105 protein-coding genes, 1 tRNA gene and 1 other RNA gene (2 of these 107 only partly in view) are annotated in these 111,843 nt (G+C 70.7%); 60 read left to right on the forward strand and 47 right to left on the reverse strand.

What is annotated here, in order from left to right; translation table 11 throughout:
- Together DJ021_RS12265 and DJ021_RS12270 are read right to left on the reverse strand one after the other, a co-directional pair.
- Positions 1–13, reverse strand: partial view of a DUF6644 family protein gene (locus tag DJ021_RS12265; RefSeq protein ID WP_111457815.1) — the beginning only. Its footprint begins 620 nt before the window's first position; the window shows 13 of its 633 coding nt (coding positions 1–13); its start codon is at positions 11–13; its stop codon lies off the left edge, out of view.
- A gap of 118 nt (positions 14–131) precedes the next feature.
- Positions 132–353 (reverse strand): flagellar basal body rod C-terminal domain-containing protein, encoded by a 222-nt coding sequence (locus tag DJ021_RS12270; RefSeq protein ID WP_111457816.1) that lies wholly within the window; start codon positions 351–353, stop codon positions 132–134.
- A 136-nt stretch (positions 354–489) separates the two neighbouring features.
- Between DJ021_RS12270 and DJ021_RS12275 the strand changes: the two genes are divergently transcribed.
- A complete protein-coding gene (locus DJ021_RS12275; protein WP_111457817.1) occupies positions 490–852 on the forward strand; it encodes a hypothetical protein in 363 nt (120 codons plus the stop codon).
- Here the strand turns inward: DJ021_RS12275 and DJ021_RS12280 are convergent.
- A complete protein-coding gene (locus DJ021_RS12280; RefSeq protein ID WP_111457818.1) occupies positions 849–2,102 on the reverse strand; it encodes a serine hydrolase domain-containing protein in 1,254 nt (417 codons plus the stop codon). The genes DJ021_RS12275 and DJ021_RS12280 overlap by 4 nt on opposite strands.
- Positions 2,103–2,194: 92 nt before the next feature.
- Positions 2,195–2,752, reverse strand: a complete 558-nt coding sequence (locus DJ021_RS12285; RefSeq protein ID WP_111457819.1) for a YbhB/YbcL family Raf kinase inhibitor-like protein — start codon at positions 2,750–2,752, stop codon at positions 2,195–2,197.
- Between the two features lie 323 nt (positions 2,753–3,075).
- Here DJ021_RS12285 and panD point away from each other — a divergent pair, with 323 nt between their 5' ends.
- Both panD and DJ021_RS12295 read left to right on the forward strand, forming a co-directional pair.
- Entirely contained in the window at positions 3,076–3,432 is a 357-nt protein-coding gene (gene panD, locus DJ021_RS12290; protein ID WP_111457820.1) for an aspartate 1-decarboxylase, read from the forward strand.
- Positions 3,432–3,899, forward strand: coding sequence for a hypothetical protein (locus tag DJ021_RS12295; protein WP_111457821.1), 468 nt, complete (start codon positions 3,432–3,434; stop codon positions 3,897–3,899). Before panD ends, DJ021_RS12295 begins: the two co-directional genes overlap by 1 nt.
- On the opposite strand, the gene DJ021_RS12300 is transcribed toward DJ021_RS12295, so the two are convergent.
- Positions 3,896–4,627, reverse strand: coding sequence for an SIMPL domain-containing protein (locus DJ021_RS12300; RefSeq protein ID WP_111457822.1), 732 nt, complete (start codon positions 4,625–4,627; stop codon positions 3,896–3,898). The genes DJ021_RS12295 and DJ021_RS12300 overlap by 4 nt on opposite strands.
- A 120-nt stretch (positions 4,628–4,747) precedes the next feature.
- Between DJ021_RS12300 and DJ021_RS12305 the strand changes: the two genes are divergently transcribed.
- Positions 4,748–4,823, forward strand: a tRNA-Ile gene (locus tag DJ021_RS12305).
- Positions 4,824–4,859: 36 nt separating this feature from the next.
- Here the strand turns inward: DJ021_RS12305 and DJ021_RS12310 are convergent.
- The 6 genes from DJ021_RS12310 to DJ021_RS12335 form a co-directional block, all read right to left on the reverse strand.
- Positions 4,860–5,588, reverse strand: coding sequence for a pseudouridine synthase (locus DJ021_RS12310; RefSeq protein ID WP_424443817.1), 729 nt, complete (start codon positions 5,586–5,588; stop codon positions 4,860–4,862).
- Positions 5,589–5,596: 8 nt separating this feature from the next.
- Entirely contained in the window at positions 5,597–6,409 is an 813-nt protein-coding gene (locus tag DJ021_RS12315) for a class I SAM-dependent methyltransferase (RefSeq protein WP_243625986.1), read from the reverse strand.
- 308 nt (positions 6,410–6,717) lie between these two features.
- A complete protein-coding gene (locus DJ021_RS12320; protein ID WP_133255000.1) occupies positions 6,718–8,994 on the reverse strand; it encodes an Ig-like domain-containing protein in 2,277 nt (758 codons plus the stop codon).
- 512 nt (positions 8,995–9,506) lie between these two features.
- Positions 9,507–10,289, reverse strand: a complete 783-nt coding sequence (locus tag DJ021_RS12325; RefSeq protein ID WP_111457826.1) for a 3-hydroxybutyrate dehydrogenase — start codon at positions 10,287–10,289, stop codon at positions 9,507–9,509.
- Positions 10,286–11,461 carry a patatin-like phospholipase family protein gene (locus tag DJ021_RS12330; RefSeq protein ID WP_243625988.1) on the reverse strand — a complete coding sequence of 392 codons (1,176 nt, stop codon included), beginning with the start codon at positions 11,459–11,461 and terminating at the stop codon, positions 10,286–10,288. Before DJ021_RS12330 ends, DJ021_RS12325 begins: the two co-directional genes overlap by 4 nt.
- Positions 11,462–11,477: 16 nt before the next feature.
- Entirely contained in the window at positions 11,478–12,044 is a 567-nt protein-coding gene (locus DJ021_RS12335; RefSeq protein WP_111457828.1) for a carboxymuconolactone decarboxylase family protein, read from the reverse strand.
- Positions 12,045–12,259: 215 nt separating this feature from the next.
- Between DJ021_RS12335 and DJ021_RS12340 the strand changes: the two genes are divergently transcribed.
- The 6 genes from DJ021_RS12340 to DJ021_RS12365 all read left to right on the forward strand — a co-directional run bounded on the left by DJ021_RS12340 (position 12,260) and on the right by DJ021_RS12365 (position 18,156).
- Entirely contained in the window at positions 12,260–14,056 is a 1,797-nt protein-coding gene (locus DJ021_RS12340; protein WP_243625991.1) for an ATP-binding protein, read from the forward strand.
- 114 nt (positions 14,057–14,170) lie between these two features.
- Positions 14,171–15,094 carry a response regulator gene (locus DJ021_RS12345; protein WP_111457829.1) on the forward strand — a complete coding sequence of 308 codons (924 nt, stop codon included), beginning with the start codon at positions 14,171–14,173 and terminating at the stop codon, positions 15,092–15,094.
- Between the two features lie 31 nt (positions 15,095–15,125).
- Positions 15,126–15,626 carry a GAF domain-containing protein gene (locus DJ021_RS12350; RefSeq protein WP_111457830.1) on the forward strand — a complete coding sequence of 167 codons (501 nt, stop codon included), beginning with the start codon at positions 15,126–15,128 and terminating at the stop codon, positions 15,624–15,626.
- 95 nt (positions 15,627–15,721) lie between these two features.
- Entirely contained in the window at positions 15,722–16,894 is a 1,173-nt protein-coding gene (locus tag DJ021_RS12355) for an acetyl-CoA C-acetyltransferase (protein WP_111457831.1), read from the forward strand.
- A gap of 129 nt (positions 16,895–17,023) precedes the next feature.
- Positions 17,024–17,713: an SDR family NAD(P)-dependent oxidoreductase gene (locus DJ021_RS12360; RefSeq protein ID WP_481374180.1), complete on the forward strand. Its 690-nt coding sequence runs from the start codon at positions 17,024–17,026 to the stop codon at positions 17,711–17,713.
- A 74-nt stretch (positions 17,714–17,787) separates the two neighbouring features.
- Positions 17,788–18,156 (forward strand): VOC family protein, encoded by a 369-nt coding sequence (locus DJ021_RS12365; RefSeq protein ID WP_111457832.1) that lies wholly within the window; start codon positions 17,788–17,790, stop codon positions 18,154–18,156.
- Here DJ021_RS12365 and DJ021_RS12370 read toward each other — a convergent pair.
- Positions 18,153–19,475 carry a PQQ-dependent sugar dehydrogenase gene (locus DJ021_RS12370; RefSeq protein WP_111457833.1) on the reverse strand — a complete coding sequence of 441 codons (1,323 nt, stop codon included), beginning with the start codon at positions 19,473–19,475 and terminating at the stop codon, positions 18,153–18,155. The genes DJ021_RS12365 and DJ021_RS12370 overlap by 4 nt on opposite strands.
- 121 nt (positions 19,476–19,596) lie before the next feature.
- Here DJ021_RS12370 and DJ021_RS12375 point away from each other — a divergent pair, with 121 nt between their 5' ends.
- Both DJ021_RS12375 and DJ021_RS12380 read left to right on the forward strand, forming a co-directional pair.
- A complete protein-coding gene (locus DJ021_RS12375; protein WP_111457834.1) occupies positions 19,597–20,763 on the forward strand; it encodes an acyl-CoA dehydrogenase family protein in 1,167 nt (388 codons plus the stop codon).
- Positions 20,764–20,767: 4 nt separating this feature from the next.
- Positions 20,768–21,844, forward strand: coding sequence for an acyl-CoA dehydrogenase family protein (locus tag DJ021_RS12380; protein ID WP_111457835.1), 1,077 nt, complete (start codon positions 20,768–20,770; stop codon positions 21,842–21,844).
- Positions 21,845–21,914: 70 nt separating this feature from the next.
- Here DJ021_RS12380 and DJ021_RS12385 read toward each other — a convergent pair whose 3' ends face one another.
- Together DJ021_RS12385 and DJ021_RS12390 are read right to left on the reverse strand one after the other, a co-directional pair.
- The gene (locus DJ021_RS12385) at positions 21,915–23,399 is read right to left on the reverse strand and encodes an amidase (RefSeq protein WP_111457836.1); all 1,485 of its coding nucleotides are present in this window, start codon (positions 23,397–23,399) and stop codon (positions 21,915–21,917) included.
- Positions 23,400–23,498: 99 nt separating this feature from the next.
- Positions 23,499–23,687, reverse strand: coding sequence for a DUF3008 family protein (locus DJ021_RS12390; protein ID WP_111457837.1), 189 nt, complete (start codon positions 23,685–23,687; stop codon positions 23,499–23,501).
- Between the two features lie 162 nt (positions 23,688–23,849).
- Between DJ021_RS12390 and DJ021_RS12395 the strand changes: the two genes are divergently transcribed.
- A complete protein-coding gene (locus tag DJ021_RS12395; protein ID WP_111457838.1) occupies positions 23,850–25,232 on the forward strand; it encodes an FAD/NAD(P)-binding protein in 1,383 nt (460 codons plus the stop codon).
- On the opposite strand, the gene DJ021_RS12400 is transcribed toward DJ021_RS12395, so the two are convergent.
- A complete protein-coding gene (locus tag DJ021_RS12400; protein WP_111457839.1) occupies positions 25,229–25,957 on the reverse strand; it encodes a glutathione binding-like protein in 729 nt (242 codons plus the stop codon). The genes DJ021_RS12395 and DJ021_RS12400 overlap by 4 nt on opposite strands.
- Before the next feature lie 232 nt (positions 25,958–26,189).
- Positions 26,190–27,788 (reverse strand): L-lactate permease, encoded by a 1,599-nt coding sequence (locus DJ021_RS12405; RefSeq protein WP_111457840.1) that lies wholly within the window; start codon positions 27,786–27,788, stop codon positions 26,190–26,192.
- A 195-nt stretch (positions 27,789–27,983) separates the two neighbouring features.
- On the opposite strand from DJ021_RS12405, the gene DJ021_RS12410 reads away from it, so the two are divergent.
- The 6 genes from DJ021_RS12410 to DJ021_RS12435 all read left to right on the forward strand — a co-directional run bounded on the left by DJ021_RS12410 (position 27,984) and on the right by DJ021_RS12435 (position 36,585).
- A complete protein-coding gene (locus DJ021_RS12410; protein WP_111457841.1) occupies positions 27,984–28,664 on the forward strand; it encodes a response regulator transcription factor in 681 nt (226 codons plus the stop codon).
- Positions 28,651–30,009 (forward strand): sensor histidine kinase, encoded by a 1,359-nt coding sequence (locus DJ021_RS12415; protein WP_133255001.1) that lies wholly within the window; start codon positions 28,651–28,653, stop codon positions 30,007–30,009. The genes DJ021_RS12410 and DJ021_RS12415 overlap by 14 nt, the downstream gene beginning before the upstream one ends.
- 1 nt (position 30,010) lies before the next feature.
- The gene (locus DJ021_RS12420) at positions 30,011–30,682 is read left to right on the forward strand and encodes a response regulator transcription factor (RefSeq protein WP_111457843.1); all 672 of its coding nucleotides are present in this window, start codon (positions 30,011–30,013) and stop codon (positions 30,680–30,682) included.
- 123 nt (positions 30,683–30,805) lie between these two features.
- Complete coding sequence (locus DJ021_RS12425; protein WP_111457844.1) at positions 30,806–34,021, forward strand: efflux RND transporter permease subunit; 3,216 nt, start codon at positions 30,806–30,808, stop codon at positions 34,019–34,021.
- On the forward strand, positions 34,014–35,198 hold the full coding sequence (locus DJ021_RS12430) for an efflux RND transporter periplasmic adaptor subunit (protein ID WP_111457845.1): 1,185 nt from the start codon (positions 34,014–34,016) through the stop codon (positions 35,196–35,198). Before DJ021_RS12425 ends, DJ021_RS12430 begins: the two co-directional genes overlap by 8 nt.
- Positions 35,185–36,585 carry an efflux transporter outer membrane subunit gene (locus DJ021_RS12435; protein ID WP_111457846.1) on the forward strand — a complete coding sequence of 467 codons (1,401 nt, stop codon included), beginning with the start codon at positions 35,185–35,187 and terminating at the stop codon, positions 36,583–36,585. The genes DJ021_RS12430 and DJ021_RS12435 overlap by 14 nt, the downstream gene beginning before the upstream one ends.
- 20 nt (positions 36,586–36,605) lie before the next feature.
- On the opposite strand, the gene DJ021_RS12440 is transcribed toward DJ021_RS12435, so the two are convergent.
- The 3 genes from DJ021_RS12440 to DJ021_RS12450 form a co-directional block, all read right to left on the reverse strand.
- Positions 36,606–36,860, reverse strand: coding sequence for a hypothetical protein (locus DJ021_RS12440; protein ID WP_111457847.1), 255 nt, complete (start codon positions 36,858–36,860; stop codon positions 36,606–36,608).
- Positions 36,861–37,222: 362 nt separating this feature from the next.
- Complete coding sequence (locus tag DJ021_RS12445) at positions 37,223–37,987, reverse strand: EF-hand domain-containing protein (protein WP_165837205.1); 765 nt, start codon at positions 37,985–37,987, stop codon at positions 37,223–37,225.
- 99 nt (positions 37,988–38,086) lie between these two features.
- Positions 38,087–38,548 (reverse strand): MarR family winged helix-turn-helix transcriptional regulator, encoded by a 462-nt coding sequence (locus tag DJ021_RS12450; protein WP_111457849.1) that lies wholly within the window; start codon positions 38,546–38,548, stop codon positions 38,087–38,089.
- A 143-nt stretch (positions 38,549–38,691) separates the two neighbouring features.
- On the opposite strand from DJ021_RS12450, the gene hppD reads away from it, so the two are divergent.
- Genes hppD through DJ021_RS12465 form a run of 3 tightly spaced genes read left to right on the forward strand, consistent with a single transcriptional unit; the run spans position 38,692 to position 41,481 of the window.
- Complete coding sequence (hppD, locus tag DJ021_RS12455) at positions 38,692–39,747, forward strand: 4-hydroxyphenylpyruvate dioxygenase (protein WP_111457850.1); 1,056 nt, start codon at positions 38,692–38,694, stop codon at positions 39,745–39,747.
- A gap of 2 nt (positions 39,748–39,749) precedes the next feature.
- Complete coding sequence (gene hmgA / locus DJ021_RS12460) at positions 39,750–41,102, forward strand: homogentisate 1,2-dioxygenase (protein ID WP_111457851.1); 1,353 nt, start codon at positions 39,750–39,752, stop codon at positions 41,100–41,102.
- Positions 41,103–41,109: 7 nt separating this feature from the next.
- Positions 41,110–41,481, forward strand: a complete 372-nt coding sequence (locus tag DJ021_RS12465; RefSeq protein WP_111457852.1) for a Rieske (2Fe-2S) protein — start codon at positions 41,110–41,112, stop codon at positions 41,479–41,481.
- A gap of 25 nt (positions 41,482–41,506) precedes the next feature.
- Here DJ021_RS12465 and DJ021_RS12470 read toward each other — a convergent pair whose 3' ends face one another.
- The 14 genes from DJ021_RS12470 to DJ021_RS12535 form a co-directional block, all read right to left on the reverse strand.
- Positions 41,507–41,851 carry a hypothetical protein gene (locus DJ021_RS12470; protein WP_111457853.1) on the reverse strand — a complete coding sequence of 115 codons (345 nt, stop codon included), beginning with the start codon at positions 41,849–41,851 and terminating at the stop codon, positions 41,507–41,509.
- An 86-nt stretch (positions 41,852–41,937) separates the two neighbouring features.
- Positions 41,938–42,348, reverse strand: coding sequence for a hypothetical protein (locus DJ021_RS18720; protein ID WP_133255002.1), 411 nt, complete (start codon positions 42,346–42,348; stop codon positions 41,938–41,940).
- A gap of 307 nt (positions 42,349–42,655) precedes the next feature.
- Positions 42,656–43,918, reverse strand: a complete 1,263-nt coding sequence (locus DJ021_RS12480) for an NAD(P)/FAD-dependent oxidoreductase (protein WP_111457855.1) — start codon at positions 43,916–43,918, stop codon at positions 42,656–42,658.
- A 114-nt stretch (positions 43,919–44,032) separates the two neighbouring features.
- A complete protein-coding gene (locus tag DJ021_RS12485; protein ID WP_133255003.1) occupies positions 44,033–45,340 on the reverse strand; it encodes an FAD-dependent oxidoreductase in 1,308 nt (435 codons plus the stop codon).
- Positions 45,341–45,357: 17 nt separating this feature from the next.
- Positions 45,358–46,686, reverse strand: a complete 1,329-nt coding sequence (locus DJ021_RS12490; protein ID WP_165837206.1) for a sensor histidine kinase — start codon at positions 46,684–46,686, stop codon at positions 45,358–45,360.
- A 228-nt stretch (positions 46,687–46,914) separates the two neighbouring features.
- Positions 46,915–47,985, reverse strand: a complete 1,071-nt coding sequence (locus DJ021_RS12495) for a hypothetical protein (protein WP_111457858.1) — start codon at positions 47,983–47,985, stop codon at positions 46,915–46,917.
- Positions 47,982–48,266, reverse strand: coding sequence for a cytochrome c (locus DJ021_RS12500; protein ID WP_111457859.1), 285 nt, complete (start codon positions 48,264–48,266; stop codon positions 47,982–47,984). Before DJ021_RS12500 ends, DJ021_RS12495 begins: the two co-directional genes overlap by 4 nt.
- A gap of 67 nt (positions 48,267–48,333) precedes the next feature.
- Complete coding sequence (locus tag DJ021_RS12505) at positions 48,334–50,334, reverse strand: outer membrane protein assembly factor BamB family protein (protein WP_111457860.1); 2,001 nt, start codon at positions 50,332–50,334, stop codon at positions 48,334–48,336.
- Between the two features lie 35 nt (positions 50,335–50,369).
- Positions 50,370–51,716: an MFS transporter gene (locus DJ021_RS12510; RefSeq protein WP_207801833.1), complete on the reverse strand. Its 1,347-nt coding sequence runs from the start codon at positions 51,714–51,716 to the stop codon at positions 50,370–50,372.
- Positions 51,717–51,846: 130 nt separating this feature from the next.
- Complete coding sequence (locus DJ021_RS12515; RefSeq protein ID WP_133255004.1) at positions 51,847–52,260, reverse strand: hypothetical protein; 414 nt, start codon at positions 52,258–52,260, stop codon at positions 51,847–51,849.
- A 33-nt stretch (positions 52,261–52,293) separates the two neighbouring features.
- Positions 52,294–53,301, reverse strand: coding sequence for an SMP-30/gluconolactonase/LRE family protein (locus tag DJ021_RS12520; RefSeq protein WP_207801834.1), 1,008 nt, complete (start codon positions 53,299–53,301; stop codon positions 52,294–52,296).
- 252 nt (positions 53,302–53,553) lie between these two features.
- Positions 53,554–54,582 carry a LacI family DNA-binding transcriptional regulator gene (locus DJ021_RS12525; RefSeq protein WP_111457863.1) on the reverse strand — a complete coding sequence of 343 codons (1,029 nt, stop codon included), beginning with the start codon at positions 54,580–54,582 and terminating at the stop codon, positions 53,554–53,556.
- A gap of 135 nt (positions 54,583–54,717) precedes the next feature.
- The gene (locus tag DJ021_RS12530; RefSeq protein WP_111457864.1) at positions 54,718–55,722 is read right to left on the reverse strand and encodes a cupin domain-containing protein; all 1,005 of its coding nucleotides are present in this window, start codon (positions 55,720–55,722) and stop codon (positions 54,718–54,720) included.
- A gap of 192 nt (positions 55,723–55,914) precedes the next feature.
- Positions 55,915–58,797, reverse strand: coding sequence for a TonB-dependent receptor plug domain-containing protein (locus DJ021_RS12535; RefSeq protein ID WP_111457865.1), 2,883 nt, complete (start codon positions 58,795–58,797; stop codon positions 55,915–55,917).
- A gap of 560 nt (positions 58,798–59,357) precedes the next feature.
- Here DJ021_RS12535 and dusA point away from each other — a divergent pair.
- Positions 59,358–60,407 (forward strand): tRNA dihydrouridine(20/20a) synthase DusA, encoded by a 1,050-nt coding sequence (gene dusA / locus DJ021_RS12540; RefSeq protein WP_111457866.1) that lies wholly within the window; start codon positions 59,358–59,360, stop codon positions 60,405–60,407.
- On the opposite strand, the gene DJ021_RS12545 is transcribed toward dusA, so the two are convergent.
- The 3 genes from DJ021_RS12545 to DJ021_RS12555 all read right to left on the reverse strand — a co-directional run bounded on the left by DJ021_RS12545 (position 60,351) and on the right by DJ021_RS12555 (position 61,610).
- Entirely contained in the window at positions 60,351–60,872 is a 522-nt protein-coding gene (locus tag DJ021_RS12545; RefSeq protein ID WP_165837207.1) for a TIGR02281 family clan AA aspartic protease, read from the reverse strand. The genes dusA and DJ021_RS12545 overlap by 57 nt on opposite strands.
- Before the next feature lie 97 nt (positions 60,873–60,969).
- Positions 60,970–61,182 carry a DUF1289 domain-containing protein gene (locus DJ021_RS12550; protein WP_111457868.1) on the reverse strand — a complete coding sequence of 71 codons (213 nt, stop codon included), beginning with the start codon at positions 61,180–61,182 and terminating at the stop codon, positions 60,970–60,972.
- Positions 61,179–61,610: a PaaI family thioesterase gene (locus tag DJ021_RS12555; protein WP_111457869.1), complete on the reverse strand. Its 432-nt coding sequence runs from the start codon at positions 61,608–61,610 to the stop codon at positions 61,179–61,181. The genes DJ021_RS12550 and DJ021_RS12555 overlap by 4 nt, the downstream gene beginning before the upstream one ends.
- Positions 61,611–61,956: 346 nt before the next feature.
- On the opposite strand from DJ021_RS12555, the gene DJ021_RS12560 reads away from it, so the two are divergent.
- Positions 61,957–62,304, forward strand: coding sequence for a hypothetical protein (locus tag DJ021_RS12560; RefSeq protein WP_111457870.1), 348 nt, complete (start codon positions 61,957–61,959; stop codon positions 62,302–62,304).
- A 156-nt stretch (positions 62,305–62,460) separates the two neighbouring features.
- The gene (locus DJ021_RS12565; protein ID WP_111457871.1) at positions 62,461–63,969 is read left to right on the forward strand and encodes a phospholipase D-like domain-containing protein; all 1,509 of its coding nucleotides are present in this window, start codon (positions 62,461–62,463) and stop codon (positions 63,967–63,969) included.
- On the opposite strand, the gene DJ021_RS12570 is transcribed toward DJ021_RS12565, so the two are convergent.
- Positions 63,947–64,678 carry an endonuclease/exonuclease/phosphatase family protein gene (locus DJ021_RS12570; protein WP_111457872.1) on the reverse strand — a complete coding sequence of 244 codons (732 nt, stop codon included), beginning with the start codon at positions 64,676–64,678 and terminating at the stop codon, positions 63,947–63,949. The two genes, DJ021_RS12565 and DJ021_RS12570, sit on opposite strands and share 23 nt — an antisense overlap.
- A 191-nt stretch (positions 64,679–64,869) precedes the next feature.
- Between DJ021_RS12570 and DJ021_RS12575 the strand changes: the two genes are divergently transcribed.
- The 4 genes from DJ021_RS12575 (at position 64,870) to DJ021_RS12590 (ending at position 69,082) form a co-directional block, all read left to right on the forward strand.
- Positions 64,870–66,072, forward strand: coding sequence for an acyl-CoA dehydrogenase family protein (locus DJ021_RS12575; protein WP_111457873.1), 1,203 nt, complete (start codon positions 64,870–64,872; stop codon positions 66,070–66,072).
- A gap of 113 nt (positions 66,073–66,185) precedes the next feature.
- Positions 66,186–67,331, forward strand: a complete 1,146-nt coding sequence (locus tag DJ021_RS12580) for an acyl-CoA dehydrogenase family protein (RefSeq protein WP_111457874.1) — start codon at positions 66,186–66,188, stop codon at positions 67,329–67,331.
- Positions 67,332–67,430: 99 nt separating this feature from the next.
- Complete coding sequence (locus DJ021_RS12585; protein WP_111457875.1) at positions 67,431–68,324, forward strand: alpha/beta fold hydrolase; 894 nt, start codon at positions 67,431–67,433, stop codon at positions 68,322–68,324.
- A 38-nt stretch (positions 68,325–68,362) separates the two neighbouring features.
- On the forward strand, positions 68,363–69,082 hold the full coding sequence (locus DJ021_RS12590) for an N-acetylmuramoyl-L-alanine amidase (RefSeq protein WP_111459093.1): 720 nt from the start codon (positions 68,363–68,365) through the stop codon (positions 69,080–69,082).
- A 19-nt stretch (positions 69,083–69,101) separates the two neighbouring features.
- Here DJ021_RS12590 and DJ021_RS12595 read toward each other — a convergent pair whose 3' ends face one another.
- Complete coding sequence (locus tag DJ021_RS12595; protein WP_111457876.1) at positions 69,102–70,502, reverse strand: sialate O-acetylesterase; 1,401 nt, start codon at positions 70,500–70,502, stop codon at positions 69,102–69,104.
- A gap of 95 nt (positions 70,503–70,597) precedes the next feature.
- Positions 70,598–72,655 (reverse strand): type I secretion C-terminal target domain-containing protein, encoded by a 2,058-nt coding sequence (locus tag DJ021_RS19280; protein WP_111457877.1) that lies wholly within the window; start codon positions 72,653–72,655, stop codon positions 70,598–70,600.
- 149 nt (positions 72,656–72,804) lie between these two features.
- Here DJ021_RS19280 and rnpB point away from each other — a divergent pair.
- The 14 genes from rnpB (at position 72,805) to murB (ending at position 87,631) form a co-directional block, all read left to right on the forward strand.
- An RNA gene (gene rnpB, locus DJ021_RS12605) (RNase P RNA component class A) lies at positions 72,805–73,196 on the forward strand.
- 276 nt (positions 73,197–73,472) lie between these two features.
- A complete protein-coding gene (locus tag DJ021_RS12610; protein WP_111457878.1) occupies positions 73,473–73,940 on the forward strand; it encodes a division/cell wall cluster transcriptional repressor MraZ in 468 nt (155 codons plus the stop codon).
- Positions 73,937–74,872: a 16S rRNA (cytosine(1402)-N(4))-methyltransferase RsmH gene (rsmH, locus tag DJ021_RS12615; protein WP_111457879.1), complete on the forward strand. Its 936-nt coding sequence runs from the start codon at positions 73,937–73,939 to the stop codon at positions 74,870–74,872. The genes DJ021_RS12610 and rsmH overlap by 4 nt, the downstream gene beginning before the upstream one ends.
- Entirely contained in the window at positions 74,869–75,291 is a 423-nt protein-coding gene (gene ftsL, locus DJ021_RS12620) for a cell division protein FtsL (RefSeq protein ID WP_111457880.1), read from the forward strand. The genes rsmH and ftsL overlap by 4 nt, the downstream gene beginning before the upstream one ends.
- Positions 75,288–77,042, forward strand: coding sequence for a peptidoglycan D,D-transpeptidase FtsI family protein (locus DJ021_RS12625; RefSeq protein ID WP_111457881.1), 1,755 nt, complete (start codon positions 75,288–75,290; stop codon positions 77,040–77,042). The genes ftsL and DJ021_RS12625 overlap by 4 nt, the downstream gene beginning before the upstream one ends.
- Positions 77,039–78,493: a UDP-N-acetylmuramoyl-L-alanyl-D-glutamate--2,6-diaminopimelate ligase gene (locus tag DJ021_RS12630; protein WP_111457882.1), complete on the forward strand. Its 1,455-nt coding sequence runs from the start codon at positions 77,039–77,041 to the stop codon at positions 78,491–78,493. Before DJ021_RS12625 ends, DJ021_RS12630 begins: the two co-directional genes overlap by 4 nt.
- On the forward strand, positions 78,486–79,883 hold the full coding sequence (locus DJ021_RS12635; protein ID WP_111457883.1) for a UDP-N-acetylmuramoyl-tripeptide--D-alanyl-D-alanine ligase: 1,398 nt from the start codon (positions 78,486–78,488) through the stop codon (positions 79,881–79,883). Before DJ021_RS12630 ends, DJ021_RS12635 begins: the two co-directional genes overlap by 8 nt.
- Complete coding sequence (gene mraY / locus DJ021_RS12640; RefSeq protein WP_111457884.1) at positions 79,883–80,992, forward strand: phospho-N-acetylmuramoyl-pentapeptide-transferase; 1,110 nt, start codon at positions 79,883–79,885, stop codon at positions 80,990–80,992. The genes DJ021_RS12635 and mraY overlap by 1 nt, the downstream gene beginning before the upstream one ends.
- A gap of 19 nt (positions 80,993–81,011) precedes the next feature.
- Positions 81,012–82,424 carry a UDP-N-acetylmuramoyl-L-alanine--D-glutamate ligase gene (murD, locus tag DJ021_RS12645; protein WP_111457885.1) on the forward strand — a complete coding sequence of 471 codons (1,413 nt, stop codon included), beginning with the start codon at positions 81,012–81,014 and terminating at the stop codon, positions 82,422–82,424.
- On the forward strand, positions 82,421–83,596 hold the full coding sequence (gene ftsW, locus DJ021_RS12650) for a putative lipid II flippase FtsW (protein ID WP_111457886.1): 1,176 nt from the start codon (positions 82,421–82,423) through the stop codon (positions 83,594–83,596). Before murD ends, ftsW begins: the two co-directional genes overlap by 4 nt.
- Positions 83,597–83,607: 11 nt before the next feature.
- A complete protein-coding gene (murG, locus tag DJ021_RS12655; protein ID WP_111457887.1) occupies positions 83,608–84,702 on the forward strand; it encodes an undecaprenyldiphospho-muramoylpentapeptide beta-N-acetylglucosaminyltransferase in 1,095 nt (364 codons plus the stop codon).
- A 106-nt stretch (positions 84,703–84,808) separates the two neighbouring features.
- Positions 84,809–85,246 carry a response regulator gene (locus DJ021_RS12660; RefSeq protein ID WP_111457888.1) on the forward strand — a complete coding sequence of 146 codons (438 nt, stop codon included), beginning with the start codon at positions 84,809–84,811 and terminating at the stop codon, positions 85,244–85,246.
- Between the two features lie 61 nt (positions 85,247–85,307).
- Positions 85,308–86,729 (forward strand): UDP-N-acetylmuramate--L-alanine ligase, encoded by a 1,422-nt coding sequence (gene murC / locus DJ021_RS12665; RefSeq protein ID WP_111457889.1) that lies wholly within the window; start codon positions 85,308–85,310, stop codon positions 86,727–86,729.
- Entirely contained in the window at positions 86,726–87,631 is a 906-nt protein-coding gene (gene murB, locus DJ021_RS12670) for a UDP-N-acetylmuramate dehydrogenase (RefSeq protein WP_111457890.1), read from the forward strand. The genes murC and murB overlap by 4 nt, the downstream gene beginning before the upstream one ends.
- On the opposite strand, the gene DJ021_RS12675 is transcribed toward murB, so the two are convergent.
- Positions 87,628–88,056: a PaaI family thioesterase gene (locus DJ021_RS12675; protein ID WP_111457891.1), complete on the reverse strand. Its 429-nt coding sequence runs from the start codon at positions 88,054–88,056 to the stop codon at positions 87,628–87,630. The genes murB and DJ021_RS12675 overlap by 4 nt on opposite strands.
- 98 nt (positions 88,057–88,154) lie before the next feature.
- On the opposite strand from DJ021_RS12675, the gene DJ021_RS12680 reads away from it, so the two are divergent.
- From DJ021_RS12680 to DJ021_RS12730, 11 genes are all read left to right on the forward strand, one after another.
- Positions 88,155–89,531, forward strand: a complete 1,377-nt coding sequence (locus tag DJ021_RS12680; protein ID WP_111457892.1) for a M20/M25/M40 family metallo-hydrolase — start codon at positions 88,155–88,157, stop codon at positions 89,529–89,531.
- Positions 89,528–90,505 carry a D-alanine--D-alanine ligase gene (locus tag DJ021_RS12685; RefSeq protein ID WP_111457893.1) on the forward strand — a complete coding sequence of 326 codons (978 nt, stop codon included), beginning with the start codon at positions 89,528–89,530 and terminating at the stop codon, positions 90,503–90,505. Before DJ021_RS12680 ends, DJ021_RS12685 begins: the two co-directional genes overlap by 4 nt.
- A 115-nt stretch (positions 90,506–90,620) precedes the next feature.
- Positions 90,621–91,355, forward strand: a complete 735-nt coding sequence (locus DJ021_RS12690; protein ID WP_341538138.1) for a cell division protein FtsQ/DivIB — start codon at positions 90,621–90,623, stop codon at positions 91,353–91,355.
- 13 nt (positions 91,356–91,368) lie between these two features.
- A complete protein-coding gene (gene ftsA, locus DJ021_RS12695; RefSeq protein WP_111457895.1) occupies positions 91,369–92,706 on the forward strand; it encodes a cell division protein FtsA in 1,338 nt (445 codons plus the stop codon).
- Positions 92,707–93,098: 392 nt separating this feature from the next.
- On the forward strand, positions 93,099–94,586 hold the full coding sequence (ftsZ, locus tag DJ021_RS12700; RefSeq protein ID WP_111457896.1) for a cell division protein FtsZ: 1,488 nt from the start codon (positions 93,099–93,101) through the stop codon (positions 94,584–94,586).
- A gap of 81 nt (positions 94,587–94,667) precedes the next feature.
- Complete coding sequence (locus tag DJ021_RS12705) at positions 94,668–94,913, forward strand: hypothetical protein (protein WP_111457897.1); 246 nt, start codon at positions 94,668–94,670, stop codon at positions 94,911–94,913.
- 173 nt (positions 94,914–95,086) lie between these two features.
- On the forward strand, positions 95,087–95,995 hold the full coding sequence (lpxC, locus tag DJ021_RS12710; RefSeq protein WP_111457898.1) for a UDP-3-O-acyl-N-acetylglucosamine deacetylase: 909 nt from the start codon (positions 95,087–95,089) through the stop codon (positions 95,993–95,995).
- Positions 95,996–96,132: 137 nt separating this feature from the next.
- Positions 96,133–97,059 carry an outer membrane protein assembly factor BamD gene (locus DJ021_RS12715; RefSeq protein WP_424443841.1) on the forward strand — a complete coding sequence of 309 codons (927 nt, stop codon included), beginning with the start codon at positions 96,133–96,135 and terminating at the stop codon, positions 97,057–97,059.
- A 40-nt stretch (positions 97,060–97,099) separates the two neighbouring features.
- Positions 97,100–98,797 carry a DNA repair protein RecN gene (gene recN, locus DJ021_RS12720; RefSeq protein ID WP_111457900.1) on the forward strand — a complete coding sequence of 566 codons (1,698 nt, stop codon included), beginning with the start codon at positions 97,100–97,102 and terminating at the stop codon, positions 98,795–98,797.
- 34 nt (positions 98,798–98,831) lie between these two features.
- Positions 98,832–101,168, forward strand: coding sequence for an NAD-dependent DNA ligase LigA (gene ligA, locus DJ021_RS12725; protein ID WP_111457901.1), 2,337 nt, complete (start codon positions 98,832–98,834; stop codon positions 101,166–101,168).
- A gap of 12 nt (positions 101,169–101,180) precedes the next feature.
- Positions 101,181–102,380, forward strand: a complete 1,200-nt coding sequence (locus DJ021_RS12730; protein WP_111457902.1) for a class I SAM-dependent methyltransferase — start codon at positions 101,181–101,183, stop codon at positions 102,378–102,380.
- 6 nt (positions 102,381–102,386) lie between these two features.
- Here DJ021_RS12730 and DJ021_RS12735 read toward each other — a convergent pair whose 3' ends face one another.
- On the reverse strand, positions 102,387–104,201 hold the full coding sequence (locus DJ021_RS12735; RefSeq protein ID WP_111457903.1) for an aminopeptidase P family protein: 1,815 nt from the start codon (positions 104,199–104,201) through the stop codon (positions 102,387–102,389).
- Positions 104,202–104,307: 106 nt separating this feature from the next.
- On the opposite strand from DJ021_RS12735, the gene DJ021_RS12740 reads away from it, so the two are divergent.
- Positions 104,308–104,652, forward strand: coding sequence for a GIY-YIG nuclease family protein (locus DJ021_RS12740; RefSeq protein ID WP_111457904.1), 345 nt, complete (start codon positions 104,308–104,310; stop codon positions 104,650–104,652).
- Positions 104,653–104,713: 61 nt separating this feature from the next.
- On the opposite strand, the gene DJ021_RS12745 is transcribed toward DJ021_RS12740, so the two are convergent.
- From DJ021_RS12745 to DJ021_RS12755, 3 genes are all read right to left on the reverse strand, one after another.
- A complete protein-coding gene (locus DJ021_RS12745) occupies positions 104,714–105,148 on the reverse strand; it encodes a hypothetical protein (RefSeq protein ID WP_111457905.1) in 435 nt (144 codons plus the stop codon).
- A 76-nt stretch (positions 105,149–105,224) separates the two neighbouring features.
- Positions 105,225–106,091, reverse strand: a complete 867-nt coding sequence (locus DJ021_RS12750; RefSeq protein WP_111457906.1) for a 50S ribosomal protein L11 methyltransferase — start codon at positions 106,089–106,091, stop codon at positions 105,225–105,227.
- Between the two features lie 41 nt (positions 106,092–106,132).
- Positions 106,133–106,630 (reverse strand): hypothetical protein, encoded by a 498-nt coding sequence (locus tag DJ021_RS12755; RefSeq protein WP_111457907.1) that lies wholly within the window; start codon positions 106,628–106,630, stop codon positions 106,133–106,135.
- 115 nt (positions 106,631–106,745) lie between these two features.
- Between DJ021_RS12755 and DJ021_RS12760 the strand changes: the two genes are divergently transcribed.
- On the forward strand, positions 106,746–107,258 hold the full coding sequence (locus DJ021_RS12760) for a DUF7662 domain-containing protein (RefSeq protein WP_111457908.1): 513 nt from the start codon (positions 106,746–106,748) through the stop codon (positions 107,256–107,258).
- A 7-nt stretch (positions 107,259–107,265) separates the two neighbouring features.
- Here DJ021_RS12760 and DJ021_RS12765 read toward each other — a convergent pair whose 3' ends face one another.
- Positions 107,266–109,620: an ATP-dependent helicase gene (locus tag DJ021_RS12765; RefSeq protein WP_111457909.1), complete on the reverse strand. Its 2,355-nt coding sequence runs from the start codon at positions 109,618–109,620 to the stop codon at positions 107,266–107,268.
- Positions 109,621–109,735: 115 nt separating this feature from the next.
- On the opposite strand from DJ021_RS12765, the gene DJ021_RS12770 reads away from it, so the two are divergent.
- Genes DJ021_RS12770 through DJ021_RS12775 form a run of 3 tightly spaced genes read left to right on the forward strand, consistent with a single transcriptional unit; the run spans position 109,736 to position 110,434 of the window.
- Entirely contained in the window at positions 109,736–109,960 is a 225-nt protein-coding gene (locus tag DJ021_RS12770; RefSeq protein ID WP_111457910.1) for a hypothetical protein, read from the forward strand.
- 15 nt (positions 109,961–109,975) lie between these two features.
- Positions 109,976–110,098 carry a hypothetical protein gene (locus DJ021_RS19285; protein WP_279386489.1) on the forward strand — a complete coding sequence of 41 codons (123 nt, stop codon included), beginning with the start codon at positions 109,976–109,978 and terminating at the stop codon, positions 110,096–110,098.
- An 18-nt stretch (positions 110,099–110,116) separates the two neighbouring features.
- Positions 110,117–110,434 (forward strand): hypothetical protein, encoded by a 318-nt coding sequence (locus DJ021_RS12775; RefSeq protein ID WP_111457911.1) that lies wholly within the window; start codon positions 110,117–110,119, stop codon positions 110,432–110,434.
- 231 nt (positions 110,435–110,665) lie between these two features.
- Here DJ021_RS12775 and DJ021_RS12780 read toward each other — a convergent pair whose 3' ends face one another.
- Positions 110,666–110,878: a ribbon-helix-helix domain-containing protein gene (locus DJ021_RS12780; protein ID WP_111457912.1), complete on the reverse strand. Its 213-nt coding sequence runs from the start codon at positions 110,876–110,878 to the stop codon at positions 110,666–110,668.
- Positions 110,879–110,973: 95 nt separating this feature from the next.
- Here DJ021_RS12780 and DJ021_RS12785 point away from each other — a divergent pair, with 95 nt between their 5' ends.
- On the forward strand, positions 110,974–111,738 hold the full coding sequence (locus tag DJ021_RS12785) for a Coq4 family protein (protein WP_111457913.1): 765 nt from the start codon (positions 110,974–110,976) through the stop codon (positions 111,736–111,738).
- Positions 111,739–111,750: 12 nt separating this feature from the next.
- Here DJ021_RS12785 and DJ021_RS12790 read toward each other — a convergent pair whose 3' ends face one another.
- Positions 111,751–111,843, reverse strand: the 3' portion of a protein-coding gene (locus tag DJ021_RS12790; protein ID WP_111457914.1) for a DUF4169 family protein. Its footprint extends 84 nt past the window's final position; only the last 93 of its 177 coding nucleotides appear in the window; its start codon lies off the right edge, out of view — the gene reads right to left on this strand; its stop codon occupies positions 111,751–111,753.

The following is a 111,843-nucleotide window of genomic DNA, read 5'->3' on the forward strand; positions in this document are numbered from 1 at the left end:
ATGCACGTAGCAAGCGGACGCTCCCCCCGAACTCGCCTGACGCCGGGGCGCGGCGTCAGGTGGGCGCGTAGGCCGCGCACTCGGCAGGAGTGTGGGACAAGCTGGGCCTGAGGTCCAGCCCGCAGGCGGCTCTAGCGTACCTGAACTTCGAGAAGTGACCGCCACATCTCGTCGGCGATCTTGATCACCTGGGCGTTGGCGGCGAACTGCTGTTTCGCCTCCACCTGATTGACGGTTTCCTGGACGGGGTCGACCGTTGGGTCGGAGCCCATGTTCGCCACGCGCGACGCCGAGGTCTGCAACTGGCTCTGGGCGGCCATCAGGCCGTAACGGGCGGTGCTCAGCGGGTCCATGGTCGGGTCTCCGCGGAGCAGAATGACCGATCGCGGTTAAGCCATCGCGTGGAAGCGTGGTGAACGGAGCGCAAAAGCCGGCCGGGTCGCCAGCCTGCCGGGCGAGGTGTAATCTCCCCGCCAAAGGAGACGCGCCATGAAAGCTCTGCTCGCCGGTGCGGCCCTGGCGTTCCTGGGCGTCGCGGCGAACGCCCAGTCGCTGGCCGACAACCCCCCCACCGTCACCACGCTCTGCATCGACGTCAGCGGCATGTCGCTGCCGGCGATCTGCCAGGTTCCCGGCGGCCGCCTCGACGCCCGGGAGGATATCTGCATCTGTCCGCGCGGCGAGCGGATCAAGGCCTCGGTCTGTCCGCCCGGCGTGAGGCCGCCGGCGGAGGGCGCAGCCCTCGAACGCGCCCGCCGCGCCCTGTTGCGCAACGGCGAGGGCACGATCGTCGGCGCGACCTACCAGGGCCAGCCGATGTGCGTGGCGCCGCGGAACTCCGCGACGCGCTAGCGGCCGAGCGCCCCGTAGACCAGCCGCTGGAACACCGGCAGGGCCAGGCGCGCGCGCAGACCTTCGCCGGTGGCCAGTTCGCGGGCCGCCTCGGGGCCCAGCGGCATGGAGTTCTGGATCAGGTAGATCATCGCCATGTCCTCGCTGGGATCGGCCTGCCACCAGGTGCCGAAGGCGCCCGGCCAGCCGAAGGAGTCCTTCGACGCCGCCCCGCCGACGGCCGCGACGATGTCGGGATTGGTGACCATCGACACCCCCAGGCCGAAGCCCTGGTAGGACCAGAACGGGAAGCCCATGAACGGGATCTGCCGCTGGGCGTCGGTCAGGCGGTTGGCGGTCATCAGGGCGAGGGTCTCGGGGCTGACCAGCCGCACGCCGTCCACCTCGCCGCCGCCCAGCATCATGCGGGCGAACTTCAGGTAGTCGTCGGCCGTGGAGATCAGGCCGCCGCCACCGGCCTCGAAGGCCGGCTGACTGTCCACATGCGGCAGGGAGACGTCCTTCAGGGGCTCGCCCGGCGCGTCGGTCCGGTAGAGCTTGGCCATCCGGTCGCGCTTCTCCGGCGGGCACCAGAAGTCGGTGTCGACCATGCCCAGCGGGCCGAAGATGCGCGCCTTCAGCACCTCGCCCAGCGGCTTGCCCTCGATCCGCGCCACCAGGAAGCCGAGCACCTCGGTGGCGTGGCTGTAGTGGAAGCGCTCGCCGGGCGCGAAGCTCAGCGGCAGCGAGCCGAGCGCCTTCAGCCAGGCGTCGGGGGTCAGGTGGGTGCCGAGCGCCGGGCCAAGGCGCTCCTCATGGGCGTGGGCGATCGGCCCGATCGAGGTGAAGCCGTAGGCGAGGCCCGCCCGGTGGGTCATCAGGTCCTCGACCGTGATGTCGCGCGGAGCGGGGTAGGTGTCCTCGAGCGGCCCGGTCGGGTCCTTCAGCACCTGCATGTCCGCGAACTCGGGCAGCCAGCGGGCGATCGGGTCCTCGAGCCGCAGCTTGCCTTCCTCGCGCAGCATCATGGCGGCGATGGAGGTCACCGGCTTGGTCATCGAGGCGATGCGGAACAGGGTGTCGCGGGTCATCGGGGCGCGGGCCTCGACGTCGCGGAATCCGACCGCGTTCACCTGGGCGATCTCGCCCTTGCGCCAGATCAGCGTCACGAAGCCGGACAGGTCGCCCGCGTCGACGACGGCCTGGAGCGCCGGCGGGATCTGCGCCAGCCCTTCGGACGTGAACCCGCCCAACGTCTCGCCGCCGTCCATGCCCGCTTCTCCCTGAACGCTGTTTATGTATCGCCATAGCGCAGGGGCGGGGCGGGCGCGTCAAGGGCGCCGACACCCGGGCCGGTGAAGCGTCACTGCGGGTTGGGCGCCTCGTAGGTGGCCATCATCTCGCCCTTGGCGATGGTGGCGCCCTTCAGCGCGTTGAGCAGGTCCTTGAGCGGCGTTTCGGGCCCCATGGGAATGAAGTCGTCGAGCGCGAAGATCTGGAAATAGTAGCGGTGCACGCCATGGCCGGCCGGCGGGCGCGGACCGAACCAGCCGTAGCCGCCCATGTCGTTCCTACCCTGGATGCCGCCCTGCGGCGTGGCCAGGAAGTCGGTGTTGGGCAGGCCTTCCGGCAGGGCGTGGATCTCGCCGCGGATGTTCCAGATCATCCAGTGCACGAAGGGCGCCTCGCGCGGCGCGTCGGGGTCCTCGACGACGATCGCCCAGGCCTTCACGTCGGGCGCGTTCGTCCAGTTCAGCGGCGGCGAGATGTTGTCGTGATAGGCCGAGTGGCGATCGGCGAGGCTGCCGTCCGGTTGCTGGGCGCGCGAGGTGATGACGATCCCGGTGTCGAGGATCGGGTCGACCTTCATGATGGTGATGGCTTGGCCGGAGTGCTCTGGGTGGTGCCGGTGCTCGCTCATGTGGCGTCTCCGTTCGGCTGCATCGGGAGAACCGGCGCGCCGCCCGATAGTTGCGGGCCAGGGGCGGCGTTCCACCTCCCCGTCATGCTGCGGCGCGGTGCAGGCCGTCGGCGGTGGGCTTCGTCGCGCGGACGCCGCGGCCGCCAGCCCAAGGGCGGCAAGGGGATAGGCGGGGTTTCGCAGGGGCCGGCGACGCAGCGTCGCCGCTGCTGCGCCGCCGCATTGAACCGTGGCCCTTTCGTGCGTATATGCCCCTCCGCCGGGCTCCCGGCGCACGCGTGCGCCGCCTGCGCCCGAGCGCTTATCCGAGGACGTCGTCGCCCATGCTCCTGACGCTGATGAAGGCCAAGCTGCACCGCGCCACGGTGACCCAGGCCGACCTCGAATACGAAGGCTCGATCGCGATCGACCGCGAGCTGTTGGACGCCGCCAACATCCTGCCGCACGAGCAGGTGGACGTGCTGAACATCACCACCGGCGCGCGCTTCACCACCTACGCCATCGAGGCCCCGCGCGGCTCGAAGGTGATCGGCGTCAACGGCGCCGCCGCGCGCCTGGTGCAGAAGGGCGACAAGGTCATCGTGGTGACCTACGGAATGCTGCCCGCCGAGGAAGCCCGCAACTACGCCCCCACCGTCGTGCTGCTGGGCGACGGCAACGAGATCAAGAAGGCCGCCTGATGCGCCCGACGGCCGCGCTGGCGTTGGCCGTCCCGCTGGTTGGCGCGCTGGCGCTGGCGGCCTGCTCGCCCGGCCTGCCCAAGGGCGTCGAGAAGGACAAGCTCGACGAGGCGATCTCCAGCCGCATCGGCGATCCCAACACCTGCGTGCTGATCGGCCGGCAGGCCGACGGCCGCACCGTCTATCGCTACAACACCCACACCGCGTGCGACCGCAAGCTGCCGGCCTGCGACAGCCGTGGCATGAGGACCGTCGACGACCTGCTGAAGGCCACGGCCAAGGACGGCCAGGCGCGGGCCCTCAGCTGCAACACCACCACCGACGCCTCGCGGGGCGTCGGCTGGGCGTCCGGGGTCCTGGCCGGCCACGGCCTGGTCTACGCCGCGATGATGGAAGGCGACCGCGCCTTCCCCGGCCGGATGATGGCCGAGCGCCTCGACGGCGCCTTCAAGGCCGCCGGCTTCTAACGGGCGAGCTCGTAGAGGCCGGTCACGTCGATCCGCACCTTCAGCTCGCCGGGCGAGACGGGGGTCTCCGCCATGTCGCGCTTGGCGAACGCCGCCATCGGCATCGGCGGCGGCATCGAATAGCCCCCGCCTTCGCTGAGCGAGACCAGGCGCGAGACCTTGTAGCCGGTGGCGTGGGCGTAGAGGTCGGCCTTGGCGCTCAGGGCCCGCACGGCCGCCTGCCGCGCGGCGTTCTCCGCCGCCGTCGGGTCGTCGAGGCCGAAGCTGATCCCGTTCACCTGGTTGGCGCCGGCGTTCACCGTGGCGTCGACCGCGGCCCCCAGTCGGGCGAGGTCGTGCACGCTCACGGTCACCTGGTTGGAGGCCTGGTAGCCGGTCAGCCGCGGCGGCTGGTTCTGCTCGTAGACGTACTGCGGGTTGAGGTTCAGGCCGGAGGTCTGGATGTCGCGCGCCGCGATCCCGGCCTTGCGCAGGGCGGCGGTCACCGTGGTCATCCGCGAGGCGTTGGCCTGCATGGCCTCGGCCGCGGTCTTGGCCTCGGTCATCACGCCCAGGGTGATGGTGGCCATGTCCGGCGCGATCCGGGTCTCGCCATAGGCGGCGAGGTTCAGGGTGGTGGTGCGGAACATGCTGTCGGCCGCCGGCGGCGCGGCCTGGGCCAGGGCGGCGGTGGCCGCAGCTGCGGCGAGCAGGGCGCTGAGGGCGGCCGCCCGGATCAGGGTCTTCATCTGGATCTCCTTGCGAGACGCGACCGCCTCGTTCAGTCCAGAACCTCGCAAGGCCTAGCTGAACGCAAGCTTTAAGCCCCGTGCAGCCCATGGTAACCGCGCAGGGCGGCGTCGCTGCTGGGGCCTGTAGCTCAATGGTTAGAGCCGGCCGCTCATAACGGTCTGGTTGCAGGTTCGAGTCCTGCCGGGCCCACCAGCGAAGCTCGTTTTGAGATCCGCCGCGGCGAGGATCTCACCCTGCGGCTGGCGCAAACACGGCGGCGATGTCGTCCGGCCCCATCAGCCGAAAAACTCCCGGTGCAAGGTCCGAAGGCAGGTCGAGGCCGCCGATCCGGTCGCGATGCAGGGCCTCCACGTGGTTGCCCACGGCCGCGAACATGCGCCGCACCTGGTGGTAGCGGCCTTCGCTGATGGTCAGCCAGGCCTGGCGTTCGGACAGCGGCTCCAGCCGCGCGGGCAGCAGAGGCTTGTCCTCGCCTTCCAGCATCAGCTCGCCCGAGGCGAACCGCTCGGCCTCGTGCCCTTCGAGCGGCCGCGCGAGGCTGGCCAGGTACCGCTTCGACACATGCCGTTTCGGCGAGATGATCCGATGCAGCAACCCGCCGTCGTCCGTGAGCAGGAGCAGGCCGGAGGTGTCCTTGTCGAGCCGGCCCACCGTGGAGATGGCCGGCTCGCGCGTCCGCCAGCGGCCCGGCAAGAGGTCGTAAACCAGCGGCCCGGCTTCCTTGTGGGAACAGGTCACCCCCAGCGGCTTGTGCAGCATGAGCGCCATGCCGGGCGGCGGGTCGAGGGCCGCGCCATCCACCTGCATCCGCGCTGCGAGGTCCGGCGTGACCGCCAGCCGCATCTCGGCGTCGGCCAACACCGCCCCGTCAAGCACGACAGATCCGCGGCGAACCAGTTGCTGGACCTCGCGGCGGGAGCCGTAGCCCATGTTCGCCAGCAGTCGGTCGAGCCGCATCGTCGCGCTCATCGCCGCGCCTCGTAGATCTTGAAGCCCTGGCCCTCGCCCTTCGGCGTGACGCGGCCGAATTGTGCGGCGAGCTCGGCCTCGTAAGGAAGGTGCCGGTTGGCCACCAGCCACAGCACCCCGCCGGGCCGGAGCATCTGGTGGCTGCGGCGGATGAAGGCCTGACCCAGCGCCTTGTCCTCGAGCCCACGCTCGTGGAAGGGGGGGTTCATCACCACGAAATCCAGACCTGCAGGGTCCGGCCCCGCAAAGTCCGGACCGCCGCGCACGTCGGCCCAATGGAAGACAGCCCTGGGGTCCGCCAAATTGCGGCGGGCGGCGTCCAGCGCCCGGCGGTCCAGGTCTACGAGATCCAGGCGGGTGACCGCCGGGCTGGACAGCACGGCTGCGGCCAACACGCCGATCCCACAACCCAGGTCGGCGCCGCGGCCGCTCAGGGCCGGGAGCGCGGCGATCAGCAGCTGGCTGCCGAGATCCTCGCGATCCCAGCTGAACACCCCCGGCTGGGTCCATAAGCCGGGGGCCTCGAGCCTCTGCGGTCCGCCCGCAGCGATCGCCGCCTCGAGCCCCACAGGCGCGTCCGGACGCGAGGCATGGCAGATGCGCTGGTGCTGGCGCCCCACCTCTTGGACCCGGCAGCCGAACGCCTCCAATTCCTTACGCAGGCGCGAACCGCCCTTGTCCTTGGGCGCCAAGGCGGTCAGCGGCGAGCCCGGCTTCAGGGCGCGTAGCGCCAGAGCCAGGGCGTAGCGGCGCTCGAGCGTGCCCGGGGGGGCGGCGATCACGGCGGCGGACAGGCTGCCCGGCGCCAATGTCTCAAGGGCATCAGCGCCCGGAACGAGGGGGGAGACCTGCCGCGCGCCCGCGGGGGCCGTCGCCAGCGCCGGCGGGGGCGCGCCGTAGACGCAGGCTGCCACAGGCTCGCTCAAGCCACCCAGGCCGTATCGACGACGCGCACGCCGCCGTGCGGCCGGAAGATCGGTAGGAGGAGATTCGTCATGCCAGGCTCTTTAAGCGTGGTCTTCGCCGCTCGCGAGCGGATAGGCCAGCCCCACTCGATCGAAAGAGCCTGAGCCGTAGATGAGGCGGCGCCGTTTCCGGCGCCGCCTCCTCGCGTATCCTAGCTGAACAGCCAGTCGCTTTTGGCGAGGCTGTGGACGCCCTGGAGCAGCACAGTGTCGCCCTGGACGTCGGACACCACCATGCCCTTGGCCGTGTCCTGGAAGTTCAGGCTGCCGCCGCCGTAGCCTTGGAACACGAGCTTGTCGTGCTCCGCATGGCTGAAGTCGGTGACGGTGTCGTGCCCGGAGCCCGGCTGGAAGATGAAGGTGTCAGCGCCACGCCAGCCGGTGAGCTGGTCGTCGCCGGCGCCTCCATTGTAGGTGTCGTTGCCGATGCCGGCGTTCATCGTGTCGGCGCCGGCCGTCCCGATCAGCGAGTCGTTGCCGCTGGTCCCCCAGATCTGCTTGCCGAGCGCGCTGGCGGCGCCGGAGGCGATGGAGACCGACAGGGGCCCCGACAGGGCGCTGACGTTGCCGGCCACATCCGTCGCCGTGGCGGTGATCGAATGGGTTCCGGTTGTCAGGGCGGAGCTGGTGATGCTCCAGGCGCCAGCGCTGTTCACCGTCGCCGAGCCGATCTGGGTCGACCCGTCGAACAGCGTCACCTGCGCGTTGGGCGCCGAGGCGACCGTGCCGACGAAGGTGGGGGTGGTGATCGAGGTCGCGTTGTCGGTGCTCGATGCGCCGTTGTCGGAGGCCGCCGTCATGTCCGGCGTCGTCGGGGCGGACGGCGCATGGGTGTCGATGGTCACCGCCAGCCCGCCGGACGCGACGCTGGTCCCGGCGGCGGTGACGGCCTTGGCCGTCAGCGTGTGCGCGCCGTCGGTCAGGGTCGAGCTGGTCGCCGTCCAGTGACCGGTGGCGTCCGTCGTCGCCGTCCCCACCTGGGTGGTCCCGTCGTACAGCTTCACCGTCGAGCCGGCCTGAGCGGTGCCGGTGAAGGTCGGCGCAGCCTTGCTGGTGATGTTGTCCGTGCTGGACCGTCCCAGGTCGCTCGCCGCCGTGAGATCGGGGGCGGACGGCGCGGCCGGCGCCGAGCCCGTCGGGGCGGGGGTCGGCGTCGGCGTGGGCGTCGGCGTCGGCGTCGGCGTGGGTGTCGGCGCCGGGCTGGTGGAGCCGCCGACCGGCGTCACCTCGACGATCAGCGGGTGGTCGGTGACGTTGAAGGTGATGTGGCTGGTGGTCCCGAGCGACTGCACCGGGGCCGTGCCCTTCATCGGGTCGTAGATCGTGACGTTGGCGGCGGTCGCCAGGTCGATAGTGACCGGGGTGTTGGGGGCCGCGATCTCGGTGTTGGTGTTCTCGTTCCAGATGTCCGGCTCGGCCCAGACGACGATGTCCTTGGCGCCGTTGCCCTCCTGGAACAGCATCTGGCCGCCCCACTGGGGGACGCCCTGGATGGCGTAGTCCAGCGTGCCGGTGGCGAAGGCGCCGCTCGCCGAGCCGTCGGTGAGGATGGTGGTGAAGTTGTGGATCGCGGTGGCCGCGAGCTTGGGGGTGCCGTCCCAGTTGTAGAGGCCGAAATGGCTCTCGGCGTCGGTGGGGCCGGCGTTGTGGCTCTCCGCCAGCTCATAGATGAAGGTCTTCGCCACGCCGCTCTTGGCGGCGTCCATGAACATGTTCAGGAGCTGCTTGGCCTGGGTGGTCTGGTCGACCGCGGTGATGGTGGTGCTGCCGACCGCGGTGGTGGCGCCGGCCTCGGTGACCACCACCGGCAGGCCGGGGGCGTCGATCGCCGCCGACTTCAGGTAGTTGGACCAGTAGAAGGTCGGGTCGTTGGGGCTCCAGCCGTAGCCCGGCTGGCCGCCGCCCCAGTAGATGTGGACGTTGCCGTAGTCGGCGCTGGCGTGCATGTCGCCGACCGCCTGGTACTTGCTCGGGGTCATGCCGGAGACGGTCAGCAGGTAGACCGGCTTGTTGGCCAGCACCGGGTCGGCGTTGACGCTGCTGAACAGCGACTTCTGGTAGGCGTCGGATCCGGCGTAGCCGCTCTGGCCGTTCCAGCTCACCGGCCAGCCGTCGACCTCGTTCGGGCCTTCGATCGCCAACACCCCGCCCGGGTGGGCGACCTCCAGGTTGTGCGCCTGGTTGAGGAACGTGGTCATGTCGCTCTTGTCGGTCCACAGGTCGAAGTGGATGCCCTGCGACATCAGCGTGTTGATCACGCCGTAAGAGGTGCTGTTGTCGATCGTGTCACGGACGTTGGACAGCCCGAGATACTTCAGCTCGCTCGCGACCGTCGCAGCGTTGGTGTACTGGGTCCCGGTCCAGGAAAGGTGAGTGTTGACTCCGAGAGTGGCGATGAAAGATGACGCGTTTTGTGCCGTGTACTGCAATTGGCGTATCCAGATTTACGCCCCCACCCCTCCCGTCAATCAAGTAGAACGAAAGACACTCAAAGCTATCGGCGGCCAATAGAACTCCGTTCGACGAACGTGTCGTCGACTGGATGCCGAACTCGAATGTCCCGTCCCTCAAAGGCGGGCGGATGTTGCTTAGCGACCGGTCGAACGATTGAGGTTGTGGCGAGTTGGCGCACGTCCGGTTTGTCGCGGCCGTGAAATACGCTGTCGCAGCGGTGAAACATCGACTCACCGCCGGGCAGGGGGCGGCCGCCCGGCCCCGCACGTCGGGCGTCGGAGGGCCTGCCGGAGCGACAGGCAGCCGCAATCCCGCCGGGGTGTTCACCCCCGCGTGGCGTGCGCCGGATTGCGGCGCGCAGGTTTCCGCTAAGTCGCGGTTTTTACTGGTCTATGTCTGGCCTCTGCCAGGCCGCCGGCCGGCTCACGGCGCGGGCGCGCCTGCGCGGATCGCCGCCCTCGCGTTCGGGGCGGCGACAGCGCGTGCGTCACTGCATGAACCAGCCGTGGCTGACGACGATCGACTGGCCGGTCAGGGCGTTGGTCGGGAAGCCGGCCAGGAATACGGCCGTGCGTGCGACATCTTCGACCGTCGTGAACTCGCCGTCGACGGTGTCCTTGAGCATCACCGTCTTGACCACGTCCTCCTCGCTGATGCCCAGCTCCTGGGCCTGCTCGGGGATCTGCTTCTCCACCAGCGGCGTGCGGACGAAGCCCGGACAGATGACGTTGGCGCGGACACCGTGCTTGGCGCCTTCTTTGGCGACCACCTTGGCCAGGCCCTCCAGGCCGTGCTTGGCGGTGACGTAGGGCGCCTTCAGCACCGAAGCCTCCTTGGAGTGGACCGAGCCCATGTAGATCACCGAGCCGCCGCGGCCCTGGGCGTACATGTGCTGCAGGCAGGCGCGGGTGGTGAGGAAGGCGCCGTCCAGGTGGATGGCCAGCAGCTTCTTCCAGTCGCTGAACTTGTAGGTCTCGATCGGGCCGACGATCTGGATGCCGGCGTTGGAGACCAGCACGTCGATGCCGCCCAACCTGGCTGCGACGGCCTCGATCCCGGCGTCGACCTGCGCCTCGTCGGTGACGTCCATCGCCACGCCCATCGCCCGCGCGCCGCTCGGATCGAGCTCCTTGGCGGTGGCGTCGGCGGCCTCGATGTTGAGGTCGGCGATGACCACCTTGGCGCCCTCCGCGAAGAAGGCCTTGGCGATTTCCTTGCCGATGCCGCTGGCCGCGCCGGTGATCACGGCGACCTTGTCTGTCAGGCTCATGAGGGGTCCTTCTCGGATAGGGCGACGCGCCGCGGCGTCACGAAGTCGTAGACCTGCACCGAATGGGCGGCGGTGGGCAGGGTCAGCACCTCGGGGTGGCTGAGGGTCTTCGCCGCGTCGGTGCGCCCGGCGAGCCAGTGCTCTTCCATCGTGCGCCGCGAGAACTCGTAGTCCTTCGACTGACCCTCGTAGGTGGCCGAGCGATAGACCAGCTGGACGATGTTGTAGACCGCGGGGTCGGACGCCTGCGCCAGCAGGCGCGCCTCGGGCGTCGCCGCAAGCTCCGGCGGCATCTTGGCCAGCAGCGCGTTGAAGGCGGCGCGAAACCGCTGGAGCTGGCGGAACTCGTCGGTCGCCGACCGGGTGCGGCTGGAGAACTGGATCTCCTTCATCCGCACGGCCACCTCGGCCAGGTCGCGCGGCGCCTCGCCGCGGGCGCTCCACAGGTCGACCTGGAACACCAGGGTGTCGAGCTCGGTGCGCGCCGAGAGCACCCACTCCAGCGGCGTGTTGGAGACCAGGCCGCCGTCCCAGTAGGACTCGCCGTCGATCTCGACCGCCTCGAAGGCCGGCGGCAGCGCGGCGCTGGCCATCACGTGCTCGGGCCCGATGGCGTGGGTGGAGTTGTCGAAATAGGCGAAGTTGCCGCTGCGGACGTTCACCGCGCCGACGCTGAACCGCATCTCCTTGGCGTTGATCCGGTCGAAGTCGACGAGTCGCTCCAGCGTCGGGCGCAGCGCCGCGGTGTCGTACCAGCTGGTGGCCCCCGGGGCGCCCGGCGGCATCAGGTAAGGCGGCGGGATGCGGGGGGCGAAGAAGCCGGGAACGCCTTGGGTCAGGATCTGCGCCGCGGCGAGCTGGTTGACCCAGCCGCGCACCGCATCGCCGTTCAGCAGCCCCATCCAGCCATTGGACCAGCCGCCGTCGCCGGGCGCGCTGACCAGCTCCCAGAACTCCCGCAGCCGGGCCACCCGGTCCTCGCGGCGGTTGCCGGCGATGATGGCGCTGTTGATCGCCCCGATGGAGATGCCGGCGATCCAGGTCGGCTCGATTCCGGCCTCGAGCAGCGCCTCGTAGACGCCGGCCTGATAGGCGCCCAGCGCTCCGCCGCCCTGCAGCAGGAGGGCGACCGTGTCGAACGGCGTCCCGCTCGGCCTTGGCGACGACGCCACGGCGGGTTTCGACGAGCTATTCACGCTCAGGGACCGGCACGTTGAAGCCATTGAGGGTCGTCGAGACCAGGGCGTAGAGGCCCACCAGATAGATCAGCTCGTTTGCGCCGTGCTGGCCGAAGGTGGTCACCGCCAGCCGGTAGAGCGGCTCGGGCAGGGTCCCGCCGCGGCTCAACGCGTAGGCGAGGTCGAAGGCGACGCTTTCGTCCGGGGCCAGGTCGCTGGGCTTCAGGTCGGCGACCAGGGTCGCCAGCCGCTCCGGCGTCATGCCCTCGCGTTCGGCGACGGCGATGTGGGCGTAGATCTCATAGGCGGCGTCGAAGCGCGCCCCGACCACCAGGATGGCGATCTGGCGGATATTGTCGGGCAGGGACGCGTTCGCGGTCATCGCCAGGGTCAGGTCCCAGATCGCCTTGCCGATCGCCGGCTCGTGCAGCCAGGGATTCCACGGACCCATCAGCGCGCCGTCTTCCCGCTCGACGACGAACGCGTTGAAGTTGCCCGCAATGCCCTTGCGCATGTCGTCGTAGAGCGACCTCTGCTCCGGGGAGAGATCGGCCGGCGCGATCAGAGGCAGGCGCATCCCAGATCCTTCCGCAAATGAAGCGCGCCAGCGCGCCTCCGAGGGGTTTATCCCATCCGATGCTGCGGTGCAGCATCTTTGCGGCGGGGCGATGTCGCGGCGGCCACAAAGGCCGAGCCCGGCGAATCTCGCGCTCGGGCCTCGCCCCGCACAGCCTTGACGGGCGGTTAACCTTAGCCAGCGAACCTTCCCGGAAATAATGGGGGGAGGCGCTGTTGGATCAATCCGTCAGCGACGACGCGCGCGTCCGGACGCCGGCCGACAAGCCGAGCGGCTTCAGCCTGCTGGCCGCGTCCGCCCGCAACATGCTGCCACGGCTGCTGAGCGCCACCGCCGTGGGCGCAGTGGCCGCCCTCCACATCGGCCCGGCCCGCGTCGCCCTGTGGGGCTTGGCGGTGACCGCCGGCATCCTGGTCAGCACGCGGCTGGCGGCGGCGATGGACACCCACCGCAGAAGCCGCTGGCTCCGGCCGCTCACCTACGCCGCGACCGCCAACAGCCTGGCGGCCGGCGCCCTGCAGGCGCTGATGGTGGTGGTGATCTGGCGCGGCGGCGGCGACCTCGCCCATGGCTTCGCCGTGGTCACCGCCTTCATCGGGCTGAGCTATGTGCTGCTGCACTACTACGCCAACCTCGTCATGTTCCGGCTGCTCAGCGCGCCCTACGCGGCGGCGCTGGCGTACATCGGCTACGACCTGGTGCGCGCAGGCGGCCTGAAGACGGCGGCCCTGGTGGTCGTCGCCGCCGCCGTGGTCAGCGTGGCCAACTTCTTCCATCTGTCCCGCCGGCAGCTCGATCGCTCGCGCTCTGCGCTGCGCCTGGCCCGGCTGCGGGCCGAGGCCGGCGAACTGGCCGCCGAGTCCGCCAGTCGCGCCAAGAGCACCTTCCTGGCGACCATGAGCCACGAGATCCGCACGCCGCTGAACGGCGTGCTCGGCATGGCCCAGGCGATGGCCGCCGACGATCTGACCGACAAGCAGCGCGACCGGCTGGGCGTCATTCACGAGTCCGGCGAGGCGCTGCTGGCGATCCTCAACGACATCCTCGACCTGTCCAAGGTCGAGGCCGGCAAGCTGGATCTGGAGAGCATCGAGTTCGACCTGGCCGAGGTGGCGCGCGGGGCGCATTCGGCCTTCACGGCGCTCGCCAACAAGAAGGGCCTGTCGTTCGCCGTCAACGTGGAGGCCGCGCGCGGCCGCTACCTCGGCGATCCCACCCGGTTGCGGCAGATCCTCTACAACCTGATCTCCAACGCCCTGAAGTTCACCGACGAAGGCGAGATCCGCGTCACCGCCCTGCGCGACGGCGACATGCTGGAGATCTCGGTGGCCGACACCGGCGTCGGCATCTCGCCGGAGGGCCTGGCGCGGCTGTTCGGCAAGTTCGACCAGCTGGATTCCTCGACCACCCGGCGGTTCGGCGGCACCGGCCTGGGGCTCGCCATCTGCCGCGAGCTCGCCCAGCTGATGGGGGGCGAGATGAGCGTGGAAAGCGAACTGGGCCGCGGCTCGCGTTTCATCCTGCGCGCGCCGATCGCACACATCGGCGACGAGCGGCCGACCGGCGCCGGGGCGCCGCCCGCGCCGGAGGCGCGCCAGAGCCTGTCGCTGCGGGTGCTGGCGGCGGAGGACAACAGCGTCAACCAGCTGGTGTTGCGGACCCTGCTGCACCAGCTCGGCGTCGAGCCGGTGGTGGTCGACAATGGCGCCGCCGCCGTCCAGGCCTGGGCGGGCGCCCATTGGGACGTGGTGCTGATGGACGTGCAGATGCCCGACATGGACGGGATCGAGGCCACAGCCCGCATCCGGGCCCTGGAGCGGGAAATGGGCCGGCCCCGCACGCCGATCGTCGCCCTGACCGCCAACGCCATGTCCCACCAGATCGAGCGCTACCTGGCCGCCGGCATGGACACCCACGTCTCCAAGCCGATCGAGGCCTGCGCCCTGTTCGAAGCCCTGACCCTGGCCGCGGCCCTCGGCGAGGCCACCGCGGCGCCGGCGAAGGTCGCCTAGGGGCGGCGTCCACCAGGCCGGGATCGCCGGAGCTTGGCCCTCGGCGGCGCATAAACGGCTTCTCAACGACCCTCGGTTAGTGTCCCGGCCAAGATTGCGAAAAGTTTGGACCTAATGGCCCCTCGTATCCTGCCCAGCGCCAACATGCGGCCGCACGATCTTGCGTCGCTGAAGGTGCTCGTGGTGGACGACAACGCCAACGTCCAGCGGCTGATCGCCGACGTGCTGCACGCCGGCGGGGTCGGCCAGGTGGAGACCGCCGAGGACGGCGTTCGCGCCCGCGCCATGCTGGCCCGCTGGGATCCCGACATCGTCTTCTCCGACTGGACCATGCCGCTGATGGGCGGACTTGAGCTGACCCGCTCGATCCGCCGGGCCGCCGTCCATCCCGACCGCCGCATCCCCAACCCGCAGGTGCCGGTGATCATCGTCACCGGCCGGCGCAGCGCCGCCGACGTGGAGATGGCGCGCACCGCGGGCGTCAACGAGTTCGTCATCAAGCCGTTCACCCCGGCCGCGCTGCTGTCGCGGATCCAGCTGGTGCTGATGAAGCCGCGCTCCTTCATCATCAGCGAGGCCTACATCGGTCCCGACCGCCGCCGTCGCGTCGAGCTGAGCTATTCGGGTCCCCTGCGCCGGATGAGCGACCCCGAGGAGGTCGTCGACGCCATCGAGCGCACCGCCACCCGCGAGACCATCAGCGTCGAGCTCGACGCCCTGCGCAGCCTGATCACCGCGCGCGGCGGCGTCGATCGCGACACGCTGAAGATGACCTACCGGGTGATGCAGCACACCAGCTTCCGCGCCCGCCAGGTGCGCGACGCCATGGTCGACCGGGCCTCGACCCTGCTGATGGAATACGTCGACGCCATGGGCGGCCCCGAGCACTGCGAGCCGCAGGTGCTCGACCTGCACTTCAAGGCGATCAGCACCCTGCTGGACACCCCGGAGGGCGACGTCGAGCTGGCGGCCAAGCTGGTCGGCCATCTCGCCGCGGTAGTGAAGCAAAAGGCCTCGCGGCGCCGCAAGGCGGCGTGACCCGGGGCGTGCGGCCCGCTACACCGCCCGCATGGCCGAACCCTTCAACGACAAAGTCCTCACTGGCTCCAAGGCGGAGCGTTACGCCGCCGTCGGCGGGGAGATCGCCGCCGTGCTGGAGGGCGAGCTCAACCTGACCGCCCGGATGGCGACCGTGGCCTCCATGCTGGCCAACACCTTCGAGCATTTCTACTGGACCGGCTTCTACGTGGTCGATCCCGAGAAGCGGGAGGAGCTGGTGGTCGGCCCCTACCAGGGCACGCTGGGGTGCCTGCGGATCGCCTTCGGCCGCGGGGTCTGCGGCACGGCCGCGCGCACCCGCCAGACCCAGGTGGTGGAGGACGTCAACGCCTTCCCCGGCCACATCGCCTGCGACAGCCGCTCGGTCAGCGAGATCGTCGTGCCGGTGGTGGACGAGAACGGCCACCTGATCGCCGTGTTCGACGTGGATTCTGAGACCCCGGCGGCCTTCGACAGCGAGGATCAGAAAGGACTGGAGCAGATTCTGAAGTCGGTGTTCGCCGCCGGTTGACGTTAACGGCGCCTGCCATTGTCTTACCCTGCGGCGCCCTCATACATCTGTTTCGAGGCGCGGATCGCGCAGCGAAATCAACGGGAGCGAAGGACATGGCCGAAGCCTATATCGTAGCTGCGACGCGCACCGCCGGCGGGCGCAAGGGCGGCCGCCTGCGGGACTGGCACCCGGCCGACCTCGGCGCGGTGGTGCTGAACGAGCTGGTCGAGCGCACCGGCGCGGACCCCGCCATCGTCGAGGACGTGGTCATGGGCTGCGTCATGCAGGTGGGCGAGCAGGCCACCAACATCGCCCGCAACGCCATCCTCGCCTCGAAGCTGCCCGAGAGCGTGCCCGGCACCTCGGTGGACCGCCAGTGCGGCTCCTCGCAACAGGCCCTGCAGTTCGCCGCCCAGGCGGTGATGAGCGGCACCATGGATGTGGTGATCGCCGCCGGCGTCGAGAGCATGACCCGGGTGCCGATGGGGCTCTCCGTGGCCCTGCCGGCCAAGGAGGGCTTCGGCCAGCCGATGAGCCCGAACATGCAGCAGCGCTACCCCAACATCCAGTTCTCCCAGTTCATGGGCGCCGAGATGATGGCGGAGAAGTACAAGCTGACGAAGGACCAGCTGGACGAGTTCGGCTACCGGTCCCACCAGCGGGCGATCGCCGCGACCCAGGCCGGCGCCTTCAGGGACGAGATCGTCGCCATCGACGGCAAGGACGCTGAGGGTAACGCCGCGCGCCACGATAGCGACGAGGGCATCCGCTACGACGTCAGTCTCGACGGCATGAAGGCGGTGAAGCTGCTGCGCGAAGGCGGGCGGATCACCGCGGCCACCTCCAGCCAGATCTGCGACGGCGCCTCGGGCGTGATGATCGTCTCGGAAAAGGGGCTGAAGGACCTCGGCCTCGAGCCGATGGCCCGCATCCACCACCTGTCGGTGATCGGCCACGACCCGGTGATCATGCTGGAAGCGCCGCTTCCGGCCACCGAACGGGCGCTGAAGAAGGCCGGCATGTCGGTGGACGACATCGACCTCTTCGAAGTCAACGAGGCCTTCGCCTCGGTGCCGGTGGCCTGGCTGCAGACCCTGGGCGCCGACCCGGAGAAGCTCAACGTCAACGGCGGCGCCATCGCGCTCGGCCACCCGCTGGGCGCCTCGGGCACCAAGCTGATGACCACCCTGCTGCACGCCCTGAAGGCCCGCGGCGGGCGCTACGGCCTGCAGACCATGTGCGAAGGTGGCGGCCTGGCCAACGTCACCATCGTCGAGCGCCTCTAGGTCGTTCTCGCGCCGTCATCCCCGGGCTTGTCCCGGGGACCCATGCACACGGGCCTTGCAGGTCGGGCCCGAAGCGCGGTGTTCATGGATGGCCGGCACAAGGCCGGCCATGATGTCCTGGAGGGGATGATGTCCCGCATCTTCGCCATCACCGGCGCGTTCGGCGTCCTCGGATCCGCCGTGGCCAGGGCTGCGGCGGGGCAGGGCGCGCGGGTGGCGATGATCGACTATGCGACGGCGCCGGCGGCCGGCCAGGCCGGGGGCGACGACGTGCTGGCGCTGGGCGGCGTCGACCTCTCCGATGCCGAGGCGGCGGGCGCGGCCATCGAGGCGGTGACCCAGCGCTTCGGCGGCCTCGACGTGCTGGTCAATGTCGCCGGCGGCTTCACCTGGGAGACGCACGAGGCCGGCAGCGCCGAGAGCTGGCGGCGGATGTTCCAGATCAACGTCGAGACCGCGGCCAACGCCAGCCGCGCGGCCATCCCGCACCTCAAGCGCAGCGACGCCGGCCGGATCGTCAACGTCGGGGCCAGCGCCGCCGTGAAGGCGGCCACCGGCATGGGCGCCTATGCGGCCGCGAAGGCCGGCGTCCACCGGCTGACCGAAGCCCTGGCTGAGGAGCTGAAGGGCGACGGCGTCACCGTCAACGCCGTGCTGCCCTCGATCCTCGACACCCCGACGAACCGCGCCGACATGCCGAAGGCGGACGCCTCCGCCTGGGTGGCGCCGGCCGACCTGGCGGCGGTGATCCTGTTCCTGGCGTCGGAGGAGGCGCGGGCGGTGACCGGCGCCCTCGTGCCCGTCACCGGGCGGGTCTAGCCGCCGGGCTTGCCTTCCGCGCACGTCGCTTCGGTAGGGTGGCGCAAGACCACTCGCCACACGGGGAAACGACCATGATCGGCTACGCCACCATCGGCTCCAACGACCTGGAGCGTTCGAAGACCTTCTACGACACCGTGCTGGAGCCGCTCGGCGGGCGGCGCACCTTCGCCATGGGCGAGCGCATGCAGTTCTACGGCGGCCAGGGCCCGGGAATGCTGGCGATCTGCCAGCCCTATGACCAGCAGCCGGCGACCGTGGGCAACGGCGCGATGTTCGGCCTGCCGGCGCCCACCCGCGAGGCGGTCGATGCGGCGCACGCCGCGGCCGTGGCCGCCGGCGCGCAGTGCGAGGGCCAGCCCGGCCCCCGCACCGCCAACTTCTACGCCGCCTACTTCCGCGATCCGGACGGCAACAAGCTCTGCGTCTTCAAGGCCGGCTAGCCGCCGGTCGGCGCCACCCGCCAGACGATGCCGCCGACGTCGTCGGCCACCAGCAGGGCGCCGCGCCTGTCGACGGCCACGCCGACCGGCCGCCCCTGGATCTTGTTGTCCGCGTTGAGGAAGCCGGTGAGGAAGAGCTGCGCCGGCATCTGCGGCCGGCCGCCGGCGAAGGGCACATAGACCACCCGGTAGCCGTTCAGCGGCTTGCGGTTCCACGAGCCGTGCTGGCCGATGAAGGCGCCGCCCTTGTACTGCGCCGGGAAGGCGTCGGCCGTGTAGAAGGCCACGCTCAGCGAGGCGGTGTGCGGGCCGAGGCCGTAGTCGGGCGCGATGGCCTTGGCGACCATGTCCGGCCGCTGCGGGTTCACCCGGTTGTCGGCGTGCTGGCCCCAGTAGGCGTAGGGCCAGCCGTAGAAGCCGCCGTCCTTGACGCTGGTCAGGAAGTCCGGCGGCAGGTCGTTGCCGATCTCGTCGCGCTCGTTGGACACCGTCCACATGACGCCGGTGGTCGGCTCGAAGGCGATGCCGTTCGGATTGCGGATGCCGGTGGCGTACTCGCGCGCCTGGCCGGTGGCGATGTCGTACTGCCAGATGGCCGCGCGCCCGGCTTCCGCCGCCAGGCCGTTCTCGCCGACGTTCGAGTTGGAGCCGACCGTGGCGTAGAGCTTGGAGCCATCGGGGCTGGCGACCACGTTCTTGGTCCAGTGGTGGTTGATCGGCGGGCCCGGCAGGTCGAACACCTTCTCGCCCGGACCCTGCTCCTGGGTCTGTCCGTCGGCGTAGGGGAATTTCACCACGCCGTTGTCGTTGGCGACGTAGAGGGTGTTGCCCACCAGGGTCATGCCGAACGGGCTCCGGAGGCCCTCGGCGAACACCGTCTTCGTGTCGGCGACGCCATCGCCGTTGGTGTCGCGCAGCAGGATGATCTTGTTCGGGCTCGGCCGGGCGGAGCCGACCTGCTTCATCAGCATCCTCTGGAAGAAGCCCTTGATGCCCTGGTTGGTCTTGTCGGCCGTACTCGGCTCCCCGGCGGACTCCGCCACCAGGGTGTCGCCGTTCGGCAGCACGTAGACCCAGCGCGGGTGGTCCAGGCCCTCGGCGTAGCGCACCACCGTGAAGCCGGCCGGCGCCTTCGGCGCAGCGCCCGCGGGCCAGCCCACCACCTTCGGCACCCCGACCGTGGGGATCAGGCTCTTGTGCGGCGCGGCCAGCGGCGGATTGGGCCCGAAGCCCACGAAGGGATCGGAGGAGCCCTTGCTGGAGCAACCGGCCAGGGCGAGCACGGACATGGCGCTGGCGGCGAACAGGGTTTGACGCATCTTGGGTGGTCTCCGGGGGCGATACTGCCAAGATAATGCGCGAGATCCGATTTCATAGTGACGCCAGGGCGCCATTGCGCAGCGCGCTCAAACCCGCTGTGCTGGCTTCGGGAGCGAAATCATGGATCTGACGCTGACGCCCGAGCTGGCTGCGTTCCGCGAGGAGGTCCGCGCCTTCCTGGCGGCGCACGCCGAGGACTATGCCGGCGGGGCGGCGAGGGAGCCGCTGGCCTGGCAGCGGCTGCTGATCGAGCAGGGCTACGCCGCCCGCACCGTGCCGCGCGAATACGGCGGCTATGGCGCGGCGCCCGACATCCTCAAGGGCCGGATCATCGCCGAGGCCTTCATCGCCGCCGGCGCGCCGCGCGGCATCGCCAACCAGGGCGTCTCCATGCTCGTGCCCACCCTGCTGGAGGTCGGCTCCGAAGCGCAGAAGCGGCGCTGGATCGGCCCGACCCTGCGCGGCGAGGTGGTCTGGTGCCAGGGCTATTCCGAGCCCGACGCGGGCTCGGACCTCGCCAGCCTGAAGACCAGCGCGATCGAGGACGGCGACGACTTCGTGATTTCGGGCTCGAAGCTGTGGACCAGCACGGCGCACCTCGCCCAGATGATGTTCGCCCTGATCCGCACCGAGCCGCAGGCGCCCAGGCACGAGGGCATCTCCTATGTGCTCATCCCGATGGACACGCCTGGCATCGAGGTGCGGCCGCTGAAGACCATGACCGGCCAGGCGGAGTTCAACGAGGTCTTCTTCACCGAGGTGCGGGTGCCGAAGGACCAGGTGGTCGGCGGACGCGGGCGCGGCTGGTTCGTCGCCAACACCACCCTGAAGCACGAGCGCGGCATGCTGGGCGATCCCAACGCCACGGAGGCCAGGCTCAACGCTCTGATCGAGCTGATGAAGACCGAGACCGTGGACGGCCAGCGGATCGTCGACCACCCGGTGTTCCGCGACCGGCTGATGCAACTGCAGGCCCGGGTCTTCGCGATGAAGTTCAACGGCCTGCGGACCCTGACCGACGAGACGGCGGGGCTGGCGCGGCTGGTGGTCAAGCTGCAGGGCTGCGAGCTGAACCACCAGCTGGCGGCGCTGGCCATCGACGCCCTGGGCGAGCTGGGCGTGCTCTACCAGGACGGGCCGCACCTGCGGGCCAAGGGCCGCTGGCAGTGGAACTACATGTTCGACCTTGGGCTGATCATCGGCGGCGGCACGGCCCAGATCCAGAAGAACATCATCGCCGAGCGCGGGCTCGGCCTGCCGCGCGAACCCAGCCCGGCGAAGGCGTAGGCGCATGCGGTTCGCGCTCTCCGAAGACCAGACGCTGCTGCAGGACAGCCTCCGCCGGGCGCTGGAGCAGGTCGCGCCGCTGGAGCGGGTGCGGCGCTTCGCCGACGGCGCCGAGGCGACCGCGCCCGACGTCTGGGCGGGGCTGACGGAGCTCGGCCTGCCGGGACTGCTGATCGACGAGGCGCACGGCGGGCTGGAGCTTGGCCTGCTTGAGGCGGCGCTGGCGGCGGAGGCGCTGGGCGCGGTCGTGGCCCCGGCGCCGTTCCTCGGGACCGCCGTGCTGGCGCCCCTGGCCCTGAAACTCGCCGGCTCGGCCGGGCAGCAGGCGAAATGGCTGCCGAAGCTGGCGGCAGGGGAGGCCACCGCCGGCGTGGCGATCTCCGAACCGATCGCCGGGGCGCGAGATGGCGCGGGTGTCGAGGCATCGGGCGGGCGGCTCGACGGCACGGCGCTGTTCGTCATCGATGCGCCGGGCGCGGACCTGCTGGTCGTCGCCGACCGTGTGGGCGGGCTGCACCTCGTCGAAGCGCCGCCGGGGCCTCAGCCCATGAGCACCATCGACGCCACGCGGCGGCTGTCGGAAGTGACGTTCCGCGACACCATGGCTGAGCCGCTGGCCTCCGGCCCGGCGCTGGAGCGGCTGCGGGACGCCGCCTGGGTGATGCTCGCCGCCGACACCCTGGGCGCGGCGCAGACCATGCTGGACCGGGCGGTCGCCTATGCCCAGGAGCGCCGGCAGTTCGGGCGGGTGATCGGCTCGTTCCAGGCGGTGAAGCACCTGTGCGCGGAGATGGCCGCCGAGCTCGAACCGGCCCGCGCCCTGGTCTGGTACGCCGCCTACGCCTTCGACCATGCCCCCGACGAGGCGCCGCTGATGGCCGCCCATGCCAAGGCCCACCTCTCCGAGATCGGCCGCTTCATCGCCCGCACCTCCACCGAGGTGCACGGCGGCGTCGGCATGACCGACCTGCTCGGCCTGCACTACTGGTTCAAGCGTATCGGCCTCAACCGCCAGCTGCTCGGCGGCCCGGAGCGGGTGCGCGAGGCCGCGGCGAAGGCGCAGGGGCTGAGCGCGGTCTAGGGGGTCCTTCGAGGTCACCGCTGACCCCCTCCACCGCTTCGCGGTCCCCCTCCCCCAGCGGGGGAGGAACCTAGGCGTGCACAGGCGGCGTCCGTCCCGCCCAGGGCTGCGCCGCCTCCAGCTGGTAGGCCAGTTCGAACAGGGTGCGCTCGTTGCCGGCGCGGGCGGAGAACATGGTCCCGACCGGCAGGCCGCCTTCGGTCCAGAACAGCGGAACACTCATCGACGGCGCGCCGGCGATGTTGTGCAGCGGCGTGTAGCCGACGTACTCGACCAGCCGCGCCACCAGGGTGTCGAAGGCGACGTTGGGGCCGACCTCGCCCAGCGGCGGCGGGGCCGAGGACAGCACCGGCGACAGGATCACGTCGAACTGGCTGGCCGGGAACCAGGTGTCGTAGGCCAGCGCATTGGCCTGCAGGCGCTGGATGGCGGCGGGCAGGGCGTCGGGCGCGGCCTTGGCGGCCATCTCCGCCATGCCCAGGCTGAAGGGCTCCAAGAGGCTGGTGTCGGGCTTGCGGCCGGTGGCGCGGCCGATGTTGTCGGCGAGGTCCTTGGCGCCCGAGGCCCAGAGCAGCAGGAAGTCCTGGATGAACTGATCGCCCTCCATCGGCCAGTGGGTCGGCTCCAGGCGGTGGCCGAGGCGCTCGACCAGCCGGGCGGCGGCCTCGGTGGCGCGGGCGACCTCCGGCTGCGGTCCGTGGCCGACGCCGTTCTCGATCAGATAGCCGATGCGCAGCCGGCGGCGCGGCGGGCCGGGCACGAAGCCCACGGGGGCGTAGCGGGCGGCGGGCGTGGTGTCCTCGGTGGCGGCGAACAGGGCGGCGGAGTCGCGGACGCTGCGGGTCACGCAGTGCTGCACGTCGAGGTCGGAGACCTTGGTCATGCCCGCCGTGCCGGCCATCCGCCCGCGCGAGGGCTTGAGGCCGAACAGGCCGCAACAGGCGGCCGGGATGCGGATCGAGCCGCCGCCGTCGGTGGCGTGGGCGAAGGGCACGACCCCGGCCGCCACCGCCACGGCCGCCCCGCCCGAGGAGCCGCCGGAGGACCGCCCGATGTCCCAGGGGTTGCGGGTGAGGCCGGTGGCCAGCGGCTCGGTGGTGGGCAGGAAGCCGTACTCCGGCGTCGCCGACTTGCCGATCACCACCAGGCCGGCCCGGTCGAAGGCGTCGATGTGGGCCGACTGCCGCCGGGCCGGCGGGTTGGACCGCCCGGACTTCGACCCGTAGCGGGTGGGCAAGCCGACGTAGTCGTCGAGGTCCTTGATCAGGAAGGGCACGCCGCCGAACGGCCCGGCCGGCATCCCGGCGCGCGCCTTGGCCAGCGCGCGGTCGAAGTCGGAATTGACGATGAAGTTCAGCTGGCCCTGGAGCGCCTCGGCCCGGGCGATGGCGGATTCAACGGCTTCCGCCGCGGTGATCTCGCGCCGGCGGATACGGGCGGCGGTCTCGGTGGCGTCCGGCCAGGCCGGCGCGGCGGGCGCCGGCTTCGCCGTGGCCTGCGCCGCGGCTAGCACTACGGGCGCTACGGCCAGCGCGCGGCGGGTGATCTTGAACATGGCGTCCCCCTTGGAGCGCCAGCTTGGCCTCAAGCGGGGAGGGGACGCAAGACGGGCGGCGGGATCCGCGGCCGCCCGTCTCGATGCTCGCGGGTCCGATCAGGAGCGCGAGGCGTGCTCCGGCTTACCCTTGCGCTTGGTGGACGCCATCTTCTCCAGCTCCTTCTCGCTCATCGAGCCGGCCATCTGCTTGGATGCGCCTTTCAGCTTGGACTTCGGCGTGTCGCCGCGCTTGGCGGACAAGGCCGCGCCCGCGGCCTTCTGTTGAGCGCCGGACTTGGCAGGCATGGCAGATCTCCTCTCTCGGACGCCGCGGATGCGGCCGTCGCGTCAACTCCCGGGTCGGGTCGCCGGTTCACGGGCCCGCCTATCGGTGGCGCCAGAGAAATTGCATTGAGTTCGCAGCTAATTCCTATCACCTAAGTAGGCGTTTGGACGGAGGACGTCTCCATGAACCCCGAATCCGCCGCGCCGCCGCCGACCGTGGCCGTCATCGGCGGCGGCTTCAGCGGCCTGCTCACCGCCATCCACCTGCTGCGCGCCGATCCGCAGGTGGTGGTGCGGCTGGTGGAGCGCGCGCCGCTGTTCGGCCGGGGCCGCGCCTATCAGACCTCGCACGCGGACCACCTGTTGAACGTGCGCGCCTCCAACATGAGCGCCTTTCCCGACCAGCCGACGCATTTCCAGGACTGGCTGGCCCGCGAAGCCGGCGCCGGCGAGCGCGACGCCTTCGTCAGCCGCTCGCGCTATGGCGACTACCTGCAGGGCCTGCTGCGCGAAGAGGTGCGCGACCCGAGCCGCGCCGGGCGGCTGCTGCTGGAAGCCGACGAGGCGGTGGCGATCGCGCCGGTCGGCCTGCGCCAGAGGGTGGACCTGAGCCTCGGGCGCAGCTTCGAGGCCGACGCCGTGGTGCTGGCGCTCGGCCTGCTGCCGCCGGCGCCGCCGCCGGGCGCTGAGCCGGCGGTGCTCGCCTCGCCGGCCTACGTGGCCGATCCCTGGCGGCTCGACCCGGCCGGCGCGCCCATGGGCGACATCCTGCTGATCGGCTCGGGCCTGACCATGGTCGACGTGGCGCTCAGCCTGGCCGGTCCCGGCCGCCGGCTCACGGCGCTGTCGCGCCACGGCCTGATCGCGCGCAGCCACGGGCCGACGCAAGGCGCCGCGCCGCCGGAAGGCCCGCTCGCCACCGCGCGAGCGGCCATGCGGACCCTGCGCGTGCAGGCGGAGAAGGTCGGCTGGCGCGAGGCGGTGGACTCGATCCGCCCGCTCACCGCCGACATCTGGCGCAGCTGGAGCTTGGCGCAGCGGCGGCGGTTCCTGCGCCATGCCCGGCCCTGGTGGGACGTCCACCGCCACCGCATGGCGCCGATGATCGCCGCGCGGCTGTCGGGGCTGGTGGTGTCCGCCGAGCTGGAGGTGCTGGGCGGCCGGCTCGACCGTCTGAGCCTGACCGACGGTGGGTTCCAGGCGCAGATCCGCCCGCGCGGCGAGACCGTGCCGGTGATCCGGGGTTTCGCGGCGGTGGTCAACTGCACCGGGCCGCGGGGCGATCCGGAGACCGCGGCTGCGGGCCTGCTGGCCGACCTGCGCCGCCGCGGAGCCGTACGCCGCGACCCGCTGGGGCTGGGGCTCGACGTCACCGAGGACCTGCGGGCGGTGGGCGAGGGCGGGGCGCCGACGCCGGGCCTGTTCGCCGTCGGGCCGCTGACCCGCGCCGCGGTCTGGGAGGCGCTGGCGGTGCCGGACCTGCGCGGCCAGACGGCCGAGGTGGCGCGGAGGGTGATCGCCGACCTGCGGCGGGTCCGCGCCGCCCTGGCGCCGGCGAGCGCCTAGCCGACCGGCGCGGGCCGGGCGCGCTGGTTGTAGAGCAGCTTGCGGCGGCGCTCCTGTTCCTCAGGGGTGATGCTGGCCGGGTCCTCGCCGGGATCGACCGTGACCGCCATGCCGCGCTGGACGGCCGGACGCTCCGACAGCTCCTCGAACCAGCGCTTGAAGTGCTTGAATTCGTCGAGGTCGATGCCCTGGACCGCATAGCTCGACGTCCAGGGATACGAGATCATGTCGGCGATCGAATAGTCATCGCCGGCCAGGTAGCGGCGGTCGTAGAGGCGGTTGTTCATCACCCCGTAGAGCCGGTGGACCTCGTCGTTGAACCGGCGCTGGGCGTAGGACTGGTCGCCCTCGCTCTCGGCCACGCGGGAGAAGTGGCCGCGCTCGCCGAACTTCGGGCCCTGGTTGGCCATCTGCCAGATCACCCACTGGGCGACCTCGTACTTCGCCCGCAGGTCGTCCTGCGGCCAGAAGCGGCCTTCCTTCTCGGCCAGGTACATCATGATCGCGCCGGACTCGAAGACGCTGATCGGCGCGCCGCCGCCCTTGGGCGCATGGTCCACGATGGCCGGCATGCGGTTGTTGGGGCTGATCTTCAGGAAGCCGTCCTGGAACTGGTCGCCGCGGCCGATGTGCACGGTGACGACCGTGTAGGGGACGCCCAACTCCTCCAGCAGGATGGTGACCTTCTTGCCGTTCGGGGTCGGAAAGTAGTGGACGTCGATCATGCAGACTCCGGGTTCAGTTCCAGTCCAGCAAGGTCTCGCGCAGATCCCTCAGCACCGCCGCATCGAGCGGCTGGCGCAGGTCGATCCCGGACACCTGGACGCCGATGATCGGCGTCAGCGGCGTGAGTTCGAGCGCGCCAGCTTTGAACTCGCGGACGAGATGAGCGCCCGAACGCCACCGTGGCTCAAATCACATTTGCTGCGAACGCCCTATGCGAAGCTGTCGGCGGCGTCAGTGCGGGATCATCCAGGGGAACAGATGCTGCTGGGCCAGCACGATCAGGCCGAGCAGCAGGGTCAGGGCGATGCTGTGCTTGAAGGTCCGGGCGAGGATCTCGCCTTCATGCCCCTTCAGCTCGGTGACCGCCGCCCCGGTGCTGATGTTCTGCGGCGAGATCATCTTGCCCATGACGCCGCCCGAGGAGTTGGTGGCGGCGGTGAGCACGGGGCTCAGGTTCAGCTGGTGGGCGGCGACCACCTGCAGGTTGCCGAACAGGGCGTTGCCGGAGGTGTCGCTGCCGGAGAGGAAGACCGCGACCCAGCCGAGGAAGGCGGAGACCAGCGGGAAGATCGGCCCCACCGAGGCGACCCCCAGACCGAGCGTGTAGGCCATGCCGGAGTAGTTCATGACATAGGCCACCGCCACGATCAGCGAGACGGTCAGCACCGCCAGGCGGACCTGCACCCAGCTGGCGGCGACGGCCCGCAGGAAGGCGCGCGGACCGACGCCGCAGAGGCCGGCGGTGATGAGCGAGGCCACCAGGATGGCGGTGCCCGTGGCCAGCGGCTGGAAGTCCCAGACCGCCGCGTAGGGCTTGCCGTAGAGGGTGATGAACACCGCCTTGTCGAGGCCCGGCCAGGCGACCTTGGTGTCGCCGAAGGCGTTCACCTTCAGCAGGGTCCAGGCGATCACCACCGCAGAGACGATCAGCCAGGGCGTCCACCCATGCCAGTTGGCGAGCGGCCGCTCGCGGACCGGCGGCGCGGGCGCGACGAAGGCGAACTCCGGGTCGGGCTTCGGCCGCCAGATCTTCACGAAGCCCACAGTCACCAGCAGCGAGACCAGCGAGGAGAGCACGTCGGTGAGGGCGTACTGCAGGTGGTTGGAGACCAGGAACTGGGTCATGGCGAAGCTGCCGCCGGCCACCAGCAGCACCGGCCACAAGGCGCGCACCGACCTCAGTCCGCCGTAGATGGCGACCACGTAGAAGGGCAGCAGCAGGGCGATGAACGGCAATTGCCGGCCGATCATCGCGCCCAGGATCTCGGGCGGCAGCTGGGTGACGGCGCCCAGCGTGGTCACCGGCGCGCCGAGCGCGCCGAACGCCACCGGCGCGGTGTTGAAGATCAGGGTGAAGACCAGGGCCTCCAGCGCCGGGAAGCCGAGCGCGATCAGCAGCGCGCTGGTGATCGCCACCGGGCTGCCGAAGCCCGACACGCCTTCCAGCAGCGCGCCGAAGCAGAAGCCGACCACCACCAGCACGATGCGGCGGTCGTTGGGCAGGTGCTCCACCACCCAGGCGGCGAAGGCGTCGAAGCGGCCCGAGGCGACTGCCAGGTTGTAGAGCAGCAGGGCGTTGAACACGATCCACATGATCGGCCACAGGGCGAAGGCGGCCCCCGCGGCGGCGCTGTCCAGCGCCAGGGTTCCCGGCAACCGCCAGACGCTCACCGCCAGGGCCAGCGCCAGGACCAGGCCGCCCAGCGACGCCTGCCAGGCCGGCCGGCGCGCGATCCCCAGGAGGATCAGCACCAGGGCGACGGGCAGCGCGGCCACCAGGCAGGATAGCAGCAGGTTGTCGCCGACCGGCGTAAGCAGTTGATCGAACAAGACGCGCCCTCCCGAGGACAGGAGGATTTGCCGGCGGCCTGATACCGCTCTCTCCCCCAAGCTGCGCTACTATGTCAGGTGGACGCGCCGACGCCGAGTCCAGCTCAGAAGGCCGACGCCGACATGATTGCGCAATCTTGAGGTAGCATTCGGGCGCGGCGCCAGACCCTCGACCCGCTCCACGACCAGGACCCCATGCCGAAGATACTGGCCATCGAAGACGATCCCACCACCGGGCGGGAAATCGTCGCCGAACTGGGGCAACACGGGTTCGACGTCGAGTGGGTGGCCGACGGCCGCGAGGGGCTGATCCGGGCGGTGAGCGGAGAGTTCGACGCGGTCATCCTCGACCGGATGCTGCCGCACCTGGACGGGCTGGCTATCGTCATGGTGATGCGCAACACCGGGGTCGGCATCCCGGTCCTGATGATCAGCGCGCTGAGCGACGTGGACGAGCGCATCCGCGGGCTGCGGGCCGGCGGCGACGACTACATGACCAAGCCGTTCGCCTCGGAGGAGATGGCCGCGCGGCTGGAGGTGCTGCTGCGCCGGCGCGACGCTCCGCCGCCGCAGCTGACGCTGGTGGTCGGGGACCTGGAGCTCGACCTGATCGGCCGGGCGGCGCGGCGGGCCGGGGCCGAGATCCGCTTGATGCCCACGGAGTACAAGCTGCTCGAATTCCTGATGCGCAACGCCGGGCAGGTGCTGACCCGGACGATGATCTTCGAGGCGATCTGGAGCTATCACTTCGATCCGGGGACCAACCTCATTGACGTCCACCTCGGACGCCTGCGACGCAAGATCGATCGGCCGGGGCTGACGCCCATGATCCACACCATCCGCGGCTCGGGATACGCCCTGCATGCGCCCGCGTGAGCTCTGGAGAACGACGCCGTTCCGCCTGACCCTCATGAACGGGGCGGTGTTCGCCCTGGCCGTGGTGGCCTTGCTCGGCCTGATCTATTGGGAGACCGCCGGCTACATGGCGCGGCAGCTGAACCAGATCGTCGTCGAACACGCCGAGGCGCTGGAGGGCGGCGGGCCCGAGCACCTCCCCGACCGCATCCGCCAGGCGGTGGCCGCCGACGCGCGGCACATCGAATACTACGGCCTGTTCTCGCAGGACGGCGTCTGGATCGCCGGCAACATCCACGCCCTGCCGGCGGGACTGCCGATGGACGGCAATCCGCGGCAGATCCACGTGCACGGTCTGCAACCGGGCGCGCGGGCGCTGGTGACTCAGACGCCGTGGGGCGAGACCCTGTTCGTCGGCCACGACGCCCTGGTGCTCAGCGGCCTGCGCGCCATTCTGATCAATGCGCTGGCGATCAGCGGGGCGGCGATCCTGCTGCTCGGGCTGGCGGCGGCCGCCGCGCTCAGCGTGCCGCCGTTGCGGCGCATCGAGAACCTGCGCGAGGCGAGCCGCGCGGCGCTGGAAGGCCAGATCGGCGTGCGGCTGCCGGTCTCCCGCCGGCGAGACGAGATCGACATGCTGGCCGGGCTCGCCAACGCCATGATGGACGAGAGCGAGCGGCTGCTGTGGGAGGTCAAGAGCGTCGGCGAGAACGTCGCCCACGACCTGCGCACGCCCCTGAACCGGCTGCGCGCCCTGCTGTACCGGGTGCGGCAGGAGACCCGGCTGGAGGGCGCCGAACGCGAGATGATCGACCAGGCCCTGGCCGAGACCGACGACCTCCTGGTCCGCTTCCGGGCCCTGCAGCGGATCGGCGAGATCGAGCGCCGCGATCGGCAGGCCTTCTTCGAGCAGGTCCGGCTGCAGCAGGTGCTCGACGACGTCATCGAGCTGCACGAGCCCCTGGCCGAGGACCGCGGCGTCAGCCTCGAGCGCGACATCCAGGCCGATGTGCCGACGGTGTCGGCCGACCCGACCCTGCTGTTCGAGGCGGTCTCGAACCTGGTGGACAATGCGCTGAAGTTCACCCCGCGGGGCGGCCGGGTCCGCCTGCGCCTGGTGGCGCGCGAGCAGGGGCCGCGGATCGAGGTGCTCGACAATGGCCCAGGCGTGCCCGAGGGCGAGCGCGACGCGGTGCTGCAGCGGTTCTATCGCGCCCAGCGCACGCGGACCGAACCCGGCTCCGGGCTCGGCCTCAGCATCGTCACCGCCATCGCCCGGCTGCACCACTTCACCCTGTCGCTGGACGACGCCAAGCCGGGGCTGCGCGTGGCGCTGGACTGCTGGCCGCGCGGACTGGGGGCCTGAGGTGCGCGTCCTGCACGCAGGCCTGCCGCGCGGGGACGGCTATCTCGCCCACGCCCTGGTCGAGGCCGGCCACGTGGTGGAGACGGCGCCGGATCTGCCCGACCTGCTCCTGAGCTGCGCCGGCGGCGAGTACGACGTGGTGCTGGTCGAGGTCGCGCAGCCGGACCAGGCGCTCGCGCGCCGGATCGCGGCGGCGGGCGGCGGCGCCCTGGCCCTGGTGGTCGACACCGCCACCGCGGCCGAGCGGACGCGCCTGCTGCGCGCGGGCGCCGACGCCTGCTTCCTGCGCCCGGTGCAGTTCATCGAGCTGGAGGCCCGGCTGTCGGCCCTGGTCGGGCTGGGGCGTCGCCACGCCGCTGCGCCGCCGCAGGCCCTGGCGCTGGACCCGGCCGCCCGGACGGCGCGGATGGGCGGGCGCAGCCTGATGCTGCCGATGCGAGACTATGCCCTGCTCGACTATCTCCTGGGCCGCGCCGGCGAGGTGGTCGGCGCCGAGCAGATCCTGGAACACGTCTGGGGGGAGGTGGGCGACAGCGGCGCCGACCGGGTGCGCACGGCGGTGGCGCGGCTGCGCGCGCGGCTCGCCGCGGCGTTCGGCGCGCCGATGATCGCCACCGTCCGCGGTCACGGCTACCGGCTGGAGACCAACATGAAACTATATTCATCCGGCTGACACGTCGGATTTAGGTGGCCGGGCGCATTACCCCCCAGCGCAGCAATACTGCGCCGGTCCCGCGCGCCGCCAGCCCCCCCGGCGCGCGCGGGACCCCCTAGCATCCACCTTGGAGCAGGCCGCTTGAACGCCATCGTCCGCGTCGCTCTGCAGCGCCCCTATACCTTCATCGTCATGGCGCTGCTGATCATGATCTTCGGGGTCATGGCCGCGCTGGGAACCCCCACCGACATCTTCCCCGACATCCGCGTTCCGGTGATCGGCGTGGTCTGGGAATATGCCGGCCTGCCGCCCAATGAGATGGCCGGGCGGATCGTCACGCCTTACGAGCGCGTGCTCACCACCACCGTCAGCAACATCGACCACATCGAGAGCCAGTCGCTGCCGGGCATCGGCGTGGTGAAGATCTATTTCCAGCCGGGCGTCGACATCCGCACCGCCACCGCCCAGGTCACCTCGGTCTCCCAGTCGGCGCTCAAGCAGATGCCGAGCGGCGTGATCCCGCCGCTGATCCTCAACTACAGCGCCTCGACCGTGCCGATCCTGCAGCTGGCGCAGGCCGACAAGGCGCTGTCCGAGCAGAAGCTCTTCGACCTCAGCCAGACCGTCATCCGGCCGCGCCTGATCAGCGTGCCGGGCGCCGCCATCCCGTTCCCCTTCGGCGGCCAGGTGCGCCAGATCCAGGTCGACCTCGACCCGCAGGCCCTGCAGGCCAAGGGCCTGTCGGCGAGCGACGTCACCAACGCCATCGCCGCCCAGAACCAGATCCTGCCGGTCGGCCAGGCGAAGATCGGCTCCTACCAATACACCGTGAAGCTCAACGATGCGGTCGCCGCGATCGACGAGCTCAACAACCTGCCGATCAAGACCGTGGGCGGGGCCACCATCTATATTCGCGACGTCGCCCAGGTCCGCGACGGCGCCAAGCCCCAGACCAACGTCGTCCACGTCGACGGCGCGCGGGCCGTCCTGTCGACCGTCCTGAAGAACGGCACGGCGTCGACGATCGCCATCGTCCAGGGGATCAAGGACCGCCTGCCGGCCCTGAAGGAAGTCACGCCGGCCGGTCTCAAGATCACGCCGCTGAACGATCAGTCGGTGTTCGTGAAGGGCGCCATCTCCGGCGTGGTCAAGGAAGGCGCCATCGCCGCGGCCCTGACCAGCCTGATGATCCTGCTGTTCCTGGGAAGCTGGCGCTCGACGGTAATCATCGCCGTGTCGATCCCGCTGGCCGTGCTGGCCGCCATCGCCGGCCTGTCGGCGATCGGGCAGACCCTGAACATCATGACGCTCGGCGGGCTGGCGCTCGCCGTGGGCATCCTGGTCGATGACGCCACCGTCACCATCGAGAACATCAACTGGCACCTGGAGCAGGGCAAGGACGTCAAGACCGCCATCCTCGACGGGGCCAATCAGATCGTCACGCCGGCCTTCGTCTCCCTGCTCTGCATCTGCATCGTCTTCGTGCCGATGTTCATGCTGAAGGGCGTGGCGGGCTTCCTGTTCGTGCCCATGGCCGAGTCGGTCGTGTTCGCGATGATCGCCTCCTTCATCCTGTCGCGGACGCTGGTGCCGACGCTGGCCATGTACCTGCTCAAGCCGCACAATCCGGAGCAACTCGGCTACGAGGGCGCCGCCGAACACGGCCACGCCGCCGCGCCGTCCCGCAATCCGATGGTCCGGTTCCAGCGGAGCTTCGAGAGCCGCTTCAACGGCATCCGGGAGGGCTACCGCGACCTGCTGGTGATGGCGATGTCCGCCCGGCGGGTGTTCGTGATCGGCTTCCTGGCGGTGGTCGTGCTGTCCTTCGGCCTGGCGCCCTTCCTCGGCAGCAACTTCTTCCCGGCCGTGGATTCCGGCCAGATCAGCCTGCACGTGCGCGCCCCGGTGGGGACGCGGCTGGAGGACTCGTCGCTGGAATTCGGCCGCGTCGAGGCGGCCATCCGCCGGGTCATTCCCGCCAACGAGATGGGCTCGGTGATCGACAACATCGGCATCCCGAACAGCGGGATCAACATGGTCTACAACAACTCCGGCATCATCGGGCCGCAGGACGGCGACATCCTGATCAGCCTGAATGAGGGCCACCACCCGACCGCCGGCTACGTGAAGCGGCTGCGTGAACTCCTGCCGCGGGAGTTCCCCGGCTCGGCCTTCTCCTTCCTGCCTGCCGACATCGTCGGCCAGATCCTGAACGCCGGCCAGCCGGCCCCGATCGACCTGCAGGTCTCCGGACCCAACGCCGCCAAGAACCGCGCCTATGCCGAGAGCTTGATGCGCAAGATCAGGGCGGTGCCCGGCCTCGCCGACGTGCGCATCCAGCAGCCCAACGGCGCGCCGGAGCTGCGGGTCGACGTGGACCGCTCCCGGATGGCGCAGCTGGGCCTGAACGAACGCGACGTCACCAGCAGCCTCGGCACTTCGCTGGCCGGCAGTTCGCAGGGGCAGCCGACCTTCTGGCTGAACCCGCAGAACGGCGTGTCCTACCCGATCGTGGCCCAGACCCCCGAATACCGGGTCAGCAGCCTGGCGAACCTGGAGAACATCCCGATCACCGGCGCCGGGTCGGTCAATGGCGCCCAGGTTCTGGGCGGCTTGGGGACGATCACCCGCGAGAGCGCGCCGGCGGTCGTCAGCCACTATGACATCCAGCCGGTGATCGACATCTTCGCCACTACCCAGGGCAGGGACCTCGGCGCGGTGACCAAGGACATCCAGAAGATCATGAAGGCCGCCGAAAAGGACCGGCCCCAGGGCGCCACGGTCACGCTCCGCGGCCAGATGCTGACCATGAACAGCGCCTTCTCCGGCCTGTTCTTCGGCCTGGCGGCGGCCGTCGTGCTCATCTACCTGCTGATCGTCGTGAACTTCCAGTCGTGGCTGGACCCGTTCGTGATCATCACCGCCCTGCCGGCGGCGTTGGCGGGCATCGTCTGGATCCTGTTCGCCACCGGCACGACGCTTTCGGTGCCCGCGCTCACCGGTGCGATCATGTGCATGGGGGTGGCGACCGCCAACTCCATCCTCGTGATCAGCTTCGCCCGCGAGCGGCTCGCGGCCACCGGCGACGCCGTCGGCGCGGCGATCGAGGCGGGCTTCACCCGCTTCCGCCCCGTGCTGATGACCGCGCTCGCCATGATCATCGGCATGGCGCCCATGGCGCTGGGCCTCGGCGAAGGCGGCGAACAGAACGCCCCGCTGGGCCGCGCCGTCATCGGCGGCCTGATCGCCGCCACCATAGCCACCCTGATGTTCGTCCCGATCGTCTTCAGCCTCGTGCACGGCCGCAAGGCCGCCCGCACGGCGCAAGATCCGGTCCCCGGAGAGTCGTATGCCTGATCCCATCGCGGCCCCCGGCCGCATCCCCACGCGCCGGCTCAAGCTCGCCGGCGTGGCCGCCGCGGCGATCGCCGTGGCCGTCGCCGTCGCCGGCGTCGCCAGCCGCGTCTATGCCGACAAGGGCCTGCAGACCTGGACGCACGAGCAGACCATCCCCACGGTCAGCTTGATCCAGGCGGCCGACGGCGGCTCGCGCGACCTCGTCCTGCCGGGCGATGTCCAGGCCTTCAACAACGCCCCGATCCACGCCCGGGTCGGGGGCTACCTGAAGCGCTGGTACGTCGACATCGGCTCCCACGTGACGGCGGGCCAGCTGCTGGCCGAGATCGACACGCCGGACCTCGACCAGCAGGTGATGCAGGCCCGCGCCGACCTGGCCACCGCCCAGGCCAACCAGCACCTGTCCGACACCACCGCCAAGCGATGGGCCGGCCTGCTGGCCCAGGATGCGGTCTCGCGCCAGGACGCGGACACCAAGGAAGGCGACCTGGCGGCCAAGACCTCCGCGGTCAACGCCTCCAAGGCCAACCTCGACCGCCTGCTGGCGCTGGAGTCGTTCAAGCGCATCACCGCGCCGTTCGATGGCGTCGTCACCACGCGGAACACCGACATCGGGGCGCTGATCACCACCGGAAGCGCGGCGGATCCGGCGCTGTTCACGGTCGCCGACCAGCATCGCCTGCGCGTCTATGTGCGGGTGCCGCAGATCTATTCCGCGCTGATCCGCCCGGGCGTGACCGCCAAGCTGGCGGTGCCGGAATATCCCGGCCAGGTCTTCAAGGCGGCGGTGGTCAATGACGCCCAGGCGGTGAACGCCCAGAGCGGCACGGTGCTGGTCCAGTTGCAGCTCGACAACACCGACGGCCGGCTGAAGCCGGGCGAATACGCCCAGGCGACGTTCAACATGGACTCGGCGGCCACCACGACGCGGATTCCCTCCAGCGCCCTGCAGTTCCGCCACGACGGACCGGTGGTCGCGGTGGTCGGGCCCGACAGCCATGTGAAGCTCCGGAAGGTGACGATCTCGCGGGATCTCGGGTCCAGCGTCGAGATCGGCGCCGGCCTGGGCGAGGGCGACCGCATCGTCGACAACCCGCCGGAGTCGCTGGCCGACGGGGATCTGGTGCGGGTGATGACGCCCGCGGCCGGCAAGGGAGCCGCGAATGCGCACGCCTAGGCTGCTGGCGGCCGTCTCGACGGCGGCGATGCTGAGCGCCTGTTCGCTGGCGCCGCCCTACGCCCCGCCGACCATCGCCGTTGCGCCCACCTACAAGGAACTCGGCCCGTGGACGCCGGCCGCCCCCGCCGACGCCCAGCCGCGCGGAGTCTGGTGGGCGATGTTCTCCGATCCCGTGCTCGACGACCTGGAAGCGCGGGTGGAGAAGGCCAACCCGGACCTCGCCGCCGCGGCGGCGGCGTACGACCAGGCGAACGCCCTGACCGCCCAGGCGCGCGCCGGCCTGTTTCCGGAGCTCGACGGCGGGGCCCTGACGCAGGACACCCATCGCTCGGACAATGCGCCCCTGCGGACCGGCGGCCCGAACAACTACGCCGCCAACCAGGTCGGCGTCTCGCTGGCCTACGAACTCGACCTCTGGGGGCGGGTGCGCAACCTGGTGGCCGCCAGCGGCGACCGGGCCCAGGCCAGCGCCGCCGACCTCCAATCGGTCCGGCTGAGCCTGCAGGCGGCGCTGGCCGACGACTACCTGGCCCTGCGCAGCCTGGATGCCCAGGACCGGCTGCTGCGGGACACCGCCGGGGCCTACGCCCGGGCCCTGCAGCTGACCCAGGTGCTGCACGACGGCGGCGCCGCCACCGGCCTGGATGTCGGCCGGGCGCAGACCCAGCTCTCCACCGCCAAGGCGCTGATCTCCGACGTCGGCGCCCAGCGGGCGCTCTACGAGCACGCCATCGCCGCCCTGGTGGGCGAGAGCGCCTCGCAGTTCAGCCTCGCGCCGACGACGGCCGCGCTGCCGCAGCCCCACGTCCCGGTCAGCGCGCCCTCGCTCCTGTTGCAGCGGCGGCCCGACGTGGTGGCCGCCGAGCGGCGCGCGGCGGCGGCCAACGCCCAGATCGGCGTGGCGCGCGCGGCTCTCTTCCCCTCGCTGACGATCAGCGGCTCGAGCGGCTGGCAGTCGTCCGGCGGCATCGACCTGATCGCCGCGCCAAACACCTTCTGGATGATCGGGCCGCAGCTGCTTGGAGCGATCTTCGACGGCGGCCGGCGCAAGGCGGGCGTGCAGCAGGCCCGCGCCGTCTTCGATCAGGCGAGTGCGGAGTACCGGGCCACGGTGCTCAACGCCTTCCGCGGGGTCGAGGACCAGTTGGCGCTGTCCAACCGTCTGGCGGTGGAGGCGCAGGACCAGCAGGAGGCCACCCAGGCCGCGCAACGCACCGAAGCCCTGGCGCTGACCAGCTATCGGCAGGGGGCGTCGACCTACCTGGACGTGGTGACCGCCCAGACCGCGGCGCTGCAAGCCGAGCGGGCGGTGATCGTCCTCAATTCGCGCCGGTTGCAGGCGAGCGTCGATTTGGTGCGCGCGCTGGGCGGCGGCTGGGGCTGATCGGCCCGGGCCTCAAGGCCCTAGTGAGGCTTGCGCCGCCCCAGGCCCAGCAGGCCGGGGTAGGGGCCCTTGCCGACCCGGTACAGGCACCAGTCGTCGTCTTCCGCACAGTCGCCGTCGAAGATCGCCTTCTTGCGCGGCGAGATCACCGCGTAGAGCGGCGCGGTCTTGCCGCCGGCGGCCAGGGCGTCGACGCAGGCCTGCTGCTCCGCGTCGGTGAGGCCCAGCAATTCCGCGTGCTCGCATCCCAGGCGGGCCCGCAGGGAGTGCGCCATCGTCCCTTCCAGCTTGCCGGGTGAGGCCGCGGTCGCGGCGGGCGGCGCGGCGAGCGGGGGTCCGCTCAGTTCGGCGGGGCGTTCCACCTGGTGCGGGACGGGCGCCGCGCCGCGCGGGCGGGGCGCTGTGGGTCTGACGGGTTGCTCGGCTGGCGGCGGCGGCGCGGCGCGCGGCGTCAGATAGACCAGCATCGCGGGCGGGTCGGCGGGCGGCCCGGCGGGGTGCGACTGGAGGAAGGCCCATAGCGCGGCGGCGTGCAGCAGGATCGACCCGGCCAGCGCAATGCGGCGGGCGCTGAGCCGCGCCGGGCGTCGGACGGTGCTGGAATGACGGTCGCGCGCCGGCGACGAGGACGCTTCGATCAGGCCGCGCCGCCGTGACGCCGCTCGGCCATCTTCTGCTGCTGGGTATGCGGCAAGGTCGCCAGGGTGAGCTTGCCGTCGCCGTCGGTGTCCAGCTTGCGGAACCGCCGATCGGCCGCGGCCAGGAACTCGGCCAGGGTGATGCGGCCGTCGAGGTCGGTGTCGGAAGCGCTCACCGGCTCGGGCTCGGCCAGGAGGTCGAAGGGCGCGGCGCCTTCCATCGAAGGTCCCTTCGCAGCGCCTCCGGCCGCCGGGGGAGCGCCGTCCTGGCGATGCCCCCGTCCGCCGCCGCCACCACCACCGCCGCCACCACCACCACCCATTCCGCCGCCGCCCATGCCGCCGCCGCCCATTCCACCCATTCCCCCGCCCATCTGGGCGAGGAACAGACGGGCCGGAGCCTCGTTGGCGCCGACCTGCGCGCCTCTGAGGATTTCCGGAACGATGGCGTGTTCGTAGCGGCTGATCTCGGGCCCCGAGATGATGCCGTCCTGGTCCTGGTCGAGCACGTGGAAGAAGGCGGTCGCCTCGGCCCTGAACTCGCTGCGGTCGAGGACGCCGTCGGCGTTCAGGTCGGTCTTGGCGAACCACACGCCGACCGGATAGGGCTCGGATTCGGCGGCCCGGAAGGGCTGGCCGCAGGGGCTGATATAGAGGTTCCTCGGCCCCCGCATGCGCTCGCCGCCACGATCACCCGGCTGGGCTGCGGCCTCGGCCGTGAACAAGGCGAGGCAGAGGCCCAGGCCGTAAACCCATCGTGTCATGAACGCAGCTCGCTTTTGCAGATCAGCAGCCAAGCTGCCGGCCAACTGCGACCGTACGAGGGCCGTCATTTTTCAAAGCGCAGCGGCATGTGTCGAAGTTCATGTCTCCGGGTCCGCCAGGCGTCCGGCGGCGGTCTGCAGGCGTTGCAACATCCCCAGCAGGGTGGCGACCTCGTCGTGGCTGAATTCCGCGAGGATGGCGTCTTCCAGCGCCAGGGCCTTGGGCGCGACCTGGTCGTAGAGGGCGCGGCCCTCGGCGGTCAGCGCCAGCAGGTGGGACCGCTTGTCCTCGGGGTTGGGCGAGCGCCGGACCAGGCCGCGCTCCACCAGCCCGATGGCGGCCCGGCTCACCGTCACCTTGTCCATCCGGGTGGCCGCGCCCAGCTCGAACTGGCTGACGCTGCCGCGCTCGGCCAGCACCGTCACCAGCCGCCACTCCGGCACGTTCAGGCCGAACAGGGCGCGGTAGGCGCCGGCGATCACGTCGCTCACCGTGTTTGAGGCGATCGACAGCCGGTAGGGCACGAACGCGTCGAGCTTGAGCACCCGTGGCTTGGTCATCGCCCGCGCATCTCCGGAACGCTGCATGCGGTTAGGAGCCATGGCCGCCCCCCGCCGTCCAGCCCCCTTAACAAGTATCAATTGACACCACTTTGGCGTGGGAGATAGTTTCTGTTGATACCAAATTTGCAGGGCCCTGGAAAATGAACGCCGATCCGAACAACCCCCTCGGCCTCGATGGCTTCGCCTTCGCCGAGTTCACATCGCCCGACCCGAAGGCGATGGCGGCGCAGTTCGAGCAGCTCGGGTTCGTGGCGGCGGCGCGCCGCCCGGAACGGGGGCTGACGCTCTATCGCCAGGGCCGCATCAACCTGCTGCTGAACGCCGGGCCGGGGCAGGCCGAGGCGTTCCGCGCGGCGCACGGCCCCTCGGCCAACGGCATGGCCTTCAGGGTCGCCGATGCGGAGCAGGCCTATGCGACGGCGCTGGAGCGCGGGGCGGTGGCCGCCGACACCTCGGCGAGCGCGCTGCCGCAGGCCAAGGCCATCGAAGGCATCGGCGGCTCGCTGCTCTATCTGGTGGACGCAGACCCCTTCGCCGACTGGGAGGAAGTCCCCGGCTGGCGTGAAGCCGCGGCGCAGAACGGGGTCGGTCTCGACCTGCTCGACCACCTGACGCACAACGTCCGCCGCGGCCAGATGCGGACCTGGTCGACCTTCTACAATAAGCTGTTCGGGTTCGAGGAGCAGAAGTACTTCGACATCAAGGGCCAGGCGACCGGCCTGTTCAGCCAGGCGATGATCGCGCCGGACCGGGCGATCCGGATTCCGCTGAACGAGAGCCAGGACGACAAGTCCCAGATCGAGGAGTTCCTGCGCGACTACAACGGCGAGGGCATCCAGCACCTGGCGCTGGCCACGAACAATATCTACGAAACCGTCGAGAAGCTTCGCGCCCGCGGCGTGCAGCTGCAGGACACCATCGAGACCTATTACGAGCTGGTCGACAAGCGCGTCCCGGGCCACGGCGAGGACCTGGAGCGGCTGAGGAAGAACCGCATCCTGATCGACGGCGACGTGAAGGAGGAGGGCATCCTCCTGCAGATCTTCACCGAGAACCTGTTTGGGCCCATCTTCTTCGAAGTGATCCAGCGCAAGGGCAACGAAGGCTTCGGCAACGGTAACTTCCAGGCGCTGTTCGAGTCGATCGAGCTCGATCAGATCCGCCGGGGCGTCATCAAGGTGGAGCCCGCGGAGTAGGCATGGCCGACGACATCACGTCCCGGGCGGACGCCGCGGCGATCAAGGCCGCGGGGCTGGGCTATCAATCCGGCTTCGGCAACCACGTCTCGACCGAGGCGGTCGCCGGGGCGCTGCCGGCGGGGCGGAACTCGCCGCAGCGCACGCCCTACGGCCTCTATGCCGAGCAACTCTCCGGCAGCGCGTTCACCGCGCCGCGGAGCGAGAACCGCCGGTCGTGGCTGTACCGGCTGCGGCCGACCGCCAGCCATCGGCCCTACCGGCCCTACGCCGGCGGCGCCCTGGTCCGCTCCGGCCCGTTCGACGAGCTTCCGCCCAGCCCCAATCGGCTGCGCTGGGACCCGCTGCCGATCCCTGAGGCGCCCACCGACTTCGTCGACGGCCTGGTCACCTACGCCGGCAACGGCGACCCGGCCGTCTCGGCCGGGACGGCTATCCACCTCTACGCCGCCAACCGCACGATGCGCGATCGGGTCTTCTACGACGCCGACGGCGAGCTGCTGATCCTGCCGCAGGAAGGCGCGCTGCTCCTGACCACCGAGCTCGGCCGGATGTCGGTCGCGCCCGGCGAGATCGCGGTGATCCCGCGCGGCGTCCGCTTCCACGTGGCGCTGCAGGCGCCGACCGCGCGCGGCTATGTGTGCGAGAACTACGGCGCCCTGTTCCGGCTTCCGGAGCTCGGGCCGATCGGCTCCAACGGCCTGGCCAACGCCCGCGACTTCCTGACCCCGCAGGCCTGGTTCGAGGACCGCGACGCGCCCACCGAGGTGGTCCAGAAATTCCAGGGCCGGCTGTGGACCACCACCCTCGACCACTCGCCGTTCGACGTGGTGGCGTGGCATGGCTCGCTGGCGCCGTACAAATACGACCAGGCGCGGTTCAACACGATCAACACGGTCTCGTTCGACCATCCCGATCCGTCGATCTTCACGGTCCTGACCTCGCCCTCGGAGCTGCCGGGGACTGCGAACTGCGACTTCGTGATCTTCCCGCCTCGCTGGATGGTGGCGGAGGACACCTTCCGGCCGCCGTGGTTCCACCGCAACGTGATGAGCGAGTTCATGGGCCTGGTGCACGGGGCCTACGACGCCAAGGCCGGCGGCTTCGCGCCCGGCGGCGCGTCGCTGCACAACTGCATGAGCGGCCATGGACCGGATCGCGAAAGCTATGAGCGCGCGGTGACCGCCGAGCTGAAGCCGCACAAGATCGACAACACCCTGGCCTTCATGTTCGAGAGCCGCTGGGTGATCCGGCCGACGCGGTTTGCGACCGACACGCCGCTTGCCCAGCTCGACTACGACGACTGCTGGGACGGCTTCACCAAGGCCCAGGTCCCGGGCGCCGACGCCTCGTGATTGTCGGATGACCACCGAGGCCGCGCCGGCCCGGCTGGACAGGACGCCGGCCGGCGTTCGCCTGTGCGCGTTGACGGACATCGCCGAACGCGGCGCCCGCGGCTTCGTGCTGCAGATCGGCGAGGCGCGCTTCCACGGCTTCGTCGTGCGGCGCGGACCGGAGGTGGTGGGCTACGTCGACCGTTGTCCGCACATGGGGTTCCCGCTGGTCCAGGTGCTCGACGCCTATCAGACCCCGGACGGCCGGCTGCTGCAGTGCGCCTGGCATGGCGCGCTGTTCGAACCCGAAGACGGCCGCTGCGTCGGCGGGCCTTGCCTGGGCGCGTCGCTGACGCCCTGGCCGGTGCGGACCGTCGACGGCGCGGTGGTCACGGCCTAACCGGCGCTGGCCCTGGAGCGGGCAGCTACCAGGGCCGTTCCCAGCGTTCTCGTTCCCACCGCTCGTGCTGATGGTGACGTTCCCAAGGCGGGATGTCCGAGTAGGCATAGCTCGGCCCATAGCGATAATAGCTGGGCCCGTAGCCGTAGTAGGGAGACATGTAGACCGCCCGAGGGTGGATCCGGTGGCGGACCGGCCGCCACACGCGTTCACGCACGACGATGGTCCTGCGAACATACCTGACCTCGGGACGGTAGGTGGTCACATACCGCCCCTCGTAATAGCGGCCGCGGTCGTGGGCCGACGCGACGCCGGCCGACAGCAGCAGCGCCAGGCCGGCGAGGGCGACAAGGGTCTTACGAACTTTCATGGGCATCTCCACGCGTCCCACGACGGAGGCTGCGCGCCGGCGCCTGAACCGGACATGACCTAGTGCGCCGCTCGTTGGGCCTCGCGCTAACCGGGGTCCGAGGGATCGAGGCCGGCCGGCTCGCGCGGCTCATCCGGCGCCTTGGTCTTCGAGGGTCGAAGGTAGTCCATGCAGCCGTCGACGAAGGCGGGGCTGCGCTGCTCGGCGGCCGCGCAATAGCGCTTGACCTTGATGTTGTTCTGCTGCGCCCAGCGATAGCCCTCCCTCCGCTCATCGGCGTCGTAGGCGTGTCGAGCGCGCTCATAGTCGAGCTGCTGTCGCTCCCACTGCTCCTGCGTCGTCATCGGCTTGAAGGTGGGGTAGCTCGGCGGCTTCGCCGTCCGGGCGACCCGGGCCACCCGGGCGGGGGTCGGCGCCTTCAGTTTGACGACCGGCGGAGGCGCGGCTTGCGGCTCAGGGGTCGCCTGGACTGTCGTCGCCGCCGGCGGAGGGGCCACGGGCTCTACGGGCTCTACGGGCGCTACGACCGCCGGAGTGTCCACGGGCGCGGCGAGGCGCGCGGGCTCGTCCCGGGGCGCGGCCTGGATCTTGTCGGGACCCGGCCCAGGGCCCCTGACCAGCGTGCTGACCAGCGCGCCGGCGCCCAGGGCGACCCCCGCGAGGAGGCCTAGCCCCAGGATCGCGGACGGCGTCCGACCGCTGCTCCGCTGGAGTGCCGGCTGGCTCCGGTAGCGATGCCTGGCCATGCGATTCACTTGAAGGCGCTCTTGTTTCTAGAAGCGCCGCCTTGGGCTCAAAGTTCCCTTACGCGCCGGTGATCAGTCGCGCGCCCCGATGATAGGTGACGTAGCTCCACAGCCAGTCGAGCGCGACGAAGAACCGGGCCCGCAGGCCGATCAGAAAATACACGTGGATGAAGCCCCAGAAGAGCCAGCCGGGCAGTCCCGTCAGCTGGATGGCGCCCAGCCTCACGACCGCTGCGCCACGGCCGATGGTGGCCAGATCGCCGGCGTGCCGGTAGCGGAACGCCGGCGGCGGGGACCGCCCGGACAGCCGCCTGGCGATCAGCCGGCCGACATAGGCGCCCATCTGCTTGGCCGCGGGCGCGATGCCGGGGACCGGTCGGCCGTCCGGCGAGGCAAGGGCGGCGGCGTCGCCGATCACGAAGATCTCGGGGTGGCCGGGCAGCGACAGGTCCGCCGCCACCTGCGCCCGGCCGGCCCGGTCGTGTTGGCCAGGAAGGTCGGCCGTCAGGGCCCCAGCCCTCACCCCGGCGGCCCAAAGCACCGTGGCGGCGTCGATCCGCCCGTCCTCGAGCGTGACGCCCGAGGCGTCGACGTCGACGACCTTGGCGCGGGTCCTGACATCGACGCCGTAGCGGGCCAGGCGGCGCGCGGCGTCGGCGGCCAGGGCCTCGGAAAACGTCGGCAGGATCCGCGGCCCGGCCTCCACCAGCACGATGCGGGCGGCGGCCGGGTCGATGTGGCGGAACTCCGACTTCAGGGCGTCGCGGGCGATCTCGCCGATGGCGCCGGCCAGCTCGACGCCCGTCGGCCCGCCGCCCACCACGACGAAGGTGGTGAGCTCAGGCGCCGCCCCGTCGTCGCCGGCCAGCTCGGCGCGCTCGAACGCGGACAGAATCCGCCGGCGGATCTCGAGCGCGTCCTCGATGGTCTTCAGGCCGGGCGCGAAGGCCTCCCAGGAGTCGTGGCCGAAATAGGAATGCGTGGCGCCCGTGGCGATCACCAGCTGGTCGTAGGCGACCGGCCCGGCCTCGGTCAGCACCTGATGCGCGGTCGGATCGACGGCGACGACCCGGCTCATCAGCACCCGGGCGTTGGCCTGGGTCTTGAGCAGATGGCGGATCGGCCACGCGATCGCGGCCGGGGACAGGGCCGCGGTCGCCACCTGATAGAGCAGGGGCTGGAAGGTGTGGTGGTTCTTGGCGTCGATGACCACCACCTCGACCGCAGCGCCGGCCAGCGCTCGGGCCGCCTCCAGGCCGCCGAACCCCGCGCCCACGATGACCACCCGAGGTCGGACCGCGGCGATGGCCTGCCCTCTCATGTCGCGTCCTCCCGCCCTCGGCGCTTTTATAGGGTCGCGACCCCTGGGAGGCGAGGGCGGCCGCCGGCTGCCCCATACCACGCGAGGGGGCGGGTGCGCCTCGGGACCAGGCGCCTAGCGTCGGAGGTCCCGGAGCCACGCCAGGGGACGCCTGGGCGCGAACGCCCGCAGCCGATGAGCGGTCCCGAGAACGCTGGTGTCGATGGTCAGGGTCCGGCGATACCGCGAAGACTTCAGGGCGCGGCGGTCGGACGCCTGTTTGCCGGTGTCCTGGTAGAATTCGGCGATCTTCTCGCGCCCCATGCCCGCCGTCTGGAACCAGCGCGGCAGGTGCGCCGTGCACAGGCGTTCCACATCGGCCATCAGCCGGGGGACGCCGGCGCCGGCCGCCGGACAGGAGGACTGGAACGCGTCGCCGACCACCACCACCCCGTCCTGCTCGTGGTTCTCGATGGCGGAGAGATCCATGACCCAGGCCTGCACCGGGCTGGCCATCTGGAAATCGCCGAGGAAGCGCGAAAGACCCGGCAGGGTGGCCAGCAGCGTCGCCTTCGGCGCTCGTATCAGCTCGCCCACCCATGGGTCGCCTTGATCCCGGAAGGTGAAGAGGTTGGCGCGCATGACCTCGCCGACCGGGAAGACGTTCAGATAGTCGACGCGGTCGGCCACCGTCTCTCCGTAGTAGGTGAGGGCGGGGAAATCGAACGCCTGGCCGGGGGCGGGGGAGATGCTGAACCCGAATGAGATCGAATGCTTCTCGAAGGTGACGCGCCGCGCAATTCCGATCTTCTCGCGCAGGATGTCGCCCATGCCGGTGGCGAGCACGACCAGGCGCGCCTCGAGCACCTCGCCGCCGGCGAGCTCAACCCGCTGGAGATCCGGGCCCGTCTCGATGTCCGCCACGCGATCGACGAGGAACTCGACCGACGCGGGCAGCTGCGCGCGAAGCGTTCGCACGATGTCCTTGTAGAGGATGCCGTAGTGCGCGCCCTCGGACCGGTCGATGATCTGGCCGCGGCGCGCGTTGACCACCTGGTCGAAGGGCGTGGCGGCGGCGGCCAGGACGTCGAGCAGCCCCAGACGGCCGAGCGCCTCGATCGTGTAGCCCGTGAACTTCTCCACGCGGAATTGGGCCGGAAAGACCGCATAGCGATCGATCAGCGCCACGCGATATCCGGCCCGGCCGAGCACGACGGCCGCGAGCGAACCGCTCAGACCGCCGCCCACGATGGCCACGTCAACCTGCCGGGTGGGGCTTCCGACCGGCGCGCCCGGATTTTCGTTCGGAAGCGAGGCGACAGCTGCTTCGCGCGCTGCGACGTCGGTCATGGGAGCCTTTTTCGCCGGAGGGACTGCGTACGCCGCGGGTGCGTCGGACAGCCGACGGATCGCGAGGCGTTTGAAATCGGAAAATCGGCTCACACGTTCCTTGTTGCTGGTCAGAGGAGCCGGCTCTGCGCCTCCTTGACGAACGGCGGCGCGTCGGCCTCGCGCAGCCGTACGACGAACGTCACGCCCTCGCCCTGCTCCACGGTCAGGATGGCGCCCGCCTGCTGCACGAGGGAGCGGATCAGGCGCATGCCCAATCCTTCACTCGACCCGGGCGGCGGCAGGCCCCGGCCGTTGTCGGAGACCGACAGGGTCAGGGTGTCGCCCGCGTGGCGCAGCTTCACCAGGATCACGCCGCGGGCCGGCGGCGGGTAGGCGTGCTTGACGGCGTTGGTGACCAGCTCGTTGACCACCACACCCAAGGCGACGGCCCTGTCCAGCGGGAGGCTGGTGGCCGGCTGGGCGTCGAGCTCGATCCGAATCCGATCATCGGGCAGGAGGGATCCGGAGAGCCGGTCGCAGAGCTGCTGCAGATAGCCGGCGAAGTCGACGTCGTCGCGGCTGCTCGATCGGTAGAGACTGGCGTGGACGTCGGCGATGGCCTGGATGCGGTCGATGGCCCGCTGGAGCTGGTCCTGCACCTCAGGTTGATGGCTGGCGCGCGCGTGCATGCTGAGCATGACCGACACCATGCTGAGGTTGTTCTTCACGCGGTGGTTCAGTTCCTCGAAGAGCTCCAGGTGACGGCTCTCGGAAAGCTTGCGGTCGGTGACGTCGACGATGAAGGCGGCGAGCTGGCCTCGGCCCACCCGGCTGAGGTGGATCTCGTACCACCGGTCGGTGGCGGGGCTCTGGAAGTCGAAGGTGACCGTGTCCCCCGCGGTGGCGCGATTGCAATGCTCCAGCCATCCGGTCACCGGGACCGGCAGCACCTCGCTCACCCGCCGCCCGACGATCGAGGTATTCGCCGACAGAATGCGCAGGATCGCGGGGTTGGCCTCGAGGATCAGATAGTCCGTCGTACGACCCAGTGCGTCCTGAGCAGGCTCGATCAGCAGGAAGCCGTCGGAGACGCACTCGAACAGCGTGCGGTAGCGCAGCTCCCGTTCGGCCAGCAGGGCGTTGGTCTGCCGATAGCGCCGGATCAGGGTGCGGATCCGCGCCCCGGCGAAACCGACGAGCGAGCTCGCCACCAGGAAGATCGCCATGTTGGCCGCCTTGGTCGGCGCGTCGAGCACCGCCCGCGGTTCCACGAAGAAGAACCAACCTGAGAACACGCTGCCCGCGACCGCGATCACCGCGCCCGGCCAGCCGCCCAGCAGGCCCGCGGCGAGCACCGCCGGATAGTAGAGCCCGAACTCCGTCAGGTGCGGGAACACGCGGCCGAGTTGGGCCCGCAGCACGGTGGCGACGATCACCAGGCCGGCGCCGGCAAGCACTCCGCCAAGGCTTTTCGGTGGGCTTTCCGGTCGACCGGACATGGCTGGCGCCCGCCCTCCAACTCCGCCGCCCTTGGACGTCACCGTACGCCGTTCAGACGGCCTTTGTGAGCTCGCGCTCCCGATATGGCCGCCGACAAGGTGTCTCAGAATTCAGTGCTGCGCCTTTGACATATGATGGTCAGGCGCACTGGCGTTGTTCGACGGCGCTTTCGCCGGGGCGCGGGCCTAAGCCGCTGCGTAGTCGTAGGCGTAGGTCCAGTGCGCCTCCTGGCCGGGCGGGACGACCAGGGTGATGAAGGGCTCCACCGCCACGACCGAGCGGATGGACCACAGCTGCATCTTCGACAGGGGGTGGTCGCCGTGGAACGTGACGCCGGCCCGCAGGCCATCGTCGTGGACGGTGGCGCTGTTGTCGGCCGCCGTCGTCCCGAAGCCTTCGATCGACGAGCTCACCCGGTCCTTGTCCCGCAGCGTCTTGAGATAGGCGATGCTGCGGCCGCGGATGGCGGCGGCCTCGGCCGATGGCGGCCTTCCCGAGGTGATCTGGAACGGCGTCGTGATCGACAGGCCTTCGCCCAGCGCCGCACCGCCAAAGGTCAGGAAGTTGTGGTTGTAGACGGTCGTGACGATCGGCTTCGTCCCGGTGTTCCGCAGGCTGTGGGCGATCAGCAGCCGCGGCTGGCCTTTCGGCAGCCGCAGGGTCTTGGCGTAGACGTAGCCATAGCCCGTCGTGGGCTCCGCCAAGGTGTGGGTGAAGGTGACGGCGTCCTTGCCGATCTTCACCGTGCGGCGGCCGGGCTCGACGAGGTCGTAGGTGCGGAACGGCGAGTACTTCGCATCGTCCGGCCGGCGCAGCACGCCGACGCCGATCTTGACGAAGACGCCGCCCGGCGCGGCCTCGGCCCAACCCGGCGGGGTGTCGAAGTCGAACTCGTCGGCGGGCCCGACCATGGCGGTGTTCGGGCCGGCGACGATGTCGTCGCCGTCATAGGCGAAGTCGCGCACCTCGCCGGAGATGCGGTCGAACCAGGGGCCGTAGAACTGGCGATCCTTGTAGGCGAGGGCGCTGACGACACCCGATCGGTCGAAGCGGGTTCCGCGATAGAAGGCCTTGTCGCCTTCGGGCAGCAGCACCGTGGCCGTGATCAGCCCGTTGGTGATCGTCGCCGACGGCGCGGCGGCGATCTGCGCGCGCGCATCCATGACGCCAGCTTGCGGTGCGGCGGCGGCGGGGGAAAGGGCCAGCGCGGCGGTCAGGGCCGCGACGAGCAGGCCAAGGTCGATCCGGCCGCTCACTGGGTCGCGGAGTAGTTGTCGATCAGATAGGCCTGGATGGCCTTCAGCTCCGCGTCGGTGACGTTGGCGCCGTTGGACCGCATCCGCTGCAGGATCGCCGGCCATTCGTCGGCCGTATGGCTGCTCTGGGTGATGACCCCCAGGTCGTGACACGCCTGGCAGGACCGTTTCAGGACCGCCTCGGGGGCCTCGGTCGTTGCAGCGGCCTTGGGGGCCGGCGCCGACGGAGCGGGCGGCGAGCCGCCCTGCGCCGCCCCGGCCGGCAGGGCGGCGGCGATCACGGCGAGGCTCAGAAACGCTGACCAGGAAGCTCGGGATGAGGACATGGGTGTCTGCTCGGACTGGGGCCTAGGGGAGGGCGTAGGTGACGAGATTGTCGCTGGTCGACGGGTCGCCGACATAGGAGCCGCCGGTCGCCATCAGCGTGACGTACTGCTTGCCGTTGGCGCCCTGGTAGGTGAGCGGCGTCGCGTGCCCGGCGGCGGCGAGCTTGGCCTGCCAGACCTCCTTGCCCGTGCGGGCGTTGAAGGCGCGGAAACGCTTGTCGTCGGTGGCGGCGACGAAGATCAGGCCGCCGGCGGTGACGATGGGACCGCCGACGTTGGGCCGGCCGGTGTTCTGCTTGCCCGGCGGCAGCTTGTCGGTGACGCCGAGCGGCGTGCGCCAGGCGATGTCGCCGGTGCTGACGTTCACCGCCACGAGCTCGCCCCAGGGGCCCTTCTGGCAGGGCAGGCCTTCGTGCACGTCGGAGAACCAGCTGTTCGCCGAGGTCGGCTGCACGAGCTCGCCGGCCGGATTGTAGGCCAGGAACTGCAGGCTGCCGACGTTGGTGATGTTGATGATGTAGTTGCCGTTGGCCTTGTCGAAGGCGCCGCCGCCCCAGTTCACCCCGCCGCCGCTGCCGGGGAAGGTGACCGTGGGAACGTTGAAGCCGAGCGGCTGGTAGGCCTTGGTCCCGACCATCTTGTTCTCGGCGACCCACTTCTTGCAGTAGGCCTCGTGTTCGGGCGTGACGTCCGAGATGTCGGTGTCGAGGTCGATCGACTGCCGCGCGAGCGGCGGCGGCTTCACGGGGATCGGCTGGGTCGGGGAGGCCTTTTCGCCGGGCGTGTCGCTGGCGGGGACGGGGGTCTCCTTAACCTCGAACAGCGGCTTGCCAGTCACCCGGTCGAGGATGAACAACAGGGCCTTCTTGTTGATGGCGGCGACAGCCGGAATGACCTTGCCGTCCCGCTTGACGTCCACCAGCGTCGGGGCGGCCGGCAGGTCGGAGTCCCAGATGTCGTGGTGGATGGTCTGGAAGTGCCACAGGTACTTGCCGGTCCTGGCGTCCACCGCCACCAGCGAGTTGCCGTAGAGGCCGTCGCCGATCCGGTCGGCGCCGTAGCGGTCGTTGGCCGGCGCGGCGAACGGCAGGTAGACGATGCCGCGCTGCTCATCGACGGTGGCCATGTTCCACACGTTGACGCCGGCGCGCTTCTTCCAGCTGTCGCCCGCCCAGGTGCCGAAGTTCGGATCGCCCGGTTCGGGAATGGAATGGAAGGTCCACGCCAGCTTGCCGGTGAGCACGTCGAAGGCGCGCACGTCGCCCTTCGGACCCTCGACCGGGCTTTCCTGACCGCGGGAGCCGACGATGACCAGGTTCTGGAACATCACCGGCAAGGCGTTGCCGGAAAGCGCGCCGTTCTCGAAGCCGTTCATCACGTCGGGCGTGCGCAGCTCCAGCCAGCCCTTGTCGCCGAAGCTCTCGATGATCTTGCCGCTCGCCGCGTCGATCGTCGTGAGCTTGTTGGAGCGGGTCGTGACCACCAGGCGCGGCGCATTGTGGCCGTCGCCGGCCCAGTAGTGGATGCCCCGGGGCGCGGTCTGCTCATTGTTGGGCAGCACCAGCACCCACTTCTCCTTGCCGGTCGCGGCGTCGAGCGCCACCACCCGGTTGAAGGGCGTGCCGAGGTACATGACGCCCTTGATCACGATGGGCGTGAACTGGGACGCTGAGGTGGCCGTGATCACCGCATGCGCGGCGGCGGCCGGACGCGGCGGCGTCGCCAGCGGCGGGGACCGCACGCCGCCCGGCATCGGCATCGGGCGGATCCCCGATTGGGCGATCCAGCGCATCTGGGCCGTCGCCTCGAGCGCCGCGTTGTCCGGCTTGGCCACGCCCGCCGGCCGCATGTCGTAGCTCCACGCGAGCTTGAGCTTGCCGACGTTGGCCGGCGTGATCTGCTTGAGCGGCGAAAAGCGCGTGCCCCCGGCGTCGCGCCCGTAGTTCGGCCAGTCCTTGGCGTCCTGGGCGTGGGCTCCCGTGGCGGCCGCCCCGGCGAGCAGGGCGATCATCAGGGTTCTCATGGAATACTCCGAAACACAGAAGGTGCTGAGGGTCGTCACGGCTTGGCGAGCGCCACGCCGGCGTCCACGCCGGTGGCGTCGCTGGCGAGCCGGTGGGTGGGGTCGATGAACAGCCAGGCGGCGGCGCCGACCAGCGAGACGCCGGCGGCGGCCAGGAAGGAGGCGTTCCAGCCCAGCCGGTCGGCCAGGAGGGCGGTCAGCGACGCGGTGACCACGCCGCCCAGCTGGTTGGCCATGTTCATGACGCCGGAGACCGAACCGGCGGACCGGCCGCCGAGGTTGGCCGAGACCGTCCAGAAGGCGCTTTGCGACAGGTAGAGCGCACCGGCGCCGCCGGCGAGCACGACGCAGGCGAGCCGCGCGTCGGCCACCTGGGTCGCCATGGCCACGAAGGCGGCGGCCAGCACCAGGGCGAAGACCGCCAGGCCGCGCCGGCCGACCCCGGGCCCGAACCGGTCGGTGAGCCGGTCCGCCATCCAGCCGCCGAGCGGCGAGCACACCGCCATGGCGATGAAGGGCAGCATGGCGTAGAGCGCGCTGGCCTTCAGGTCCAGGCCGCGCTCGGTCGACAGGTATTTGAAAAACCAGGTGAAAAAGATGTAGGCCACATAGCCGTAGCAGAAGTAGCTGAGGCTCAGCGCCGCCACGTGGCGGTTCTTCAGGATCTGCAGCCAGGGCGCAGCCTTGTGGCTGCCCAGGGCGGTGGGGTCCGGCAGGCCGGCCTTGATATAGGCCGCTTCCGTCGGGTCGACCCAGGGGTGGATATCCGGGCGGTCGCGGGCGACCACCAGCCAGCCGATCAGCGACGCCAGGCCGATCACGGCGCTGGCGTAGAAGGCGACGCGCCAGTCGTGGTTGATCAGGAAGTAGGTGATCAGCGGCGGGGCGACGCCTGCGCCGATGCCGACGCCGGCGAAGATCACGCCGTTGGCGACGCCGCGCTCACGGGTCGGGATCCAGTTGGCGACCAGGCGGTTGCTGGCCGGGAAGATCACCGACTCGCCGACGCCGAGCACGAAGCGGGTGGCGATCAGCAGCCCGAGCGACCAGCCGTAGCCTGAGGGCACGAGGGCGGTGGCTGCGGTGAAGACGCTCCACCAGACGATGCCGATGGCGACCATCCGGTAGGGCCCGAACCGGTCGGCCAGCCGCCCGGCCAGGGGCTGGCTGAAGGCGTAGCCCATGACGAAGGCGCTGAAGACCGTGCCCAACTGCACGTTGGTCAGGCCGAACTCCTTCTGCACCGCGGAGGCGGCGATCGAGATGTTGTTGCGGTCAAGGTAGGAGACCGCCGCGATGGCGAACATCAGCGCCACCACGGCCCAGCGTGCGCCGCTGGCCGGGCGCTCGGCGACCGCGTTCTGGTTGGCTCGATCCGACATCACTGGTCCCTTTTCCCCCGCCGCTCAGGCACGGCCGCCCCAGCCGCACGTCGAGGCGCGGCTATCGTTTCTTGGTCTCTCGCCGAAACCGGGGCGGCCTGCGGCGACGTGCGCGCAGGCCGCCCCGGCGTCAGACGACGTCGAACAGCACCACCTGGAAGTTCTTGTTGGTCAGCGTGTTCTCGATGCCCGGCCAAAGCGCGGCGTGGGTCTTCGAGGCGATCCAGATCTGGCGCAGCTCTTCGTTTTCGTAGGTGAGCTGGAACCGGTAGTTCACGCTCTTCGGCAGGTCGTAGCCTTGGATGTGGGTCCGCAGCTTCAGCATCTTGACGTCGATGAAGCCTTTGAACTTGGCCCCCGCCGGCGCGAACTTGTTGTGGAAATGGTTGAGCATTTCCTGCTCGCGGGCCGGATCCACCTCGAGGTCGCAATAGAGCACGATCGGTGACTTCTTCGGCGTTGCCGCCTTGGCGCTGGCTCCCGCTGCGAGACTGACCACAGCGGCGGCGCCGAAAGCGGACCTGATGCAGGCGCGACGATCCATGAATTCCTCCGTCATATTGTTCATTGTTGTCGATCAGCGCGTGTAGAGCGGCATCTTGCCGGGCGTCGCCAGCTTCAGGCGGTAGATGCTTTCGGCTGAGCAGATGTAGGCGGTGTGGCCGTCATCGGCCCACGCCAGGTTGGCGGCGGCCTTCTCCGGCAGCTTGATCTGGCCCAGCACCTTGCCCTGCGGGCTGATGATGCGGATGCCGCCCGGACCCGAGGTCCACACGTTCCCCGCCGAGTCCACCTTCAGGCCGTCCGGCACGTCGACCGGGTTCGGCTCGGGATACTCGATGAAGGTGCGCGGGTTGGAGACCTTGCCGCCGGGGGCGACGTCGTAGGCGCGGACGAACATCTTCGGCTCGGAGTTCGAGATGTAGAGCGTCTTGCCGTCGGGCGAGAAGCCGATGCCGTTGGGGCGCGGGATGTCGGTGATGACGGCCGTCAGCTTGCCGTTGGCGTAGCGATAGACGCCATTGAACGGGACTTCCTTGGCCGGATCCTTGTCCTGGCCGTCGAGGCCATAGGGCGGGTCTGTGATCCACAGCGCGCCGTCGGAGGCGAAGACCAGGTCGTTCGGGCTGTTCAGGCGCTTGCCGTCATAGCGCTCGAGGAAGGGCGTCATGTGCAGCTTGCTGTCGAGGCGGACGATGCGCCGGGCGCCGTGCTGGTTCATCAGCACCGTGCCGTCCTTGTCGGTGACCATGGCGTTGGAGCCCTTGAACGGGCTGCCGTTCGGGGGGATCTGCGCCAGGCCGCCGGCGTGATCGATCAACACCTCGACCTTACCGTTGGGAGACACCGCGACCATCTTGTTGCCGGTGAGGTCCGAGAACCAGAGCCGGCCCTCGCGCCACATCGGGCCTTCCGCGAAGCCGAAGCCGGTGGCCACCTTTTCGATCCGCGCGCCGGGCGCGATCACCTTGTCCAGCGCCGGATCGAGGCGCAGCACGCCCACCTCCGTCTTCGCGCTCGCCGCCGGGGCGTCGGCGGCCTGGGCTGTCGTTAACGGCCCGCAAACGGCAAGCGCCGCGAGCATCGATCCAAGTTTCAGGGCTTTGAGAGTTTGCACGCGTTGGTCATCCATGGCCGTGGGAAATCCGACGCGGCGGGCCGGGATCTGACACTTGCAACGACTTCTGAAGCGAGAGCCCCGGTCGAAAAAAGCGAAAACAAATCAACCCCCGAACGTCTATGAAAAGGTTATCAATGAGGGGGCGACGCGTCTAGGCGAAACTGGCGCTTGCGAGGGCTCGCGAGGGTGGCCGATCGGGCGGCGCGCGTCGGCGCGTCAGCCCTCGTCGTCCGGGGCGGCGGGACCGCGGGGGCGGTACGGGGCGGTCGTGCCCCTCGGCGTGATCTTGGTGGGCAGGACGATGTCCCGATCGGTGGCCGAGTCGTTCAGCACCCGCTCGAGCAGCAGCATGGCGCGATAGCCGATCTCGGCGGTGGGCACATGCACCGTGGTCAGAGGCGGATCGTAGAGCGCGGCGATGCGCTGGTCGTCGAAGCCGATGATCGAGATGTCCTCCGGCACCCGCAGCCCGGCCATCTTCGCGGCCCGGACCGCGCCGATGGCCATTTCGTCGTTGGCGGCGAAAACCGCGGTGGGCGGGGCGTGGCGGGCGAGCAGCAGGTTCATGGCGAGCTCGCCCGATCGCGCGGTGAAGTCGCCCTCGACGCAGAGCGCAGTGTCCAGGCTGGGACCGAGCGCCTGCTGATAGCCTTCGACCCGGTGGACGGCCATCGGCGAGCTCATCGGGCCGGAGATGTGCGCCACCCGCTTGTGCCCGAGGTCCAGCAGATACTGAGTGGCGGCCACCGCCGCCCGGGTGTGGTCCACGCGGACCGCGGGCAGCGAGCAGCCGTCGATCTGTTCGAGCGCCGCCACCACCGGCGGCAGCCGCTTGCGATCGGCGAGGGCCGAGGCGTGCGAGCTCGTCACCAGGATGATGCCGTCGGCCCGGCGCGCGGCCACCTGGTCGAAGAAGGCGTGCTCGCGCTCCGGATCGCGGTCGGTGTGGCCCATCAGCACCGAATAGCCGGTCTTGCGCGCGGCCTTCTCGACGCCTCGGAAGACCTCCAGGAAGAAGGGGCTGAGACTGGGCACGACGACCAGGGCGACCTTGCTTTCGCGAAGGCGCAGGTCGCGGGCCAGCAGATTGGGCTGATAGCCGAGGCGCTCCACCGCCTTGAGGACCCGCGCGCGGGTTTCCTCGCTGAGCAGTTCGGGTCGCCTCAGGGCGCGGGAAACCGTCGCGATCGAGACACCAAGCTCGGCGGCCACCTCGATGATCGTCGTCGGGCGTCTATCGTTCATTGGGCGATGACTTCTCGCATACTGTCGCGGTTATATCGCAGTTCGCGCGGCGAGGGGGATCTGAGACGATGAAAGCCCGCCCCTTGCGAGGCGGGCTTTCAAAGCTTGCAACCGCGGTGGCGACTGCGCAGTTCTTCAGCGGCCCGTGCGCCCCTTGCCCTCCGACGGCAGCGGGCGTCCCGCGATGGTGGCGTTGCGGAGGCCTTCGGCGATGGCCTCGGAGCCCGGACGCGGCGGAGCGTTGGCGGGGCGCGGCTGGGCGAAGGGCGCCAGGCGGCCCATGTAGAACCAGCTCTGCACATCGTGGCTGAGGTTGATGGCGGCATGGACCGACTTGCCGTTCGGCGGCGCCATCAGGCCCGCGTTCATCGGCCAGGGGCGGATTTCGCTGCCGACCTGCAGGGCGGCCGGGCCGTCGGTGAGCTTCACCCAGACTTCTTCCTGGCCGGGCGTGTGGGCGTGGGCGCCGGCGATCGTCCAGCCGCCCATGTAGACGATGTAGACCTTGTCGCTGGAGAACAGGCCGTCCTCCTGCTGGAACACGTACTTGGTCTGGTTGCTCCAGTGGACGTTGCGCTCGGTGTAGACGAGCTTGTTGGTGTCGCGGACCAGGATGTCGGCGCGCGGCTTGACGCTCGGATCGAGCGTCTGCGAGGTCATCAGGATCTTCATGGGCGTGTCGCCGGTGTTCGACAGCCGGTGCGCCAGATTGGGCGGGATCAGGATGGCGATCCCGGGCTTCAGGTCCCACACCTGCTTGCCGTCGTCGATGCGGCCCTGTCCGGTCTCGACGTAGAGCACCAGCTGATCCGGCGTCTTGAACATCGAGGTGGTGTTGAGGGCGCCGAGCTCCAGCAGCGCGAGCTCGTTGTGGTAGGGCATCACCGCGCGGGGCGCGCCGGGCCGGGTCGGGTCGCCGCCGCTGAGGATCGTGCGCTTCTGGATCACGTCGTACATGATGTGCGGCGCGGCGCGGTCGGCGTAGCCCACGAACTGGTCGACGGTCAGGCCGGCGGCGTCGTTGCTCGGCGGCTCGCGCGGGGCGGCGGGCGGCGCGGCAGGGGCAGGGGCGGCGGCCGGCTGGGCGGACGCGGCCTGGACGGCGAGAAGGGACAGGGTCGCCGCGAGAAGCATCTTCATCGGAATTCTCCCATTTCGCAGCCCATGGGCGGCCGCTGGTTGTCTTCGTTGGTCCCGCACGGCGGGTTTGGATCGGACCCTAGCGCATCGCCGCGGCGATGCCTGAACGGTGACGCTTGGCGCAGAAAAAAGGGGCCGAAGGCTGGTCTCGGCAGCCTCCGGCCCCCTGCCGTCACTGAGGAGGGAGGGCTCCTAGCGGCGGAAGCGGAAGCCCACCGTGATGTAACGGCCGATGACGTCGTACATCGCGCGGTTGGTCGGGAACTGCAGGCCCGGGTTGGCGGAGTCGGCGATCAGCGGCGGATCGACGTTGAACAGGTTCTGGACGCTCGCGAAGGCTTCGTACTGGCGCTCGGCGCCGAACTTATAGGCGACGTTGAGGTCGGTATAATTGACGTTCGGCTGGACGTCGTAGTTGGTGAAGATCGTCGTCCGCGAGCGCTTGGCCGAGCCGGTCCAGCGCTCGGCCACCCGCACCGACCAGGGGCCGTTGCTGTAGTTGGCCTCGAGCGAGCCGCTGATCCGCGGGTTGTTGCCGTAGTTGAGCTGGCCTTGCCGCGGCTGCGTCGCGCTGGGCTTCAGGCTGTAGTCGGTCAGCACTGAGGCGAGGCCGCGCAGCTCCAGGCGGCCGCTGAGCCGGCTCGAGATCGCCTCCAGCGGCACCAGATAGGCCGCTTCCACGTCGAAGCCCGACTGGAACACCTTGGCCTGGTTGCGCTGGACGTTCAGCACCCGCTGCATGTTGTTGGCGGGGGTGCGGTCGGAGAAGGGCAGGGGCCGGATGATGTAGGCGCACGACGGCGAGGTGCCGTTGCTCTGCTCGCACTCCTGGTTCAGCAGGCCCTGGTTGGTCGAGCCGATCGCGTCGTTGATCAGCAGGCTGTAGGCGTCGACCGAGACCGTGAAGCCCTTGAAGTAGCTCGGCGAATAGACGAAGCCGCCCACCACCATCGAGCCGATCTCCGGCGTCAGGTTCGGGTTGCCGCCCACCTCGTTGATGTACGAGGCCGAGGCGCCGGTGTGCAGGTCGAGGTCGAGGTTCGCGGTGACCTGCTTGCCCTGGTAGAGCTGGTAGAGGGTCGGCGCGGTGATGTCGCGGGAGACGGTCATCCGCAGCCGCAGATCGTCGTAGGGCTGATAGTTCACGCCCACCTTCCAGGTCATCACCTGGCCGCTGGTGCTGTAGTCGGTGACGCGGGCCGCGGCGTTCAGGTCCAGGGACTGGACGAACGGCAGGTCCTTGAGCAGCGGGGCGGCGACTTCGACATAGGCCTCCTTCACCGTGACCTGGCCGGAGGCGAGGCCGATGTTGGTGAAGTTGTACGGCAGCACGTTGTTCGGCTTGCCCTGGATCCCGGTGTAGTCGATCGACGACGCGACCGCCGGGTCGGAGTTCGAGGTCTCGTCCAGCGTCTGGCGACGCCATTCACCGCCGAAGGCGACGGACAGCGGGCCGGCCGGCAGCTCGAACAGGTCGCCGCTGAGGTTGGCGGAGACGATGTTCATCTGGTTGACGGCTTGGTACTGCGAGCGGCCCATCGCCCAGGCGATGGATTCCGCCGACGGGGCGCCGACCCCGAAGATGTTCATCGGCACGCAGCCGGGCAGCAGCGTCGGGTTGGTCAGGCTCACCCGGCAGACGGCCTGCCCGGCCGAGTTCCGGACCGAGTCGATCGCCGCATAGAAGCGCTGGCTGTTGAACTCGTTGACGTTGGTGCGCAGCTGGTTGCGGCCCCAGACGTAGTTGGCGTCCCAGTGCCATTCATGGCCGAGGGCGCTGAACTTGCCGTCCAGGCCGGCATTGATCATGCCGCTGTCGTTGAGCGTGTCGCCCTTGTACTGCGGCGTGTCCATCATGCCGATGCGCGACATCTGGAAGCTGTTCGTCGAGCCGAGCGCGGCGACCACTTCCGGACGCAGGAAGGCGTTGTCACGGGAGATGGTGATGCCGTTCTGCGAGCCGCCGTAGTGCTCGTCCCAGCGGATATTGAGCTGGTTGCGCGACTCCGCCGCCGAGAACTGCATGTGGGAGTTGATGTTGTCGGTCAGGTCGTAGGACACCCGCCCGAAGGCCTGGTCCGTCTTGAGGGCCGACACCATGGTGGTGTTGGTCCAGTAGGCGCCGCCGCCGCCGATCGAATAGGTCGGGTTGGTCGTGGGGCCGCCCACCGCCATCGGCTGGATGGCGCCGCCCGGCAGGAACTCGTAGCCCTTCAGCGGTCCGCTGTTGATGTAGCCGCCGAAGGTGACGCTCGAAAAGCGGACGTCCTGATAGGTGGTCGAGTACTGGACGCCGCCCTGAGAGCGGCTGGTGTACTGGATGAACCGCTGGCCGTTCTCACGGTCGTTGGCGTTGATCGGATCGGAATTGAAGTGCTCGATCGAGCCTTCGATGTGGCCGCGGCCGCCGGCGAAGCTCGTGCCGGCCGCCAGGGTCGCCTTGTAGCTGTTGGCGTCGCCGTAGGTGGAGGCGCCGTACTGGGCGCTGCCCTTCAGGCCGTTGAAGTTCTTGTCGAGGACGAAGTTGACCACGCCCACCATGGCGTCGGAGCCATAGGCCGCCGAGGCGCCGCCGGTGACCACGTCGACGCGTTGGACGAGGACCTGGGGCAGGGTGTTGATGTCGACGCCGCCGGCGAAGCTGGTCGGCGGCACGCGGACGCCGTCGAGCAGGATCAGGGTGCGGGTGGTGCCGAGGCCGCGCAGGTTCAGGTAGTTGCCCTGGTTCGGGCTGTTGGCGTTCCAGGTCACCGACTGCTTGTTCGAGGACGAGCCGCGGAACTGCGGGAGCTGGTTGAGCGCGTCCGGGATGTTGGTCGGCGCGCGGGCGAGCAACGCCTCGGAGGTCATGGTGGTGACGGGCGTGGGCGCCTGGAAGCCGTTGCTGACGATCCGCGAGCCCGTGACGACCACGGCCTCGACCTCGGCCGCCTCGCCGCCGCCCGCGTCGCCGCCGCTCGCCTTGTCCGCTGCTGAAAAGGTTTTCACACCCGACGATTGAGCCAGCGCCGGCGCGGCAAGAGCGAGCATGCTGACGCCGGCGAGCATGGCGCTCGCGGCTGAAACCATTCTCATTTGTGTATCCCCCTAATGCGGTGCCGTTTCATAACGGCTTCGGCAGCGTTTCTGGCGTAGTAAAACCTTCAAGTCAATCGAGTTCTGTCAGCTAAAGGCAAGTGTCTATGAGTAAGTATTGTTGCGTTTCCAGAGGTGTGTTGCGCAGAAGGAGGGGCGTTATCGACGTGTATAATGATTAAATGGTATGACTGCTTAAAATTGGCGATGACATTTCCAAGAATATAGGATTTCGGTATTCTCACGCTCAACTGCAAAGGTTTTCATCACGGACGGCCCATTTCGCTGAAGCTGCGGTGATGTCGTCTTCGTGTTCGCCGAAATTGGGCTTTATCGAGGCTAAGGTTTCGGCTCCGACACGTATGGGCTCCAGATGCGGCGAGGCCCCGAGGCCGCCGGGGGCTGACCGAGTCGGGGCGGCGCGGCGATCCGCCGCGGTCGATCTGGCCCCAGGTCGCGCGCCTGCGAAGCGGCGCCGTCGGTTGGCGAAAAGGGGCGAAATCGGCGGCGGCTTCGCGTAGAAACGCGCACCCGCACGCCTGACCAGCTAGCTGAACTGCATGGAAAACATTTCGCAATATCAGTCATCTAGACTGTCAGTCGCCCCGATGATGGACTGGACGGACCGGCATTGCCGGATGCTGCACCGGTCGCTGACGGCGCGGGCGATGCTCTATACCGAGATGCTGACCACCGGCGCGATCCTGCACGGGGACCGCGCGCGCCTGCTGGCCTTCGACCCGGCGGAGCAGCCGGTGGCGTTGCAGCTGGGCGGGTCCGATCCGGCCGATCTGGCGGCTGCGGCGCGGATCGGCGAGGCCGAGGGCTATGGCGAGATCAACCTCAACGTCGGCTGCCCGTCGGACCGCGTGCAGTCGGGGCGGTTCGGCGCCTGCCTGATGCGCGAGCCGGCTCTCGTTGCGGAGTGCATGGCGGCCATCGCCGCGGCGGTGAAGGTCCCGGCGACGGTGAAGTGCCGGATCGGCGTCGACGAGCAGGACCCGGAGGCGAGCCTGTTCTCCCTGGTGGACCTCTGCGCCCAGGCCGGCGTGCGGCATTTCGTGGTCCACGCCCGCAAGGCCTGGCTGCAGGGCCTGTCGCCGAAGGAGAACCGCGACGTGCCGCCGCTCGACTATCCGCTGGTCTACCGGCTGAAGCGCGAGCGGCCGGAGCTGACGATCGTCATCAACGGCGGCATCGCCTCGCTGGAGGCGGCGCAGGCCCATCTGCAGCACGTCGACGGGGTGATGCTCGGCCGGGCGGCCTACCACACGCCGGAAATCCTCGGCGAGGTCGACGCGCGGCTCTTTGGGGCCGGCGAAGCGGTCCACGTGCTGGAGGCGGTCAGGCGCTATCGGCCCTACGTGGCGCGGGAGCTGTCGCGCGGGGTGCGCCTGGCGGCGATGACCCGGCACATGCTGGGCCTGTTCCAGGGTCGGCCGGGGGCGCGGACCTGGCGGCGGATCCTGACGGTGGAAGGCGTGAAGCCGGGCGCAGGCCTGGAGGTGATCGACGCGGCGCTGGCGGCGGTCAGCCGCTCAGCGTCGCGGGACTCAGGGCTGCAGGAAGAGCGCCTGACGCGTGGCCTGGAAGCTGGACAGGCGGCCTAGATAGGTCATCCCGAGGAGCGAGGCGTCGAGCCCCCTCTCGATGACCAGGGCGTCGACGTTCTCCAGCCGCGCGCCGGCCACCGAGATCGACGCCAGCTTTACGCCGGCCGCGCGGGCCTGGCCGCCGGCGGTGACCACGGCGTAGCCATAATGGAGCTTGGACAGGTCGAAGCCGAGCCGTTCGGCGTCCTTCGGCGTCAGGGCCACGGCGGTCGCGCCGGTGTCCACCAGGAAGTGGACAGCCTGGCCGTTGACGTCGCCGTCGGCCCAGAAGTGTCCGTCGCTGGCCTTCATCACCGCCCCGCCCTGCGGCGCGGGCAGGGGCCCGGTGGCGGCCATCACCAGCGGCGCCTCGGCCTTGGCGGCGCGCAGCGCCAGCGGCTCGCGGGCGAACACCACCACGGCGTGCGCCGCCACGACGGCGGAGACCCCCGCGACCAGCGACACCATCGCGAACCTGAGCATGTTCGACACTTAGCCTTACCCGTCCGCGGCCGATCCGGCCTCTGTCAGGCGCGAAGATTAGGGCTGCGGGGTTTGCAAGGCGTGAACAGCGAGGCCGTCAGAACATCGCCAGCTTTTGCGGTGCGATCAGGCTGCGGCGCGATGGCAGCTCGGCCATGATCGCCTCGCGTTCGGCCGCGCCGAGCTTCGCCCAGCCGGCGATCTCCGCCAGTCGGCGATAGCAGCCGAGGCACAGGCCGCTCTCGCCGTCGACGACGCAGACCTGGATACAGGGCGTCTTGATCGGGGCGGGCGGCCGGGCAGGGGTCATGGCTGGGGGAGCGCGTACGTCACCGTGGCCTGAGCGGCAAGCCGCTCCGGGCCCTCGGTCCAGAGCCGCACCTCGCAGACCGCGTTGCGGCGGCCCAGGCGCAACATCTCCGCCTCGGCGTAGAGGTCCGCCGGCTTGCAGCCGCGCAGGAAGTTCACGGTCAGCGACGAGGTCACCGCCATCAGCTGGTCGCCCACGTGGGCCAGCACCAGGGCGTACGCGGCGGTGTCCGCCAGCGCCATCAGCACCGGGCCCGAGATCACCTCGCCCGGCCGCAGCATGCCGGGGCCGTAGGGGCGCATCACCCGCACCCGACCGGGCGCCACGCTCATCACCTGCGGCAGCCCGTCCTGCCCGGACTCCGGGAAGGCGCGGCGCATCAGGGCGTTGACGCCGGCGGCGTCCAGCTTCGGCTTGAGATCGCTCATGGGAGTTACATGCCGGCGTCGGCGGAAGATTACAACCTGTTCATGTCTCCAAAGTTGATCCGATGTAATCATTGCTGATTGTTAATCGACGGACTTGATAATTGCCTCCATTTAACTTGAGGCCATCAGCCGTGGCGAGCACCCTCGCGCCAATCGATGAAGACGCGGGGAGTAATTATCCAATGCAAGTCACCGCCATCGCGCTCGCGGTCGCGAGCCTCGCGGCCGCCGCAGAACGCGCGTCATGGCCTTCGCCGGCCGGGCCCGCACCGTCGCCGGCCACTGATCTTGCGGCCCTGTCGCCGCCCAACTCCGTCGTGAATCCACAGACCCCAGGAGCTACGCCATGAAGTTCGCCGCCATCGCCCTCACCGCCGCCAGCCTGCTGACCACCGCCGCCGCCGCCGCGGCCGACCGCACCACGGACCTGGACTACCTCAAGGCCAACCGCTGCCGTGGCCTCGCCGCCGGCATCGGCGGCTCGGTCGACACCTCCGGCCTCGACAGCTTCATCAAGACCGAAGGCCGCGGTCGCAATCCCTATGTCGTGCAGCGCGCGCAGGAGGAATTCGACAAGGCCAAGCGCCAGGCGCGTTCGGCCGAGGCCCGCGAGCGGCTGAGCGCGGAGCTCGCCGGGCCGTGCGTCGCCTACATGGGCTCCGGCGGCGCGGGCAAGGACATGGCCGTCCGCTGAGTCGACGCGAAAACTCGGCTCCCTGGCCAGCGCGCCGACCCCCCGGCCGGCGCGCTTCTTCTTGACCGCCGATCGACGGAACTGACCTTCGCCATAGGCTTTCCTGTCGGGCGGTTCTACGACGGGGCCGGGCGAGCACAGGGACATCCACGGCGTATGACGGTCTTGAGACCCGGTGAGACCTGCTGGCGCACCGCCCGCGCCGGGCGCGCGGCGTTCCTGATCGACAACGAGGCCTACTTCACCGCGGTGTTCGACGCCGTCCAGAAGGCGCGCCGCTCGATCCTGCTGCTCGGCTGGGGGTTCGATCCGCGCACGCGGCTGTTCCCCGACGGCTACGACGGCCCCGACGACCCCGACGAGGTCGGTCGCATCCTGGTGGAGCTCGCCTGCGCCAAGCCGGAGCTCGACGTCCGCCTGCTGGTCTGGAAGTCCGCCCTGCCGATCGCCGCCAGCCAGGAGTTCTTCCCGCATAAGGCGCGCAAGTGGTTCAAGAACACGCCGGTCAAGTTCCGGCTGGACGACCAGGTGCCCTTCGGCGCCTGCCATCATCAGAAGGTGCTGGTGATCGACGACCGGCTGGCGTTCAGCGGCGGCGGCGACATCTCGGTCGACCGCTGGGACACGCCGGGGCACCTGGATGGCGACCAGCGCCGCATCATGCCCAAGCAGGAGTGCCATGACCCGCGGCACGAGGTGATGATGATGGTGGACGGCGAGGCGGCCCGCGCGCTCGCCGACCACGCCCGCGAACGCTGGCGGCGCGCCACCGGCGAGACGCTGACGCCGCCGCCGGACGCCGGCGGCGATCCCTGGCCGGACCACGTGCCGCCGCACCTGATCGACAGGGACGTGGCCATCGCGCTGACCGAGCCTGCCTGGAAAGGCCGGCCGCTGGTCGACCAGATCCGGCAGCTGACGCTGGCCTGCATCGCCGAGGCGAAGGACACGATCTACCTCGAGAACCAGTACTTCACCTCGCCGATCGTCGCCGAGGCCCTGGCCGCGCGCCTGGCCGAGCCGGACGGTCCGCAGGTGGTGCTGATCTCCACCGGCCAGGCCCCCAGCTGGTTCGACCAGCTGACCATGGACCGGGCCCGCGGGGCGATGATCTGGCGGCTGCGCTCGGCCGACATCTTCGGCCGCTTCCGCGCCTTCTGGCCGGCGACCCCGGCCGGCGAGACGATCATCGTGCACTCCAAGGTCAGCGTCTTCGACGACCGCATCGCCCGCGTCGGGTCGGCCAACCTCAACAACCGCTCGGGCGGCTTCGACACCGAGCTCGAGCTGGCGCTGGAGTGCGACGACGAGACCGCGCGGCTGAACATCGCCGCCTTCCGGGACCGGCTGGTCGGTCACTTCATGGGCCACACCGGCGATGCGGTGGCCAAGGCCCGCGCCGAGTTCGGCGGCCTGGTCGGCGCGATCGATGCGCTGAACCGTGACGGCCGGCTGCGGCCGATCGAGCCGCCCGGAGTCACCGCGATCGGCGAGTTCGTGACCAAGTACCACCTGGGCGACCCGCAGGACACGCGCGACGCCTGGCGCCCGAACCGGCGGCGGGAGCGGCTCTACAGCGAGCTCCGGGCGATCGGCGGCGTCGGCGAAACGCAGGTCTGGGAAGACGCCGAGCAGCAGCGGGTCAGACCACCTCGAAATCCATGACCAGCGGCAGGTGGTCGGAGGCGACCCGGGTCAGCGGCTCGAACGGCGCGAAGACGTCGCGCACGACGATCTCCCGGCTGACGAACAGGTGGTCGATGCGCAGCACCGGCAGCGGCGAGGGGAAGGTCGAGGTGGGCGAGCGCTTCGGCGACAGCCGCCGCGCCGGCTCCAGCTTGGCCGTCAGCGTGCGGTAGACCACCGAGGTCCCGGTGGCGTTGAAGTCCCCGGTCAGGATCTTCGGCCCGGCGCAGAGCGGATGCTCCAGCCAGGACGGTCCGGCCAGCCAGCTCGCCTGCACCTGCTGTTCGCGCGGCACCAGCCCCAGGTGGGTGTTGATCACCTGCACCCGCTTGCCGTCGATCTCCACCTCGACCCACAGGGCGCCGCGGGGCTCCAGCTGCGGGATGAGCGGGTGGCCGGGCAGGGGCCCGACCTGCACCAGCCGCTCCGGATAGGCCGTCAGGATGGCGTCGCCGTAGCGCTCCTCCTCGACGGTCAGCGCGGCGTGGAAGTGGCAGGCCATGTCGAGCCGGCGGGCGATCTCGTGCGCCTGGTCGACGCCGCCGGTGCGGGCGCGGCCGACGTCGAGCTCCTGCAGGGCGACGATGTCGGGTTCCAACTTGGCCAGCACGTCGGCGACCCGGGCGACGTCCAGCCGCCGATCGTTCCCGACGCAGCGATGGACGTTGTAGGTGGCGATCCGGGGCATGTGGCGGGAGCAGTGCCGGGCTTCCAAGGCGAAGGCAAGGCGCGGAAGCCGCCGTTCCGCCCCCGCTGACGAGCTCGGCTGACGCTTACGTTAACGTCATCTTCCCAAGTTTCCGGCTCCGGCGTATGGTCCGCGTCTAGAAGATACGCTGTAAACGCTGCGCGCCGAGCCGCCGTGAGAGGGAACCCGTCATGAACCTCGATTTCTCCCCCGAAGAGAACGCCTTCCGCGAGGAGGTCCGCACCTTCATCAAGGGGAATTATCCGGCGCAGCTGCGGGCCAGGCAGGATTCCGGCGAGCCGCTGACCAAGGAGGACTACCTCTCCTGGCACAAGGTGCTGGCGAAGAAGGGCTGGGTGGCGCCGTCGTGGCCGACGGAGTTCGGCGGCACCGGCTGGACGCCGACCCAGAAGTACATCTGGTCCGAGGAGCTGGCCCGCGCCGACGCGCTGCCGGTGCTGCCGTTCGGGGTCTCGATGCTGGCGCCGGTGATCTACACCTTCGGCACCGAAGAGCAGAAGAAGGCGTTCCTGCCGGGCATCTACAACGGCGAGGTCTGGTGGTGCCAGGGCTACTCCGAGCCGGGCGCCGGTTCCGACCTCGCCAGCCTCAAGACCCGCGCCGAGCGGGTGAAGGGCGACGACGGCAAGGAGTACTACATCGTCAACGGCCAGAAGACGTGGACGACGCTTGGCCAGTTCGCCGACTGGGGCTTCTTCCTGGTCCGCACCGACCCCGACGCCAAGCCGCAGGCCGGCATCTCCTTCCTGCTGATCGACATGAAGAGCCCGGGGATCACCGTGCGCCCGATCATCACCCTGGAGGGCGGGCACGAGGTGAACGACGTCTTCCTCGACAACGTCAAGGTGCCGGTGGAGCAGCGGATCTTCCACGAGAACCAGGGCTGGACCTGCGCCAAGGCGCTGCTGGCCCACGAGCGGTCGGGCATCGCCGGCGTCGCGCGCTCCAAGCGCGGGCTGGAGAAGCTGCGCGACATGGCGCGGACCGAGCGGTCGGACGCCGGCGGGGCGCTGCTGGGCGACGCCTTCTTCCGGCGCAAGGTGGCGGAGCTGGAGATCGACCTGACGGCGCTGGAGTTCACCGAGCTGCGCACGCTGGCCGGCGAGTCCAGCGGCAAGGGGCCGGGCCCGGAAAGCTCGATCCTGAAAATCAAAGGCACCGAAATCCAGCAGCGGCTGCAGGAGCTGGCGCTGGAGGCGGTCGGCCACTACGGCGCGCCGTTCCTGCGCGACATGGGCCACAACGCCCAGATCGGGCCCGATTTCGCCGAGGGCCTGGCCGGCGACTACTTCAACGGCCGCAAGACCTCGATCTACGGCGGCTCCAACGAGATCCAGCGCAACATCATCGCCAAGATGGTGCTGGGACTCTGACCAGCTGCACGGAAAGCTCGTGGTGTTGAGCATCCTCGCCGAAGTGAGCGCTGACACCCCCACCCCTAACCCCTCCCCGCAAGGGGGAGGGGAACAGATGGAGTAGACCCCTCGTGGATTTCAGCTTCACCGAAGAACAGTCGATGCTGCGCGACACCGTGGCGAGCTATCTGGCCGACAACTATTCCTTCGATCAGCGCCGGGCGGCGATCTCCAAGGAGCCGGGCTGGAGCCCGCAGGTGTGGAAGGCCTTCGCCGAGGAGCTGGGCATCCTGGGCGCGCCGTTCTCCGAGGAGCTGGGCGGCCTGGGCGGCGGCCCGGTCGAGAACATGATCGTCATGGAGGAGTTCGGCAAAGCCCTGGTGGTCGAGCCCTACCTCGGCACGGTGGTGATCGGCGGCGGCTTCCTGAAGCACTCCGGCCACCCGCGCGCCGCCGAGCTGATCGGCCAGATCATCGCCGGCGAGGCGATCTTCGCCTTCGCCTGGGCCGAGCCGCAGGGCCGCTACAACCTCGCCGACCTGAAGACCACGGCCAAGAAGGACGGCGCGGGCTACGTGCTGAACGGCCACAAGGCGGTGGTGATCGGCGCGCCCTACGCCACCCACCTGATCGTCACCGCCCGCACCGCCGGAGGGCAGCGCGACGCGCAGGGAATCTCAGTGTTCCTGGTGGAGAAGAACGCCGCCGGCGTCTCGACCCGCGACTACCCGACCGTCGACGGTTTCCGGGCCTCCGAGGTGACGCTGGAGAACGTGCAGGTCGAGGCCGACGCCCTGATCGGGCCGGAAGGCCAGGCCCTGCCGCTGATCGAGAAGGTCATGGACGAGGCGGTCGCCGCCACCTGCGCCGAGGCCTGCGGCGTGCTGCGCAAGCTGCACGAGGGGACGCTGGAATACACCCGCCAGCGCAAGCAGTTCGGCCAGCCGATCTCCGCCTTCCAGGTCCTGCAGCACCGGATGGTCGACATGTTCATCCAGGTCGAGCAGGCGGTCTCGATGACCTACATGGCGACGATCAAGCTCGGCGAAGACGACAAGGAGCGCTCCAAGGCGGCCGCGGCCGCGAAGGTGCAGATCGGCAAGGCCGCCCGCTTCGTCGGCCAGAACGCCATCCAGCTGCACGGCGGCATGGGCATGACCGACGAGATGGCGATCGGCCACTACTTCAAGCGCGCCACCATGATCGAGAACGCCTTCGGCTCCATCGACCACTTCCTGGCCCGCTACGAGTTCCTGAGCCTGGGCGAAGCGGCTTAAGGCGCGGGGCTCTCCGCCGGCGGCTCCATTACCTGCCGCGTAATCGCTTCGCCGCGCCGGGATCGGCAAGCTTGCTCCACATCGAACGGGAGCAAGCACATGCACAGGCGCGACATTCTGATTTCCGGCGGCGCCCTGGCGGCCGGGGCGGCGGTGGCGACCCGGCCGGCGGCGGCGGATCATCGGCCGGCGACCCTGCGGACCCGGGACGGCGTGCAGCTGTTCCACCGCGACTGGGGCGAGGGCCCGGCGGTGGTGTTCGCCGCCAGCTGGGCGCTGACCAGCGAGATGTGGGCCTATCAGGTGGCGCACCTCTCCGAGCGCGGATTCCGCTGCATCGCCTATGACCGGCGCGGGCACGGCCGCTCTGACGTCCCGGGGCGCGGCTACGACATGGACACCCTGGCCGACGATCTGGGCGCGGTCATCGAAGGGCTGGGCCTGCGCGACGTGGCGCTGGTGGGCCATTCCATGGGCGGCGCGGAGGTGATCCGCTACCTGGGCCGGCACGGCTCCGGACGCGTCCGCAAGGTGGCGCTGGTGGCGGCCGCCGCGCCCTACCTGCTGCAGACCCCCGACAATCCCTACGGCGCGCCGCAGGCCTATTTCGACGCCCGGCTGGCGGACTGGGCCCGGGACTTCCCGAAGTGGGTGGCGGACAATCGCGCGCCCTTCTTCACGCCCCAGACCTCGCCGGCGATGAGCGACTGGCTGGTCGATCAGCTGGTGAGCACGCCCGTGCCGGTGGCGATGGCCACCTTCCGCGCCATGCTGGCGCGGGACCTGCGGCCGGACCTCGCGCGCGTCGACCGGCCGACCCTGATCCTGCACGGCGACAAGGACGCCTCGGCCCCGCTGGAGATCACCGGCCGGCGGCTGGCGGCGGGCATCCCCGGCGCGCGGCTGAAGGTCTATCCGGGCGCGCCGCACGGCCTGTTCGTCACCCACATGGAGCAGGTGAACGCCGACCTGGAGGCCTTCCTGCGCGCCTGAGCCTCGCCTTGCGCCGCGCGCGCAAGTACATCTGCGCCATGGAGTTCATCGACGCCCCATCGCCCAACTTCGACGCCCGCAAGGTCCCGCCGGACATGCTGGTGCTGCACTACACCGGCATGCCGACCGGCGAGGAAGCCCTGGCGCGACTGCGCGAGCCGCAGGCCAAGGTCTCGTCCCACTACCTGGTGGAGGAGGACGGCCGCATCGTCCGCCTGGTGCCGGAGGAACGGCGCGCCTGGCACGCCGGCGTGTCCTCGTGGAAGGGCGAGCGCGACGTCAACGGCGCCTCCATCGGCATCGAGCTCGTCAATCCCGGCCACGAGTTCGGCTACCGCCCGTTCCCCGCGGCGCAGATCGCCGCGCTCGTCGAGCTGGTGGGCGACATCCGCGCCCGCTGGACCATCGACGACGGCAAGATCGTCGGCCACTCGGACGTGGCGCCCGAGCGCAAGGACGATCCCGGCGAGCTGTTCCCCTGGAAGCGGCTGGCCGAGGCCGGCCACGGCCTGTGGGCCGAGGTCCCCGTCGCGCCCGGATCGCCGCTGGCGGAAGGCGAGGAGGGGGCGGGGGTCTTCGCCCTGCAGGCCGGCTTCACCCGGCTGGGCTACGATAACGCGCCGTCCGGCAAGTTCGACGCCCACACCACCGCCGTGGTCCGCGCCTTCCAGCGCCACTGGCGCCCCGGGAAGGTCGACGGCGTCGCCGACGGCGAGACCCGCGCGCGGCTGATCGCACTGCTCAGGCTCGGCGGCTGATGCATCCGGCCGGCGTGCTTCAGGCCTGGAAGAGCCAGCCCTGCGGCAGCGCGGACAACTGCACGCCCACCAGCACCAGCTGGTCGCCATTGCCCATGTCGACCACGGTGTCGGCGCCGACCTGGCTGACGGTGTAGGCGAACCCGGCGTCGAGTTGCACCCGGTCGCCTTCCGCCTGGTTGAAGTCGGTTACGCGGTCGAGGCCCGCGCCGGCGAAGCTGTGGAAGATGTCCGCGCCGGCGCCGCCGGTTATGGTGTCGTTCCCGCGGTCGCCGGACAGCCAGTCGTTGCCGGCCCCTCCGGAGATGACGTCGTCGCCCTGGCCGCCGCGGATGATCTCGGCGCCTGACCCGCCGTTCAGCGTGTCGTTTCCGATGTTGCCGTAGAGGATGTTGCCGCTCGCATGGGCGGTGATCAGGTCGTTACCCTGGCCGCCCACCAGCCAGTCGTCACCGCCGGAGCCGCCGTCGATGGTGTCGTCGCCCTTGTTGCCGTTGATGTTGTCGAACGCGGCGCCGCCGTAGATCGAGTCATTGCCGTCCTGGCCCCACAGGTAGTTCGGGCCCGCTGCGCCGCCGCCCATGGTGTCGTCGCCCGAGCCGCCGTTCAGCGTGTCGCCGCCCTGGCCGGCGATCAGCGTCTGTCCGCCGCCGTGGGCGCCGCCGCTGGCGCCGCCGCCCGCAACGCCCGGATCGGCCGCGCGCCAGGCGTTGTAGAGCTGGAAGAAGTTGTCGCCGGCCGCGGTGTAGCCGCCCGCCGCGTAGTGCAGGTTGTCGCCCTGCAGGGGATAGCCGGCGGTGTCGAAGCTGGCGGCGTTGGGGTCGGCCTGATCGACGCGGACCTCGGCGGCGCGGACTTCGGCGGCGTGGGCCGGCGTCGCGCCAATCTGGAAGTAGCCGATCTTGCCGGTCGGGTCGGCCATCCACTGGGCGCGCACGGCCGAGAAGAAGGCGGTGAGGTTGTCGCCGTAGGCCTGCGCCGCCTGGGCGGTGTTGGCGTCCTCCTCGCCCTGGCCCCAGAACACAGCGGTCGGATGCGCCCCGCCCAGCGAAGCGCTGGCGTCGGAGATCAGGCTGGCGGTGCGGGCGAACAGCTCGTCCTGACTGTTGGGCGACCAGTCGTAGTGCCAGGCGGCGGGGTCCTGGTTCAGCGGCGTGCCGCCGTCGACCTCCTTGACGATGTGCAGCACCTCGTTGGGGAAGGCGGCGCGGAAATCGATGGCGAACTGGACCTCGGGTCCCCAGGTGTACGGCTGGCCGGAATAACCGGTGTTGGCCCCCGGCTGCATCTCCACCCAGGACTTGCTCTGGCTGTCCCAGATCTGGGTGAGCGGACTGGCGGCCCACGCCGCCGGCAGGGTGGAGGCGTCCATATAGAGGCCGCCCATGTTCGACTGGCCGGCAAAGACGACGAAGGCCATTGTAACTCCACCATACCGTGAATGCTGAGGCTATACACGCTAGGGGCCCCGCTTGTTCCACGGCCGCGCCCACAAAGTTGGCGGGCCCCGCCGTCCTAGCGGAACAGCCAGTCGCCGGCCCCGATCTGCGACGGAGCGACCCCGTCCAGGGTGGTGATCAAGGTCGGCCATTGCGAGTTCGCGCCGTTGCCGTCCGCATCGAAGTAGACCTGGGTCGAGCCCGATCCGTCTGCCCGGAACTCCAGACGATGGTCGGCCAGCGGATCGGAGCCCTGGTAGCCGGCCGCCTGGAACAGGGCGCGCAGGTCCAGCGTGTCCGTGCCCGGCGTGAAGTCGGTGACGTGGCCGGCGTTCCAGGGCAGCTGGGCGAAGACGAACCGATCAGCGCCCGCGCCGCCGGTCAGGCTGTCCGGGCCCTGTCCGGCGTTCAGGGTGTCGGCGCCGGCGCCGCCGGCGAGGTGGTCGCCATAGCTCGCCGAGGTGAGCACCTGTCCGGATTGGCCGCCGGTCCCGCCGGTCCCGCCTCCGCCTTCTGCGGGCGGGGAGGGGGCCGCGCCGCTCGAAAGCTGCGCCCAGGTGAGCCCGTTCGGGGCGACGTGATCGAGGTCGGTGATCCGGTACTGGACGGTGGCGCCCGACGCCCGGCCGTCGGTGTCGTAGAGCACCTCGGTTCCACCGTTGCCGTCGGCGACGAAGCTGACATAGCCGTCGGCCACCGGATCGGACCCCTGGTAGCCGCTGGCCGCCAGCAGGGCCGAGAGGTCGAGGTGGTCGACGCCCACGGCGAAGTCGCTGACATGGCCGGCGTTCCAGGGCAGCTGGGCGAAGACGAAGCTGTCGCCGCCCGCGCCGCCGGTCAGCAGGTCCGGGCCCTGGCCGGCGTTGAGGGTGTCGGCGCCCGCGCCGCCGGAAAGGGTGTCGGCGTACTGGTGCGACGTCAGCACCTGCCCCGGCGGGCCGCCGGTCCCGCCGCCGCCCGCAGGCGGGGAGGGGGCGGTGGACAGCTGCGCCCAGGTGAGCCCGCCGGGGGCGACGTGATCGAGGTCGGTGATCCGGTACTGGACGGTGGCGCCCGAGGCCCGGCCGTCGGTGTCGTAGAGCACCTCGGTTCCGCCGTTGCCGTCGGCGACGAAGCTGACATAGCCGTCCGCCACCGGGTCGGACCCCTGGTAGCCGCTGGCCGCCAGCAACGCGGAGAGGTCGAGGCGATCGGCGCCCACGGCGAAGTCGCTGACGTGGCCGGCGTTCCAGGGCAGTTGGGCGAAGACGAAGCTGTCTGCGCCCGCGCCGCCGGTCAGCAGGTCCGGGCCCTGGCCGGCGTTGAGGGTGTCGGCGCCCGCGCCGCCGGAAAGGGTGTCGGCGTACTGGTGCGAGGTCAGGGTCTGGCCGGAGGACGAGCCCGGCGGGGTGTCCGGGGGCAGGGCTCCCGCCTGGCGCCAGGCGTCGTAGAGCTGGAAGAAGTTGTCGCCGGCCGCGGTGTAGCCGCCTGCCGCGTAGTGCAGGTTGTCGCCCTGCAGGGGGTAGCCGGCGGTGTCGAAGCTGGCGGCGTTGGGGTCGGCCTGGTCGACGCGGACCTCGCCGGCGCGGACGTCGGCAGCGTGCGGCGTGGTGGTGTCGATCTGGAAGTAGCCGATCTTGCCGGTCGGGTCGGCCATCCACTGGGCGCGGACCGCGGTGAAGAAGGCTGACAGGTTGTCGCCGTAGGCCTGGGCGGCGGCGGCGGTGTTGCCGTCCTCCTCGCCCTGGCCCCAGAACACGGCGGTTGGATGCGCCCCGCCCAGCGAAGCGCTGGCGTCGGAAATCAGGCTGGCGGTGCGGGCGAACAGCTCGTCCTGACTGTTGGGCGACCAGTCGTAGTGCCAGGCGACGGTGTCCTGGTTCAGGGGCGTGCCGCCGTCGACCTCCTTGACGATGTGCAGCACCTCGTTGGGGAAGGCGGCGCGGAAGTCGATGGCGAACTGGACCTCGGGGCCCCAGGTGTTCGGCTGGCCGGCGTAGCCGGTGTTGACCCCCGGCTGCATCTCCACCCAGGACTTGCTCTGGCTGTCCCAGATCTGGGTGAGCGGACTGGGGCTCCACGCCGCCGGCAGGGTGGAGACGTCCATATAGAGGCCGCCCATGTTCGACTGGCCGGCGAAGACGACAAAGGCCATGCGCCCCCCTGGTGAAGCTGTGTGCTGCCGAGGCTAGACACTTCAAGGGCCCCGCTTGTTCCCGTCGCGGCGGGTTTTCTTTGCAGAGCTTGGACAATCGGGCCGATGTCCTTGACCCGGCGGCCCCGACCGATCACCTTCCGCGCGGACCAGACGGCCGGGCGGTCGCGGGCCTCGCAAGAGGCTCGAGGAAAGTCCGGGCTCCACGACGACATGGCGGCGGGTAACGCCCGCCGGGGGCGACCCCAGGGATAGCGCCACAGAAAGCAAACCACCTCCCTCCGGGGAGGTAAGGGTGAAAGGGTGCGGTAAGAGCGCACCGCGTCGGTGGCAACATCGGCGGCATGGCAAGCCCCGCCAGGAGCAAGACCGAATAGGGACCCCGCGCCCTTCGCAAGAAGGGTAGGGCCGTCGCCGGCCTGAGGGCGTCCGGGTAGGTCGCGAGAACCGTCCCGCGAGGGACGGTCCAGAGGAATGGCCGCCGCGTCCGGGTCTTCGGATCCGGGCGGCACAGAACCCGGCTTACAGGCCGTCTGGTCCGTTCATTCCCGCCCCGACATCGGCCCGAAGCTCGGGCGTCCATCCACCATACTTAACCTGTTCCGTGTATGTTCTGTGGACAGTCTAGCTGCGTTAACCATAAGCATCCGCGACATCTTTGTTTTGGCGTCAAATAGTCAGCCAGAGTCATTGTCTCCCATTTCGTCCCATGTTAACCCAATGATCACTCGCTGATGAATCGGAGCGCCCGGGGGCGGGCGTTCGTGAAGCGGGTTTCGGGGCGGCCGGATCGGCCGCGATTTGGGGCTGGGGCGAGATGTTTCTCTCGACGTTCGAGAAACAGCTGGACGCCAAACGGCGCATCGTCGTGCCGCAGGAATTCCGCGCCCTGGTCTCCGGCCCGTTCGACGGCGTCTTCTGCTTTCCCTCCATCGAGGCCGACTGCGTCGAAGGCGGCGGCAAGGCGCTGTTCGACCGCTACACCGGCGTGATCGAGGAGCTGGAGTTCGGCGACCCGCTGCGATCGGCCCTGGAGACCTCGGTGCTGGGCGGCATGGCGAAGCTGTCGTTCGACACCGCCGGCCGCATCACCCTGCCGGAAGCGCTGTGCGAGACCTTCGGCCTCACCGACTGGGTGGTGGTCGTCGGCCTCGGCGACCGGTTCCAGATCTGGAACCGCGAAGCCTTCCAGACCCACCGCGCCGCCCAGCGCGACCTGGCCCGCGAAGGCCTCGCCCAGCTGCGCGCCCAACAGCGCGCCGCCCGCCTGGGGACCAGCGGATGAGCGCCGCCCCCCATGTGCCGGTGCTGATCAACGAAGTGGTCGAGCATCTCCAGCCCGGGCCCGGCAAGACAGTGGTCGATGGCACTTTCGGGGCCGGCGGCTATGCGCGCGCCTTCCTGGACGCCGGCGCCAGCGTGGTGGCCTTCGACCGCGACCCCTCGGCGCGGCGGTTCGCCGACGGCCTGCCCGCCGACCGCTTCCGGCTGGTGGAAAGCCGGTTCTCCGAGATGGATGAGCTCCTCGGCGCGGGGACGACGGACGGCGTGGCGCTCGACCTCGGGGTCTCCTCGATGCAGCTGGACGAGCCCGACCGCGGCTTCTCCTTCATGCGCGACGGGCCGCTGGACATGCGCATGGGCGCCGACGGCCCGACCGCCGCCGACCTGGTCAACACCGCCGAGCCGGCCGAGCTGGCCCGCATCCTCTACGTCTACGGCGAGGAGCGGCAGAGCCGCCGGGTGGCCGGCGCCATCGCGCGGCGCCGCGCCGAGCAGCCGTTCAGCCGCACCCTGGAGCTCGCCGAGTTCATCGAGAAGGCGCTGGGCGGCCGTCGCGGCGCCAAGGTGCATCCGGCCACGCGCTCCTTCCAGGCGCTGCGGATCGCCGTGAACGAGGAACTTTCCGAGCTCGAGGCCGGCCTCGCAGCCGCCGAGCGCACGTTGAAGACCGGAGGGCGGCTCTGCGTCGTCACGTTCCATTCGCTGGAAGACAGAATCGTGAAGACCTTCCTCTCGGAGCGAGCGGGTAGAACGCCGGCGGGATCGCGCCATGCGCCGCCGGTCGAGGCCCTCGCGGCGCCGAGCTTTCAGCTGCTGTTCAACGGCGCCCAGGGCCCGTCGGACGCGGAGGTGGCGGCCAACCCCCGCGCCCGTTCGGCGAAGCTTCGGGCTGCGGTTCGCACCGCCGCGCCCGTCTGGAGGGAAGCGGCATGAGCCTGCTGTCACGGAGGGTCCGCGGTTTCCGCCTCGTCGACCTGATGGCGCTGGGCTTCCTGGTCGCGCTGATCCTGGGCGTCTACCTGGCAAAGACCATCGCCGGGCGCGAGCGGTCGGAGATCGCCCGGGTGGAGAGCCAGATCGGCGCCGAGAAGGCGCGCATCCGCCTGCTGCAGGCTGAGGTCTCGCACCTGGAGCAGCCGGCGCGGATCGAACACCTGTCGGAGACCTACCTGGGCTTGGCGCCGGTGTCCCTCAAGCGCGAGGCGAGCCCTGACGCCCTGCCGGAACTGGCCCGCCAGGCCGCGCCCGCGGCCCATGCGGCGGCGGCCGTCGCGGCGGCGCAGATCGACCCGACCGCTGCGCCCGCCGCCCCGACGCCGGCCGCGCCGCCTGTCGCAGAGCCCGTGCGATGAGCCTGAGCCTCGACACCTTCGGCGCCTCGCCGGTCTCCCGCTGGCTGGCCGGTCGTGTCTGGCGGCTGGAGCACGCCTTCGAGCGCGCGCGGGCGTCCGGCCGGGCCGAGGACGACACCCGCATCCGCATCTTCTTCGTGCTGGCGCTGTTCGCCGCGGGCTTCATCACCCTGGCGGTGGGAGCGACGCACGCGGCGCTGTTCTCCGACGCCGGCAAGGGCGACGGCTATGCGACGCCGGCCGGCGCGGCGCGGGCCGACATCGTCGACCGCAACGGCCAGATGCTGGCCGCCGACCTGCTGCACTACGGCCTCTACATCGATCCGCGCGAGATCTGGGACGCCGGGGAGACCCGCCGGGCGCTGGCGGCGGCGCTGCCGGACGTCACCCCGGACCGGCTGGAGCGGGCGCTGCGCTCGGGCCGCCGCACCTTCCTGGTCGGCGGGCTGACACCCGAGGCCCGGGGGCGGGTGAACGACCTCGGCCTGCCGGGCGTCAGCTTCGAGCCGGAGCAGCGGCGGGTCTACCCGCTGGGCTACACCGCCGCGCACCTGATCGGCTTCGCCGACTCCGGCGGCGAGGGGCTGGCCGGCGCCGAAGCGGCGCTGAACACCGACATCCGCAGCGGCGCCGCCGGACACGGCGCGGTGCCGCTGTCCATCGACCTGCGGGTGCAGGCGGCGCTGGAGGACGAGCTCTACAAGGCCGTGGCGCAGTTCAATCCCCGGGGCGCGGTCGGCGTGGTGGTCAACGTCCACACCGGCGAGATCCTGGGCATGGCCAACTATCCGACCTTCGATCCCAACCAGCCGGGCAAGGCCAGCCTCGACGCGCGCCTGAATCGCGCCGCCGGCGCCCTCTACGAGATGGGCTCGACCTTCAAGGGCTTCACGGTGGCGGCCGGCCTGGACGCCGGGGTGGCGACGCCGACCTCGACCTTCGACGCCCGCCAGCCGTTCCAGCTCGGCTACCGGACGATCCACGACTACCACGCGACCCACAAGATCCTGACCCTGGTGGAGGTGTTCCAGCACTCCTCCAACATCGGCACCGCCCGGCTGGCGGAGTCGATCGGCGTCGAGCGGCTCAGCCACTACTTCAAGGCGTTCGGCCTGACCGAGCCGGCCAAGGTCGAGCTGGTGGAGAGCGCGCGGCCGCTGACGCCGAAGGTGTGGGACGAGGACGCGGTGGCCTCGACCTCGTTCGGCCACGGCATGAACGTCAGCCCGCTGACGCTTGCACGCGCCTACACGGGCCTCTTGAATGGCGGCAAGCTGCTGCCGCTGACGATCCGCAAGCTGCCGCCCGGCGCGACGGTGGACGGTCCGCGCATCGTCTCGGAGCGCACCACGGAGACCCTGCTGCAGATCATGCGCGCCAACGTCACCGGGGGCTCGGGCAAGACGGCCAACGTTCCGGGCCTCAACGTCGGCGGCAAGACCGGGACCGGCGACAAGTACGATCCCGTGGCCCGGGGCTACAGCCACACCAAGCAGGTGTCGTCGTTCGCTGCGGTGTTCCCGACCGACGGGCCGGTGAGCGCGCCGCGCTACTTCGTGCTGATCCTCATGGACGAGCCGCACCCGGACAAGACCGGCGCCGACCCCACCGGCGGCATCGTCGCCGCCCCCGCCGCCGGCCATGTGATCGAGCGCATCGCGCCGTTCCTGAACGTCCGGCGCCGGGTCGACACCATGCCGTTCGCCGAGATCCCCGCCGATCCGGCGGCCGATACGGGGGAAGAGCATTGAGCGCGCGCCTCTCCACCCTGGTGAAGCGCGACCTGGGCGTCGATCCGGAGATCGTCGGGGTCACCGCCGACAGCCGCAAGGTGCGCCCGGGCTTCCTGTTCGCCGCCCTGCCGGGCTCCAAGGTGGACGGCGCCGAGTTCGCCGCCCGCGCGGCCGAGGCGGGGGCTGCGGCGGTGATCGCCTCGCGCGACATGGACCTTGCCGTCCCGACCATCGCCACGCCGGACCCGCGGCGCGCCTACGCCCTGGCGGCGGCCGCGTTCTGGGGCCGGCAGCCTGACGTCTGCGTGGCGGTGACGGGCACCAACGGCAAGACCTCGGTGGCCGGCTTCTGCCGCCAGATCTTCGCCCAGGCCGGCCGCAAGGCCGCCAGCATGGGCACGCTCGGGGTGCGGATCTCCGCGCCGGGCGTCGCCGACGAGCAGGTGACGCCGCCGGGCCTGACCACGCCGGACGCCGCCGACGTCGCCGAGCTGCTCGCCAAGGTGGCGCAGCGCGGCGTGACCCATTTCGCCATGGAGGCCTCCTCGCACGGGGTCGACCAGCGCAGGCTCGACGGCGTGAAGCTGGTCGCGGCCGGGTTCCTCAACCTGACCCAGGACCACCTGGACTATCACGGCACCATGGGCGCGTACCGCGCCGCCAAGCTGCGGCTGTTCGAGACCCTGCTGCCGCGCGGCGGCACGGCGGTGTTGAACGCCGACTCCGAGGCCTATCCCGCCTTCGCGGCGGCGGCGGTGGAGGCCGGCCACACGGTGATGAGCGTCGGCGAGGCGGGGCAGGGCCTGCGGCTCGCGGCGCGGGTGCTGACGCCGGAGGGCCAACGGCTGACCATTGAGGCCGACGGCCGCAGCTACGACGTGCGGCTGCCGCTGGCCGGCGGCTTCCAGGCCTCCAACGCCCTGGTGGCGGCGGGCCTGTGCCTGGCGGCGGGGCTCAGCCTCGACGCGGTGCTGGCCGGACTGGAGGCGCTGGAGGGCGCGCCCGGCCGGCTGCAGCGGGTCGGGACCGGCGCGCGCGGCGGCGAAGCCTATGTGGACTACGCCCATACGCCGGACGGGCTGGAGACGGTGCTCAAGGCGCTGCGGCCGCACGTGCGCGGCCGGCTGATCGTGGTGTTCGGGGCCGGCGGCGACCGCGACCGCGGCAAGCGGCCGCTGATGGGCCGGATCGCCGCGGAGCTGGCCGACGTCGCCATCGTCACCGACGACAATCCCCGCAGCGAGACGCCGGCCGCGATCCGCGCCGAGGTGATGGCCGGGGCCAAGGGCGCCAGCGAGATCGGCGACCGCCGCGAGGCGATCCGCGCCGCCGTGGCGATGCTGGCCGACGGCGACCTGCTGGTGGTGGCCGGCAAGGGCCACGAGCAGGGCCAGATCGTCGGCGACGTGGTGCATCCCTTCGACGACGTCACCGAGACCGCCCGGGCGCTGGAGCAGGCCCATGGCTGAGCCGCTCTGGACCTCGGCGGAGATCGCGGCGGCGACCGGCGGCAAGCTGGCCGGCCAACCGTTCGAAGCCACCGGCGTCTCCATCGACACCCGCTCGATCGAGCCCGGCGACCTGTTCGTGGCGCTGGGCGGCGTCCGCGACGGCCACGAGTTCGTCGAACAGGCGATGGTCCAGGGCGCTGCTGGGGCGTTGGCCTCGCGCACCGTGTTCGGCTCGGCGGTGATGGTCGGCGACACCCTGAAGGCGCTGGAGCAGCTGGGCGGAGCCGCCCGCGAGCGCGCGCCGCAGGCCCGCCGCGGCGCGATCACCGGCTCGGTCGGCAAGACCAGCGTCACCCAGGCGGTGATGGCCGGGCTGCGGCTGGCCGGCCGGGCGCACTCGTCGGTGAAGTCCTACAACAACCACATCGGCGTGCCGCTGACGCTGGCCAGGATGCCTCGCGACACCGAGCGGGCGGTGTTCGAGATCGGCATGAACCACGCCGACGAGATCCGGCCGCTGGTCCGCATGGTGCGGCCGCACGCGGTGGCGGTCACCACGGTCGGCCCGGTGCATACCGAGAACTTCGCCGACGGCGAGGCGGGCGTGGCGCGGGCCAAGGCGGAGATCTTCGCCGGCCTCGAGCCCGGCGGGATCGCCGTGCTCAACGCCGACAACGCCTGGTTCGACCTGCTGAAGGCCGAGGCGGAGAAAGCGGGCGCGACGGTGCGCACCTTCGGGACCGCCGAGGGCTGCGACGCGCGGCTGATCGACTTCCAGGCCGCCGCCGGCCACGCCGTGATCCAGGCGCGCCTGCACGGCAAGGCGATGGACTTCCCGATCCTGCAGACCGGCGTCCACTGGGGGCTGAACAGCATGGCCGTGCTGCTGATGCTGGAGGCCCTCGACGTCGACCTGAACGACAGCCTGGCGGCGCTGGGCTCGTTCGAGCCGCTGCAGGGCCGCGGCGCGGAGAAGCAGGTGCGGCTGGCCGGCGGGGCCTTCACCCTCATCGACGAGAGCTACAACGCCAACCCGATCTCCATGGCCTCGGCGATCGCCACGCTTGGCGCGCGCGCGAGCGCCGGGCGGCGGATCGTCGCGCTGACCGACATGCTGGAACTCGGCGACCGGGCCCGCGACTTCCACGCCGCCCTCGCGGAACCGCTGGAGAGCGCCGGGATCGACCTGGTCTTCTGCGCCGGGCCGCTGATGAAATCCCTCTGGGACGCCCTTCCTCCGACTCGGCGCGGCGGGTACGCCGAGAGTGCGGCGGAACTTGCGCCGCAGGTGGTCCGGGCCGCAGAGCCCGGCGACCTGGTGATGGTGAAGGGCTCCAACGGATCGAAGGCCAGCGCCGTAGCCGCCGCGCTCGCCGCGCTCGATTCCGTGGGCCGGGAGACGGGCTGATGTTCTACTGGCTCTACGAGCAGCTGGCGGCCGGCGGACACGTCCCGGTCCTCAACATCGTGCGCTACATCACCTTCCGCGCGGGCATGGCGCTGTTCACCTCGCAGCTGGTCGTCGTGCTGATGGGCTCGCGCTTCATCCGCTGGATGCAGGCCAAGCAGGGCAAGGGCCAGCCGATCCGCAAGGAAGGCATCGAGCGCCACGTCATCGAGAAGGCCGGCACGCCGACCATGGGCGGGGTGATGATCCTCGCCGGCCTGCTGATCGGCACCCTGTTGTGGGCGGACCTGTCCAACGTCTACGTCTGGGCGGTGGTGCTGGTGACCGCCGGCTACGGCGTGCTGGGCTTCCTCGACGACTACGCCAAGGTCACCAAGCAATCGACCGAGGGGGTCTCCGGGCGCGTGCGGCTGCTGCTGGAAGCGGCGATCGCCATGTGCGCCGTCGGCATGATCATCGTCTTCGCGGCCAAGCCGCCGGAGGCGCCGGACCTGCTGACCTCGGTGGCCTTCCCGGTGTTCAAGCAGGCGCTGGTCAACCTGCACCTCTTCTACCTGCTGTTCGGCGCCTTCATCATCGTCGGCGCGGCCAATGCGGTGAACTTCACCGACGGGCTGGACGGCCTGGCCACTGTGCCGGTGATGATCGCCTCGGCGGCGTTCGGCCTGATCGCCTACCTGGTCGGCAACTACGTGTTCGCCAACTACCTGCAGCTGCACTTCGTCCCCGGCGTCGGCGAGATCGCGGTGTTCTGCGGGGCGATGATCGGCGCCGGGCTCGGCTTCCTCTGGTACAACGCCCCCCCGGCCAAGATCTTCATGGGCGACACCGGCTCGCTGGCCTTGGGTGGCGGCGTCGGCGCGGTGGCCGTCGCCACGCGGCACGAGATCGTGCTGGGCATCATCGGCGGGCTGTTCGTCGCCGAGACCCTGTCGGTGATGATCCAGGTCGGCTGGTTCAAGATGACCGGTCGGCGGGTGTTCCTGATGGCCCCGATCCACCACCATTTCGAGAAGCTCGGCTGGTCGGAATCCACCGTGGTGATCCGCTTCTGGATCGTCGCGATGATGCTCGCCCTGCTGGGCCTCGCCACCCTCAAGCTGCGGTAGGGGAGGGCAAGCGCACGCCATGATCCCGGTCCGCGGCTTTGAAGGCAGGACGGTCGCCGTCTTCGGCCTGGCCCGCACGGGGCTGGCGGCGGCGCGTGCGCTGATGGCCGGCGGCGCCCAGGTGGCGCTGTGGGACGAGAAGCCGGCGTCGCGGGCCGCGGCCCAGGCTGCGGGCTTCACCCTGACCGACCTCTCCAAGGCCGAGTGGACCGACTTCGCCGCCCTGATGCTGTCGCCCGGCGTTCCGCTGACCCACCCCGCGCCGCACTGGACCGTGGAGCGGGCGCGCGAGGCCGGGGTGGAGATCCTCGGCGACATCGAGCTGTTCGCCCGCACCGTGAACGCCGCCCCCGAGCACAAGCGGCCGAAGATCGTCGCCGTCACCGGCACCAACGGCAAATCGACCACCACCGCCCTGATCGGCCACATCTGCGCCCAGGCCGGCCGCGACACCCGAATCGGCGGCAACATCGGGGTCGGCGTCCTGGGCCTCGAAGACATGCACGGCGGGGCGGTCTACGTGCTGGAGCTGAGTTCCTACCAGCTCGACCTGACCTCCAGCCTGAAGCCCGACGTGGCGATCCTGCTCAACGTCTCGCCCGACCACCTGGACCGGCACGGGGGGATGGAAGGCTATGTGGCCGCCAAGCGCCGGATCCTCGCCAACCAGGGCAAGGGCGACACCGCGGTGATCGGCGTCGACGATCCCTGGGGCCAGCGGATCTGCACGGAGATCACCGCCGCCAACCGCCGGACCATCGTGCCGATCTCGGCGTCCAAGGCCATGGGCCGCGGCGTCTACGCCCTCGACGGCCTGCTGTACGACGCCACCGGCGAACGGGCCGTGGAGATCGCCGACCTGAAGCGCGCCCGCTCGCTGCCGGGCCGGCACAACTGGCAGAACGCGGCCGCCGCCTACGCCACCGCCATTGGCCTCGGCATTCCGCCGGAAGAGGCCGCCGAGCACCTGATGAGCTTCCCGGGCCTGGCGCACCGGATGGAGACGGTGGCCCAGATCGGCCGCGTCCGCTTCGTCAACGACAGCAAGGCCACCAACGCCGACGCCGCCCGCCAGGCGATGTCGAGCTATCCGAAGTTCCACTGGATCGTCGGCGGCCAGCCGAAGACCGGCGGCATCGACGCCCTGGCCGACCTCTTCCCGCGGGTCGAGAAGGCCTACCTGATCGGCGAGGCGGCGCCGGCCTTCGCCCAGACCCTGAAGGGCCGGGCGCCGGCCGCCGAGTGCGGGACCATGGACGCCGCCGTCGCCCAGGCGTTCGCCGACGCCCAGGCTTCGGGCCAGGAGGCGATCATCCTGCTGTCGCCGGCCTGCGCGTCCTTCGACCAGTTCGCCGATTTCGAGGACCGCGGCGAGGCGTTCCGCGCCGCCGTGCAGGGGCTGATGACGCCGGCCGTCAAAGGCGTGGCATGACCACGGCGAACCAGGCGCACGCCTTCGCCCGTTCGGACCGCTCGGCGCTCGGCGTCTGGTGGTGGACGGTGGACCGCTGGATGCTGGGCGTCGTCGCCCTGCTGATGGCGATCGGGGTGGCGCTGTCGTTCGCCTCCAGCCCGGCCGCCGCCGCGCGGATGAACATCGGCGACCCGTTCCACTTCGCCGTGCGCCAGTGCGTGTTCGGCGCCGGCGCGGCGGTGATCCTGCTGAGCGTCTCGATGCTGGAGGTCCGCGGCATCAAGCGGGCCGCCTTCTTCATCTGGCTGGTGGCGATCGGGATCATGATCGCCCTGCCGTTCTTCGGGCACAACGCCAAGGGCGCCACCCGCTGGCTGGAGGTCGGCGGCTTCACCCTGCAGCCGTCGGAGTTCATGAAGCCGGCGCTGATCATCCTGGTCGCCTGGATGTTCTCCGAGGGCCAGAAGGGGCAGGGGGTGCCCGGCGTCTCCATCGCCTTCGCCCTCTATTTCGTCTCCATCGGCCTGTTGCTGATCCAGCCGGACATCGGCCAGACGGTGCTGATCACCATCGCCTTCGGGGCCGCCTTCTGGATGGCGGGGGTGCCGCTGTCCTGGGTGATGTTGCTGGGCGGGGTGGCGATCGCCGGCCTGTCCTCGACCTATTTCCTGTTCCCGCACGTGGCCAGCCGGGTGGACCGGTTCATCAGCCCCGACAACGCCGACACCCACCAGGTGGACCGCGCCGCCGAGGCCATCGCCGCCGGCAAGCTGTTCGGCCGCGGACCGGGCGAGGGGGTGATGAAGCGCCACGTCCCCGACCTGCACACCGACTTCATCTATTCGGTGGCGGCGGAGGAGTACGGGCTGATCTTCTCCCTGCTGCTGATCTCGCTGTTCGCCTTCGTGGTGATCCGCGGACTCTATCGGGCCATGAAGCTGTCGGACCCCTTCGAGCAGGTCGCCGCGGCCGGGCTGTTCGTCCTGGTCGGCCAGCAGGCCTTCATCAACGTGGCGGTGAACCTCAACATGATCCCGACCAAGGGCATGACCCTGCCGTTCATCTCCTACGGCGGCTCCTCGATGCTGGCGATGGGCCTGACGCTGGGCATGGCGCTGGCGCTCACCCGCCGCCGGCCGGGCGCCTATACGCCGACGGAAGGCCTCGCCAAGGCCGGCGCGTTCGCCTAGAGGCCTGACGCATGCGTAAAGTCGCCGTCGTCGCCGCCGGAGGCACTGGTGGGCACCTGTTCCCCGCCCAGGCCCTGGCCGAAGCCCTGATCGCGCGCGGCTGGCGCATCGTGCTCGCCTCGGATGAGCGGGTGGCCGGCCTGGCCCAGGACTTCCCCGCCGAGCACCGGATCGGCCTCTCCGCGGCCACCTACAAGCCCGGCGATCCCATCGGCATGCTGCGGGCGGGCCTGGCGGTGTTCCGCGGCGCGAGCCAGGCGCGGGCCGCCTATCGCCAGATCGGGCCCAACGTGGTGGTGGGCTTCGGCGGCTATCCGTCCGCCCCGGCGCTGGTGGGCGCGATCCTCGACCGGCGTCCGACGGTGATCCACGAGCAGAACGCGGTGATGGGCCGCGCCAACCGCATGCTGGCCAGCCACGTGCAGACCGTCGCCTGCGCCTTCCCGACCCTGCAGAAGGCGCCGCCGAAGGTCGCCGGCCGGGCGATCGTGGTCGGCAACCCGGTGCGCCCGCCGATCCGGGCGCTGGCCGACCTGCCGTACACGCCCCCGGAGCCGGACGGGCCGATCCGCCTGCTGGTCACCGGCGGCAGCCAGGGCGCGCGCCTGCTCTCCGAACTGGTGCCGGAGGCGATCCGCACCCTGCCCGAGGGCCTGCGCCAGCGCCTCATCGTGCAGCAGCAGACCCGCGCGGAGTCGATGAACAACGCCCGCCGCGTCTACCGCGACGCGCTGGTGGACGCCGAGATCGCGCCGTTCTTCCGCGACATCGCCGGCCGGCTGGCCGCCGCCCACCTGGTGATCGGCCGGGCCGGGGCCGGCACGGTCTGCGAGTTCGCCGTGGCCGGGAAGCCGTCGATCCTGGTGCCGCTGGCCATCGCCATCGACGACGACCAGGGCCAGAACGCCAAGCTGCTGGCCGACGCCGGCGGCGCGGAGATCGCCCGCGAGCACCAGCTCACCGTCGACAGCCTGTCGGGCGCGCTGGAGAAGCTGCTGAGCAATCCGGCCAGGCTCGCCCGCATGGCCGCCGCGGCGCGGTCGGTCGCCATCCCCGACGCCGCCGAGCGCCTCGCCGACGTGGTCGAGCGGACCGCACGGGCCTGATCGGCTGAGAGCCAGGCGTTAACGCCGGATTAGCCATACTTTTCAGCCTGATATTATCCTTTACGGCGCAACCTTTCCGATAGGGTGTTCGGGATGGTTTCGCGTCATGAGTGACCAGGGCTGGCGACCGTTTGCCGGATCGAGTCTCACGATCCTGCATACGGACGATGATCCGATGAACCTGCGGGTCGTGCGGGAGATCCTCACGGCTTTCGGCCACACCAGCCGCCAGGCGCTGAGCGGCCGCGAGGCCCTCGACCACCTGGGTCGCGAGGCCTTCGACGTGGTGCTGATGGACATCCACATGCCGGCCATGTCCGGGATCGAGGTGGTCCGCCGGCTGCGCGCCTCGGTGGGTCCGGAGCGGCTGGTCCCGGTGATCGCGCTCACCGCCGACGTCCTGTCGCGCACCAGGGCGGAATACCTGGCGCTGGGGTTCAACGACTTCGTCTCCAAGCCCATCCTGGTCTCGCGGCTGATTCAGAGCATCGCGCGCGCCGCGTCGACGCCCGTCAGGCCGATCGGCAGGACTGCGACCGGCTGACGCCCGCCTTGTCGCAGACGGGGCCCTTTTTCTGCGCCGGCTTTCCGCCTATTCCCAAGCCATGACCCGACGCCCCGTGCCCTTCGACATCGGCCCCGTGCATTTCATCGGCATCGGCGGCATCGGCATGAGCGCCATCGCCGAGATCATGCTGCGCATCGGCTATGCGGTGCAGGGCTCCGACGCCAAGGCCAGCGCCAACATCGAGCGGCTGGAGAAGCTGGGCGCGAAGATCTTCATCGGCCACGACGCCGCGCACGTGGATGGCGCCTCGGCGGTCGTCTACTCGACCGCCGTGAAGGCCGACAATCCGGAGATGGCGGCCGGCCGCGAACGGCGGCTGCCGCTGGTCCGTCGCGCCGAGATGCTGGCCGAGCTGATGCGGCTGCAGTTCTCGGTGGCGGTGGGCGGCACCCACGGCAAGACCACCACCACCTCGATGGTGGCGACGCTGCTGGACGCCGGGGGCCTGGATCCGACCGTGGTCAACGGCGGCATCATCAACGCCTACGGCACCAACGCCAAGGTCGGGGCCGGCGACTGGATCGTCGTCGAGGCCGACGAGAGCGACGGCACCTTCCTGAAGCTCAAGTCGACGGTGGCCATCGTCACCAACATCGACCCGGAGCACCTGGACCACTACGGCGACTTCGACGCGGTGAAGAAGGCGTTCCGCGACTTCGTGGAGAACATCCCCTTCTACGGCTTCGCCGCGGTCTGCACCGACCATCCGGAGGTCCAGGCGATGGCGGCGCGGGTCGAGAACCGGCGGGTGGTGACCTATGGCGTCAACCCGCAGGCCGAGGTGCGGGCCGAGAAGATCACCATGGGCCCGGAGGGCGCCTGCTTCGACGTGGCGATCCGGCCGCACGACGCCGAGCCGCTGCGCTACGAGGACCTGCGCCTGCCGATGGCCGGCCACCACAACGTCATGAACGCGCTCGCCGCCATCGCCGTGGCCCGCGAGCTGGGCGTGACGGCCGATGACATCCGCAAGGGCCTGGCCGCGTTCGGAGGCGTGCGGCGGCGCTTCACGACCACGGGCGTCGCCAATGGCGTGCGCGTGATCGACGACTACGGCCACCACCCGGTGGAGATCGCCGCGGTGCTGACGGCCGCCCGCGCGGTGAGCGAGGGCCGGGTGATCGCGGTCGTCCAGCCGCACCGCTATTCGCGCCTGCACGACCTGTTCGACGAGTTCTGCCAGTGCTTCAACGACGCCGACGTGGTGATCGTGGCCGACGTCTACGCCGCCGGCGAGGCGCCGCTGGAGGGCGTCAACCGCGACACCCTGGCGGAGGGCCTGCGCCGCCACGGCCACCGTCGGGTGCTGCCGCTGGACGGCCCGCAGGCGCTGGCCGGCCTGGTCGCCGAGGAGACGCGCGCCGGCGACGTCGTGGTGATGCTGGGGGCCGGCGACATCACCACCTGGTCCTACGCCCTGCCGGGCGAGCTGCAGGCCCTGGAGCAGGCGGCGGAATGAGCTGGCGCGATCGACTGCCGGCGGTCCGCGGCCGGATCCTGCAGGACGAGCCGCTGGGCCCCTTCACCTGGTTCCGGGTCGGCGGCCCCGCCGAGGTGATCTTCCTGCCGCAGGACGAGGACGACCTGGCCGCCTTCCTCCAGGGGGTCGATGCGGCCGTCCCGGTGACGGTGCTCGGCGTCGGCTCCAACACCCTGGTGCGGGACGGCGGCGTCGAGGGCGTGGTGATCCGCCTGGGCAAGGCCTTCGCCACGGTCGAGCCGCGCGGCGAGGCGCGGATCTTCTCCGGCGCGGCGGTGCTCGACGCCACGCTGGCGCGGGAGGCCGGCAAGGCGGGGATCGCCGGGCTGGAGTTCTATCGCGGCGTGCCGGGGTCGATCGGTGGGGCGCTGGTGATGAACGCCGGCTGCTACGGGTCGGAGACCAAGGACGTCCTGGTGGAGGCCTATGCGGTGACGCGAGCCGGGGCGCGGCTGACGCTGTCCAACGCCGAGCTGGAGTACAGCTACCGCAAGTCGGCGCGGGCGGCGGCCGAGCCGCTGATCTTCACCGGCGCCCTGTTCCAGGGCCGGCCCGACGATCCCGCCGCCATCGAGGCGCGGATGGCCGAGATCACCGCGCGGCGCGAGACCACCCAGCCGATCCGCGAGAAGACCGGCGGCTCGACGTTCAAGAACCCGCCCGGCCACTCGTCGTGGAAGCTGGTGGATGAGGCCGGCTGGCGCGGCAGGCCGTACGGCGGGGCGATGTTCTCGCCGCTGCACGCCAACTTCCTGATCAACACCGGGGAGGCGACCGCGGCCGACCTTGAGGGCCTGGGCGAGGCGGTCCGCGCGGACGTGAAGGCCAAGTTCGGCGTCGACCTCGACTGGGAGATCAAGCGGGTCGGCAAGCCGCGCTAGCTGGGCCCGCCCAGTGCTTTGGCGGCCGGGATCAGCCGCACGCTGGAGGTGGCGCGGGCGATCAGGTCGCCGGCGGGGTCCAGCAGCCGGGCCTCCACGAAGCCGATGCTCTTGCCGAGCCGCACGACCTGGCCCTCGCCGAACAAGGGGCCGGGGCTGGCTGGGGCCATGAAGCTGACGTTGAAGTCGATGGAGGCGGTGTAGAGCGCGCCCTCGGTGTGGATGAAGACCGCGGGGCCCATGGTGTCGTCGAGCATGGCCGCCAGCAGCCCGCCCTGGATGTAGCCCGCGGGGTTCAGGAATTCCGGCCGGCCCTCGAAGCCGATGCGGACCCAGCCGTCGGCGGGCCGGGCGTCGAGCAGCCGCCAGCCGAGCAACTCGGCGCAGGGCGGGCGCGGCAGATGGTCGAGCGCGGTGGCGGGCATGGCGGGTCTCCTGACCCTGCGTCTTAGCGTCGCCCTGCTGACAGCGCGGTGGCAGTAGCCGGCTTGACTAGAATCCCCCGGCGGCGCACCGGCGTAGGATGCGCATCCTGACCCTGCTGGCCGCCACGGCCCTGCTGCTTCCCGCCGTCCCCGCTGCAGCCCAGTCGCTCACCGCCAACGCCGCGGCGCTCCGCGACAAGGCGTTGGCCGATCCCACCGCCTGGAACGTCGTCGAGAGCCTGACCACGGAGGTCGGCCCGCGGCCGATCGGCTCGCCGGCCATGACCAGGGCCCGCGACTGGGGGGTGGCGACGCTCACCGCGCTGGGCTTCGAGAACGTCCACGTGGAGCCGTTCACGACGGCGGCCTGGGCGCGGGGCGAGGAGTCCGCCGAGGTGGTCGGACCTTGGCCGCAGAAGCTGCACATCCTGGGCCTCGGCCGCTCCGCCCCGACCCCGAAGGGCGGGCTGACCGCCGAGATCGTCCTGTTCCGTTCCTACCAGGAGATGCTCGACCAGCCGGCGGGCGCGCTGAAGGGCAGGATCGCGGTCGTCACCCAGAAGATGATGCGGGCGCAGGACGGCGCCGGCTACGGCGCGATCAACGCCATGCGCACCCAGGGGCCGGTGGAGGCCGCCAAGCGCGGCGCGGTCGGCTACCTGATCCGCTCGCTCTCCACCGACGACACGCGGCTGCCGCACGCCGGCGCCGCCCAGCCCGGCGGCATCCCCGCCGCGGCGCTTTCCACCGTCGACGCCGAGCTGCTGGAGCACATGGTGGCGCGCGGCCGGCCGGTGACCGTGAAGCTGCAGATGGCCTCGACCTTCAACCCGAAGGCGGAGGCCTGGAACGTGGTCGGCGAGATCCGCGGGTCCGAGCGGCCGGACGAGGTGATCGTGCTCGGCGGGCACCTGGATTCCTGGGATCCCGGCACCGGCGCCATCGACGACGCGGCCGGCGTCGCCATCGCCACCGCCTCGGCCCGGCTCGCCGCCAGCCTGCCGCAGCGCCCGCGGCGGACGATCCGCGTGGTCATGTGGGGCTCGGAGGAACAGACCGGTTCCGGCGAGGCCTACGCCGCGGCCCACAAGGACGAGGTCGGCAAGATGGTGGTGGTCGGCGAGAGCGACCTGGGCGCCGGGCCGATCTGGAGCCTGAGCCTGCCCAAGGGCAGCGCCGACCATCCGGCCATGCGGGCGTTCCGCGCCTCGCTCGCGCCCCTGAAGGTGATCGTCGCCGGCGCCCCGCGGTTCGGCGGCTCCGACGTCGAGGACCTGATCAAGGCCGGGGCGCCGTTCGTGGACTTCAACCAGGACGCCAGCCGCTACTTCGACCTGCACCACTCGGCCGACGACACCCTGGACAAGATCAAGCCGGAGGAGCTGGCCCAGAACGTCGCGGTCTGGACGAGCTTCCTCTACACCGTCGCCAACAGCGACATTGATTTCCGCGCCCTCGCCAAGGAGGCGAAGTGACCAAGCCGCTTTCCGGCCACCACGTGGCCGTCCTGCTGGGCGGGCTCTCTTCCGAACGCGAGGTGAGCCTGGTCTCCGGCCGCGAATGCGCCGACGCCCTGGAACGCCTGGGCGCCCGGGTCTCCCGCGTCGACGCGGGCCGCGACCTCGCCCAGGTGCTCAGCCAGCTGCAGCCCGACGTCTGCTTCAACGCCCTGCACGGCGAGTGGGGCGAGGACGGCTGCGTGCAGGGCGTGCTGGAGACGCTGAACCTGCGCTACACCCACTCCGGCGTGCTGGCCTCGGCGCTGGCGATGGACAAGGCCAAGTCCAAGGCGGTGCTCGCCGCGGCCGGGGTGACGGTGCCGGGCGGCGGCCTGTTCAACCGCTTCGAGGCGGCCCGCGACCACGTCATGGCGCCGCCCTATGTGGTGAAGCCGAACGCGGAGGGGTCGTCGGTCGGGGTCTTCCTGGTGTTCGAGGGCGCCAACAGCCCGCCGCAGGACATCGTCGCCCCCGCCTGGACCTTCGGCGAGGAGGTGATGATCGAGCCTTACATCCGCGGCAAGGAGCTCGCCTGCGGGGTGATGGACGGCAAGGGGATGACGGTCACCGAGATCATCCCGCGCACAGGTTTCTACGATTACGAAGCGAAGTACGGCGAGGGCGGTTCGACGCACGTCGTGCCGGCCGATCTGCCGCCGCATGTGTTTGAAAACGCGCTGCGAATGAGCGAACTGGCGCACGCGGCGCTGGGTTGCCGCGGCGTTACCCGATCCGACCTCCGTTATGACGACATTAACGACATTCTGGTCCTTCTAGAGGTCAACACCCAACCCGGCATGACGCCCACCTCGCTCATCCCCGAGCAGGCGGCCAAGCAGGGCGTGGATTTCGACCGTCTGGTGCAGTGGATCACGGAGGACGCTTATGCCCGCGGCGTTGCGGGGGGGACCGCGAGTTCCGGCGAGCCCTCGGGGCAAGGCGCCCCCTAGTCCGACACGTCAACGCGCTGCGCCGCCCCGGCCCGGCGCGCCTGCGGGCGGCCGTCCGCCGGCGCCGCACGGCCCCGGCCTTTCGCCCAAGAACGCCCTGATCGTCGCCGCCGGCGTGCTGGTGCTGGCGCTGATCGTCGGCCTCGGAACCGGCCACCGCGGCGAGCGCCTCGTGCAGGCCGCGGGCTCCAGCATCGACGGCCGGTTCGGCCAGGCCGGATTCCGGCTGCGGGCCGTGCACGTGGAGGGGGCCTCGCCCATGGCCACGGCCGACATCGTCCGCGCCGCCGCCGTCTACAAGGACCAGCCGCTGCTCGGCCTCGACCTGGAGGCGCTGCGCAAGCGCGTGGAGCAGGTGGGCTGGGTCAAGGAGGCCCGCGTCGTGCGCCTGTTGCCCGACACCCTGGTGGTGGCGGTGGTGGAGCGCCGGCAGCTCGCCGTCTGGCAGCACGCCGGCCACAGCGTGGTGATCGACGAGCACGGCCAGGTGATCCCCGAGGCCGATCCCGGCCGCTTCCCGACGCTGCCGCTGATCGTGGGCGAGGGCGGGGCGGTGGCCGCGCCGGCCATCCTGCCGATCCTGGCGCAACGGCCGCGGCTGATGGAGCGGATGGACGCCATCGTCCGCGTCGACGACCGCCGCTGGGACCTGCGGATGAAGGACGGCTCGCTGATCCAGCTGCCCGCGGTCGGCGAGGAAGAAGCCCTGATGCAGCTTGAGCAGCTCGACCAGCGCTCGCGCATCCTGGAGCTAGGTTTTGAGCGCATCGACCTGCGCAATCCCGATGTGGTGGCCGTGCGGCCCCGCCAGAGCGGCCCTCCCGGCCAGCTGGTGGCCGCCGGCGCCTGAGAAAGCAAAGAACATGCTGAAGACTGCGATCCGCGAAGCGGAAAAGAAGGACGGACGGGACGGGCTGAAGGCGGCGCTGTCGCGCCCGCCCGTGGTGGCGGCCGTGGACCTGGGCGCCTCGAAGGTGACCTGCTTCATCATGAAGCCGGAGGGCGTCCGCAAGGGCGACCGCACCCTGACCACCGCCGGCGTCGGCTACGTGCAATCGCGCGGTGTCCGCGGCGGCGCCATCGTCAACCTCGACGAGGCCTCCGAAGCCATCGCCCAGGCCGTGGAGCGGGCGGAGAACGTCGCCGGCGTCAACGTCCAGGGCGTCACCGTCGCCACCGCCGGCGGCCAGCTGACCTCCAACCGCGTGGCCGGCCGGGTCTCCATCGGCGCGCGGCCGATCGCCGACAACGACCTGGTGCGCGCCATCCACCACGCGCTCTCGCAGATCAAGCTGCCGGGCCGGCGGGCCGCCCACATCCTGCCGATCGCCTGGTCGGTCGACGGCCAGACCGGGGTGCGCGACCCGCGCGCCATGTTCGGCCGGACCCTGGGCGTGGAGTTGCTGGTGGTCTCGGTGTCCGAGGCCGTGTTCCAGACGCTGGGCGCCTGCGTCGAGCGCGCCCACCTGCAGTTCGACGGCGTGGTCGCCGCCCCCTTCGTCTCCGCGCTCGCCGCGCTGGAGGAGGACGAGATGGACCTCGGCGCCGTCTGCATCGACATGGGCGGCGGCTCGACCTCGGCGGCGGTGTTCACCGCCGGCTCGCTGGTCCACGTGGAGACCATTCCGGTCGGCGGGTCGCATGTGACGCAGGACATCGCGCGTGGGCTCTCCACCTCGGTGGCCGGCGCCGAGCGCATCAAGACCCTGCACGGCTCGGCCATCGCCTCGGCCAACGAGGACCGCGAGATGATCGAGGCGCCGCCGCGCGGCGACGATCCGGGCGCCGGTCCGGTGATCGCGCCCCGCAGCCTGCTCAAGGGTATCATCGCGCCGCGCGTCGAGGAGACGCTGGAGCTGTTGCGCGACCGGCTGAAGGCCTCGGGCGCGCCGGTGGAGCCGGGCGCGGGCCTGGTGCTGACCGGCGGCGCGAGCCAGCTGGCAGGCGTGCGCGAAGTGGCCGTGCGGGTGTTCGACCGGCCGGTTCGCCTGGGCCGCCCGCGTCGCGTGCCGCACCTGGCCGACGCCGCCTCGGGCCCGGCCTTCACCGCCGCGGCCGGCATCCTGCACCGCGCCGCCTTCGGGCCCCGCGAGGCGGTCTCCGCCAAGGCGCTGGCCTCCGCCAAGCTGCGCCGCGAGCCGCTGGACCCGCGCGCAAACCCGGTCGCCAAGGCCGCCGCCTGGCTGCGGGAGAACCTCTAGGCGAGCTCGTCATGGCCCGCTTCATGCGGGCCATCCATCCCAAAGCCGGTCTTCAGCTGTTGAGGCGAGCGCCTTGGGTTGGGTCGCCCGCATGAAGCGGGCGATGACGACTATCGTTGCACGATGAGGCCGCTTACCGCCGGTTGCGCGGCTCTTTACGGCCTAGCTTTCCGGTGCGAGACGTCTGGTCGCACCCGCGTTGCGATTCGCGAGATCCCTTGTGGAACAAGCGTTTTTTTCGCGCCCGCGCCGGTCGACGCCCTTCCGACTCACGCTATGCGATTAACCCTCGATTAAGGGTGTTGGCCGTCTAGTTACCGCATTCTTAAGACGAGCGTTCAGCGGGCGGGTCGCCGAACGCTCAGACCGGTTTTGGAAGGACGCAGGGGTCCATGGCAATTTCACTTTCAGCGCCGCGCGCGACAGAACTGAAGCCGCGCATCGTGGTGTTCGGCGTCGGGGGCGCAGGCGGCAACGCCGTGAACAACATGATCGAGGCCGGGCTGGAAGGCGTCGAGTTCGTCGTCGCCAACACCGACGCCCAGCAGTTGGCGTTCGCCAAGACCGACCGGCGGATCCAGCTGGGCGTGCTGGCCACCCAGGGCCTGGGCGCGGGCGCCCACCCTGAGATCGGCATGAGCGCGGCCGAGGAGTCGATCCCCGAGATCGGCGAGCACCTCGACGGCGCGCACATGGTGTTCATCACCGCCGGCATGGGCGGCGGCACCGGCACCGGCGCGGCCCCGATCATCGCCAAATGCGCCCGCGAGCGCGGCATCCTGACGGTGGGCGTGGTCACCAAGCCGTTCCACTTCGAAGGCCGCCACCGCATGCGCCTGGCCGACGCCGGCATCAGCGAGCTGCAGCGCTACGTCGACACCCTGATCGTCATCCCGAACCAGAACCTGTTCCGCGTCGCCAACGAGCGGACGACCTTCGCCGAGGCCTTCGGCATGGCCGACCAGGTCCTGCACTCCGGCGTGCGCTCGATCACCGACCTGATGGTGCTGCCGGGCCTGATCAACCTCGACTTCGCCGACGTCCGTACGGTGATGACCGAGATGGGCAAGGCGATGATGGGCACCGGCGAGGCGACCGGCGACGACCGCGCGCTGATGGCTGCCCAGAACGCCATCCAGAACCCGCTGCTCGACGAAGTCTCGCTGAAGGGCGCCAAGGCCGTGCTGGTCAACGTCACCGGCGGCCTCGACATGACCCTGCTGGAAGTCGACGAGGCGGCCAACGCCATCTCCGAACAGGTCGACCCGGAAGCCAACATCATCTTCGGCGCGGCCTTCGACCCGTCGCTCGACGGCATGATCCGCGTGTCGGTGGTCGCCACCGGCATGGATGGCGCTTCCATCGCCGCCATCGAGCCGAAGATCGAGCGGCGCCCGAACACCGCGCCGCCGCTGCGCGCCGACACCAGCCGCGCCCTGCCGGAGCGTGCGCCTGCCGCGCCGCAGCCGACCTATGCCGCCGAACCCGCGCCGGCCTACCGGCCCGAGCCGCTGATGCAGGCCGAGCCGCTGGAGGAAGAGCAGCCGGACCTCTACGCCGCGCCCGCCGCCCAGGCCCCTGTCGAGCCGCAGATCGCCCGCCCGGTGACCCGCATCGTCGATCCGGCGGTGGCCGACGACGACGACAACGAGCCGCTGTTCGCCGAGCCGGCCTACGCCGAGCGCCGCCCGCGCGGCGGCTTCCTGAGCCTGTTCGGCGGCCGGCCGCGCTATGAGGCCAGCCCGGCCCCGGCGCCTGCGCCGCGGGCGACGGCCAGCCGCGGCGGGGCCCTGCCGGCGGAAGCGCCGGCTCCGATCCAGGAAGCCGAGCCGGGCGAGGACCTGGAGATCCCGTCCTTCCTGCGTCGCCTCGCCAATTAAGCTTGGACTAACATAAGCGAATGCTGGGAAACCGGCGTTCGCCTAACGTCCCTCTGTCGAGGCTTTCGGGAGGGGGCGCTGATGCCGCGCGAGTTCCAGATTTCTGTGTCTCCAGTGGAGGGCGGCTGGTCGGTCCGTTGCGACGGCGCCGTGCAACCGCTGATGTTCCTGTCCGGCGCGCGCGCCGAGGATCAGGCTCGCGCCCTGGCCCGACGGCTCAGCCTGTACGGCGACATCGCACGGGTGCTGGTGCACGACCGGACCAGCAGGCTGGTGGGCGCCACCTGCTATTTCGGCGCGCGCGAGCCGCTGCACGCGGTCGCCTGAGGCCGTTCGTCGGCCCCACGAAAAGTCGGCCGGTCGAAAGCCGGCGTTAACCGTCCCAAACCGAAACATAGAGAAACACCAAGTGTTTTGCTGCGCTGCCGCAATCGCCCTATCCGGCATGTGGGGCGCATCGCGGTCAACGTGACCGAGAGTTAAGTCAGGAAGGTCCGAGCGTGGCCGCAGACGCTTTTCAGCACGGGTCTTTCCAGCACACGCTTCGCGCGCCCGCGTCGTTCGCGGGCGTCGGCGTGCACACCGGCGCGTACACGCGCGTGACCGTGAGGCCGGCGCCCACCGACACCGGCATCGTCTTCGTCCGCACCGACATCACCGGCCGCGACAACTCCGTGCCCGCCACCGGCGAGGCGGTCTGCAAGACCCAGCTGGGCACGGTGATCGGCAACGCCGCGGGCGTCACCGTCTCGACCATCGAGCACCTGATGGCCGCCCTGGTCATGCTGGGCATCGACAACGCCGCCGTCGAGCTCGACGGGCCGGAGATGCCGATCATGGACGGCTCGGCCGAGCCGTTCGTGCAGATCCTCGACCGCGCCGGCAAGCGCGCCCAGGGCGCCGCCCGCCGGTTCATCGAGATCCTGGATACGGTGGAGGTCGTGGACGGCGACAAGCGCGCGGCGCTGAAGCCCTCGATCCGCTTCGAAATGGCCTTCGAGATCCGTTTCCCGACCGCGGTGATCGGACGCCAGGCCGTCGATCTGCCGATGGATGAGGGGGCGTTCCGGCGCGAGCTCGCCAACTGCCGGACCTTCGGCTTCCTGCATGAGGTCGAGGCGCTGCGCGCCATGGGCCTGGCCCGCGGCGGCTCGATGGACAACGTCGTGGTGATCGAGGGCGACCGCATCCTCAACCCGGAAGGCCTGCGGCGGCCGGACGAGTTCGTGCGCCACAAGGCGCTGGACGCCATCGGCGACCTCTATGTGCTGGGCGCGCCGATCCTCGGCCGCTTCGAAGGCGAGCTGGCCGGCCACGCGATCAACAACCAGCTGGTCCGGGCGCTGCTGGCCCGTCCCGACGCCTGGCGGGTGCGCACCTTCGTCGACGAGCTCGCCGAAGCCGTCTGACCGGCGATCACCCAGGCCGGGGCGCGCCATCGTTCCGCCGCCGTCCCCGCTCATCCGTTCCGTTTGCGCAGATCATGACGTGGTGTAGAAGCACTCCACGCGTGGGGGCGCGCGTTGTCCTTGAGGTGAAGGTGTCCTTGGTTCGCAATACGTGGGCTCGCCCAGCGCTGGTCGCCGCTATGTGCGCTCTCGCCCTCGCCGGGTGCGCCGGCCACAAGAAGCCGAAGTCGCGACTGGCCTATGAAGAGCGCCCGGTGGAGCTGCTCTACGCCACGGGCGCGGACCGCATGGACCGCGGCCTGTGGACCCAGGCCGTCGACTACTTCCAGGAAGTGGAGCGCCAGCACCCCTATTCGGAGTGGTCGCGCCGCGCGATCCTGATGCAGGCCTTCGCCCACTACCAGGCCAACAACTACGCCGAAGCGATCGCCGACTCGGACCGCTTCATCCAGCTCTATCCCGGCAACCCGACGGCCGCCTACGCCCACTACCTGAAGGCCATCTGCTACTTCGAGCAGATCGTCGACGTCGGCCGCGACCAGGCGGCGACGGGCCAGGCCCTGGATAACCTGCGCGACGTGGTCCAGCGCTATCCGAACACCGAGTACGCGCACGACGCCCGGCTTAAGATCGACATGGTCAACGACCAGCTGGCCGGCAAGGAAATGACCATCGGCCGCTGGTACCTGCGCAACGGCGACACCCTGGCCGGGATCGGCCGGTTCAGGACCGTGATCGAGAAGTACCAGACCACCAGCCACACGCCCGAGGCGCTCTACCGCCTGGTGGAGGCCTATCTGACCCTGGGCCTGGCGGACGAAGCCAAGAAGAACGGCGCGGTGCTGGGCTTCAACTATCCGGGCGATCCCTGGTACGGCGACGCCTACCGGCTGCTGACCTCCAAGGGCCTGCGCCCGGCGGTGGAGCCGGCGCCGACCGGCAAGCGCGGCCTGTTCCACATGCCGTTCACGCGGAGCAAGCGCTCGACCGTCGCGCCGCCGGCCTCCGCCCTGTCGCCGGTCTCGACGCCGCCTGCCGCGCCGGCGGAACCTAAGGCGAACTGAGCCCTTTCCGAGCGCCCTGATTCCGGGTGATCCTGCCGCGATGCTGATCGGTCTGTGGATCCGTGACGTCGTGCTGATCGAGGCCCTGGACCTGTCCATCGGGCCGGGCCTGACTGCGCTTACCGGGGAAACCGGCGCGGGCAAGTCGATCATCCTCGATGCGCTCGGCCTGGCCACCGGCGCACGCGCCGACGCCGGCCTGGTGCGCCGAGGCGCCGCCCAGGCCATGGCCTCGGCCGTGTTCGCCCCGTCCGTCGATCATCCGGTCTGGGACCTGCTGGAGGAGAAGGGCCTCTCCTACGCGCGCGACGAGGACCTGGTGCTGCGGCGCTCGCTGAGCGCCGACGGCCGCAGCCGCGCCTTCGTCAACGACCAGGCCACCGGCGTGGGCGTGCTCAAGGAACTGGGCGCGGTCCTGCTCGAGGTGCATGGCCAGCACGAGACGGTGGGCCTGCTGGACGCCAGCACGCACCGGCCGATGCTCGACGCCTTCGGCGGGCTCGATCCGCAGACCGCGGCCCTGGCGAACCAGTGGCGCGGCTGGCGTGCGGCCCGTCAGCGGGTGGACGAACTGCGCGAGGCGGTGAACCGCTCGGCGGCGGAGACCGAGGAGCTGGCGCTGCGGCTTTCGGAGCTCGACCGGCTCGATCCCCGCGAAGGCGAGGAGACGGCGCTGGCGGAGGCGCGCGCGGTGCTGGGGGCGGCGGAGAAGGCGCTGGCCGACATCGCCTCGGCGCGCGACGCCTTCGACGGCCAGTCGGCGCGGGTGGCCTCGGCCATGCGGGCGCTGGAGCGGGCGCGGGAGCGGGCGATCGCCGCCGGCGCGGCTCTGGACGGCGCGGCCGTGAAGCGGCTGACCCAGGCCTCCGAGGCCATGGACCGGGTGCTGATCGAGGCCGGCGAGGCCGAGGCGGCGGTGGACGCCGCGGCCGAGGCCTTCGAGTTCGAGCCCGACCGGCTGGAGAAGACCGAGGAACGGCTGTTCGACCTGCGCGGCCTGGCCCGCAAACTGGGCGTCAGCGTCGAGGAGCTGCCGCTGCTGCGGGCGCGGTTCGCCGAGCGGCTGCGGGCGGTCGAATCGTCCGAGGACGACCTCAAGGCCGCCGAGGCCGAGCTGAAGGGCGCCCGCGACGCCTACATGGCCGCCGCCGCGGCGCTGACCGCCGCCCGCCGCGCCGCCGGTGAGCGGCTGGCGCAGGCGGTGATGACGGAGCTGGCGCCGCTGAAACTGGACAAGGCCCGCTTCCGCGTGGCGGTCGAGCCGCTGCCGGAAGACCGCGCCGGCCCGACCGGCGTCGACCGCGTGGCCTTCGAGATCGCCACCAACCCCGGCGCGCCGTTCGGCGACCTGGGGGCCATCGCCTCCGGCGGCGAGCTGGCGCGGTTCGCCCTGGCGCTGAAGGCGTCGCTGGCCGGGCGGGGCGGTGGTCCCCAGCCGCTGATGATCTTCGACGAAGTGGACCAGGGCGTGGGCGGGGCGGTGGCCGACGCCGTGGGCTTGCGCCTCAAGCGGCTGGCGGCCGACGCCCAGGTGCTGGTGGTGACCCACTCGCCGCAGGTGGCGGCCCGCGCCGAGGCCCACTGGCGGATCGCCAAGGCCGGGGAGGGCGAGCGCCTGCGCACCGCCGTCGAGGTCCTGGGCCCCGCCGACCGGGAAGAGGAGATCGCCCGCATGCTGGCCGGCGCCCAGATCACCGACGCCGCCCGCGCCGCGGCCCGGGCGCTGATGCACGCTTGAGCCCGTGGCGGCCGGCTCCTAAACGGTTGGGAGCATGATCCCCATCGCCGACCTCACCGAAGACCAAGCCGCCGTCGAGCTGGCGCGCCTGGCCGAGGAGATCGCCAGCCACGACCTGCGCTATCACCAACAGGACGATCCCGCGATCTCGGACGCCGAGTACGACGCGCTGAAGCGCCGGAACCTGGAGATCGAGGCCCGCTTCCCCGAGCTGGTGCGCGAGGATTCGCCGTCGCTGCGCGTGGGCGCGGCGCGGGCCGAGCAGTTCTCCGCGGTGACGCATGGCGTGCCGATGCTCAGCCTCGACAACGCCTTCGCCGACAGCGAGGCCGTGGAGTTCGACGCCCGCGTCCGACGCTTCCTGCGGCTGCCGGCCGACGAGACAGTGGCCTACACGGCCGAGCCGAAGATCGACGGGCTGTCGGCCTCCCTGCGCTACGAGAACGGCGTCCTGGTTCAGGCCGCGACCCGCGGCGACGGCCGGGTCGGCGAGGACGTCACCCAGAACGTGCGGACCATCGCCGACATCCCCAAGCGCCTGCGGGGCGGCGGCTGGCCGGACCTGATCGAGGTGCGCGGCGAGGTCTATCTCGACCACGAGGGGTTCGCCGCCCTCAACGCGGCCGCCGCCGCGGCCGGCCAGAAGACCTACGCCAATCCGCGCAACGCCGCGGCCGGCTCGCTGCGCCAGATCGACCCCCGAATCACCGCCGCCCGGCCGCTGCGGTTCTTCGGCTACGCCTGGGGCGCGCTGAGCGCACCCTTCGCGGAGACCCAGTGGGAGGCGTTGCAGAAGCTCAAGGCCTGGGGCTTCCCGACCACACCGCAGAGCGAGCGGGTGGAAAACGCCGCCGGCCTGCTGGCCGCCTACGAGCGGATGGAGGCGGTCCGGCCGAAGCTCGCCTATGACATCGACGGGGTGGTCTACAAGGTCGACCGGCTGGACTGGCAGCAGCGGCTGGGCTTCATCACCCGCACCCCGCGCTGGGCGATCGCCCGCAAATTCCCGGCGCAGCAGGCGCGGACCATCCTCGAAGCCATCGACATCCAGGTGGGCCGCACCGGCGCGGTCACTCCGGTGGCGCGGTTGCAGCCGGTGACGGTGGGCGGCGTGGTGGTGGTCAACGCTACCCTGCACAACGCCGACGAGATCGCCCGCAAGGACGTACGCGTCGGCGACACGGTGATCCTCCAGCGGGCCGGCGACGTCATCCCGCAGATCGTCAGCGTGGTGCTGGAGGAACGTCCGGCGGACGCCCAGCCCTTCGCCTTCCCGACCCACTGCCCGTGCCCGCTGCACACGCCGCTCGCCAAGGAGACCACGGCGTCCGGCGCGGAGACCGTGGTGCGCCGCTGCACCGGCGAGTTCGCCTGTCCGTTCCAGCGCCTGGCGCACCTGCGCCATTTCGTGTCCCGCCGCGCCTTCGACATTGAGGGCCTGGGGGAGAAGCAGCTGATCGCCTTCAGCGAGCGCGGCTGGATCCGCGAGCCGGCGGACATCTTCCGGCTCGCCCGCGACGAGGCCAAGCTGGAGGAGCTGCGCGCCACGGACGGCTATGGCGAGACCAGCGTGCGGAACCTGGTGGCGGGCATCGAGGCGCGCCGGGACATCGCGCTCGACCGCTTCATCTATGGCCTCGGCATCCGCCACATCGGCGAGACGACCTCGCTGGCCCTGGCGCGGCATTTCGGGACGGCGGAAGCCTTCGTGGCGACCTCCAAGGCAGCCTCGGAGCAGACCGCGGGGCCGGTCTTCGCGGAGCTGTCGGACCTCGACGGGCTGGGGCCGACGGCGGTGGAGGCGGTGCTGGCCTTCGCCCGGGCGCGGCAGCCGATGCTGATCCCGCCGGGGATCTCGCTCGAAGAGCACCTGCGCCTCGCCATCCCGAAGCTGAATTCCAAGGCCCGCGCCGCGCTCGCCGCCCGCTTCGGCGACTGGCCGACCTTCGAGGCCGCCGCCTTGCAGGCCGCCGCGGAGACGCCGGGAGACGCCTTCCTCGCGGTCGCCTCGGTGGACGCCGTGGGCGTCGTCGCCGCCCGGATGATCGCGGCCTTCTTCGGGGAGGACCACAACCGCGCCCTGGTCGACAACCTGCTGGCCGAGCTGCGCGTCGCCCCCGCCGAGCGGCCGAAGACCGACACCGCCGTGGCCGGCAAGACCATCGTCTTCACCGGCGCCCTGGAGAAGATGACCCGTGACGAGGCCAAGGCCCAGGCCGAGGCGCTGGGCGCCAAGGTCTCCGGCTCGGTGTCGAAGAAGACCGACCTGGTGGTCGCCGGTCCCGGCGCCGGCTCCAAGCTGGCCGACGCCGCCAAGCACGGCGTGCAGGTGATCAGCGAGGCGGACTGGCTTGAGCTGGTCGGGAGCTAGCCGGCGCGCACGATGACCGAGAACGCCGACCCCCCGACGCACGAGACGAAACTGAGGATCGGCTATGACCGCCTGCGCGGCCATATGCTCAACCTGGCCGAGCTGATCTTCCTGGACGTGCTTTCGACGGCGCCGCAGGAGGCCACGGCGCTGCGGCTGCTCGGGGTGAGCCGCTGCAAGCTCGGCAAGGCGGAGGCGGGGATCGCCGATCTCCGCAACGCCGCGGCCCTGGCGCCGGAGCTGGAGATCGGCTGGCGCGACCTGGCCGTGGCCTTGCGCGACGCCGGCCAGGCCGACGCCGCCGTCGAGGCCTATGCGGCCGCCGTCCGCCTGCGGACCGGCGAGCGCGCCGCCCAGCCGCCGGCCCCGCTGGCGGCCCTGACCTTCTCCAGCGAGCGGGCGGTCCACGAGTTCACCCTGGTCGACTATCCGTACGCGGCCAACATCCGCTACGGGGCCGGCCGCCCGTCCCACCCCGAGCTTGCCGAGCAGATCGGGCGGGGGCGGGATCGCTACGCGGCCTTTCTGGCCGAGCTTGGGGATATCCAGCCGGACCTGGCGCAGATCCCGCTCGGCGGCTCGTACGAGAGCCCGACGCCCTTCTGGCTGAACAGCTGGTTCTGCGGCCTGGACGGCATGGCGCTGATCCAGATGCTGCGGCGGCACGATCCGCGCCGCTTCGTGGAGATCGGCTCCGGCATCTCCACCAAGTTCGCGCGGCACGCGGTGGCCGCCTACAGCCTGCGCACCCGGCTGACCTCCATCGACCCGCAGCCGCGCAGCGAGGTCGACGCCCTGTGCGACCACGTCATCCGCAAGCCGCTGGAGCAGTGCGACGTCGGCATCTTCGCGGCGCTCGAGGCCGGCGACATCCTGTTCCTCGACAGTTCCCACCGGGCCTTCCAGGGCTCGGACGTCACGGTGTTCTTCCTGGAGATCCTGCCGCGCCTGAAGCCGGGCGTGATCGTCCACATCCACGACATCTACCTGCCGGACGACTACCTCAGCGGCCACGTTCCGCGGCTGTGGAACGAGCAGTACCTATTGGCCACAGCCCTGCTGTTCGGCGGGTCGGCGTTCGAGATCCTGTTTCCGTGCTGGTACGTCGGCCAGGACCCCGTGCTGCGGGCCCAGGGGCGGGCGGCGCTCTGCCGCGGCCCGCTGAGCGAGCTCGACCTCTACGGCGCCTCGTTCTGGATGCGGAAGGCCTGAGGGCCGTCAGAGCGGCGCGGTCACCTCGTCGAGCCAGGCCTTCACATCGGCCGGGACCTGCGGCCCCACCACCTCGCGGACGCGGGCGTGGTAGCCGTCGAGCTGGGCGCGTTCCTCCTCGGTGAGCAGGGAGGTCACCACCAGCCGCCGGTCGATGGGCGCCAGCGTCAGGGTCTCGAAGCCCAGCATCGGCCGCTCGCCGCCGGGAACGTCCTGCGCGGCGGTGACGAACTGCAGGTTCTCGATGCGGATGCCGTAGCCGCCTTCCTTGTAGTAGCCGGGCTCGTTGGAGACGATCATCCCGGGCCGCAGGGCGACCGCCGACGGCGCCTTGGAGATCCGCTGCGGGCCTTCGTGGACGCCCAGGTAGGAACCCACGCCGTGGCCGGTGCCGTGGTCGTAGTCGAGGCCGTGGGCCCAGAGCGCCATGCGCGCCAGGGCGTCGAGCGCCGAACCCGTCGTGCCCGCGGGGAAGCGCACCCGGGCCAGCGCCAGGTGGCCCTTCAGCACCAGGGTGAAGCGCTCGGCCATCTCGCGGCTCGGCTCGCCGATCGCCACCGTGCGGGTGACGTCGGTGGTGCCGTCCAGGTACTGGGCGCCGGAGTCCACCAGCAGCAGGGAGCCGGTCTCCGCGCGCTTGTTGAGCCGCGTCGTGGGCCGGTAATGGACGATGGCGCCGTTGGAGGCCGCGCCGGCGATGGTGTCGAAGGACAGGTCCTTCAGCGCCCCGGTCTCCTCGCGGAAGGCCTCGAGCTTTCGGACCGCGGCGATCTCGTCCGGCGGGCTCACCTGGCCCTCGGTGGCCAGCCAGTGGAGGAAGCGGGTGAGGGCGGCGCCGTCGCGGGCGTGCGCGCGCCGGGTCCCCTCGATCTCCACCGGGTTCTTGCAGGCCTTGGGCAGCAGGCACGGGTCCTCGCCACGCACCACCTCGGCGCCCGCGCCGGCGAGGGCTTCGAAGTACCAGGCCGAGGACTGGGAGGGGTCGACCAGCACCCGCTTGCCCTTCAGCTCGGCCAGCGCCTGCGGCAGGTCGGCGGTGGCCTCGAGCCGCACCTCGTTGCCCAGCCAGGCCGGCAGCTCCGGAGTCACCTTGGCCGGGTCGAGGAACAGCCGCGCCGAGCCGTCGGCGTTGAGGATCGCCTGGGCCAGCGGCAGGGGCGAACGGATGACGTCGCCGCCGCGGACGTTGAACAGCCAGGCGATGGAGGCCGGCGCCGTCACCACCGCGGCGTCGGCGCCGCGCGCGGCCAGGCCCTGGCCCACGCGGCCGCGCTTCGAGGTCGAGTCCTCGCCGGCGTACTGCAGCGGATGCGGCGCCACCGGGGCGGCGGGCTGCGGCGGCCGCGCCTGGCCCCAGGCCTGGTCGAGCGGGTTGGGCGACACCGGCCGCAGCTCGGCCCCGGCCTTGGCGGCGGCGATCTTCAGGTGTCCCAGGGCGTCGGGACTGTGCAGGCGCGGGTCGTAGCCGATGGCCTGGCCGCGGCGGGCGGCGGTCTCCAGGTAGGCCGGGACGCCGCCCTCGACGAGATCGCGGATCTCGAAGGTCTGCTGGTCGACCTGGTCGCGGACCTGGAGGGTGTAGCGGCCGTCCACGAACACGGCGGCCTTGTCCTGGAAGATCACGGCCGCGCCGGCCGAGCCGGTGAAGCCGGTCGCCCAGCCCAGCCGGTCATTGGCGGCCGGCAGGTATTCGTTCTGGTGCTCGTCCTCATGCGGGACCAGCAGGCCGTCGAGGCCCTGCTCGGCCATGGCCTTGCGGATCAGGGGCACGTGCTTGGGCCCGAACGAGGGATCGGTGCTTTCGTCGAAGGTCTGGCGCATGCCGTCGATGTAATCCCATCGAACGCAGCGGGCAAAGCCGGCGGATCGAATCTATTTTAACCCGGACAAAATTGACAGACGGCGCGCCGGGCGGTAGCTACCAGCCATGGACAAGTCGAGCCGCCGGGCGGCCATCCGCGACTACAAGGAACGCAAGGCGCAGGCGGGGATCTTCGCCGTGCGGTGCCTGGCGACGGGCGAGGTCTGGGTGGCGGTGTCGCGCAACCTCGGCCAGCAGCAGAACAGCGTCTGGTTCGGGCTGCGTGGCGGGGGCTATCCCAACCGGGCGGCGCAGGCGTTGTGGAATGCGCACGGCGAGGCGGCGTTCAGCTTCGAGGTGGTGGAGGCTATCGAGGACGAGGATCTCAGCGCCTACGCCCGCGACAACCGGCTGAAGGAGGCGCTGCGCCGCGGGCTGGAGCGCCTGGGCGCGAAGAAGCTGGTCGGGTAGGTACGGATGCGGCCGCCGTCCGGCGACCGCACCCGCAGCCCGCTCTCCAGGCCCGTCCGCCCTACTTCGGCGGAGGTTCGGTGGTCGCGGCGTCCTGCGCCACGTCGGCGGAGTTCTGCGCCGCCTGGGCCGTCTGGTTGGCGGCGTTGCTGGCCGCGGCGGCGGCCTGCTGGCTGGCGCGGGTGGTGCTGTCGACGGCGGTCTGGGCCGCCTGGCTGGCGTTGGCGGCTGCGGCCTGCGCCGTGGCGGTGGCGTTGTTCAGCGTGGCTTCCGCCGCGCCCTGGTCCTTGGCCGCCTGCAGCTGGTCCTGGCTGTTCTGGTTGTTGAACATGAAGATCAGCCCGACGATGGCCACCACCGCCACGATGGCGGCGATCCACCAGCCGGCGGCGCTGCGCTGCGGCGCGGGCCCGGTCGTCCGCACTTCCTCGCGGCGGACCGTCGTCGGCCCCTCCGTCGTGGTGGTGCGCTCGACGTAGTCTCCGTCGTTGGACATGGACGTTTCCTCTCGTTTGGCCGAGCTTGGCCTTTGGAGCGAAAACGTCAGTTGGCCGAAGAGGTTGCGCCGCGGCTCACGAACGCCGCAGCACCAGGGTCGCCCAGGCGTCGCGATGCAGCCGCCGCACCAGGCTGAACCCGCGCGAGGTATAGGCCGCCAGCACCCGCCGCTCCTGGGCGCGCAGCAGGCCCGACAGGATGGCCAGGCCCCCGGGCTTCAGCGCCCCCTTGATGTCCTGCGACAGGGCGATCAGCGGCGGGGCGAGGATGTTGGCGAACACCAGGTCGTAGGGCGCGTCGCCGCGCACCCGCGGATCGTTCAGGCCCGAGGCGTGGACGAAGCGGGCGCCGGCGCGGTTCAGAGCGGCGTTCTCGTTGGCGATGCGGACGGAGGGGGCGTCGATGTCGGTGCCGACCGCCACCTGCGATCCGGTGCGGGCCGCGGCGATCGCCAGCACCCCGGTGCCGCAGCCGACGTCCAGCACCCGCGGGAAGCTCTGCGCCTTCAGCAGGTCGTCGAAGGCCTGCAGGCAGCCGACTGTGGTGCCGTGGTGGCCGGTGCCGAAGGCCGCGCCGGCCTCGATGCGCAGGTTGACGGTGGACGGCGGCGCGAGGCCGCGGTCGTGGGCGCCGTAGACGAAGAACCGGCCGGCGCGGACCGGCGGCAGGCCCGACAGCGCCATCGCCAGCCAGTCGGCGTCCGCCAGCTTCTCGGTGATCACCCGCAGGGCCGGGAAGCCGTCCAGCACCGCGACAAGCGCCGCGCGCTCCTCGTCGGTGGTCGGGAAGGCGTCGATGCGCCAGACGTCGCGGTCCTCGTCCTCCTCCAGGATGGAGTAGGTGAGGGCCTCGGTGGCGGGGGTTTCGTCCACCGCCACGGCGGCGGCTTCGGCCACGGCGCGGGGGCCGCGGGCGATGATCTGGAAGGCGTCGTCCGTCATCCGCCCCTGCTAGCGGGCGCGGGCGCGAAAGGCGAGGGGGATCAGCCCTGGGCCGGGGTGGTGGCGTCGCCGGTGGCCTCCGGCGGCGCATCCTCGTCGAACGTCCGGGGCGGCGGGGCGGCCGGCTCAGCCGCAGCGGCGCGGTCGCGATAGTCCATGCCGCCGCTCATCGAAGGGTAGGTTGCCTGGGCCGGCGGCGGTTCGACGTAGGCCGCCTGCGCGTAGTCCGTGGGCACATCCGCCTGAGCCTCGCCGGTCAGGCGTGGCTGCGGCTCCAGGTAGGCCACCTGCTCGCCCGGCCAGGCCAGCGCCTTCTTCCAGTCGGTGCCGGTCACATAGTCCGGGACCTGGCCGCTGTAGGCGGTGATGCTCGCCCCGTCGTCGAACGGGCCGGTGGAACGCGCGCCCGACCAGCCGGCGAACATCTGGGGTCCTGCAGGACGATCGTCGCCGCCGAGGTTCGGCTTCATGGCGCCGCCCATCAGCAACCCGGCCACCAAGGCCAGGCCAGCTCCGGAATACAGCGGGTTCAGTCGCATTTCTCAGCCTATGATCGCCAGGTCCCGCCTAAGCGCGCGGGCGATCCATTGGTTCAGGGCGGAGCTGGCGCCATCGGCGCATTCAGGCGTTCTGCGCGGCGGAGGACGGAGAACCATGAGCAAGTACCAGCCCCTGTCCGACCGCCTGACCGGCCACCCCGAGGACGAATGGCGCGCCAGCTTCGCCGAGCTTGAGGAGGTCCTAGGCTTTCCGTTGCCCAAGGGCGCCCGCAGCGGCCGGGCCTGGTGGGCGAACGATCTGGCCAAGGCTCACAGTCGCGCCTGGGCCGCGCACGGCTGGGCGGTGGGCGACATCGACCATGCCGCCGAACGGGTGGTGTTCCGCCGCGGCGCGGCGTCGGGGCAGGCCTTGCAGAAGGCCGCCGGCCTGGAGCCGCTGCAGGATCGTGCGGGTTCGACCGGGGTTCAGCCCGCGGTGACGAAGGTCGTCTCCAAGGCGACGCCGCAGCCTGCCGCCATCAATCACCGCGCCCTCAGGATCGCCGCGCTTGTGGCCGGCGGCGCGGCCGTCGTCGCCGGCGTCGCCGCCCTGGTGGTGCGGGGGCTCATGGCGCCGAAGATCGCGCCGCCGCGTCCGCCGATCCGCAAGCTGCCCTGGCAGCGCTAGCGACGCTTCAGGCCTGCTTCTCGACGAAGCTGTCGATGACCTTCTTCTCGCCGGCCTTGTCGAAGTCGACGGTGAGCTTGTTGCCCTCGACGCCGCGGACGTGGCCGTAGCCGAACTTGATGTGGAAGACGCGGTCGCCGCGCTTGTAGGCGCTGGCGGCGGAGCTTTCGGAGACCGCGACCAGGCGGCCTTCGCCCTCGATGACCTGCTGGCGGCCGGGGTGGCTGCCCTTGTAGTTGCTGGCCTGCGCCCGCTTCCAGCCGGGCGAGGAATAGCCGGCGCCGAACGACGGGCTCTCGTCCCAGCGGCTGCCGTGCTGCTGCATGCCCGGGCCGCCGCCGTAGTAGCCGGTCTCCGAGGAGGCCTCGACGTTGGCCAGCGGCAGCTCGTCCACGAAGCGCGAGGGCAGCTGGCTGGTCCAGCGGCCATAGACCTGGCGGTTGGCGGCGAAGGAGACGCGGGCCTCCTCGCGGGCGCGGGTGATGCCGACGTAGGCCAGCCGGCGCTCCTCCTCGAGCCCCTTCTCGCCGGACTCGTCCATGCTCCGCTGCGACGGGAAGACGCCTTCCTCCCAGCCGGGCAGGAAGACCAGCGGGAACTCCAGGCCCTTCGCCGAGTGCAGGGTCATGATCTGCACCGCGTCGGCCTGCGGCCCGCGATCCATGTCCATCACCAGCGAGACGTGCTCCAGGTAGGCCTGCAGGTTCTCGGAGTTGCCCATCGCCTGGACGAGCTCCTTGAGGTTCTCCAGCCGGCCCTGGGCGGTGGGGCTCTTGTCCAGGCGAAGCGCGTCGGTGTAGCCGCTTTCTTCCAGCACCGCCTCCATCAGGCGCGGGTGCGGCATCCGCCCGGCCTCGGCCCGCCAGCGGTCGAGGTCGCGCAGGAAGTTGGCGAGCGCGGTGCGGGTGCGGGCGGCCAGCTCGTCGGTCAGCACCACCTGGCGCGCCGCGGCCACGGCCGGCACGCCGTTCAGCCGCGCGACCTGCAGCAGCTTCTGGACGGTGGTCTCGCCGATCCCGCGCTTCGGCACGTTGACGATCCGCTCGAAGGCCAGGTCGTCGTCCTCCGACTGGATCAGCCGCAGGTAGGCGTGGGCGTCGCGGATCTCGGCGCGCTCGAAGAACCTGGGGCCGCCGACCACCGTGTAGGGGATCTGCAGCATCACGAACCGCTCTTCGAAGGCCCGCATCTGGAAGGAGGCGCGGACCAGGATCGCCATGTCGCGGTACTTGCGCGGGTTCTTGTCGGCGCCGCCCTTCTTGGCGCGCTCGATCTCGTCGGCGATCAGCCGGCTCTCGGCCTCGCCGTCCCAGACGCCGCGGACGATGACCTTCTCGCCGCCCTCGGCCTCGGTCCACAGGGTCTTGCCCAGCCGGCTCTTGTTGGCGGCGATCAGGCCGGAGGCGGCGGCGAGGATGTGGCTGGTGGAGCGGTAGTTGCGCTCCAGCCGGATCACCTTGGCGCCCGGGAAGTCGCGCTCGAAGCGCAGGATGTTGTCCACCTCGGCGCCCCGCCAGCCGTAGATCGACTGGTCGTCGTCGCCGACGCAGCAGACGTTCTGGCGCTTCTGGGCCAGCAGCCGAAGCCACAGGTACTGGGCGACGTTGGTGTCCTGGTACTCGTCCACCAGCAGGTAGCGGAACCGCTCGTGGTAGTCGGCCAGCACGTCCGGGTGGCCGGTGAAGATCGTCAGGTTGTGCAGCAAGAGGTCGCCGAAGTCGCAGGCGTTCAGCACCCGCAGCCGCTCCTGGTAAAGGCGGTAGAGGGCCTGGCCGCGGTTGTTGGCGAAGTGGGCGCTCTCGGCCGGCGGCAGCTTGTCCGGCGTCCAGCCGCGGTTCTTCCAGTGGTCGATCAGCCCGGCCAGCATCTTCGGCGGCCAGCGCTTGGCGTCGACGTTCTCGGCCTCCAGCACCTGCTTGATCAGCCGCTCCTGATCGTCCTGGTCGAGGATGGTGTAGTTGGACTTCAGCCCCACCAGCTCGGCGTGCTTGCGCAGGATCTGGGCCGCCACCGAGTGGAAGGTGCCAAGCCACCGCAGCCCCTCGGCCTGCGGGCCGATGATGGCGGTGATCCGCTCGCGCATCTCGCGCGCGGCCTTGTTGGTGAAGGTGACCGCCAGCAGCTCCCACGGCCGCGCCTTGCCGGTGGCCAGGATGTGCGCCAGCCGGGTGGTCAGCACCCGCGTCTTGCCGGTGCCCGCGCCGGCCAGCACCAGCACCGGGCCGTCCGTGGTCTCCACCGCTTCCCGCTGCTCGGGGTTCAGGCCTTCGAGGTAGTCGGGCGCCGCCGCGCGCACCCGCGCCAGGTCGCTGACGCGCGTTGCGGGAAGCTCGGAGTCGGGATGGGATTCGGGCGGGGACATCGGAACATATGTAGCACGCCGGGCGCCCGACTTAAGAGGCAAGGGCCTGTTCGCAGGAACTTCGCCGCAGGGCCCCCGTTACCCTCCTGACCCTCTTCGCAGGGAGGACCCGCCCATGGCCGAGATGTCCTCGCGACGCACCAGCCCCTGGATGGCGTTCTGCGCCGGCGCGGTGGTGATGCTGGCGATCGTCCTGGCCTGGTGGGCGCTCAGCGCCGGGCGCCGCGCCGCCGACAGGGTGACGCTGATCGCTCCCATCCCGCGGCCGTCGGACCTGCGTGTGCCGCATCTGCCCAGCGGGCCGAAACTGCCCAACCCCCCGATGCCGGTTCCGAAATAGCCAGGGTGAAACGCCATGTCCCAATGGGATTCCCGACGCCGCAGCGAGTCCGTTCCCACCGTGGTCTGGTGGATCCTCGGCATGCTGGTGGTCGCGATCTTCGTCCTGGCGCTCGGCATGCTGCACCCCGCGCCCTAAGCCAAGCGAGGCGACCCGATGAGCGAACAGCGTCCGACCCACCCGCCTGCCGAGCCCGACAGCTACGACCGGGGTGAGCCCCGCAAGGCGACGCGCAACATCCCGCCGCTGGTCTGGATCGTGGTGGCCCTGCTGGTCGCCTGGTTCGCGGTGGCCATGATCCAGCGCGGCGGTTCCGACCGCACCCCGCAGGGCGGCTCGGCGCCCCGCCAGGTGGAGGGGACCTCGATCATGCCCGCCGCGCCCGCCACCGGCAGCGCGCCGGCCACCCCAGCCGGAACGGTCAACGGCCCGCAGCAACCGCCGAGCAGCGACGCGGCCCCACCGAAATACTGATGGGCGCATGGTCCTACTCCCGCCCATAGCGTCTTTGCGCGTCAGCGGCGATTTATGAGTCCACGAACCACACGAACCACACGAACGAGGTCTCATCGGGAAGGCGCTCGCCGGCCGCAACGGACTGTTCGTGTGGTTCGTGTGGTTCGTGGACAATATGGCGCCTGCGGCGCGCGCGACCCTTCATCCGCCGGGCTCTGACCCGACACCTTCTTTCACAGAAGGGAGGGTTCAGGTCTGCCTGGCGAACGCCAGCGCCGCGACCCGGCAGGCGGAGGCGAGGGGGCGTTCGCCGCGCTCGGCGTCGATGGCGAGGACCAGGCCCGCGAGGCTGGCGCCCCGCGCGGCGGCCATCTCATCAAGCACCTTCCAGAACTCGGGTTCGAGCGCGATGGAAGTGGCGTGGCCGGCGAGCAGGACGGAACGCTTTCGCAAGGTCGGCATGGTTCCTTGTGGCCGCAAACGCCGGGCGATCAAGCCCCTTGCCAAAAGTTGACGCTGGCGTCATCTTTACGGCTCACCTGACGAGGACGATCCGCATGGCCATGGCCACCGATATCGCCGAAGCGCCCGCCGGCGCCGTGCGCTCCGGTCCGCCCAAGCTCGACTGGGTGCACGCCATGCGCTCGCTCCGCCGCTTGCTGGCGGACAAGGACGACACCACGCAGGTGTTCGAGATCATGCGCGCCCTGAACGGCGCCTCGACCGCCAAGGGCTATCACCGGCTGCTGACCACCCCGGAGGGCGGCCGCATCGCCTATGAGCGGCCGGAGTTCGCCCGCAAGCTGATGGACGACGCCTGGCTGGACAGCCTGCCGGCCGGCAGCGTCGGCGCGGCCTACCGCGACTTCATCCGCTCCGAGCGGCTGTCGGCGGAGGGGCTGGCGGAAATCAGCCGGCTGGGCGCCCGGGCCATCGACGAGCCGCACCCCTACGCCTGGTTCGGCCGCCGCACCCGCGACGTGCACGACATCTGGCACATCTTGTCCGGCTACCACCGCGACGCCCTGGGCGAGGCTTGCCTGGTGGCCTTCTCCTACGCCCAGACCCGCGGGCTCGGCTGGGCGCTGATCGCCGTGGGCGCGGCGCTGCGCTCGCGCCGGGGTCCGAAGTATCCGTACACGCGGGCGATCTGGCAGGGCTACCAGCGCGGCAAGGCCGCCAGGTGGTTGCTGGGCGAGGACTACGAGCGCGTCATGGCCGAGCCGCTGGACGCCGCGCGCCGCCGGCTGAACATCACGCCCGCGACCATCTACAATTCGATCCCGGCGGAAGCCCGCGACGGGGCGGTGCCGGGGCGCTAGCCGTCGACGGCGCTAGTCCTCGCGCTTGGCCTGATCGAGCGCGCGGCGGGCCTTCTCCGCCTCCAGCTTCGACACCGTGGTCTCGGCCTTCGTGCGGCCGAAGCG

Origin of the sequence: Phenylobacterium hankyongense (genome assembly GCF_003254505.1) — a bacterium.
Classification (GTDB): domain Bacteria; phylum Pseudomonadota; class Alphaproteobacteria; order Caulobacterales; family Caulobacteraceae; genus Phenylobacterium; species Phenylobacterium hankyongense.

Coding starts and splice junctions, on each gene's coding strand:
- DJ021_RS12530 (WP_111457864.1), bottom strand. CDS start 55,722: ATGAAGATGCTTCTCGCGGCGACCCTGTCCCTTCTCGCCGTCCAGGCC.
- DJ021_RS12585 (WP_111457875.1), top strand. CDS start 67,431: ATGCACAGGCGCGACATTCTGATTTCCGGCGGCGCCCTGGCGGCCGGG.
- DJ021_RS12785 (WP_111457913.1), top strand. CDS start 110,974: ATGGCCATGGCCACCGATATCGCCGAAGCGCCCGCCGGCGCCGTGCGC.
- ftsW (WP_111457886.1), top strand. CDS start 82,421: ATGACCACGGCGAACCAGGCGCACGCCTTCGCCCGTTCGGACCGCTCG.
- DJ021_RS12765 (WP_111457909.1), bottom strand. CDS start 109,620: ATGTCCCCGCCCGAATCCCATCCCGACTCCGAGCTTCCCGCAACGCGC.
- DJ021_RS12295 (WP_111457821.1), top strand. CDS start 3,432: ATGCGCCCGACGGCCGCGCTGGCGTTGGCCGTCCCGCTGGTTGGCGCG.
- DJ021_RS12735 (WP_111457903.1), bottom strand. CDS start 104,201: ATGCGCCAGACCTTCGACGAAAGCACCGATCCCTCGTTCGGGCCCAAG.
- DJ021_RS12595 (WP_111457876.1), bottom strand. CDS start 70,502: ATGGCCTTCGTCGTCTTTGCCGGCCAGTCGAACATGGGCGGCCTCTAT.
- ftsA (WP_111457895.1), top strand. CDS start 91,369: ATGCTGAAGACTGCGATCCGCGAAGCGGAAAAGAAGGACGGACGGGAC.
- DJ021_RS12515 (WP_133255004.1), bottom strand. CDS start 52,260: ATGGATCGTCGCGCCTGCATCAGGTCCGCTTTCGGCGCCGCCGCTGTG.
- DJ021_RS12325 (WP_111457826.1), bottom strand. CDS start 10,289: ATGAGCCTGACAGACAAGGTCGCCGTGATCACCGGCGCGGCCAGCGGC.
- DJ021_RS12535 (WP_111457865.1), bottom strand. CDS start 58,797: ATGAGAATGGTTTCAGCCGCGAGCGCCATGCTCGCCGGCGTCAGCATG.
- DJ021_RS12285 (WP_111457819.1), bottom strand. CDS start 2,752: ATGAGCGAGCACCGGCACCACCCAGAGCACTCCGGCCAAGCCATCACC.
- DJ021_RS12355 (WP_111457831.1), top strand. CDS start 15,722: ATGGCCGAAGCCTATATCGTAGCTGCGACGCGCACCGCCGGCGGGCGC.
- ftsZ (WP_111457896.1), top strand. CDS start 93,099: ATGGCAATTTCACTTTCAGCGCCGCGCGCGACAGAACTGAAGCCGCGC.
- DJ021_RS12775 (WP_111457911.1), top strand. CDS start 110,117: ATGAGCGAACAGCGTCCGACCCACCCGCCTGCCGAGCCCGACAGCTAC.
- DJ021_RS12440 (WP_111457847.1), bottom strand. CDS start 36,860: ATGGCGCACTCCCTGCGGGCCCGCCTGGGATGCGAGCACGCGGAATTG.
- DJ021_RS12760 (WP_111457908.1), top strand. CDS start 106,746: ATGAGCAAGTACCAGCCCCTGTCCGACCGCCTGACCGGCCACCCCGAG.
- DJ021_RS12575 (WP_111457873.1), top strand. CDS start 64,870: ATGAACCTCGATTTCTCCCCCGAAGAGAACGCCTTCCGCGAGGAGGTC.
- DJ021_RS12445 (WP_165837205.1), bottom strand. CDS start 37,987: ATGACACGATGGGTTTACGGCCTGGGCCTCTGCCTCGCCTTGTTCACG.
- DJ021_RS12510 (WP_207801833.1), bottom strand. CDS start 51,716: ATGTCGGATCGAGCCAACCAGAACGCGGTCGCCGAGCGCCCGGCCAGC.
- DJ021_RS12780 (WP_111457912.1), bottom strand. CDS start 110,878: ATGCCGACCTTGCGAAAGCGTTCCGTCCTGCTCGCCGGCCACGCCACT.
- DJ021_RS12770 (WP_111457910.1), top strand. CDS start 109,736: ATGGCCGAGATGTCCTCGCGACGCACCAGCCCCTGGATGGCGTTCTGC.
- DJ021_RS12350 (WP_111457830.1), top strand. CDS start 15,126: ATGGCCGAACCCTTCAACGACAAAGTCCTCACTGGCTCCAAGGCGGAG.
- DJ021_RS12755 (WP_111457907.1), bottom strand. CDS start 106,630: ATGCGACTGAACCCGCTGTATTCCGGAGCTGGCCTGGCCTTGGTGGCC.
- DJ021_RS12480 (WP_111457855.1), bottom strand. CDS start 43,918: ATGAGAGGGCAGGCCATCGCCGCGGTCCGACCTCGGGTGGTCATCGTG.
- DJ021_RS12555 (WP_111457869.1), bottom strand. CDS start 61,610: ATGAGCGATCTCAAGCCGAAGCTGGACGCCGCCGGCGTCAACGCCCTG.
- panD (WP_111457820.1), top strand. CDS start 3,076: ATGCTCCTGACGCTGATGAAGGCCAAGCTGCACCGCGCCACGGTGACC.
- DJ021_RS12520 (WP_207801834.1), bottom strand. CDS start 53,301: ATGCTCGCGGCGCTTGCCGTTTGCGGGCCGTTAACGACAGCCCAGGCC.
- murD (WP_111457885.1), top strand. CDS start 81,012: ATGATCCCGGTCCGCGGCTTTGAAGGCAGGACGGTCGCCGTCTTCGGC.
- DJ021_RS12415 (WP_133255001.1), top strand. CDS start 28,651: ATGCGCCCGCGTGAGCTCTGGAGAACGACGCCGTTCCGCCTGACCCTC.
- DJ021_RS12380 (WP_111457835.1), top strand. CDS start 20,768: ATGCGGTTCGCGCTCTCCGAAGACCAGACGCTGCTGCAGGACAGCCTC.
- DJ021_RS12370 (WP_111457833.1), bottom strand. CDS start 19,475: ATGCGTCAAACCCTGTTCGCCGCCAGCGCCATGTCCGTGCTCGCCCTG.
- DJ021_RS12275 (WP_111457817.1), top strand. CDS start 490: ATGAAAGCTCTGCTCGCCGGTGCGGCCCTGGCGTTCCTGGGCGTCGCG.
- DJ021_RS12360 (WP_481374180.1), top strand. CDS start 17,024: ATGTCCCGCATCTTCGCCATCACCGGCGCGTTCGGCGTCCTCGGATCC.
- DJ021_RS12345 (WP_111457829.1), top strand. CDS start 14,171: ATGGCCCCTCGTATCCTGCCCAGCGCCAACATGCGGCCGCACGATCTT.
- DJ021_RS12280 (WP_111457818.1), bottom strand. CDS start 2,102: ATGGACGGCGGCGAGACGTTGGGCGGGTTCACGTCCGAAGGGCTGGCG.
- DJ021_RS12570 (WP_111457872.1), bottom strand. CDS start 64,678: ATGCCCCGGATCGCCACCTACAACGTCCATCGCTGCGTCGGGAACGAT.
- DJ021_RS12430 (WP_111457845.1), top strand. CDS start 34,014: ATGCCTGATCCCATCGCGGCCCCCGGCCGCATCCCCACGCGCCGGCTC.
- DJ021_RS12590 (WP_111459093.1), top strand. CDS start 68,363: ATGGAGTTCATCGACGCCCCATCGCCCAACTTCGACGCCCGCAAGGTC.
- DJ021_RS12310 (WP_424443817.1), bottom strand. CDS start 5,588: ATGCGGCTCGACCGACTGCTGGCGAACATGGGCTACGGCTCCCGCCGC.
- DJ021_RS12335 (WP_111457828.1), bottom strand. CDS start 12,044: ATGCGCCTGCCTCTGATCGCGCCGGCCGATCTCTCCCCGGAGCAGAGG.
- recN (WP_111457900.1), top strand. CDS start 97,100: ATGCTGATCGGTCTGTGGATCCGTGACGTCGTGCTGATCGAGGCCCTG.
- DJ021_RS12750 (WP_111457906.1), bottom strand. CDS start 106,091: ATGACGGACGACGCCTTCCAGATCATCGCCCGCGGCCCCCGCGCCGTG.
- hppD (WP_111457850.1), top strand. CDS start 38,692: ATGAACGCCGATCCGAACAACCCCCTCGGCCTCGATGGCTTCGCCTTC.
- DJ021_RS12525 (WP_111457863.1), bottom strand. CDS start 54,582: ATGAACGATAGACGCCCGACGACGATCATCGAGGTGGCCGCCGAGCTT.
- DJ021_RS12675 (WP_111457891.1), bottom strand. CDS start 88,056: ATGCCCGCCACCGCGCTCGACCATCTGCCGCGCCCGCCCTGCGCCGAG.
- ligA (WP_111457901.1), top strand. CDS start 98,832: ATGATCCCCATCGCCGACCTCACCGAAGACCAAGCCGCCGTCGAGCTG.
- DJ021_RS12680 (WP_111457892.1), top strand. CDS start 88,155: ATGCGCATCCTGACCCTGCTGGCCGCCACGGCCCTGCTGCTTCCCGCC.
- DJ021_RS12705 (WP_111457897.1), top strand. CDS start 94,668: ATGCCGCGCGAGTTCCAGATTTCTGTGTCTCCAGTGGAGGGCGGCTGG.
- hmgA (WP_111457851.1), top strand. CDS start 39,750: ATGGCCGACGACATCACGTCCCGGGCGGACGCCGCGGCGATCAAGGCC.
- DJ021_RS12740 (WP_111457904.1), top strand. CDS start 104,308: ATGGACAAGTCGAGCCGCCGGGCGGCCATCCGCGACTACAAGGAACGC.
- rsmH (WP_111457879.1), top strand. CDS start 73,937: ATGAGCGCCGCCCCCCATGTGCCGGTGCTGATCAACGAAGTGGTCGAG.
- DJ021_RS12385 (WP_111457836.1), bottom strand. CDS start 23,399: ATGTTCAAGATCACCCGCCGCGCGCTGGCCGTAGCGCCCGTAGTGCTA.
- DJ021_RS12625 (WP_111457881.1), top strand. CDS start 75,288: ATGAGCCTGAGCCTCGACACCTTCGGCGCCTCGCCGGTCTCCCGCTGG.
- DJ021_RS12635 (WP_111457883.1), top strand. CDS start 78,486: ATGGCTGAGCCGCTCTGGACCTCGGCGGAGATCGCGGCGGCGACCGGC.
- murG (WP_111457887.1), top strand. CDS start 83,608: ATGCGTAAAGTCGCCGTCGTCGCCGCCGGAGGCACTGGTGGGCACCTG.
- DJ021_RS12560 (WP_111457870.1), top strand. CDS start 61,957: ATGAAGTTCGCCGCCATCGCCCTCACCGCCGCCAGCCTGCTGACCACC.
- DJ021_RS12435 (WP_111457846.1), top strand. CDS start 35,185: ATGCGCACGCCTAGGCTGCTGGCGGCCGTCTCGACGGCGGCGATGCTG.
- DJ021_RS12610 (WP_111457878.1), top strand. CDS start 73,473: ATGTTTCTCTCGACGTTCGAGAAACAGCTGGACGCCAAACGGCGCATC.
- DJ021_RS12470 (WP_111457853.1), bottom strand. CDS start 41,851: ATGAAAGTTCGTAAGACCCTTGTCGCCCTCGCCGGCCTGGCGCTGCTG.
- DJ021_RS19280 (WP_111457877.1), bottom strand. CDS start 72,655: ATGGCCTTTGTCGTCTTCGCCGGCCAGTCGAACATGGGCGGCCTCTAT.
- DJ021_RS12505 (WP_111457860.1), bottom strand. CDS start 50,334: ATGAGAACCCTGATGATCGCCCTGCTCGCCGGGGCGGCCGCCACGGGA.
- DJ021_RS12300 (WP_111457822.1), bottom strand. CDS start 4,627: ATGAAGACCCTGATCCGGGCGGCCGCCCTCAGCGCCCTGCTCGCCGCA.
- DJ021_RS12400 (WP_111457839.1), bottom strand. CDS start 25,957: ATGATCGACGTCCACTACTTTCCGACCCCGAACGGCAAGAAGGTCACC.
- DJ021_RS12395 (WP_111457838.1), top strand. CDS start 23,850: ATGAACCCCGAATCCGCCGCGCCGCCGCCGACCGTGGCCGTCATCGGC.
- DJ021_RS12730 (WP_111457902.1), top strand. CDS start 101,181: ATGACCGAGAACGCCGACCCCCCGACGCACGAGACGAAACTGAGGATC.
- mraY (WP_111457884.1), top strand. CDS start 79,883: ATGTTCTACTGGCTCTACGAGCAGCTGGCGGCCGGCGGACACGTCCCG.
- DJ021_RS12545 (WP_165837207.1), bottom strand. CDS start 60,872: ATGCTCAGGTTCGCGATGGTGTCGCTGGTCGCGGGGGTCTCCGCCGTC.
- murB (WP_111457890.1), top strand. CDS start 86,726: ATGAGCTGGCGCGATCGACTGCCGGCGGTCCGCGGCCGGATCCTGCAG.
- DJ021_RS12375 (WP_111457834.1), top strand. CDS start 19,597: ATGGATCTGACGCTGACGCCCGAGCTGGCTGCGTTCCGCGAGGAGGTC.
- murC (WP_111457889.1), top strand. CDS start 85,308: ATGACCCGACGCCCCGTGCCCTTCGACATCGGCCCCGTGCATTTCATC.
- DJ021_RS12410 (WP_111457841.1), top strand. CDS start 27,984: ATGCCGAAGATACTGGCCATCGAAGACGATCCCACCACCGGGCGGGAA.
- DJ021_RS12270 (WP_111457816.1), bottom strand. CDS start 353: ATGGACCCGCTGAGCACCGCCCGTTACGGCCTGATGGCCGCCCAGAGC.
- DJ021_RS12565 (WP_111457871.1), top strand. CDS start 62,461: ATGACGGTCTTGAGACCCGGTGAGACCTGCTGGCGCACCGCCCGCGCC.
- DJ021_RS19285 (WP_279386489.1), top strand. CDS start 109,976: ATGTCCCAATGGGATTCCCGACGCCGCAGCGAGTCCGTTCCCACCGTG.
- dusA (WP_111457866.1), top strand. CDS start 59,358: ATGGAAAACATTTCGCAATATCAGTCATCTAGACTGTCAGTCGCCCCG.
- DJ021_RS12365 (WP_111457832.1), top strand. CDS start 17,788: ATGATCGGCTACGCCACCATCGGCTCCAACGACCTGGAGCGTTCGAAG.
- DJ021_RS12550 (WP_111457868.1), bottom strand. CDS start 61,182: ATGACCCCTGCCCGGCCGCCCGCCCCGATCAAGACGCCCTGTATCCAG.
- DJ021_RS12450 (WP_111457849.1), bottom strand. CDS start 38,548: ATGACCAAGCCACGGGTGCTCAAGCTCGACGCGTTCGTGCCCTACCGG.
- DJ021_RS12390 (WP_111457837.1), bottom strand. CDS start 23,687: ATGCCTGCCAAGTCCGGCGCTCAACAGAAGGCCGCGGGCGCGGCCTTG.
- DJ021_RS12660 (WP_111457888.1), top strand. CDS start 84,809: ATGAGTGACCAGGGCTGGCGACCGTTTGCCGGATCGAGTCTCACGATC.
- DJ021_RS12465 (WP_111457852.1), top strand. CDS start 41,110: ATGACCACCGAGGCCGCGCCGGCCCGGCTGGACAGGACGCCGGCCGGC.
- DJ021_RS12745 (WP_111457905.1), bottom strand. CDS start 105,148: ATGTCCAACGACGGAGACTACGTCGAGCGCACCACCACGACGGAGGGG.
- ftsL (WP_111457880.1), top strand. CDS start 74,869: ATGAGCCTGCTGTCACGGAGGGTCCGCGGTTTCCGCCTCGTCGACCTG.